Here is a 112,731-nt window from a genome sequence, read left to right on the forward strand (position 1 = left end):
TTCCACTCCTCTTCCAGCCAAGGAAGCGTAGCGGAAAACTCCAGCTTCAAACGGTCCAGTTTCCGGGGATCAGATCAGTGAACATCCCCTATCGCGGCTCCACGGGCCCGCTGCATCTGCTGATCGACAGCACCGGCATCAAGGTCGAGGGTGAAGGCGAGTGGAATGCGCGCAAGCATGGCGGTCCCAAACGGCGCGTCTGGCGCAAAATCCACCTCGGGATCAACGAACAAACGCTGGAGATGCGAACCGTCGAGTTCACCAGCAGTGGTATCGGCGATGCCCCCATGCTGCCGGAATTACTCGATCAGATCTCACCCGAACAGGAGATCGGTAGCGTCACCGCAGACGGGGCCCATGACACGCGCAAGTGCCATGATGCCATTGCGGATCGAGGCGCCGCCTCCGTCATCCCACCCCGCAAGAACGCAAAACCATGGAAACCGAACACTGCCGAAGCGGTCGCTCGAAACGAAGCCTTGCGGGCGTCGAAATATCTCGGTCGGGCGCTCTGGCGAAACTGGAGCGGCTATCACCGCCGAAGCCGCGTCGAAACGAAGATGCACTGTATGAAACTGCTGGGGCAGCGCCTCATGGCGCGGGACTTCGACCGTAAGGTCGCTGAACTCCAAATCCGCATAGCCGTCCTGAATGGCTACACCGCGCTCTGCATACCTGTCACTGAGGTCGTGGGATAAGTCTGCCCGGGGATAGGGGAACCTCGCCTAACAGCCGAATTGCGCAACAGAGTCATTCCTCGAGTGCGAGGTCTAGAGTGTCGACATTTTCGTCAAAGTCTTTTGGCGAGCCTCACCTTCGCGATCCGCTCCGGTCCAGTTGGGGGTTGCAATGCACGCCTGAATTGTGGTGACTTTGTTCATAATTGAACGGATTTCGGTATGGATTTCTTGGACACTGTATCACTTTGGTTTCTGGCTCAGGTAAAGCCCAACAGCGCGGTGATCGCGCAGGCCAATCTCGAACGTCAAGGTTTCGCTATCTTCATGCCCACAGAAATGCGCACGATGCGTAGGGCAGGGCGCTTCGAGACGCGGCGCTGCCCCCTTTTCCCCGGTTACCTTTTTGTCTCTTTCGATCCTGACAAAGGGCTATGGCGCAAGATCAATGCAACCCGCGGTATTATGCGCCTTGTGAGCTTCGGCGGCGTGCCGCGCCCAGTGCCTCCAGAATTGATTGCCCAAATTGCGAAGCGTTGCGATGCTACGCACTGCCTGCGGCTTCAAAGAGAGTTCGCCGAAGGGGAGGAGGTTCGTGTTGCCTCGGGCCCATTCGTCGATTTCGCGGCGACAATCGAACGTATCGAACCAGATCAGCGTGTCTGGTTGCTGATAGAGATGATGGGGGCCGAGACACGCGTCGCTGTATCAGCGGCAGAGCTGCGCGCGAAAGACGGGTAAGGGGCGGAAAACGTTTTGGTAAAGTCCGACGAGGCAAGAGGTCGTGCTGAGAAGATAAAGTGCAAATCTGCTACAGGAAAGGTTTTCCCAAGCTTCTGGGCTACAGGCGTAAACAAGGCTCTGTTAGGACAGAGCAACAGATCATTACCTGAGCGGATTACATTATGTTCCTGCGTCCACTCGGTCACCGCAGATGGCCAATTTTTCTGGCTTTAAGCGCTTTTGGCGCAACGGTTTTCTGCCACCCTTCGCCGTTGCGCGCAGAGGGGGCGGATGTCGCGCTGGGGTATAACAGCTTCGGTGTCCCCGGCTTGATTGACATGCCTTCGGCGGGCAGTCGCGAAGATGCGGAGCTTGGTTTCACCATCTTCTATATGCAAAACCAGACGCGGGTTTCGGCGGCTTTCCAGATCACGCCGCGACTCTCGGCAGGATTCCGCTATTCATCGGTCGGCAATTACAACGGCGGCAGCACGCTCTATGACCGCAGCTTCTCGGTCCAGTATCGTTTCCTCGACGAAGGGCGGTTCCGGCCTGCGATGGCGGTCGGCATTAACGACATGGCTGGCACCGGCGTCTATGCGGGTGAATATGTCGTGGCCTCGAAGGCGCTGACGCAGAAGCTGCGAGCGACGGCGGGCATCGGCTGGGGGCGGCTGGGCTCGTTCGGGAGTTTCGACAACCCTCTGGGTGTGATCTCGGATCGGTTCGACACGCGACCCAAGGCGGATGTCGGTAAGGGCGGCACATTTCAGCCTTCTCAATGGTTTCGCGGCCCGGCGGCGCTTTTCGGTGGTGTCGAATGGCAGGCGAGTGACCGGCTGACCCTGGTCGCGGAATATTCGTCCGATGCCTACACGCGCGAGGACGGGCCGACCTTCGATCGCAGATCGCCCTTCAATTTCGCCGCGCGCTACCAGATCAACCCGAATGCCTCGGTGAGCGCGGGTTACATGTATGGCTCGACGCTGAGCCTCCAGCTCAATTACGCGCTCAACCCCAAGTCTAATCCGCATCCCAGCGGGCTCGAGAGCGCGCCGCCGCCGGTGGTGCCGCGCGGGGGCGCGGATGCGGCGAAGAGTTGGGCGGGCGATCCGGCGCTGCTCGAGGCGTCCTTGCGCCCGGCGCTTGCCGCGCAGGGACTTGCTCTCGAGGGTATCGCGCTAAGCGGTGACCGGCTCGAGATCCAGATCCGCAACGATCGTTACAATGCCGCGCCCGAGGCGATCGGGCGCGCGGCGCGGGTGCTGAGCGCCCAAGCCCCCGCAAGCGTCGATCGCTTCGCCATCACTTTGTCGGAAAACGCGATGCCGGTGAGCACGACCGAGCTCAAGCGCGCCGATCTCGAAGCTTATGAATTCCACCCGATCGGGGGAGAGCTGATCCGCGCGAACGCGCAGATCGGCGACGCAACGGGCCGCCTGCCACCGGCGGACGGTGTTTATCCGCGCTTCTCCTGGCGCATCGGCCCTTATCTCAAGCCTGCACTCTTCGATCCCGACGATCCGCTGCGCGCCGATATCGGCTTCAGTCTCGGGGCCAGGTTCGAGCCGCTGCCGGGACTTTTGCTCTCGGGGCAGGTGAATCAGAAACTGATCGGCAATCTGGATCAGGCCAACCGGCCTTCGGATTCGGTTCTGCCGCATGTGCGTTCGGATGCCTGGCTCTATTACAAGACCTCCGGTCCGCAGATCCCCGAACTGACTGCGGCTTATTTCTTCCGACCCGGTCGCGATCTCTATGGCCGGGTCACGGCTGGCTATCTCGAGGCGATGTTCGCGGGCGTCTCGGCGGAGGTGCTCTGGGCGCCGCAAAACAGCCGCCTTGCGCTCGGGGCCGAGATCAACCGGGTGCGTCAGCGCGGCTATGACCAGCGTTTCGATCTGCGTGACTACGAGGTCACGACCGGGCATCTTTCGGCCTATTACCGTCTGAGCGACGATTTCTACACGCAGCTTGATGTCGGGCGTTATCTCGCGGGCGATACCGGGGCCACGCTGAGCTTCGCGCGCGTCTTCGACAATGGCTGGCGCGTGGGCGTCTACGCCACGAAGACCGACGTCTCCTCGGCTGATTTCGGCGAAGGCTCCTTTGACAAGGGGTTCACGCTGACCATCCCGCTGGGTTGGGTGACGGGGCAGGCGACACGCACGAAGTATTCGACCGTGATCCAGCCGATCCTGCGTGACGGCGGGGCGCGGCTGCATGTCTCGAATCGGCTCTATGGCCTGGTGCGTGACGATCAGGCGGCCACGCTTGATGGCAATTGGGAAAGGTTCTGGCGATGAGGTTGTGGCTCGCGGCGTCCCTTCTGGCGCTTGCCGGTTGCGGCAAGATCCCGATGTCGTTTTCGGCCGGATCGGCCGACGCTCCGCAAGGGAAGGGAGTGCAGGTCGTGATCGCGCAAGGTGGCGACGCCGGCACAGGGCTGGAGGTGGTGATCCCCTCGCGTAACGCGACAGCCGTGTTGCGCCCGATCGGACGAAACGGGACGGTCGGCACCTGGGTATCCGATGACAATATCACCGTGAGCGTCGATCGAGGTGTTGTGGTAGCGACGCGTGGTCTGGGCGATGATCTCATGGGAGCCGATGCCGAGCCGACGCTTGCGGCGCTGCGCGGCGAGACTGCGGGGCCTTATCGGCGGACCTACCGGTTGCTCGATGCCGAGAACCACGCGCGCTACGTGCTGATGGGGTGCGAGATGGACAGCAAGGGGCCCGAGATGCTGGCCGGTCGACGTCTGATCCGCAACGAGGAAAGTTGCGCCACTGCGGGGCTGCGCACGCAGAACCTTTATTGGACCGACGGGGCAGGTCGGATCGAGGCGGCGCGGCAGTGGATTTCGCCCAAGGTCGGGGCAATTGCCACGGAAATCATCACGATCGGCAAAAACTAACCGGAACCGGCAAGATTCTAGTGGGGCGTGCAAACCGAATGTTATATGGTTGGACAATGTTAACTGTTCATCCGATCCCGGAGGCTTTGATGACCAAACTGATTACGGCTTCGCTGGCCATTGCCGCGACCTTTGCCGCCACCCTTCCCGGCCTTGCACAAGGCGTGCAGGCTCCGCCGAACCTGAGCGATGAGGCTCTCATGGCTTGGGCCGAGCAGGCGAATGTCTGCGGCGGCAAGCAAGTGCTTGGAGCCGAGTATACCGCTGGCGGCATGGCTCAGGTGACCTGCGCGAAGGGCATGGGCGGCAATCTCGGCGGCGCGACGCCAGTTGCAATGGTGATGATTGCCGTGGGTGTTGCCGCAGCGGCCATGGGCGGCGGCAGCGGTGGAACGAGTTCCACGAACGGCACGAACTGATCGAGCGCGTAAGCGCCCGCCTTTCGCGAGCGAGATCAAGAAAAGCCCCGTCGGCATGCCGGCGGGGCTTTTTCTTTTATGCCCGATTTTGGCCATTTACCCTATCAAATGGTCAGTAGCGGCGACCGCACTTTTGCCGCATAGTTTTAGCAAAATTGTTACGTTACCCTAGGGAAGAGGCGCGCGATGCTTTCAGCTCTCATCATATTCCCGCTGTCGGCGCTGCTTTGGCTCATACTGAGCGAGCATTTTGCGCCGATGGAAGATCAGCCGCCCCATCGGGAAGGCTGAGCGCATCTCTCAGGCGCGGTGCCGAATCCGTGCGTTGAACGCCCGGCGAATGCGGCTCAGCAGGGCTACGCGTCGATAGATAAGCAGATACAACACGTAAACGACCCCGACACCCGCTCCGAGTATCAACGGCTCGTCCGGCCAGATCACGGTGATCGAGCACGCTACGAGCGTCAGCGACCATAGCAGGACCGAGGTGATCGGATTGCGCATTTTCGGTCGATTGATCGTCTCCGCGATGCGCTTGGCGCGGCTGCGATAGACGAGACTATGTAAATGCAGGCGATCGGCCTCGCCAGGATGGGTGCCCTCGCGCTTCACGCGTCGGCGGATCGAGACCAGCGTCTCGATCCAGGGGTACGCCAAGGCGAGGACCGCGATCAGCGGCGAATATTGAGGATTGCGCGCAGGCAGCACGATTCCGATCACCGCGAGCACGAAGCCCGTCGAATAGGCACCCGCATCTCCGTAAAAGAGCCGCCCCGAGGGGAAATTCAGGACGAAGAAACCCGTAATCGCACCGATCATCAGCAGGCAGATTGCGAGAACCGAGCTGTCGCCCGCTTTCGACGCAAGCACCGCGAAGGCCGAGAAAACGATGATCGCGGTGCCCGAGGCAAGCCCGTTCACCCCGTCGATGATATTGAGCGAATTGGCGATGCCGCCGATGGCAATGGCGCTCAGCGCGACACCGAATACCGGGTATTGCAGCAGGTAGTCGAGACCGGGAATGTCGGCGCGTTCGATGCGATAGCCAGAGACCACGCAGAAGATCAACCCGGCGAAGACCGTCGCTATCAGCCGCCATTTTGCCGAGACCTTCTTGGTTACGTCCTCAAGCGCGCCCGAGCCGAAAGCCGGGATCCCGCAAAGGCAGATTGTCCACCAGAGCGCCTGCGTGGCCGGGTCGAGCGTCCAACCCGCCGCAAACGCCCCCGCGAGAAGCGCAAAGCCGCCGATTCTGGGCACTGGGGCGGCGTGGATCTTCTGCACACCGGTAGCGCCGTCATGGCTCAACCTGCCGTGGAACTTCTGGGTGGTCACGATGAGTACGGCGAAGAGGAAAGAGGCAAGGAAAGCAACGCCAATATACGTAAGCCCAACCATGATACCGCCTTGTGCAGAAGCTACGAGAACCGTTGAAACTGAAGTGTCACTCACGCGGGGAAATAGCTATTCGTGTTCAATAAAAAGGGTGCCCGACGTGACGTCTCTTAACCAGAGATAATGGCCGCAGTAAAGGTATCGTGAGCGGTTCTCCGCCCGAAAGCCCGGCTCGATTTCGCCCGGCGCCTGTAAAATATGCACAACCAGAGGTTGATCGGATTGCCGCCCGGTCGCCAAGTCAATATGCAGCGAGATAGCTGGCGGAATCGATTCGTGAGCTATGTGCGGTTGGCATGGCCTCCGGGCTCGGCTATCCAGTCAGAGACTGGCTCTCGATATTTCCGAGGGCATGACAGGTAAAGATTGCGCCGTTGAGGCGAAAAGCTCAGGAGGGCGTTCATGGGGGCGATGACGAAGGTTCTTGGAGCATGTCTTGCGCTGCTGCTTTTGGCCTCCTGCGATAATTCGACGACGAATTTTCCGCTCTCCTCGCGCCCCGTCACCACGACCGAAGACCCGGTTGCCGGCAATATCGCCGTGGTGCGTCTTAGTGCGGCGAATGTCTCGACCTTTGGCGCTCCGGCGGATCTGAGCGGCGGTCGTACGACCCTTCCCTCCAACGGGTATTGGAATTACCGCGTCGGCACCGGCGACTTGCTCGATATCGTGGTCTGGGATCACCCCGAGCTGACGATGCCGGCTGGCGCAAACCGCACGCCTGCCGATTCGGGGCTGCGCGTGCAATCTGATGGCACCTTCTTCTACCCCTATGTCGGTCAGGTGCGCGCCCGTGGGCGCACGCCCGATGAGATTCGCGCCGATCTGGCCGAGAAGCTCAAGGAATTCATCCCCTCGCCGCAGGTCTCGGTGCGTGTGGTGGGTTACAATTCGCAGACCGTTTCGGTCACTGGCGAAGTCGGTCAGCCTGCCCGGATCCCGCTCACCTCGTCGGCGCTGACGCTGCTTGATGCTGTCAACGAGGCGGGTGGTCTTACCGAAAAAGCCGATGCGCGGCGTGTGATCGTGCGCCGGGGCGGACGCAGCTACAGCGTCGACATGCAGGCCTTCCTCAATCAGGGGATCTCGTCGAACAACCCTGTGCTGCACAATGGCGACGTGATTGCGGTGCCGCGTGCCAAGGCGGCCGAGGCCTATCTGCTTGGCCAACTCGTCAAGCCCGGCCCGATTGACCTGACCAAGGACGATGTGACTCTGACCGAGGCCGTGACTTCGGTGGGCGGGCTCAAGACTGAGGCCGCCGATGCGCGCGGGATCTTCGTCTTCCGCGACACGCCCGCGGGCGTCACCGTCTACCAGCTCGATACGTCGAGCGCGGCCGCCTATGTCGTGGGGACGCGCTTCTATCTGCACCCGCAGGACGTGGTCTATGTGACCACCGCGCCAGTCGCGAAGTGGAACCGTCTCATCTCGAACCTGCTGCCGACGCTGAGCACGGCCCGCGCGGCGGACGCGCTGGCAAACTGATGGCGCAGGTCGGCTCTATTCTGGTCGTCTGTGTCGGCAATATCTGCCGCTCACCGGTGGGGGAGCGCCTCCTTGCGCGTGAGCTTCCCGAGGTCACGGTCAGTTCGGCCGGGATCGGTGCCGTGGTGGGGGCGCCCGCCGACAAGGTGATGCGCGAAGTGGCCGAGGCTGAAGGGGTAAGCCTCGAAGGACACGTCGCGCGCCAGTTTACGGCCGAGATCGGCGCCGCGCATGAGTTGATACTCGTGATGGAAGCGGGACACCGTTCCGAGATCACGCGGATCGCACCGCATCTGTCAGGGCGCACGATGCTCTTCGATCAATGGCTGGGCGGGCAGGGCATTCCCGATCCCTATCGCAAGCCGATCGAGATCCATCGCGCGGCCTTTGCCCAGATCCGGGCCGCCGCCGATGGGTGGGTGACCCGCCTTGGGCGCAAGAGAGGACAGGGATGATGACGGGAGACGCGCGGGGGTGTGGTTCGCGTGTCCGGTCGTTCTATTGTTGGTTTTCGAGATTGAGTTGAGTTGAGATAATGAAGCAGACCCCCGGCATTTCGCAGGCTCCGATGCAGACACAGGAAAACGACGACGACGAGATTGACCTGATGGCCCTCGCCGGTGCGCTGGTCTCGGGATGGAAATGGATACTGGCCGCCTTCGTGGTGGCGGTGTCGATCGGGGGCTTCGCGGCGCTGCGCAGTGCGCCGACCTATCAAGCCATGGGTCTGCTGCAACTCGAGCAGTCTCAGGACGCGCTCGCGCTGCCGGAGGGAATGAAGGATCTTTTCGCCTCGAGCGGCGGGAAATCGGAGGCCGAGACACAGATGGCGATCATGGAGTCGCGTCTCGTTCTGGGCCAGGCGGTAAAAAAGCTCGATCTCGAAACCTTCGCCTATCCCAAGCGCCTGCCGGTGCTTGGCCTTTTCCCGATGCATGTCGGTCTGCCGAGCTTCGGCCTTCTTCCGAGCTACCAATGGGGTCCGGAAAGCATTTCGGTCGGTCGGCTCAAGGTTCCCGATTTCTGGATCGGCGAGCAAATGCCTCTGACCGTCACAGGGCCGTCGAGCTACAGTATCAAGCTGCCCGACGGGACGATGCTGAACGGCGAGGTGGGTAAGGAAGTCACCAATGCTGATCGCAGCTTCGCGATCGCGGTCTCGGAACTCAATGCACCCGAGAAACGCCAGTTCATCGTTGGTCGTCGTTCGCTCGATGCTGCCATCGGGATGGTGTCTTCACGCTTTTCGGTGACCGAGTCCCCGCGGGGCAGCTCGATCCTTCGCACGAGCTATCAGGATACCGAGCGCGCGCGGGCCGCGACCATTCTCGACGCAATCGCCAATGCTTTTCTGGAGCAGAATGTCGAACGCAACGCCGCCTCGGCCGAAAACAGCCTCGACTTCATTCAAGGCCAACTGCCGCAGGCGCGCAATAACGTCGCCGATGCCGAGCAGGCGCTCAACGAATATCGCCAGAAACAGCAATCGGTCGATGTGAATTACGAGACGCAGGCGTTGCTTGAAAGGGTGACGAAGATCGAGGGTGAGCTTTCGGCGCTCGATCTCAAGGAAGCGGAGCTGAAGAACCAATATACCGTCAACCACCCCGCCTATCAGGCGCTATTGCAAAACCGCACGGAATTGCAGGCCCAGCTCGAACAGGCCAAACTGGCTACGCAAAGCCTGCCCGAGACGCAGAAGGACATTTTCAACCTGCAGCGCAATCTCGAGGTGGCCCAGCAGGTCTATACCCAGCTTCTGAATCGCAGCCAGGAATTGCAGGTGGTTCGGGCCTCGACCGTGGGCTCGGTGCGGATCATCGATACCGCCTATACCAACCCGATCCCCGTCGCTCCGCGCAAGGGCAGGATCATCGCGCTTGCGGCCCTTCTGGGTCTGATCGTGGGCGCTGGCATCGTGCTTCTGCGCCGTGCCCTGCGCAAGGGGATCAAGGGGGCCGAGGAAATCGAGGCGCTTGGCCTGCCGGTTTTCGCGACAGTGCCTTTTGCCGCAGAGGCGGCGGATCTGCGCAATCGCAAGGGAGATCTGCCGATCTTCGCGCTCGAACATCCCGACGCGGATGCAACCGAGGCACTGCGCTCGTTGCGCACCTCGCTGCATTTCGGACTGCTCGATGCGAAAACGAATTCGATTCAGCTGACCTCCGCCTCGCCTGGCGTCGGCAAGAGTTTCACCGCGATCAACCTTGCAGTGGTCGCCGCGCAGGCAGGCCAGAAAGTTTGCGTAATCGATGCCGATATGCGGCGGGGCTATCTGCGCCGTTTCCTGCATCTACCGAAGGATGCGCCGGGACTTTCGGATTATCTCGGGCACGAAAAGCCCCTCGACGAGGTGATCGTGCCGGGGCCGGTCGAGGGAATGTCGGTCATCGTCGCGGGGCGCTACCCGCCCAACCCGTCCGAGCTGCTGATGCGCGCGGAATTTGCGAAGATGCTGGCCGAGCTCGACAATCGCTACGACCTGATCATCGTCGATGCCCCGCCCGCACTGGCGGTCACCGACCCGGTGGTGATTGGGCGTTCAGTCGGCGCCACGATCGCCATCACCCGCCATCTTGAGACGATGCAGGGGGCACTGCGGGCCGTGCAGGCGAGCTTCGAGGCGGCGGGCAGTTCCGTCACGGGGGCGGTGCTCAATGGTTTCAAGGCCAGTGAGGCCGAGCGCTACGGCGGTCACTACCAATACCACTACAACTACCGCTACAGCTATAAATCCGACGACTGAGCTGAACCGCCTTGGGCTTTCGCGTCTTCGACAGTCGAGTGGCGCGGGACATCACGAGCCACCGGGTGCACAGCTATTTCGCAAAAGCCCGCGAAACTGCGGATGGAATTGTGCTCGGATGCCTCGTCGAGCAGGCGCGCGCCCGGCACAGAGGGGCGAGTGAGGTTTCCCAGTCCGTCTGAAAATCGGCCATCTGAAACCCGGACCCGGCGAGAGGATCTTTTGAGTGGCAATGTCAGCTGATGAACCTTTTTCGTGACGATTCTTTTCCGGGAGTTCCAAGCGCCCGGATCCCGTAGGGGGTGCTGCACATAGGGATGCGCTAGAAAGCGCTCATTGCAAAAATGAATTCTGGTAAAGTATTGGTTTTTAATGGATTATACGGGTGTGATCGCGGGGAGCTAAGGTTGCCGGTTCCGATCTCCGCCTTGAAAGGGAAACATCTTCGGGTTGCATTCCCTTCGCCAATGAGGATGAATTCGCTCATTATTGAACGAAATAATCGTGGCCCTCATGATCACCGAAACTCCCTGGTTCCTGGCTCAGCTCAAGCCCAACAGCGCGGCGATCGCACAGACACATCTGGAGCGGCAGGGCTTCACTACTTTCTTGCCGCGAGAGGTGCGCACGATTCGTCGCGCCGGTCGTTTTGAAAGAGCGCGTCGCCCGCTCTTTCCCGGATATCTTTTCGTCTCCTTCGACCCCGCACGCGGGCTCTGGCGAAAAATCAACGCGACGCGCGGCGTCAGTCGGCTTGTGAGCTTCGGCGCAGAGCCTCGCCAAGTGCCTTCTGGGCTCATTTCGGAACTAGTGGCGCAGTGCGACACAGAGGCCTGCCTTCAGTCAGAAGCCAGCTTCAGCGCTGGGGACACGGTGCGTGTGGCCAGCGGCCCTTTCACCGATCTGGTGGGGCGGATCGCAGAGATTGATCCCGAAGCCCGGATCTGGGTACTGCTCGATTTCATGGGTGGCGAGAGACGAGTCGCGGTCGATCCCAAGGCGCTGCGTTCGGTCTGAGATCGTTCGACCCAGGCGCGACAAGGGCATGAGCAGGTCTTCGAAGGTTTATCTGGCGAGGGCTTTCGAACGGCTCTGCGAAGCCCGAGATGAGCTGCCTTACGACGGTTCTGTCAGACAAGGAAGTCTCGGTGAAGCCCCGGCTTTTGCGTGTCAGGGTTCCCGGGATCAGGTCAGCTAATCTTGGGGCGCGATCCCGCCGTCAGGATGGGAGAGCGCAGTCGCTCGCAACCAATCGAAACCAAAGACCATTGCGTGGGGAAGCGGTTCGCCTGCATCCGCAGCCGAACCTGCCCGGCGCTCTTCTCAAGGCGTCCGTGGAGCGCTAGTGGGCTTCCTTCGAATGCGTGTCGCTAGGGAGCGGCATCAGCCTGCTCTGGATGATCGCAAGCGCGCTCGAGAGCGAGGCAGCCTCGCGTGAACTCGTCGTTTCCTCGGGGAAGACCCGGTTGCCATTCGCAATGCTCTCGGCCGTCTTTGCGAGTCTTTCGACCGGGCGCAGGAGCAACTTGAGAAACACCAGCGTCACGATGAGCATGCCCAGTGCCGCCACCGCCACCGTCGAGAGCGTGACTTCGGTCAGGACCGGCAGGTCATTCGACATATTGTCCTGCCGCAGCACCGCAAACACGCGCCAGCCGAACGCGGGAAGGCTCTTCCAGACGAAATTGGGTGCGTAGGCATAGGTGTCCCCGTTCGTGTCTCCGACGAGATGGAAGGCGCCAGATGAGTTGCTTCGCAGGCTTGCGCTCGCGGTCAGGTTCTCGGGGATCGGCTTGACCGTGTGGCGCGTGTCGATCACGAAATCGCCGTTTACGTCCTGAATGACCACATCGACACCGAGGTCGCTGCTGGCCTTGAGGAGGAAGCTTCGCACCCACTCGATCCGCAGTCGATAGACGAGCACACCCATCGTCTGCCCGTGGGGGCCGATCACGGGGGTCGACAGGTTCAGATAGCGTTCCAGTTCGCCGGTGCGTTCGTTCTCGACCGTTCCGGCTTCGGTAATGGTTTCGATCGACGGTCTGCGGAGACCATCGCGGAACCACTGCTTTGCGCTGATATTCGTCCCTTCCTGCAGACGGTTCGAGCCGGATTTGATCGTTCCATCCAACGACGCAAACCCTGCCCAAGCCACCTGTCCCCCGGTCTGGGCGACCGCGTCCATGAATTTGTTCATGTCTTCCTGAGAGGCGGAACCGATGCTTTTGGCGACAGCGTGAAGACTGTCCCATTCGCGCGTCAGCGCCGTATTGAAGCTGAGTGCGACCGCATCAGCGCCCCTGAGCACCAGTTTGTGCTCGATCGATTTTTGGAACTCCAGAGCTTGCTTGGAGACAACCTCAGTGACGAATGCGGCCGTCGCCACAACGATAAGAACCATTGCGATCGCGGTGCGCAGAAAGATGCCCGACAGATCCAGATTTCGAGGAGCGCGCATATTCGTTACTATCCTGAGTTGCTCGGAAAAAACAAAAATCGTTTTGAATCGATTATATAGTAAATGTGGCAAAAAGGTGAGGCTCAATTATTTCTTCTTAAGATTGTGCTCTGCGGGTTGCAAAGCGTGGTGCTATGCAAAACACTCCGGCAGAATGAAGCCTCCGGTTCACGGAGCGCGGGTGGCATTCGAGGGATGCGCCCAAAGGGCAGCGGTTTACAGGAAATCAAGCAATGCGCAGAGTTTACGGTTTAGGCATCGCTGTCGCGACGGGTGTCGCACTGTCATTGGGTCATGCCCACGAAGCGCGCGCCGACGGGGTGTTTTTTCAGGTCGATGCCGCGCAGAATACCTCTGACACCGTCTTTTCGATGACCCGAGGCAAGGTGAGCTTCGGAGCGAACTTCTCGGATTACGAGGGCGGCTGGTCGACCGGTGCGTCGCTCTCGCGTGATTTCGTCGTCGACGGAATCGGCACGCTGAAGATCGGACCGAGCGTCGGCAAGACCCTTTCGGAAGGCAATTGGCGATTGGGGGCGAAAGTCGCTGTGGAGCGCTACACGCCGACGGCCTTCGGTCATGTCTTCGTTCTGGCCCAGTACAACACCATCGGCCAGGACTGGTTCGCTCTCTTCCAGGCGGGCAACAAGTCCGGCTTCGGACTCGAGCTTTCGGCAGGCGGAAGCGACACCTATTCCGAGCGCACCGTCGCGTTCTCCAAGAAGATCGGCGATGGGCCGGTTGCGATCCGGGCGGGCTATCACGTCTTCGCTGAAGAGGCCTTCCTGGGCTTCACCATCAATACCTTTTGAGCGGTGCGGCCCGGCTAGTCCTCGGAAGAATATTTCGGAAGGAAGCGGCCGTAGAGGTCACGCAGGAGCGCGCCTGCATGGACATGGCTGACGCCTGGCTCGTCGCCTTCGGCATGGAGGCGCACCAGGAGCTCTTCGCGTTGCGTCTCGTTGGGCAGAAGCTGCAAACGCGCACCGTCGCGGGTCTTTGCGATGACATAGCATGCGATCGGCCCGGAGATCTGGTCGATCGTGAGCATGCCGTAGGTCCGCTCCGGAAAGGTCACGCCGCGCACGCGCACCGTGTCCATCGTCAAGGAGGTGATCCAGAGCCAGTATTCCACGCCGTCGGACTCGAAGGTGGTATGCTCGGGCTCATCGGCCACATGGATCTCGCGCCGCGGCAGCTCGACACAGGCGCGGCAGGTCATGGCGAGCACGAATAGGTTGTAGATCGTCCAGAACAGGATCACCCATTTGCCGTCGCCTGCATCAAAATAGGCAAAACGATCCCAGATAATCCCGATCAGAAGCCCGCCCAGCGTCAGGAAGAACATGACGAGGAAGGGGGCCATGATGCGCCATTGGATGACCACCCGTGAGCGGTCGCCGCCCTTTGCCGTCACCGAAAAAGGATGGCCATAGGGCTGAAGCAACCCGGTAAAGGCCGCGCGCGTGATCGGGATCGCGGCGATGAGCTGACTCACATCGTTGAGCAGCGGGACGACCATGCCGCGACTGAGCATGTTCAGCGCCATCAAGCTCCAGAGATAATAGACCCCGAAGTAGCTCAGAACATCCGACAACCCTGCATTCACGACAGTAATGTTGAAGTACCAATAGAGCAGAGGATAGCAGATCGCAGCGATCCGGAAGGTGAAAGTCGTGGTCCAGTAGAAGATCGAATCGATGACGCTCCAGCGATCGCGCAGGCGCAGGTTGCTCTTGGCAAACGGGCCGAGCGAAGAACGCGCGATCTGCATCAGGCCGAGGCACCAGCGGGCGCGCTGGGTCACGTATTCCTTGAGCCCTTCGGGCGCCAGACCTTCGGTGAGTGGCTCGGTGAGGTAGACGGTTTTCCAGCCCGCGTTCTGCAGTGCCAGCGTCAGCATGAAATCCTCGGTCACGCTTTCGGTGTTGAAGCCGCCGATCTCGCGTAGGGCGCTCCACCGGCAGATCGAGGAAGTGCCGCAGCAAAAGGCGATCCCCCAGCCGTCGCGCGAGGGCTGCATCTGGTCGAAGAAGAAGCGCTGCTCGTCGGGATAGGAGCTTTTGAGGCCGAAGTTCTGCTGGATCGGATCGGGGTTGAAATAGTGCTGGGGCGTCTGCACGAGACCCACTGCCGGGTCGTGAAACAGGGCTAGCGTGCGCGAGATGAAGCCGCGATGGGGCACGAAATCGGCATCAAGGATCGCGACGTATTCGGGTTGTCTTTCCTCTTCGGCCAGACGATCGAGCGCGTGATTGATATTGCCGGCCTTTTGCCCTTCGTTATCGGGTCGGCGCATGTAGCGCACGTCATGCGCTTCGCAAAGATCGCGCAGCCAGTCGCGTCGGTTGTCATCGCAGACGATTACCATCTTGTTGTGATGGCGCAGGAACTTAGCCCCGACGATCGTCCGTTCGAGGATGTCGCGATCCTCGTTGTAGGTCGCGATGAGGATCGCGACGAGCGGCGCTTCTTCGGCCGACAGGTTCGCGTGTTCGTCCGCTTCCTCGCTGCGCGCCTTGGTGCGCGACAGGATCAGGAAAGCGCTCAGAGAGCCGATTATCGTGAGCGCTTCGAGAGCGAAGAGCGACCAGCTTGCAGCAACGTCGAGGGTCAGCCCCGGCGGGGCCAAAGTCTGTGTCGCGCGCCACCAGATATAGCGCAGGGCAAGCAGGGCACTGACCCCGAGCAGCACAGAGCGGTGCAAGTTGCGCTTGGGATCCATGAAACCCCGCGCCACGACCATGAAGCCGACCACAAGTATCAGCTGGACTGCCGCCGAGCCTATCTCTCCGAGTTGGGGATACGAGATCATGCCAAGCCGCCGTCAGCGACTGAAATCGAGCGGGCGCTTTTCGAAAAAGACCCTCCCGGTCCGTCCCACCGCGCAGTCCACCTCGGGGTCGGATTTCAGGCCCGGAACCAGCAAGGTCACATCGTAACGTTCAAGATGTTTCTGGCTCGGAGCGATCGCGAGGTTCTGGTAGATCGAGGCCGCGCCGCTGCCGGCAAGACGGGCGATCGTCGCAGCGTAAGTGCTGCCGTTCGATGCCAGCTTGAAGGTGGCTGCGTCGCCCACATGCAGGCGGTTGTAGATCCCCTCGCTGACCGAGGCGGTCACGATCGAAACGTCGCAGTCCACGAGCTTCAGGATCGAGTCGCCGCGCTGGATTGCCACGCCGTCTGCCTGAAGGTTTTCCCAGTAAAGCCCGTTCACCGGCGACATTATCGAATTGGTCGAAAGCGTATTGACCCGGGTCAGCTCCCGCGCGCTGCGATCGGTGAGGGCCCGGAGACGGCTCTGCGCATGAGCGAGAGCCACCTCAAGGGAGGTGATTTCGCCGTCAAGTTCGAGTCCGCGCTGCTCGGAATTCGGCGCGTCGTTATACCCATCGCCAAGGAAGACCCCCTTCTTGGCGGCTTCGAGAGAGATCTTTAGCAGCGCCACGTCCTCGCGCAGCTGGGCGAGCGGCTCGGTGCTCGCGGCGGAGGCTTTCGTGGCCTTCGAAGTGCCCGCATCGGGTTTCGTGTCCCCTGTTTCCGCGCGATCGAGCCGTGCCTGGGCGAATTCCAGCTTCGTCTCGATCTCGGCAATGCGTTGTTGCCGGAAAATCGCCGTGCGCTCGACATAGGTCTGACGTTGCGCGCGCCTGGCATTCAGATCGCCCCGGATCTGATCGACATTCGCCTGCGCGATCGTCTTCTCCATCTTGAGGTCGTTCAGTCGGGTTGTGTCCGCGAGGGTGTCGTCGACGCTCGCCAGCAGTTCACCCTTATTAACGTGGGCACCCAGCGGGCGTCTCGGGAGCTGGAGGTTTCCGGCGGTGCTGGAGCGCACCGTCACCACGGGCGCATTGACGACGGCATCCGCGCTGACCCCCGACATTTGTTCTCCGATGATCACCCAGAGCGCACCTGCGACCAGAACGACACCGATTACGGGGCGGAAGGTTTTCAATGAGACGCTCCTCGGGATTGTTCGGTTGCTCGCGGTGAGGCGGCAACTCTCAACAATCTATAATCGTGCAAATCTGCCAGCGCGCAACCTCAAGCTGCGGTGAGTGTTGTGGATTTGCAGACAGCCTGGAGATTGCCGTTGATCGCTGCGCACAGGCCGCGCCCGCGCTGTCGCGTCGTCGATGGCCCGCTTTCTGTCGCTCGCCAATTTTGACGCACCAACGACACGCATTGGCGCAGTCCAGGTTCGATCATCTTCAGGCGCACGCTGCTGCGCCCGCGAAGCCCTGGTGAATCTCGATACTTACGATGCGAAATTTTGGCGCGAGATCTGGTTTTGCTGGCGGGACAGGAAAAACGCATTGTTCTGGCGCGCGGCTCTGATCGCGTTCTTGAGCCGAACCTCGGAGATAGGTGATTTCAGCGTGACGTCGCAGGCTTGCATGCGTTCACAGGTGAAGTCATCTGCGCGCATCTCGCTGGAGACCAGGATCACGGGCAAAGCGGGAGATGCGCGCCGTACACGCAAACAGAAGTCGATCGTGTCTTCGATCTCTCCGAGATAGTCGCCGTCAACCATCAAGACGTCGATCTCTTCTGAGTGAAGCGCGAGCCAGCTCGTCGCGAGAAGCCCCTCGGAACAAACAAGAAGCTCTGCATCTTCCCGTTTGCAGATTTGGCCGATCTCACTGCTGAGCATGGGCGAGTCGCCGCAAAAGATGATGCACCGTTTCGGCAGGAGCCCGGATGCCGCGAAGCCAGGACCTCCTCCCGTCGATGTCTTGGATCTTCGATCTTGGGAGGGTTCGTCTGTGGTATTCGCTTTTCCCGCGACGCTTCTGAGGAACACTCGAGTCATCTCAATATCCTTGAAAAATCGGCCCGAAATTGCGGGGTTGGAAAATGTGCTTCAAAACCAGCGTACAAAACAATTTAAGGGAGAGTCTTAGAGAAATCACAACTTTGAGGCGAAATTGTGCCAAGCCTCTTTCGTCATGGATGTCATTCTCGGTTTGATCGGCAGAAAATACTGCGTTCTCTGATGTTTACGTTTTTTGCCCTTCGCGCTCACCGGCGCAATTGCCGCCGATTGCGGGTAGGTCTAAGCGGTAGGGTGGCCCCTCATCAGTCGTTTCTAGCCTTGCAGATCGGTTGAATCAAGAAGTGATTTGCAATCATAGGTTGTATGTTGGATGATCGTGGCTCATGAACCCGAGGGTTAAAAAGAGATGACGCCAAGTACTTTTTTTACGCCTCACGATCGCACCATAAAATGTGTGGAGTGGAAGAACGGGGCGATGTCGATTCACTTTCGTGACGGGGAGACCGTTCTCTATCGAGGTGTCCCCGAGATCGCCTACCGGACCTATGTGTCGGGCTACCTGAAGATATCTTTGGAAGATTGTCGGGAGTTCGAGACGCACTGACGACTCCGCTCGGGGTGCATGCGTGGTTGGAATGAGCAGCGTCACGATATGTGGCCGCTGTATTGGAACTCGCTGCTGCCTTGCTGGATCGCGCGTGTCCCTCACGCCTTCCTCACGCGCGGTATCGCCCCGGCTCGAACCGACTTGCGGGCATGGCACAGGGCGCTGAGGGGAACGCTCTCACGAGAGCGCCACGATGACACAGGCGTTGGTCATCCTCCCGGTGGTCCGGTATTCGAAACGAAAGACCGGTAGCTGGCGACCGGGCAGCGCGACGGGCCGCCCTTGCTCCAATTCGATCCGGTTCAATGCGCGGCGGCCATGGTCCGACGAAACCGCTTGATCGCCACCACGAAGAACGCCGCGCTCAGCACTGACATGATCACCATGTTGGGCCAGACGATCGAAAGCCCTGCGCCGCGATAGAGGATTGCCTGCGAGAACGCGACGAAATGGGTCGAGGGGGATATCTGCATCACGTTCTGCAGCCAGACCGGCATCGATTCCATCGGCGTCGTGCTGCCGGACAGGAGGTTCATGACGACCAGAACGGGCAAGGCCAGAAGTCCGAACTGGGGCATCGACGTGGTAAAGGTCGCCAGCAGGATGCCCAGCCCCGTGACCGACACGAGATAGAGCGCCGCCCCCAGAATGAAGAGCGGGATCGAGCCTGAAACAGGCACGCCCAACAGCAGCTGCACCACCAGAAAGATCGACAGGATCGCCGCGGCAATGATCGCAAGGCCGTTGGCCCAGATCTTGGCGACCATGATCTCTGAGGGCGTGACGGGCATGACCAGAAGATGCTCGATCGTGCCATGCTCGCGCTCGCGGATCAGCGCGGCGCCGGTCAGCAGAACCGATAGGATTGTGATATTGTTGATGACCTGCATCACCGAGGAAAACCAGACCGTGTTGCGGTTGGGATTGAACAAGGTGCGCACCACAAGATTGATGGGAAGCGCGCTGGTGCTGTCATCGCCGGAGACGAATTTCATGACCTCTGCGAGGATGATCTCTTGCAGGAAGACCGAGCCATTGCCCGCCTGCACCATTGCCGTGGCATCGACATCGAGCAGGATTTCCGGCTGGTATCCGGCCAGAACATCGGCTTCGAAATGGGGCGGAATTGTCAGGACGAAGACATATTTTCCGCGATCCATCACCTCTTGGACCTGATTGGCCGATATCTCGTCTGGCGGATTGAATTCCGGGGGAAGGATCGCGCTCAGGATACGTCCGCTAAGGGCGGAGCGGTCCTGATCGACATAGGCGACCGAGGCATTGAGCACTTCGAGTTTGGCGCCCGTCGCCACCGAGTAGACCGCGAAGCTGAAGATATAGACGATCAGCACGATCAGCACGGGGTCAGCGCGCAGGCTGCTGAGCTCTTTCAGACCGAGCCGGAAGACATTGCTGAGCCAAGTTTTCATCTCAGCGCTCCTGCTTTCGAAGGGCCAGGATCGCCACGGCGACGAAGAACAGCGCGAACCCCGCCAGCATGAGGAGGTTCTGCCATAGCTCAGCGAAGCCCAGGGCCTTGGTGAACGTGCCGACGCTGATCTGTTGATACCAAGCAGACGGGAAGGCGAGACCGATGAGTCTCCCGCTGCCCGAAAGCGACGAGACGGGCACCAACAACCCCGAGAAGTTGACCGCAGGAATGATTGAGATCACGGCTGCGGCGAAGGTCGCGGCCACCTGCGTGCGCGTGAAGGCGGAGATCAGCACGCCAAAGCCCGTCGCCGCCATGACGTAGAGCAACGTCCCGAGCAGGAGGGTGCCGACAGAGCCCTTGGGCGTCACGCCGAATACGCCATAAGCCATCATCATCAGCGTGACGAAACTGAGCAGCGCGATCACGACATAGGGGAGTTGCTTGCCCAGAATGAATTCGGTCCGTGTCACCGGGGTGGAGCGGAAATTGGCGATCGAGCCGGTCTCTTTTTCGCGCACCACCCCCATCGCCGACATCATCGAGGGGATCAGGATTAGCATCAGCATGATCACTGAGGGGATCATCGCATAGACGCTTTCGAAGGACTGGTTGTAGCGAAACCGGGTCTCGATGCTGGCGGCCGATGTGTCAATCACGCGTCCATAAGTGCGCTCGATTTGATCTGACATGTAAGAGGCCGCAAGGCCCGAGAGATAGCCGCGCGCGGTTTCGGCACGGAAGGGCATCGCGCCATCGATCAGGACGCGCACCTCGGGATCTTCGCCCTGCAAAAGGTCTTTGCCGAAATCGGGCGGGATCTCGATGCCGATGACGATCTCCGCGTTCTTCAGGCGGGCGTTCAGATTGCTGGCGCTGGTCGCGGGAGGCTGTTCGGAAAACCAGCGCGAGCCGGAGAAACTTTCCATCAGCTCGCGGCTCTCGGCGCTCTGGTCCTGATCGAACACTGCGTAGGGCAGGTCCTGAACATCGAAGGAAATGCCATATCCGAAGGTCAGCATCAGGATAAGCGGGCCGAAAAACGCGAAGCTCAAGCGGATCTTGTCGCGCAGCAGTTCGAGGCTTTCGCGCCGCGTAAAGGCCCATAGCCGGGCAGGGTCGAAGATGCGATTTCGCGGCGCGGCGCTTTGGGTGTCGGCATGGAAGGCGGGGGGCTGGGGCGCGTGATCTGAGCTCGTATCGGCCTCGCGCAGATAGCTGACGAAGGCGTCTTCCAGATTGTCCGTGCCCTTGCTTCGCGCCAGATCCTTCGGGGAGCCCACCGCCAGAACCCGCCCCGCATGCATCAGCGAGATCCGGTCACAGCGTTCCGCCTCATTCATGAAATGCGTCGAGACAAAGATCGTGACGCCGTGATTGCGCGACAGGTCGATCAGGTATTGCCAGAAACTGTCGCGTGCCACCGGATCGACGCCCGATGTCGGCTCGTCGAGGATGAGCACCTCTGGCGAATGGATCAGCGCCACGGCGAGTTGAAGGCGTTGGCGAATGCCCAGCGGCAGACCATCGGGGCTCTTCTCGGCCTCTTCCGAGAGGTCGAAAGTCTCGAGCATGTCGCGAACCCGCTGGGCGCGGGTTTCCACGGGCAGCTGGTAAAGCTCGGCGTGAAGTTCGAGGTTCCTGCGGACACTGAGCTCACTGTAGAGCGAGAAGGATTGCGACATGTAACCAACACGTCGCCGTGTCGCCATGTCGCCAGTATCGAGCTCTTCGCCAAAAAGCAGCGCCTTGCCTTCGCTGCTCGGCTGCAGGCCGGTGAGCATCTTCATGGTCGTGGTCTTGCCGCATCCATTCGAACCAAGGAAGCCGAAGATCTCGCCGCGCTCGATCTTGAAATCCACATGATCGACGGCGGTGAAGTCTCCGAAACGGCATGTGAGGCCCTGCGCCTCGATCGCGGGCGGGCCGTCGGTGAGCGTGCGCGGGGGCACGATCACCTCGTGATGGCCTGCGCGTTCGGCTTCGGGCAGAAGCTTGATGAAAGCGTGCTCCAGCGTAGATTCGCCAGCCTGTGCGCGGATCTCTGCGGGTGCTCCGGTCGCGATAACCTGACCGTTCGACATCGCCGCGAGCCAGTCGAAACGCTCTGCCTCGTCCATGTAGGCTGTGGCGACGATCACGCTCATCGTGGGGCGCACGCTGCGGATGCGTTCGATGAGTTCCCAGAATTGCTGGCGTGAGAGAGGATCGACGCCAGTGGTCGGCTCGTCGAGGATCATCAGGTCGGGATCGTGGATCAGTGCAGAGCAAAGCGAAAGCTTTTGCTTCATCCCGCCCGAGAGCTTACCCGCGGCCCGGTCGGGGAACGGGTCGAGGCCCGTCGACCGCAACAGATCGTCGATGCGTACGCGCCGTTCTTCTTCGGGCTGCCCGAAGAGGCGGCCAAAGAAATCGAGGTTCTCGCGCACGCTCAGCGTCGGGTAGAGATTGCGCCCCAGACCTTGTGGCATGTAGGCGATGCGGTGATTGCAGCTCCGCAAATGGGCGTGGTCGCGAATGTCGCCGCCCAGCACCGTTGCCTCGCCTGTCTGCAGCTTGCGGACCCCGGCGACCAGTGCCAGCAGCGAGGATTTACCCACCCCGTCCGGCCCGATCAGCCCAGCCATGCAACCCGCCGGAATATCAAGGCTTACATTGTCCAGCGCGCAAGTGGTGCCGTAGCGGTGGGTGATGCCCGACAGGCTTGCGACCAGAGCGCGCGTCATTGTGGCAGCTTCACCTGAAGCGTCTCGGGCCACTGCGCGCTGTCATTCACACGCACATAGCCGATCCCGGCCACGCCCGCCTTCGCCTGTTGCTGATATTTTTCCAGCAGCTCGGGGGAGATCGACAGTTTTACGCGGAACATCAGCTGTTCGCGTTCATCCGAAGTCTCGACCGATTTCGGCGTGAATTGCGCTGTGCTGGCGACGAAAGTCACCGTTGCGGGGATGACGTATTCGGGGATCGGATCGAGGATCAGCCGTGCTTGCGCCCCGATCGACAGCCGCCCGGCATCGGCCGCGGGCAGAAAGATCGTCATGTAGATATCGGTCAGATCGGTGAGCGTTACGACAGTGCCACCCGCGGCGACGATCTCGCCGCTCTTGATCAGGATATATTGCACGCGCCCGTCATGGGGTGCCTTGAGCTCCATGTCGGACTGGACGCTCTTGAGTTGTTCGACCGAGGCATTCGCAGCTGCGATCGTTGCGCTGGCGAGATCGATGCCCGCAGCAGCCGAGGCGACCGCGGCCTGCGCGGTGGTCAGGGAGTTGCGCACGGTATCGAGCTGCTCCTGTGTCGCGTGGCCGTTCGCGGCCAGCTTCGCCGTGCGGTCGAATTCGCTCTGGACATACTGCTCCTCGGAGAGGCGCTGCCTCGACAGGGCCTCTGCCTGGATCTTCTGTTGTTGGGCCTGAAGTACGGCGGCTTCGGCGGCGCGGAGCTGGGCATCGATCTCCGCAGAATCCATCCGGGCGACCGTCTCTCCCGCCTTCACCCAATCCCCTTCAGAGACGAGAACTTCGGAAATCCGGCCCGCCATCTTGGCGGAAACATCGATGCGCTCGGCCTCGATGCGCCCGTTGCTCATCGCAAAGCCTGCGGGCAGGGCAGGGGTCTTCGTTTCCAGCCAGTAGTAATATCCGCCCCCTGCGATCACCAGTATGGCCGCGAGGATGAGATATACAGGTTTCCATCGCATGGGGTCTGTCTCCAGTTCTCGCGGGGCGCAACCGGGCGAAGGGTCGCCGGGCGGTCATCCTGCAGGGCAGCGCTTTTCTGCGCTGCGGCGAAGCATATGCCTTTGGCATAGCAGTAGCGAATTATTGAAGTCAACGAGAGCGAGACGGCATAACGGCCATGCGCAGGCGTCACGATCGTCCAAGCTTGCCGGAGCGTTTCTGATACGCCGCTAAATCTTTGCAGTGCAAAGCGGGTGAATGCGGATTTTCGCCTTTGCGGTTCCCGGTTTTCGACCTTTTGCCTATAGTCGGCACTTCGCAAAAAAATACGATAAATCCCTCACACATCACAAAAACCTGTTGATCGAAGTCAAAGTGCGAAGCAAGCTTGTGAACGATATGGTTCACTTTGGGGCGCGGAAGAGATTGCCCCCGCATAAGGAGATGACACATGAAAAAAACGATCACGAACAAGGCAATGCTGGCGCTGTTCGTATCCTTCGCGCTGGGCGCGCTGGCGGCATGCGACCAGACGCAAGAAGCTGCGGCGGTTGCTGGTGCGGACAACGTGCCCAACATGACTGCCCATATCGAAAACCCGATGTAAGGGCCTCCGCGTCCCGAAATCAGAATTTGGCCTCGTACTCTTGCGCCCGATGGTAAGTCAGGGTGCAAGGGCGGGGCAGGCGCTCCCGTCAACTCGGCGGGAGCTTCGCCTTTCGCGCATGGTGAGGCAGTCCCTCTTTCACTGCGGGGGCGTCCTCCCGGGGTATTCGTAAGCGACCCCCCTGAATGCGGTAAAGCGGGTCACGATTGCTCTGCAATCTCGGGTTTCGCCAAGGTCGCTGTCGAAGCGGCCTGCCAGCGGCCATTAGCCTTGCGGCGTCACGCGATGAGGTTTGATCCCGACGCAGCGCTAGCGCTGGTGTCCACCCGGTCCCCGTCATTGGACACGTTCTGGATATTTCAACGCACGAATGGCTTCGTTTCGTGTACTATCCGGAAACTGCGGCTCGGTTGCTGGCGGGCCGCAGTCAAGATTGTCAATTGTGCAAGAGTGGAGTTAGGCCCGATTGAGTTGGATGGAAAAGTCGTGCCGGATGTCTCGCTGCGGAAGCGTGCTCACGATCTATCCAACAGCGGTGCTATTCTTGTCCAAAAGAAGACACAACATTGCCATCAGCCCGTGTGATCCACCCTATTCCACGAGCGATCACGCCCGGATGCCGGGCGGCGCGAACTTGAAGGAGCTCTCGATCATGAATGTTTGCCGCGTTAACCTTGATTTGTTTGTCGTGATTGATGATTTCCGAACCGCGGTGAAAACCAAATACAAGCTTTGCTTTTCCGACGGCCTTCCGGCGCAGGCGAAACTGGCGCCGATGGTCCTGAGCGGCTCCACAGATCCGAGCCAGCCGGAAAATGTTTTCACCTCTGCCCTGCGTCAGGAATTGTTCGGCCAGCGTGCCGTCTTCGACGCCTCGAACTTCTCGGTCGACGTCAAGGTTCGTTCCGGCGCTTCAAGGGATTTGGAGGTCGAGGTCGAAAGACGCTGGCGCAGAGCCCTCGTCTCGTTTCTCGAAAGCTACATCACCAAGACGCAGCCGAAGCTCTCGTCGGAGCGCGCGCAGGGCTGGTTCACGGAGCCGATGCTCGTACCCGAGGCGCCCCGTCACTGACAGCCCCGCCCGCGGCCCGTTTCAGAGCGCAGATCGCTCTTGAGGCGTTGCGTTCTGAGCAGACAGTCGCGGAATGTGCGCAGGTTTCGATGCAACCTGGATCATTCGCCGAGCTGGCCGATGATCCGAGCCTGTTTCATCTGGCGGCGAATTTGCGATCGTAGAACCCGCGCACGAGGAGCGCCATCGCGCCTTCAAGCGGAAGCCACGCAAGGCAATAGAGCCAGACCAGCAAGGCGACGCTCCAGCCGATCGGGGTCACGAACAGCCCGTAGACCGCGATCAGCGTGCCCAGAAGTTGCGTTGCCTCGGTCGTCGCAAAAAGCCGCAGCGCCGGGAAGGGCCTGCGCCAGAACCAGCTTTGGTGGCGCGTGACGAACAGCGTCATGTGCCCCGAGACGAGAAGCTTCAGGAAGATGATCGTCTGGATCTGGTCGCGGGGCAGGCCGAGATGCGCATCGACGAACCAGAACAGCAAGAAGGTCTCGATCACCCCTGTCACGCCGAGGGTGGCCGCGACGGTCAGCACGCGCCGCATGTCCCATCGCACCGGGCGCGGCGAGACCGAGACATTATCATAGGCGATCATCATGATCGGGAAGTCGTTGAGCACCGCCAGAAGGACGATCATGATCGCGGTGACCGGGTAGAAATCGAAGACGAGAATGGTGAGCGTCATGAACAGCAGGACCCGGATCGTCTCGGCCACGCGGAAGGTGGCGTAGCTTGTCATCCGGGCGAAGATCCTGCGCGATTCCTCGATCGCGGTGGTGATGATCGACAGGCCCTTGTCGGTCAGCACGAGATCGGCGGCAGCGCGGGCGGCATCGGTCGCCCCGCTCACGGCGATGCCTGCATCTGCCTTGCGCAGGGCAGGGGCGTCATTCACCCCGTCCCCCGTCATCGCGACAATCGAGTGTCCGGCCTGTAGCGCTTCGACGATGCGGAATTTGTGCTCGGGCAGAACGCGGGCGAACCCGTCCGCGGCGCGGACATTGGCCTCGACCGTCGCGGGGTCTCCGTCAAGCAACTCGCCGGCGGGATAGATCTTTTGCCCGAGGTCGAGCTTGCCCGCGATCTGGCGCGCGATCGCCTCGTGATCGCCGGTGATGATCTTGACGTCGATCCCCATCTCGCGCGCCTCTGCGATGGTGCTTGCCGCATCTGGGCGCGGCGGGTCGATGATCGGCAGCAGGCCAAGAAACTCCCAGTCCGCGTCCGCAAGCTTTCTTGCGGCCCCGAGCGCTCGGTAACCCTGCTGTGCCAGCGCCTCGACGTCGCCTTCCACCGCTTCGCGCAAGTGGGCGTCCATCGCGGCGAGCTCGACGATGACCTGAGGCGCCCCTTTGGCGACCCGCCAGCGCTTTCCATCGAGTGCCACCTCGGCCTCGCTGCGCTTGCTGACGGGATCGAAGGGCGTGAAATCGAGGGTTTCGATCGCCGTCAGGGCAATCTTGTCGGCCGCGGCAAGCACCGCCGTGTCGATCGCATCGGGGGCATCGCGGTCACAGGCGAGCGCGGCAGCACTCAGCAAATCCTCGACCGCGACACCCTCTGCCGGGCGCGGGTTCTCGACGGTCAATTCATTGAGCGTCAGCGTGCCTGTCTTGTCCGAACACAGCACATCCACCCCGGCCAGTTCTTCGATCGACACGAGCCGCGAAACGATTGCCTTCATCCGCGCCAGACGTTCCGCGCCCACCGCCATCGTCACCGACAAGACGGTCGGCAAGGCCACAGGGATTGCAGCGACCGTCAGGATCAGGGCGAACTGGATCACCTCGAGCGGCGGATTGTGCCGCTGGAAGGAGACGATGACGATCATCGCCACAAGAACCAGCGCAGCCGCGATCAGGAAATTGCCGATCTGCATCACGGCCTTCTGGAAATGCGACTTGCCGGTCGTGGTCTGCACAAGCGACGCGGTATGCCCGAAATAGGTCTCCATTCCGGTCGCGGTCACTTCGCCCGTCATCTCGCCCAGCTTAATCACCGAACCCGAGAAGGCTTTGTCGCCGACCGACTTGTCGACGGGCAGGGACTCGCCGGTCAGCGCCGCTTCGTCGACCGAGAGATACTGGCCCTCGAAAAGGTCCAGGTCCGCCGGAACGATCTGGCCGATCGACAGGCGCACGATATCGCCGGGCACGAGTTCGCGCGCGGCGATTTCCTGCCATTGCCCGTCCCGTTTCACGCGGGCATTCGGCGCGAGCTGCGCCTTGAGCGCCGCGATGGCCGAACTTGCCTTGCTCTCTTCCTTGAACCCCACGGCGGCGTTGATCAGCAGCATCACGAAGATCACGCCGAAATCGGACCAGTCGCGCAGCACGAGCGACAGGCCTGCGGCAAGCTCGATCAACCAGGGGATGGGGCCCCAGAAATACCCCGCGATGCGTTGTAGCAGGGTCTTTTCTTCACTCTTGAGCGCATTGGGGCCGTATCGCTCGAACCGCTTCGTTGCCTCCGCCGTGCTCAGACCGGTCTTGCGGTCCGTTTTCGGCAGGTCGTTCCGGGTCTGCGGCTCAGTGACGGTCTGGTCCATTTTGCGTGTCTCCAGCTTTGGCCCCGAGAGATCCGAGCCACTGGCCGATTTCCGGCCAGACATTCGCAAGGGTATGGCTGCCCATGAAAAGTCCGATATGCCCGCCCTCGACCAGCCGGGAGACGATCTCGTCGCGCTTGGTGCCGAGAAGCGTCTCGGCTGCGAAAACCTGCTCGCGCGTGGTGATGTCGTCGCTCTTTCCCGCGAGCAGGAAGGTTGGGCAGGTGATCACGCCGAGATCGAGCTTTTGCCCCAGGCCGACGAACTTGCCCTTGGCGAAGAGGTTCTGTTTGAACAAGAGGTCGATGGCTTGCAGGTAATAGCGCCCGGGCAGATCGATCGGGTTCTCGTACCAACTCTCGAAGTGCTCGGTGCGCTTCATGAAATTCCGATCGTCGATATGCTGATAAAGGTCAACGAACTTGCCGAAATATTGCTGATCGGCATGCATGTTCTTCCAACCCGTGAGCATGAAGCGCCCCGGCATCCGGCCCTCTCCCGCCTCGACCATCTCCTGATAGGCCGAAAGCGGCATCTGATGGGCGAGCTTGCGGATCGGCCCGTGCCCGGCATCGGTGTCGATGGGCGCGCCGGCCAGAACGAGGCCTGCGACCTTTTCGGGGAAACGCGCGGCATACATCGCCGACATCCACCCCCCCTGACATAGGCCCACCAACATCACGCGCCCTCCGAGATCGTCGACCGCGACATTGATCTCGGCGAGATACTTGTCGATGTCGAAATCACGCATCTCAGGCGTCGCGCTTTTCCAGTCGGTGCAGAGCACGTGCCCCAGCCCGGCGGCCAGCAGCGTCTCGATCAGGCTTTGGCCTTTCGCATAATCCGCGATGGTCGAGGAGTGACCGGCATAAGGCGCATCGACCAGCACCGGGATGCCGCCGCCGGTGCCGCCGAAATCGCGCAGCCGCATCGTGTCGAGGTCGAGGAGCACGTGGTTCTTCGTGGCCCATTGCGGCTCGGGCGGGGTCGTGATCTTCGCGGCCTCGTCGAGATAGGTCAGCCCTTTCTCGACCGCATCGAGCCCGATCTTCTGCCACTCCATCGCGGCGGCCATCGGCCAGAAGAAGGGAACGCTATGCTCATACGTCTTTTCTGCATCACTCATGATCGACACTCGCAAGAAGTTTCTGCACTGCAGTATCTTCTTGAAACGCCACCGAGGCTGAAATTGCAAGCAAAGCCGAAGGTGCGCGCGGCAACGTGAAGGTTTCGTGCGAAGGGGTGAGAGGATTGCGACGAGAGCAAACTAGGGGTTTCTCGCGTGTGCTCAATCCCTTCGGTGCAATGTGACGGGAGCTCGCGCCAAGGGGGCTCACCCTTCGATGGCGACAAGGTCGGCGGAGCGGGCGATGGGGCGCATCTGCCCCATTGCCCTCAATCTGCGCTCAGAAGATCTCGAACAGCCCCGCCGCGCCCTGACCGCCGCCGATGCACATCGACACCACGCCGTAGCGCGCGCAGCGCCGTTTGCCTTCCAGCAGGATATGCCCCGCCATCCGCGCGCCCGACATGCCATAGGGATGCCCGATAGAGATCGCGCCACCATTGACGTTGAGCTTCTCATCGGGAATGCCGAGCTTGTCGCGGCAATAGAGAAGCTGCGCCGCAAAGGCCTCGTTGATCTCCCACAGGTCGATGTCTTCGATGGTCAGTCCTGTGCGCTCCAGCAGGCGCGGGATCGCGAAGACCGGGCCGATCCCCATCTCGTCCGGCGCACAACCCGCCACCGCGAAACCCCGGAAGGCGCCCAGCGGCGAGAGCCCGCGCCTTGTCGCTTCCTCACCCGACATCACCACGCAGGCCGAAGCGCCATCGGAGAGCTGCGAGGCATTCCCGGCGGTCACGCATTTCTCGGGGCCCAGAACGGGTTTGAGGCTCTCCAACCCGTCCAGTGTCGTGCCGGGGCGATTGCACTCGTCGAGCTCCAGCCGCACCACCTCTTCATGCGTCTCGCCCGTGGTCTTGTCTTTCACGAGCTTCACCGCCTCGACCGGCACAATTTCCGCATCGAACCTCCCCGCCTCCTGTGCCGCAGCCGTGCGGTTCTGGCTTTGCAGCGCATAGGCATCCTGCATCGCGCGCGTGACGCCGTAACGTTCGGCCACGACCTCGGCCGTCTCGATCATCGACATGTAATAGGCGTCCGGCACGCCGGGACTGCGGTAGCGATAGCCGTTCCAATGGCTGTTCTGTACCAGCGAGATCGAGTCGAGCCCGCCCGCCAGTGCCACCTCGACACCCTCGGCCATCACCATATGCGCGGCCGAGGCGATCGCGTTGAGCCCCGAGGCGCATTGCCGGTCCACGGTCACACCCGCAACCGTATCCGGCAGGCCCGCGGCCAGAGCGATATGGCGCGCAACGTTGACGCCCGTGGAGCCCTGGGTGAGCGCCGAACCGAAGATCGCCTCTTCGATCTCGCCGCCCTCAAGCCCTGCTCGCGCCACGGCGGCCTTCACCGCATGGGCGGCCAGCGCCGGACCTTCGAGATTGTTGAACGCGCCGCGATAGGCTTTGCCGATCGGTGTGCGGGCGGTGGAGACGATGACGGCGTCGCGCATGGGGAACCTCAGATGGTTTCGAGACCGCACCAGTCCGCGATGAACAGGGCGGTGGATTGGGTGATGCGCCGGATGCTTTCCAGCTCGACGCGCTCGTTGAAGCCGTGGATCGCCTCGGCGCGCGGCCCGTAGACCATAGCGGGAGTGTCGGCATAAAGCCCGAAGAACCGGGCATCAGTGGTCGCGGTGATCGCCATGCGGTCGAGCGCCGAGCCGTTGACCGCCACGTGCGCCGCGTCCAACGAGCCGATGGCGGCCGTGGCAGTTTCCGAACGGTCGTCCGCCAGCGCATACCCCTCGGCCATGAAACCGTGCCAGACGATCTCGGGCAGCGAGTTCTTGAGGAAGGCGTTGGAGCGCGCGGCCTCCATGATCGTGTCCACGATCTCGGTTTTCGCGGCTTCGATATCCTGACCGGGATAGATCGCGATCCGCATGTCGAACACGCACCAGGCGGGCACGGAACTCGCCCAGTCGCCGCCCTTGATCTTGCCGATGTTGAGATTGATCGGGTGATGGGTGTGACCGTATTCGGAATGCCGACAGCCGGGCGCGTTCCAACGCTCTTCCAGCCCGTGCAGCGCGGAAATCAGCGGGATCGCCGCCTCGATCGCATTCGCGCCGGAGCCCGCATAGGCAACGTGCGTCGGCAGCCCCTTGAGATGCACCTGTGCCCAGATCACGCCAAGCTGCGCGCTGACCAGCTTTTCCTCGAACGGCTCGGGGATCAGCGCGGCGTCGGCCTTGTAGCCGCGTTCAAGACAGGCCAGCGCGCCGTTGCCGGTGCATTCCTCCTCGACGACCGATTGGAAGAACACATCCGCTGCTGGCGCCAAGCCAAGCGACCGCAGTGCATCAAGCGCGAACAGGTTTGACACCAGCCCGGCCTTCATGTCACCCGCGCCACGACCGTAAAGCCAGCCGTCATCGACATGCGGCTGGAACGGCGGACGGTCCCACATGTCCAAGGGCCCCGCAGGCACCACGTCGATATGACCGTTGAGGATCAGCGAGCGGCCTTTCCGGGTCGTGCTGCGATGGCTGCCCACCACGTTCACCGCGTCCTCGTAATCGCCGATCACCGGCGAGAAGCCCGGCAGGTTCCGGATCTTGTCCACCTCGATCTGCCAGCGGTCGACCTCGTAACCGCGCTCATTGAGCGCCCCGGCCATGCAATCCTGTGCGCCTTGCTCCTGCCCACGGGTGGACGGGTACGCGGTCAGTTCGGACAGAAAGGCGATCTCGTCGTCGAACGCGTCATCGACCGCCGAGAGGATGCGGGTTTGCAGCTCTTGATCCATGTCTCACCTCAGAATGTCGGAATATCGCCAGCGGGGATCGCGATCGGCGCGCCGGTGGCCTCGCGCAGCTCGGGCAGCGAGACACCTTCGGCCAGCTCAACCAGCGCGAAGCCCTCGGGCGTCACATCGACCACCGCCATGTCGGAATAGATCCGCGCGACGCGGCCCTTGGCGGTCAGCGGCAGGGTGCAGGCCTCCAGCAGTTTCGGATTGCCCTTGCGGTCGCAATGGGTGGTCATCACGACGACGCGCCGCGCCTTTTGCGCCAATTCGATCGCGCCGCCCGCGCCCGGAGAAAACTTGCCTGGGATCTTCCAGTTCGCCAGATCGCCGTTCTGCGCAATCTCGAAGGCGCCGAGCAGGGTCAGGTCGAGCCGCCCCGAACGTACCAACGCGAAGCTCACCGCGCTGTCGAAAAAGGCCGAGCCGGGGATCGTCGAGACATAGGCCCCGCCCGCATCGATCAGGTTCCGGTCCGCCTTGTCGTAAGGCAGGGTCGGCCCGATCCCGGTCAACCCGTTTTCCGAATGGAGGCAGACGGGAAAATCGGCGGGCAGGTAGTTCACCACCTTGGTCGGCAGGCCGATACCAAGGTTCACGACCATACCGGGCGCGATCTCGCGCGCGGCACGGGCCACCATGCGGGATCTAGCGTCGGACAATGCCATACTCCTGAGAAAGTTCGGACAGCTCCACGACCTGATCGACGAAAGCGCCGGGGGTCTCGACCGCGTCGGCGCCGAGGCCTCCAAGCGGAACAAGGGTCTCGGTCTCGGCGATCACCTGTTTCGCGGCCATCGCCATGAGCGGGTTGAAATTGCGCGCGGTGGCGGCATAGGCGAGGTTGCCGAACGGATCGGCGGTGGTTGCGTGGACCAGTGCCACATCGGCCCGCAAGGCGGGCTCGACCAGCATCGGGCGGCCCTCCATCTCGACGACCTGCTTGCCCTTGGCCAGTTCGGTGTCGATGCCGATATCGGTGAGGATCGCGCCCAGCCCCGCGCCGCCTGCACGGATGCGCTCGGCGAGGATGCCCTGGGCGCAAAACTCGACCTCGATCCGACCCTCGTTCATCGCGGCGATGGCGTTGGCGTTGAGACCCAGATGGGTGACGATCAGCTTGCGCACCTGACCTCTTGCGATCAGGTGGTCGATCCCCATGCCTGCCTCGTTCGCGTCGTTCTTCACCAGCACCAGATCGCGCTGGCCCTGACGGGCGAGTTCGCGCAGCAGCGTGAAGGGTGTACCGGGCACACCGAAGCCGCCGACGAGCACCGTCGCCCCTTGCGGGATCGCGACCACGGCCTCTTCGAGCGTGGTGGATTTGTTGGGCAACTTCATGCGCTCACCTCCTCGATCACCGGCAGGTCGTGCTTGGCGGCGAAGGCATCGAGCGCGTCGGTCAGGATCTCCATGATCTCACCGATCTGCGGCTCGGTGATGATCAGCGGCGGACAGACGAGGAAGTGATCGCCCTCGTAACCGCCACGCGTGCGGCGCGCATAGATGATCAGCCCGCGCTCGTAAGCCAGTTCGACCAGCTCAGAATGGGCGTTCCACTCCTTGGGCAGGACCTTCATCATATCGCGATCCGAGACCAGCTCGAACGCCAGCAAAAGCCCCTTGCCGCGCACATCGCCGATGAAGGGATAGCGATCCATCAGCCCGGTCAGGCGGGTCTTCAGAACTTCGCCCATTCGCGCGGCATTGCCGACGATGTCGTGCTCTTCCATCTCCTCGAGTACGGCCAGCCCTGCCGCGCAGGCCAGCGGATTTCCGGCATAGGTAAAGCCATGAAGGAAGCCGCCCGCATTCAGGAGCGCCTCGACCATATCGCCCCGCGCAACCACCGCGCCCAGTGGCGCATAGCCCGCGCCGAACCCCTTGGACATGGCGATGATGTCCGGCGTGATCCCCCAATGCTCGGCTGCGAGGAACTTGCCGGTGCGGCCCGCCCCGGTCATCACCTCGTCGAAGATCAGCAGGATGCCGTATTCGCGGCAGATCTCGGCGATGCGGGTGTAATAGCTGTCGGGCGCGACCAGCGCCCCGGTCGAGGCGCCGCCCACCGGCTCCATGAGGAAGGCGAGGACGGTGTCGGGGCCTTCCGCCTCGATCTGCTCGCGCAGTTTCTCGGCATATTTGAGGCCGCGCTCTTCTTCGGTGAGGTTGTCGCGGTCGAGATAGCAGGTCGGCGCCGCGATCTTCGGCATCTCTTCGAACATCGGCGCGAATGGGCCGGTGAACAGCGGGCTTCCGGTCACGCCGAGTGAGCCCATCGTCGCCCCGTGATAGGAGGGCAGGCGCGAGATCACCTTCCAGCGGCTGCCCTGCCCTTGCGTCACCGCATATTGCCGCGCGAGCTTCATCGCCGTTTCGACCGCCTCGGAGCCGCCCGAGACGAAGAACACCCGATCGAGCCCTTCGGGCATCAGCGAGGCCACCTTGGCGGCCAGATCCTCGGAGGGACGCGTGCGGAAATGCAGGCGGTAGCCGAAGGTCGCCTTGTCCATCTGCGCCTTCATCTTGGCGAGCACGCGCGGATTGGAATGGCCGATATTGGACACCATCGCGCCCGACGATCCGTCGATATAGCGCTTGCCGGATTCATCGTAGAGATAGATCCCCTCGCCATGGTCCAGGAACGGACGGGGCTGACGGGACTGATAGAACAGGTGGGACTGTTCGTCGCTCATTTCGCACCTTCGAGATGTTTGCGCAGGAAATTCCGAGTTCGCTCTTGCGTCGGGTTGCGGAAGACTTGCTCGGGCGGGCCTTCCTCGACCACGACGCCCTGATCCATGAACAGCACGCGGTCGCAGACCGAGGCCGCGAAATCCATCTCGTGGGTCACGATGATCATGGTCATGTGCTCTTGTGCGAGCTTCTTCATCACGAGGTTCACCTCCTCGACCAGCTCGGGATCGAGCGCCGAGGTCGCCTCGTCGAAGAGCATCAGCTTGGGTTTCATCGCGAGCGCACGCGCAATCGCCACGCGTTGCTTCTGACCGCCCGAAAGCTGCGCGGGGTAATAGTCGATCCGCTCGAGCATCCCGACGTGATCGAGCTGTTCCTCGGCGAGCTTGTCGGCCTCCTTGTCCGAGATCTTCTTGAGAAGCTTCGGCGCCATGGTGACGTTTTCGCGTACGGTGAGATGCGGGAAGAGGTTGAAGTGCTGGAACACCATCCCGATTTCCTGGCGCATCTGGTTGATGTGCTTTTCATACTGGCGATGCGGCAGGGCCTTGTTCACCTGAACACCGTCGAGCCAGATTTCACCACCCGTGAGCGGATCGAGATCGTTGATCGCGCGCAGCAGCGTGGATTTGCCCGAGCCCGAGGGGCCGATGATCGCGACGATCTGGCCGCGCTCGACATTGAGCGAGATATCCTTGAGCACTTCGAGCGTGCCATAGGATTTCTGCGCGTGACGGATCTCGACGAAGGAATGGGGCGCGGTCATGTCGATATCTCCCGGTTCAGCGATAGAGGCGGTTGCGGTTCTCGAACCAGCGAAGCACCGCTTCCATGCCGAGATTGATGATGTAGTAAAGGACGGCGGCGGCCGCATAGAATTCGAAGGCGCGGTAGGTCTGGCCGATGGCACGCTGCGCCGAGAGGGTCAGTTCCGACACCCCGATCACCGAGACGAGCGCGGAGTCTTTCAGCAGCGCGATCATGTTGTTCCCGATCGGCGGGATCACGTCGCGCACCGCTTGCGGTACCACCACCTTGATCAGCGCCTGGCGACGCGACAGGCCAAGCGTGCGCGCGGCCTCCATCTGGCCCTTGTCCACCGCGATCATCGCGGTCTGGATCAGCTCGGAGTTATAGACCGCGAAGTGAAAGCCCAGACCGATCACGCCCGCCACGAAGGCCGGAAGGTCGATCCCGATCTGCACGAGCCCGAAATAGATCAGGAAGAGTTGCAGCAGCAACGGCGTGCCCATGAAGAGCCACGCGAGGAAGCGGAACGGCAACCGGATCGCCATCGGCGCATAGAGCGCGATCACCGCCAGAAGGATGCCGCCGAAGAAGCTCAGAACAGCCGAGGCCGCGGTGATCGCAACGGTCCAGAGTACGCCGAGAGCAAGCGTGCCGTAGAAAGGCGGGAGGACGGAGAAGTCGAGTCCCATGTCTTACTCCTGTGCCGCTTGGGGGTGGGGGAAGGTCAGGCTCATGCGGGCAGCCTCACCTTGCGGTCGAGATAGGCCACGCCCTTGCCCGTGATCGTGATGATCACGAGGTAGAGGACACCGGCAAGGAAGAACATCTCGAAGGGTTTGTAGGTCGAGCCGATATAGCGCTGCGCGGTATAGGTCAGTTCGACCACCGAGATCGCAGAGACCAGCGCCGTGCCCTTGATCTGCGCGTTGATATTGACGCCCAGCGGACGGATCATCAGGCGCAGCGCCTGCGGGAGCACCACCTTGCGGAAGGCCTGCGAGCGCGACAGGCCCAGGGTGCGGGCGGCTTCGCCCTGTCCCTTGTCGATCGCGATGATCGCTCCGCGCATCGTCTCGGTCATGTAGGCGCCGATATTGACGCCCAAGCCGATCACGCCGGCCTCGAACGCATCAAGTTGGATGCCGATCTGCGGGCCGCCGAAATAGAGCAGGAACAGCTGGATCAGCGCGGGCGTGCCGCGAAAGAAGCTGACATAGGCCGCACCCAAGAAGCGCAATGACTTGAAGCGCGAGAGCCGGGCGGTCGCGCCGAGCGCGCCGCAGATCAGCCCGAGCGCGATGGTCAGGACCGACAGCTCGATCGTGATCAGGGCGGCTTCGAGGAAATAGGGATAGACCTTGAGGATCAGTTCCGTATCCATGCGTTCGCGGGTCCCGGCGTCTTGAGAAAAGTTTTCCGCGCCCGCCGCCGCAATCAGCGGCGGGCGCGGTTCGTATCAGCCATAAGCCGAGCGTCAGCGAATGTCGCCGCCGACCCACTTGTTGGCGATCTCGAGATAGGTGCCGTCTTCCTGCATCGCGTCGAGCGCGTCCTGCATGGCTTTCTTGAGTTCGGGATTGTCCTTGCGGATCGCGATGCCCGCCTGATCGGCCACGCCGCCCAGATCGACATCAAGCTCCTTGATCGGCGCGTCGTTCTTCGAAATCGCGAGCAGGACCGGGATATCGTCGTTCACGATCGCATCGACGCGGCCGTTCTCGAGTTCCAGCATCAGCTCGGGGAGGCCCTTGTAGGTGCGCACGTTGTAGCCCTGATCGCGGGCCCATTGCTCGTGCGTCTCGCCCAGCGTCACGCCCAGCGTCGCGGATTTCAGGTCGTCGAGGGTCTGGATCTTGCTGTCCTTGGTGACGAAGATCCCGCGGCTCATGCGATAGTAGGGGCCGACGAAATCGACGACCTTCTCGCGCTCGGGCGTGATCGACATCGAGCCGACGATGGCGTCATACTTGTTGGCCAGAAGACCGCCGATGATGCCGTCCCAGGCTGTCGTGATGATCTCGACCTTGAGGCCCATGCGCTTGGCGATTTCCTCACCGATGGCCGGGTCGAAGCCGACGACTTCGTTCTGTTCGTTGATGAAGTTGAAGGGCGGGTAGGCGCCCGACATGGCGATGCGGATCACGCCCTTTTCCTTGAGGCTCTCCAGCTCGTCCGCCATCGCGAGCGAGGGCAGCGAAATCCCGGTCGCGGCGAGCGCGCCAGCGCCGAGCAGGGTTTTGAGAAGCGTTCTGCGGTTAGTCATGTGTCTCTCCTGATGGATTGCATAACGGGCGCCCTGTTCCCGGTGCGTCCCGCTCTGGAAAGGCCTGCTGGCCCCCTCGAAGGAAACGCTTGCATGCGGCAAGATATCGCGCAAATAAATAATCAAAATCTTCAATATAGATAAGATTGATGGTCAAGCCCTACGAACAGCGCTTCCCCTGGCACCTCGACTGGAACCTTCTGCGCACTTTCATGGTGGTGGTGGAGCAGCAGGGCATCTCGCGGGCAGCCTATTTCCTCGGGCTCAAGCAACCGACGATCTCCGCTGCGCTCAAGCGCCTTGAGGACACCGCCGGGCATGAGCTTATCATCAGAAAACCAAATGAATTCAAGGTGACGCGCGCTGGAAGCCTGCTTTATCAGGAATGCGCGCAGATCTTCGGATCGGTGTCTCAGCTTCCCTCGTTGCTGCAAAGCGGGGCCGAGGAATTGCGCGGTCACATCTCGATCGCCACGACCTCTCACGTGATCTCGGACCATTACGACGCGGTGCTGCACGACTTCGCGGTCGCCCATCCCAAGGTGACTTTCTCGATCGCGGTGGCCGAAAGCGAAGAGGTCGTCAGCCGCGTGCAGCAGAACCGCGCGAGCCTCGGAATATGTCTGCTGCACAAAATTCCCGCAAACTTGAAGGCGTCGATCCTCTATCGCGAATATTTCGGCTTGTTCTGCGGCGCGCGCCATCCGCTGTTCGGACAGGAGCGAATCGAGCTTTCCGAGATCGAGGGGGAAACCTCGGTCTCCTTCCAGACCGAAACCGAGGAGGGGCCGCTCTTTCCGGTGGCGCAACTGCGCGCACGGGCGAAGCTTGCCCCGGGCTGGAGGGGCGTATCGTCGAACCTGCACGAACTGCGCCGGATGATCGTGGCCGGGGTCGGGATCGGCGCGCTGCCGCTGCATGTCGCCAAGCGCGACGTGGAAAGCGGGCGGTTGCGTCAGCTCCCGCCCTACACGGAACTGCCGATGGTCAATATCTACCTGCTGACCAATCCGCTGCGAAAGCAATCGGATGCCGAGATCGCCTTCCTTGCTCTTTGTCAGGCGGCGATCACCGGGACCGATCTTGCGGAGCGAACTTACGAATAATGCGGGGTCGGTGTCGGAACCCGGGCCGGGGGCTGATCTGCCCCGGCCCGGGTTTTGGGCAAATGCGCTCCCGTCTCAGCGCGCGCGGTAGCTGCCTTGACGCTCCAGCATCCAGCCGGGATATTCGGCGGGCAGCGCGCTGACCTTGTCGAGGGTCGCCAGCTCTTCGGGATCGAGCGTGATCTGCGTCGCGCCGATATTGTCGCTCAGCTGATCGATCCGTTTCGCGCCGACGATCACGCTGGTGACGACGTCTTGATGCAGCAGCCAGGCAAGCGCCACCTGTGCCACGCTCACCCCCTTCGCCTCGGCGATCGGGCGCATCGCGTCGATCACGTCGAAGGCGCGATCCTTCTCGACCGGCGGGAAATCGAAGGTTGCGCGGCGACCGTCCGCCCCCTTGCCGTCGCGATCATATTTGCCCGAGAGCAATCCGCCCGCGAGGGGGCTCCAGACCATCAGGCCGATCCCGGTGTCGCGCAGCATCGGCACGATGTCGCGCTCCAGATCGCGTCCGGCAATGGTGTAATAGGATTGTAGCGAGAGGATCGGGGCGAGCTTGCGCGCCTCGGTGATGCCTACCGCCTTCATTACCTGCCAGGCCGCCCAGTTCGACAGCCCGACATATCGGATGTGGCCGTGCCGTACGAGCGTATCGAGCGCCTCGAGCGTCTCGGTGATCGGCGTCATCGGGTCGAAGCCGTGAATCTGGTAAAGGTCGACGTGGTCGAGTTGCAGCCGCGAGAGGCTCGCCTTGCATTGCTCCATGATGTGATAGCGCGAAGCGCCGCGTTGGTTGATGCCTTCGCCCATGGGGCCGAGTACCTTGGTCGCGATCACTACCTCGTCGCGTGCCACGCCGAGATTGCGCAGACTTTGCCCGAGGATCCGCTCGCTCTCGCCCCCGGCATAGATGTTGGCGGTGTCGATGAAGTTGATGCCGGCGTCGAGCGCGGTGCGTACCAGCGCGTCGGCCTCGTCCTGGCGCAGCTGGCCGATCTGGCGCCACATGCCCTCGGAGCCGCCGAAAGTCATCGTGCCAAGGCAAAGTTCAGAGACCAGAAGGCCGCTCGGGCCGAGAGGTTTGTAACGCATGGGTCTGTCCTTTCCGGTTGGAAGGGCGCGGCATGGCCGGGCCCGATGCATCCCAAGATGGGGCAGGGGTGCGGAGCGGGCGAGGGCGATCCTCTCGAATGATTGCACGATCCTGTCATCTGGCGCTCTTGGCGCTTTGTATTGCCGGGGCAGGGGTCTAGTGTGGAAGCCATGGACAATGCAGGTTTGGACAGGCTTACGGATTGCGCGGAACGGCTGTGGCGCGTTCACGGCGCGCAATTGCCGATCGAAGGTTTGACGCTGGCGCGGCGAACGACACCGAGCGGGCCCTTTCACGGTGTCTACAAACCCTCGCTTTGCGTCGTGCTGCGGGGGGCGAAGATCAGCAGGCTGGGCTCCCAGGCTTTTCGCTACGATGCCGGGAAATGCCTGATCGCCTCACTCGATGTCCCGATCCGCGCCGAGGTGGTCGAGGCCAGCCCCACCGCCCCCTATCTTGCTTTCGCGCTCAATCTCGACACGACGCTCGTGGCCGAGATGCTGATCGGTGCGCGCGGCGGCGATGCGGGAGAGGGGCCGACGCTACCCGCGCTTGCGGTGCATGAGATGGACGAGGCGCTGATCGACCCGCTCGCGCGTCTGCTGGCGCTGGCCGAGACGCCGGGCGACATCCCCGTTCTTGCGCCGATGCTGCATCGCGAGATCGTCTGGCGTCTGCTCAACGGGCCGCAAGGTGCGGCGCTGCGTCAGGTGGGGCTTGCCGGAAATCGCCTCTCGCAGATCGGTCAGGCGATCGGCTGGATCCGTCAGAACTTCACGCAAACGCTCAGCGTGGCGCATCTGGCCGCTCTCGCGGGAATGAGCGCCGCGACCTTCCATCGCCATTTCAAGGCGGCCACGGGGATGACCCCGGTGCAGTACCAAAAGAGCCTGCGCTTGCAGGAGGCGCGACGGCTTCTGCTGTCGGAAGGGCGCGACGTGGCCCGGATCGGCTTTGCGATCGGCTATGACAGCCCCTCGCAATTCAGCCGCGAATACCGCCGGATGTTCGGCGCGCCTCCCGGGCGTGACCTCGCCCAGATGCGCCGCGAGGTGGCGATGGTCCCCAGCCGCTGAAGCCTCAGCCCGCCAAGGCCCGGAGATGCGCCTCGACGCCTTCGGCGAGCGCGGGCAGGTGATAACCGCCCTCGAGACAGGAAACGATGCGCCCGTTGCAATGCTGGGCGGCCACGGCGCAGATCGCCTCGGTCAACCAGGTGTAATCCGCGCCGGTCCAGAGCAGGCCCGAGATATCGTCCTCGCGATGCGCATCGAAACCGGCCGAGAGGATGATCAGATCGGGCGCGAATGCGTCCAGACGCGCAAGCGCGATCTCCCAGGCCGCACGCATTTCCTGCGTCCCCGTTCCGCTCGCAAGCGGCAGGTTCAGCATATTGTCATGCGCGCCGGTCTCCGAGGTCTCGCCCGTCCCCGGCCAGAGGGTCTCGGGCTCCTGATGGGACGAGACGAAGAAGCTGCGCGCCTCATGCCACAAGATGTCCTGCGTGCCATTGCCGTGATGAACGTCGAAATCGAGCACCCCGACGCGCGACAATCCGTGACGCTCAAGCGCATGGAGCGCGGCGAGGGCCGCGTTGCCATAGATGCAAAAACCCATTGCGCGTGTGCGCGTCGCGTGATGCCCGGGCGGGCGGGTCGCGACAAAGGCGTGACGGCTCTCGCCCGAGAGCACCAGATCGACACCCTGCAACGCTCCCCCGGCACCGAGCAGACTTGCGCGGCGCGAGCCGGGCGAAACATGGGTGTCCTCGTCAAGATCGACATGCGCCTCGCGCGCGAAGACCTCATCGAGGGCCGCGAGATAGCGCGGATCGTGGCCCAGAAGCAGATCCGCCTCGTCGGCTTCGCGCGCCTCGACGATCGGCAGGCCCATCCGGTCGATCACCGCTCGGACGGTTTCGAGACGCGCGGGACGCTCGCGGTGACAGGGCCCGGTGTCATGGCCAAGGCAATCCTCATGGGTGATCGTGATCAGCTCGCGCATACCGCTCTCCAGCAACCGGTGGGGTGTCCATCTTTCATGTTTCGCGGCGACGCTGCGCCATGCCCGGCCAAATGACAAGCGCGACGCGGGGAACCGGCGCCATATCCGCGCCGGTGGCGACTGTCTTCGTCCTCGGCGCGAAGCGGACCCGCAACCGGTCGCTCGCCACACAACAAGATTGACCTGCTCCCAATTGGCAATATCCTTTTGGCCCGGATGAGCTGCGGTTCATCCGGGCAATCGGATCTAAGGGAGGAGATACGATATGTGCCATGTTTTCGCCGGTCAGGACCCGGAGCGCTATTCCAGCGAAACGCGCCGGCTGCGGCTCAATGGCCAGAGCACGAGCATCAGGCTCGAGAATGCGTTCTGGGATATTCTCGATGAAATCGCCGCCCGCGACGGGGTGTCCACGCCGACCTTCATCTCGACATTGCATGCCGAGGTGCTGGAGCTGCGCGGCGAGCCGTCGAACTTCACGTCTCTGCTGCGCTGCGCCTGTCTGAAATTCATGGAAATCTCGACCGATCGTGCGCCGCTCGCCGTCGCCGCCGAGTGATCGAAAGCCTGACGCCAAAGTTTCTTCAAGGGTAGTATAGACCTACTACCCGGACCGCATCGGTCCGCTGCTACGCTCTCAGAACCAATGACAGCAAAGCAGCGGGAGCAACCGGTGGCAAAATCCATTCATTCCATGATCCGGGTCCTCGACGAGGATCGTTCGGTGGCGTTCTACGACAAGGCCTTCGGGCTGAAGGTCGCGGACCGTCTCGACTTTCCGGATTTCACGCTTGTCTATCTGAGCAATCCCGAGACCGAGTTCGAGCTGGAACTCACCATCAACAAGGGCCGCAGCGAGCCCTACGACCTTGGCGATGGCTACGGCCATTTCGCGGTTTCGGTCGATGATCTCGACGCTGAACACAAACGCTTTGAGGCGGAGGGGCTCGCGCCCCGCAAACTCGTGGAATTCGCGCCGGCAGGGGAGGTCGTCGCGAAGTTCTTTTTCGTGGCCGATCCGGATGGATACCAGATCGAGGTGATCCAGCGAGGCGGCCGCTTCAAGTGAGATTTTCCTAAGGGAGACATCAGGGAGGAGACGACAATGGCAACCAAGGTAGGCTCGAAAGGGCTCACCCGACGGCAGCTTTTGGCGCGGGCGACCGCGGCGGGGGCGAGTTTCGTCGTGGGCTCGGGGTTCATGGCGGCGCGCAACGCGGCCTGGGCGACCGAGCTCTCGGCGCTCCAGCCGACGACATTCGCGACGCTGGTGCAGATGGCGCGCGACATCTATCCGCACGACAGGATCGACGACCAGTATTACGTGCTCGCGGTCAAGGGCTACGACACCGCAGACGCGGCGCCCGAGATCGAGGCGGGGATCGCGGCTCTCGATGCGGCGGCGCGCGGCAAGGGGTTCGCGAATTACCTCGAAACGGGCTGGGAAAAGGATCGCGTCGCGATCTTGCGGGGCATGGAGGAGAGCCCCTTCTTCCAGAAGATCCGGGGCGGTCTCGTGACCGGTCTCTACAACCAGAAAGCGGTCTGGCCGATCTTCGGCTACGAGGGCGAGTCCTATTCCAAGGGCGGCTACATCAACCGCGGTTTTGATGACATCGACTGGCTGTAAGGGAGGCGGACATGGTTGCTAAATTTGATCTGAGCGACGACAGCGTCGTCGTCATCATCGGTACCGGCGCCGGCGGCGGGGTGCTTGCGAACGAACTGGCGCAAAAGGGCGTCAAGGTGGTCGCGCTCGAGGCAGGCGGTCGCTATCTGCCCGACGATTACATCAACGACGAGTGGGAAAGCTTCGGCCAGCTCGCCTGGACCGAGCCGCGCACCACGAGCGGCGACTGGCGCGTGGCCAAGGATTTCTCGGGGCTGCCCGCATGGATCGTGAAAGCGGTCGGCGGCACCTCGATCCACTGGGCCGGCGCGAGCCTTCGCTTTCAGGACCACGAGTTCAAGACGAAGACCCATTACGGTAATGTCGACGGGGCGAACCTGCTCGACTGGCCGATCGATCCGGCCGAGCTGGCACCCTATTACGACAAGGCCGAGGCCAAGCTGGGTGTCACGCGCACCGGCGACCGCCCGGGCCTGCCGGGCAACAACAACTTCAAGGTGCTGGAGAAAGGCGCGAAGGCGCTAGGCTATCAGGAAGTGAATACCGGCCATATGGCGATCAACTCGATCGAATATGACGACCGGATGTCGTGCCAGCAGACGGGCTTCTGTTTCCAGGGCTGCAAATGGGGAGCGAAATGGTCTTCGGCCTATACCGACATCCCGCGCGGCGAGGCGACCGGCAATCTCGAGGTGCGCGATCACTGCCACGTCGCGCGCATCCTGCATGACGACAAGGGCAAGGCCTCGGGGGTCGAGTATTTCGACAAGGACGGCAATCTGCAGATGCAGAAGGCGAAGATCGTCTGCCTTGCGGGCAACTCGATCGAGAGCCCGCGCGTGCTGCTGAACTCGCATTCAGCGATGTTCCCGGACGGGCTTGCGAACTCCTCGGGTCAGGTCGGGCGCAACTACATGCGTCACACCACGGGCTCGGTCTATGGCGTGTTCGACAAGCCGGTGAAGATGTGGCGCGGCACGACGATGGCGGGCATCGTCCGCGACGAGGCGCGTCACGATCCCTCGCGCGGATTCGTCGGTGGCTATGAGCTGGAAACGCTCAGCCTCGGCCTGCCGTTCATGGCGGCCTTTCTCGATCCGGGCGGCTGGGGGCGCGAGTTCACCTCGGCGCTCGACAGCTACGAGAACATGGCCGGAATGTGGATCGTCGGCGAGGACATGCCGCAGGAGACCAACCGCATCACCCTCAATCACGGGGTCACCGATGCCTATGGGCTGCCGGTCGCGAATGTGAACTACACCGATCACCCCAATGACCGGGCGATGCGCGATCATGCCTATGCCCGAGGCGCCGCGATCTATGATGCGGTGGGTGCGACCCGGACCTTCCCGACGCCGCCTTATCCGTCGACGCATAATCTCGGCACCAACCGGATGTCGGAGAAGCCGCGCGACGGGGTGGTGAACAAGCACGGGCAGGCGCATGACGTGCCCAACCTGTTCATCTCGGATGGCTCGCAGTTCACCACCGGTGCGGCAGAAAACCCGACGCTGACCATTGTGGCGCTCGCGATCCGTCAGGCGGATTTCATCGCTGCGGAAATGTCCAAGGGCAATATCTGAAACCCGTTGCGGTGATCAGTGACAAAGGGACCGGGCCGCCTGCGGGTGGCCCGGTTCGTTTTGGATGGGGCGAGGCACGCCCGCCGAACGTAGCTGATACGCTTTGCGGGCAATTTCGCGGCGTTCCCGAAGCTGCCCGCCTCAGGGCCTGACACGCGGACAGGCATCGGCGGGGCTCAGAGGCCGAAGGGAAAGGTCTCGCCCTCACCTTTGCCGAAGGCGGCTGGAGCGGCCGTTACCGCTTTCGTCTCGTCGAACCAGACGAAACCGTCATACTGATCGGGCAGCGTGGCGTGCGAATAGTGGCTCCAGCGCTCGGTTTCGGGGCGGTAGATCACGCCGATGTAACGCTCCAGACGCGGCTCGGAGAGCGCATGACGCAGGCCCGGGGGCAACCTCTCCCCGAGATCGAGCAGGAAACGGGGCTCGCCCGTCGCATGGCACAAGGCCTCGTAGCTGTCGGGCCGCGAGGGGCGGACCTCTTTCACTTCCATCGGCGCGCCCCATTCTGAGGCTGCAGCGACCGTGCCGCCATGCGTGCCGAACCCGATCAGCGCGGCCTTTGCGCCATAGGCCTCGCGGCAGAGCTGGCCGATATTCCACTCGTTGCGCGTGCGGCCCATATCGGTGAAGCGTGCGTCTCCGATGTGAGAGTTATGGGCCCAGACGACCGCCTTGGCCTCGGGACCGCCACGCTCGAGGATGCGTTCGAGCGTTTCGAACATGTGCCGGTCGCGCAGATTCCATGTCTCGTTCGAGGCGTAATACATCACGCGGTAATAGCGTTCTGCATTCGCGACGAGCCGGGCGTTCTGCACCGCGTCGAAGAAGTCGTCACCGTCGCGTGCGGAATAGTCGAGTTCGCCTTCGAGAAGGTCGAGCAAGGTGCGCGTCACCGGGTCTTCGCAGAGCGCATAGCCGTGGCTGAGCGAGGCGCGTCCGTAGGCGGCAAGCTGATGCGACCAGGGATCGAAACAGGCATAGCGTTGCCGCGCTTCTTTGGCGGCCACGGGATCCACGTTGTCGAGATAATCAAGCACCGCCGAGATCGAGGCGGACAAGCTGTAGAGATCGAGCCCCGAGAAACGCACCTGCTGATCCGGCGCGCGCTGCGCATTGAGTGCCTGCAGCGCTTTGACGAATTCATCGACTTCGCGGTTGCGCCACATCCAGGTCGGAAAGCGCGTGAAGGGTCGTTCGCGATCCTTATGCGCAGGCAAGTTTCGGATGTGTCGGTCGATCGCGCTGGCATCGGGCCAGTCGGCTTCGACGCAGATATGGGTGAAGCCGTGTTTCTCGATCAGCCGTTGCGTGATCGCAGCGCGGGCACGGTAGAATTCCGAGCTGCCATGCGAGGCCTCGCCCAGCAGCACGATGCGTGCATCCGCATAGCGGTCGAAGGCCTCGGCGAAGGTCGGGTCGTCGATCTCGGGCAAGGGCTGGATGGCCTTGCGCAGCGCGGTCGCGATCTCCTCGGGTGTTTTGGGGTGCGTCTCGAGCTGTGGGTGAACCGCCGAGGCGGGCAGGCGGAGATTGTTTTCGAACCACTCGCCCGCCATTGCGCATACCATCTCGAGAGTGCCGGGCTCTTCGAAGAGATGCGTCGCTCCCGGTACGATCCTGAGCGCCTTTTGGCAGCTCAATTCCGCCAGAGCGGCACGGTTAAGCGCTATCACCTGATCGTCATCGCCGCCCACAATCAGAAGGCTGGGCGCGGTGACCGACCCGAGATGCGACCCGGCGAGATCGGGGCGACCGCCCCGTGAAACCACCGCCGCGACCCGGTCCCCCAGTTCGGCCGCTGCGACGAGGGCGGCCCCGGCCCCCGTGCTCGCGCCGAAAAGTCCCACGGGAAGATCTGCAATGTCGGGCTCGCCACTGACATAGAGCACGGTTTCGACGATCCGCGCGGCGAGAAGCGGGATATCGAAGACATTGTGCCTGTCCTCCGCTTCTTCCGGGGTGAGCAGATCGAAGAGCAGCGTGGCGAAACCGCGCGCGTTGAGCGTGTCGGCTACCGCCTTGTTGCGGGGGCTGAGCCGGCTCGACCCGCTCCCGTGAGCGAAGATCACGAGCCCTTTGGGATCGGCGGGCACCGTCAGATCGCCGTCCAGATGGTGCGGAGAAATCTTCACGACGCGGCGCATCGTGCTGGCCGTCTCGGTCGCGGCCGGATCCTCATCCGCCGCCCAGCCTTGCTGCAAAAGCCCGACCGTCTCTTCATCCGTGAGCTGGTGGAAATCGTCATAAAAGGCACCGACGCCATAAAACCGCTCCGTCGGATTCAGGCAGACAACGAGATCGGCAAGTTCTTCGAATTCGGGTATGGCGGAGGCAGGTGCGACGGGAACGGCTATCCAGATCTGCGCTGCCCCTTGCTGACGCAAGCCCAGAAGGGCCGCTTTCATCGTGGCGCCCGTTGCCAGCCCGTCATCGACGAGGATCGCGGTACGGCCCTCGGGCGAGATTTGCTTGTGGTCGCCCAGATAGCGCTTCCGGCGCCGTTCGAGTTCCACCAGCTCGCGGGCGCGCTCGCCTTCGAGATAGTCCGCATCGGCGTGAGAATGGCGTCGTACCGCCTCGTTGATCACCATTTGCGGATTGGCGCCGTCCACGATGGCCCCGAGTGCAACCTCGGGCGAGCCCGGCGCGCTGATCTTGCGCACGAACACCAGATCGAGCGGCGCTTTGAGAGCGCGTGCCACTTCCAGCGCGACCGGAACACCACCGCGCGGTAATCCGAAAACGACGGGCCGATCCGGTTTCAGATCCGTCAAGCGGCCGCCGAGCATCCGGCCGGCCTCTGCGCGATCTGCAAAACGCAATTCCCTGTCAGCCATCACGACGCCTCCCCTCCGGGCCCGACACGACCGGGATACGCTGCGGTCGAAGTCAGCCTGTTCTGGTGATCCGAGATTTAGTCTAACACCAAACAGAGCGCTCGAAATTGATCTTGCGCATCACAGCGCGGGGGGCTTTCTCTTCGCTCATCGGGATCGCGGTCAGAAGGAACCGGGGAGGGCTGTCTGGACGCGATCCGGGCCTTCGCAGCAGGCGCTCAGTCGAAGCTTGCCCTGAATGAGGTCGCCGTCAGCGACACATGCGCGTCGAGCGGCGGACGGAGTTCGAAGGCGCGGGGGCCGCGCGAGAACTGATATAGGCGAAACAACACCCAGTCCTCGCGGCGATCATCCGCCACGGCCAGTTCGTTGCGCGAGATATGGAAGGGCGTGCGCTCCCAGCCGTTGGTGGTCTTCACCTCGATCAGACGAGGCCGACCTTCCGGCGTGAAGCTTCGGATGTCGTAACCTGCCCCGTCGCCCTCTTGCTGGCTCACCCATACAATCTCGCGGGCGAGGTCGTCGCGGCCGGCGGCGCGGAGCACGCTTTTCTCATGATGGAGCACACGTTCTTCGCCCATCTTGCCGAGCGCGCGGTTGCGTTCGTCCCGGCCCGCCACGTCGAACTTTCTCGCCACCGAAAGCATCTGTTCAAGTTCGCCTGGAGGCGGCGTGTTTCGCTGCGTCGGCGGCGGCTCGGGCCAAAGCGGTGTGGCATCCTGGAAGTCGCGTGACCCCGGATGAGTTGGCGGCACGATCCAACCACCTTGCTTCTGAAGCTGGCGGCTCACGACGTCTTCGAGCGACGCCTGGAAGTTGAACGCGGGTTTGTAGCCGGAAATCCAGGTCTCCCCCAAGCTCTTCAGAACTGCCGAGATGTTCTGGTGCTTGAACTCGATCGACCCGCGCGATCTATCGATCTGTGACTGGAGGTCGCGATTGTGTGCTGCCTTGTTGTAGCGCTTTCCCGAGAGATCGTCTGCGAGCATGGCGAAGTATTCCGCTACGATCGCGGCGTTTTCCGCCTCACTCCAATCCTCGCCTGCCATGGCGCCAGGCTACGATTGGGTATCTGATATGTCAGTAGAAAAGCAGACTGTCGGGTCGGTTCCGTAAAGCGACCGGTCACCCGGAGTCCCGATTTTCGGCTAAGTAGGTGGAGGCGAGTACCGGAATCGAACCGGTGTACACGGATTTGCAATCCGCTGCGTCACCACTCCGCCAACTCGCCATCCGTGGTGTTGGCGTCAGATACGGTATCGGGGGCGGGCGCGCAAGAGGGGAGTTGTGCGCCGATCGGCATGAGATTTCCGTCTGTGCGTTCGCGAAGAGGGGGCTGAGCGGGGTGTGAAGCCGGGAAGTTGCAGGGTGTTCTTGCCCCCTAGGGGCAGTTGTGGCAAAACCTCGCGCAAGGGTTTCACACCGAAGAGTTCACGACATGCAAGATTTCGCCACGCGCCGCACCATGATGGTCGACACGCAGGTCCGCCCCAACGACGTGACCAAATTCCCCATCATTGCCGCGATGCTGCATGTACCGCGCGAGGAGTTCGTGCCGGCCACGAAGCGCGAAGCTGCCTATATCGGGGAGAATGTCGAACTGGCCCCGGGCCGTGTCGTGCTCGAGCCGCGCGACTTCGCGAAGATGCTCGACGGGCTCGACATCCAGCCCCATGACCTCGTGCTTGATATCGGCGCGGGGCTCGGCTACTCGGCCGCGGTGATCGCGCAGATGGCCGAGGCGGTCGTGGCGCTCGAGGAGGAAGATCTCGCCGCGCAGGCAGAGGCCGCGCTGGCACAGGCCGGCGCCGACAATGTCGCCGTCGTCGCGGGTAAGCTCGCCGAGGGATCTGCCAAGCACGGACCTTACGACGCGATCATCCTCGAGGGCGGGGTCGAGACCGTGCCGCAGGCGATCGCCGATCAGCTCAAGGAAGGTGGCCGGATCGCGGCGATCTTCATGGAGGGCGTGCTGGGCACCGCGCGGATCGGCTACAAGATAGATGGCGTGATCAACTGGCGCGACATGTTCAATGGCGCTGCGCCGCTTCTGCCGGGCTTTGCCTTGCAGCGCGAATTCGTGCTCTGAAGGGCACATCCAAACGGCTACACATAATGCCGCAATTGAAACTGCAGGCATTGACTGTAACAATCGAAAAATCCCGGGCCCGGCGCCGGTCTGCTTTGGCGTGCGTGGCGATAAAGGAATGAGGGCAGAGGCATGTTGCGCAAGACTTTGAGACTGACCGTTCTGGCTGCGGTGACGGCGATGGCGCCCTATGCGGTGAGTGCCGAGACGCTGGCCGATGCACTGGTTTCGGCCTACAAGAACTCGAACCTTCTCGAACAGAACCGCGCCACGCTGCGGGCCGCCGATGAAGATGTCGCCCAGGCGGTCGCCAAGCTGCGCCCCGTCCTGCAATGGACCACCGATTACACCGTCCAGCACACCAACAAGTCGAGCGTCACCGGTAACCCGGTGACGACCCGCGCCGCCACCGCGACGCTGGGCGCCTCGATGACGCTGTTCGATTTCGGCCGCACCAAGCTCAATGTCGAGATGAAGAAAGAGACCGTTCTGGCCACCCGAGAGGCGCTGCGCTCGGTCGAACAAAGCGTGCTGCTTTCCGCGATCCAGGCATATTCGGACGTGAAGTCGGCCTCCGAGCAGGTCGCGATCAACCAGAACTCGGTGCGCGTTCTGGGCGAGGAACTCAAAGCCTCGAACGACCGCTTCGAGGTGGGTGAAGTGACCAAGACCGACGTGTCGCTTGCGCAGGCGCAACTTGCCTCGGCCCGGGCTTCGCTCGCGGCAGCCCAAGGCAGCCTGCGTACCGCGCGCGAGGCTTACAAGGCGGCGACGGGTCATTACCCGGGAGCGCTCGCAGCCTTCCCGAAAACTCCGGCCCTTCCGAAATCGCTCGATGCGGCGCGCGACATCGCGCTGCGCAACCATCCGAGCGTGAAGCAGCTTCAGCACACGGTTGCTGTTTATGATATCGCGGTGTCCTACGCCAAAGCGAATCGTTTGCCGACGATTTCGGGCTCGGTCGGGCTCGTCCAGGGCGAGATGGGGACCACCTCGCGCTCGGCCTCGATCGAAATGAACCAGACCCTCTACTCGGGTGGCGCATTGCTTTCCGCACAACGTCAGGCGATCGCGAATGATCAGTCGGCGCGTGCCCAGCTCAGCCAGGCAGGGGTGACGATCTCGCAAGGCGTCGCGAACGCCTGGGCCGCGATCGATATCGCGAAGGCGCAGATTTCGGCTTATGACCAGCAGATCCAGGCCGCGCGCACCGCCTATCAGGGTGTGAAGGAAGAGGCGCTTCTGGGGGCCCGCACCACGCTTGACGTGCTCTCGGCCGAGCAGGATCTGCTCGACGCGCAGGCGGGGCGGATCGATGCTGCGGCCACGCTTCAGGTAGCATATTATCAACTTCTCTCCGCTATGGGTCTTCTGACGGTGGACAACCTGAAGCTCGGGATCCCGACCTATGATCCGGCTGCCTATTACAATTCGGTGCGGAACGCGCCCCTTACGCTCAGCCCGCAGGGCAAGCGGCTTGACCGCGTGCTCAAGGCGATGGGTGAGAACTGATCGCATCGCGCGATCGGGGCGGGCGTTCGAGCCTGCCCCGGCGCCGTTCATGTTCGGCGCGCAAGTTACCTCTCAAATCAACGCGATCCCGAGGGATCAGATGACTGGACAGGCGGGCGAGCTCGCATCAGGATGGGGGCACCATGGCTGAAACCGGAACCCGACCTGAGATAGAGGATGTGCTGGCATCGATCCGGCGACTTGTGTCGCAGGACAGCCCGCGTCAGGCGGAGAACTATCCCGCCCCGCGCCGTCCCGCGCCGCCCGAACCGCTGGTGCTGACCCCTGCGCAGCTCGTCTCTGAAGATACCGAGGTAGAAGAGGTCGAGATTGCCCCCGACCTCCCCGAGCCCGCGGAGATTTCGGCAGCCCGGCGCGCACCTCAGAATTTCGAACCTGATTTCGATGACAGCGCGGTCGAAGCCTGGCCCGCCGAAGAAGATTTGCCGCATCAGTCACTCGGGGAGGAGCTGGCGCGTCTGGAGGATACGCTGGCCCACCTCGAGGCAGAGGTCGCGCGCGACGGTATCGACTATGAGCCCGAGCAGGGCGACCGTTTCGAGCTGGTGGGCATGCCGCCGTTGACCGATCTGCCCGAGGAGTTCGATGTCGAGGCGCTTGGCGGGCTGGAGGATGCCCTGATCGAAGGCGCCGTTTCGGCCACGTTGGTCGGAGGGGCTTCCAACCCCGATGTTGGGGGAGAGGAGTTCCCCAACTTGGTGGCGGAGGACCTGCCGCCGCTCATTCTGGCCTCGGAGGACGCGCAAAGCGCGAGCATGCGTGACGTGGAAGAGGTTGTCCCGATCGATCTTGGGACTGAGATCGACCCGGACCTGATGGATGCCGACTGGGCGCGGATGCCCGAGGAGATGGAGGACGAGGCGCAGTCCGAACCCGTCCCCGAAGAGGAAAGCGCCCCGGGCCCGGAGTGGGAGGGGCACTGGCCGGTCGAGCCTGCGCAGCCGCGTCGCCTGCATCTGAGCGATGCCGAGGCGCGCGCGCCTGAGCCGGAGCCGCGTGCTTCGAGCTACGAGGATCTGCGCGACGCGCTGGCGAAGGAAGAGGTCGGGCCCGATCTCGAAGCGCTCGAGGCCGAACTGGCGGGGATCGCGGATGAGCCTCAGGCACCGCTGCATCCCGCGGCGCTGTCGCTTGATGAAGGTCAGTTGCGCCAGATCGTTTCGGCGATGCTGCGCGAGGAATTGCAGGGCGCACTCGGCACCCGGATCACACGCAACCTGCGCAAGCTCATCCGACGCGAGGTGCAGCGTGCCCTCATGAGCCGCGATCTCGACTGATCGTCACAACGGGAGCGCACGTTGCACGCCCGCGCAGCGTCTGCCAGACATTGAAAACGGCGCGGCCCTTTCGGGACGCGCCGTTTTTCATACCGGGCTCCGGAGTGATCCGGAGCCACCGGCTCAGGCTGCTTCGGCCTCGTGTTCGTCCGCCGCAGCCAGACGACGTTCGCTCTCTTCGCGCGACAGCGCGACAGAGGTCCGCACGCCCTTGGCGACGAATTCCATCAGGCCTTTCACCACGCGCTCGTTCGGGTCAATCCCGGCGCAGGACAGCACTTCGCGTCCGTCACGCGACCGCGCCCAACGCGCGATCTGTTCGGGGCCGTTGCCGTATTTCTTGTCGTCGGCAATGGCGTCGTCCAGCGCAGCGAGCACCACCGCGGCGAAGAGTTTGCGGGCGCGTTGACCCTGTTCGTAATTGAAGGCCGAGCCGTCAACGAAATCGCGCATTCTTCCGTCCTTTTTATTGCTCTTGCGTTTCCTGGCGTGGGGGCCATCTAGAGCGGATAAGCTCCGATTCGATATGGCTCTCAGCACATGGCAGGCATGCGCATGACGCATATCACCCCTGCGATTAACTGCATATCTCTGAGCAGCCCCCGATGAAGTCTTGGGCAGATAGGCAGGATATGCTGGTTTTCAAGGGGCCGAGATCGCCCTTCCATCAGGGCGTGGCGTGGTGGTTGGTTAACAAGTATTTGAAAATTATAGATAGTTTCTCAATTCAGCGCGTGGGGCGAATTTTTCGTCATGAGGCGCCGCGAGAGCGCGGCAAAACCGTTTCCCCGCAAACACGCTTCGAAAACATCCGTTTTCCCGCCACTTGAACTTTCTGAAATTCTTTTTCGGACCTTCGCGGGCGGGGTCATAAATAAGTGATCTCGGCCTCGTCCGCCCGTAGCGTTCCCTCGGCCCGGTCGAGGCGCAGATAGGCGATCGCGCGGTTGCCCGCCCGGGTAAAGAGCTGGCCAACGCGACGCCCCTCCGCGGTGATCTCCGCACCAGGCTCCGCAGAGCCCGAAATGCCCACGCTGACGAAGCCCTTGCGCAGCTCGGTCTTGTGTTTCATCCGCGCGGTGACCTCCTGTCCGACATAGCAGCCCTTACGGAAATCGACCCCGTTCAGCCGCTCAAACCCGGCTTCGAGGATATAGGTGTCCGGGGTCAACTCGATCCCGGTCTCTGGGATGCAGTGGGCGACGCGGATGGCATCCCAGTCGCTCCCATCATCCCCCGAGCGCTCGCCGTAAAGCCGCCAGCCCAGATCGGGATGACGCGGATCGGGCAGGGCGCCTTCGGGCGCGGGGCCAGTGCCGCGATACACCTTGAGGGCCGAGGGCGCGATCTGCACATCGGCGCGCAGCTTATACATCGACAGGCGTTTGATCGTCGGCTCGGCGATGCTCTCGTCGAGGTCGATCACGATCGCCTCGCCCCGGTCCAGCAGGAAGAAATCGGCCAGATACTTGCCCTGCGGCGTCAGCAGCGCGGCATAGACGAGACCGTCTTTCAGCTTGCGGACATCATTGCTGATCAGCCCTTGCAGGAAATGCTCCCGGTCGCTGCCGGTGATCTCGTAGAGGATGCGCTCGCTCATGAGTAACTCCTTTCAACGGGCATGTAGGGCGCGCGGGCGCCGATGTCAGCCTCAGTCGAGGAGCTGCATCCGGCAGAGCCCCGCATAGACGCCGCCCTTGGCGACCAGATTGTCATGCGTGCCTTGCTCGACGACCTGACCTTCCACCACGACGACGATCTTGTCCGCATTGCGTACGGTCGAGAGGCGATGTGCGATCACCAGCGTCGTGCGGCCCTGGCTGAGTTCGGCCAGGGCCTCGGCCACCTTCGCCTCGGAGACGGTGTCGAGGGCGGAGGTGGCTTCGTCGAGCAGCAGGATCGGCGCGTTGCGCAGCACCGCACGGGCGATGGCGACGCGCTGGCGCTGGCCGCCAGAGAGGGCCGAGCCGCGCGGTCCCGAGGCGGTTTCGATCCCGTCGCTCATCAGATCGGTGAATTCGGTCACATGTGCCGCTTCGAGCGCTTCGCGCAATGTCTCGGCGGCGACATCCGCCCGCCCGAGCAGGACGTTTTCGCGGATCGTCTCGTCGAAAAGGGCGGCATCTTGCGAAACGGTCGAGAATTGGCGGCGCAGTTGCGTCAGGTCGAGATCGGCGAGCGATGTGCCCCCCAGCGTCACACGCCCGCTATCGGGATCGACCATCCGGGTCAGCAGGTTGAAAACGGTGGTCTTGCCCGCGCCTGAAGGCCCAACGAGTGCGGTCGTTTGGCCCGGCTCGGCAGTGAAGCTGAGCCCGCGCAGAACCTCCTTGTCGCCATAGCGCAGATGCACGTCCTCAAGTGCGATCCGGGTCGAGGCGGGCAGGAGCGCGGGCTGTGCGGGCGAGGCGATCGTGGGCTGCGTGTCGAAGAGCCGATAAAGCCGCTCGAGGCTTGCCGCGGCCGTCTGCCATGAACCTGCCGTGTTGGCGAGGCGGCGCACCGGCTGGAAGGTCAGCGCCATCGCGGTGAAGAAGGACATGAAATCGCCCACCGAGCGTTCGCCCGCCATGATCTGCTGTCCGCCCAGCACCAGCACGACGAAGAAGCCCAGACCGGTGATGATGTCGATCATCGCGGGCACGAGACCCGAGATCACCGTGGTCTTGATCTGCGCGTTGCGGACTTCGTCCACGAGGCGCTCGAACCGGCCAGCCTGATAATCTTCGATCCCGTTGAGTTTGACCGCCGCGATCCCGTGGAAAACCTCGTCAAGCCGGGTCGCGCGGTCGGAGGAATGCTCACGCATCTTCCGGGTCTTACGCCGGATGTAGCGCTGCGCCATCCCGACGGGCAGGATCAGCAGCGGTGCACCGATCAGCGCACCAAGCGTCCAGACCGGGTCGATCGAAACCGCCACGGCAAAAAGCGAAACGAGCGCCATCAGGTCGCGGCCGGTCCCGGTGATGAAGATCTTCCAGACATTCTGCACGGCTGCGGTGTCGCCCTGGACCCGTTCTATCAGCGCGCCGGGCGGGTTGTTCTGGTAGAAATGCTGGTCGAGCCGCAGCATGTGCCGGAAAAGGTCCACCTGCATGTCGCTCGAGGTGCGCAGCGCGACATTGGTCATCACCGCGCGCGAGCCGACCGAGGTCACCGCGCGGATCACGAAGAGCAGGAAGATCCCGAGCCCGACCCACCAGATCAGATCGCTCTCGCCCTGCACGAAGACCTTGTCGAAGAGCGGCTTGAGCATCCAACTCAGCGCGCCCAGCGTCGAGCCCTCGATGAGCAGCAGCACCGCTGCCACGATGACCCAGACCCAGTGCTTGCGCAGGTAGTCGCGCCACATCCGGCCGAAAAGGCGCTTCGAGCTGTAGGGATCGGAGGTTTTGGCCACTTGGAACCGTCACATTGAGCGCATTTCGCGCGGATTGTCCCGTGGATTACCGCGAGAGGGGGGCGGCGCGCAAGCTCGGGCGCGATTGACGCCGCGCCGCAGCGGCATTACCGATGGTCCGTTCTGCGTGATGGAGAAGACAGATGAGCCTCGCCCAGGGTCGCCCCTACCTCGCCATTCCCGGCCCCTCGACCATGCCCGACCGCGTTCTTGCGGCGATGCACAAGCCTGCGCCGAACATCTATGAGGGTGAAATCGAGGAAATCGCCGCGCGCGTGGCCGCGAACCTGCGCCGGGTGGCGATGTCGTCGTCGCATGTCGCGATCTACATCGCCAACGGGCATGGCGCCTGGGAGGCTTCGATCGCCAATGTCTTCTCGAGGGGCGACAAGGCGCTGAGCCTCGTGACGGGGCGCTTCGGCGATATCTGGGCAAAGAGCGCGACCACAATGGGCGTCGAGGTCGAACGGCTGGAATTCGGTCTGAAATCCCCCGCCGATCCCGCCCGCGTCGAAGAGGCGCTGCGCGCCGATACCGGCCACGAGCTCAAGGCCGTGCTGATGACCCATGTCGATACCGCGACCTCGGTGCGCAACGACGTGGCTGCGATCCGCGCCGCGATCGACGCGGCGAACCATCCCGCACTTTTGATGGTGGATTGCATCGCCTCGCTCGGCTGCGACGAATTCCGCATGGATGACTGGGGTGTCGACGTGATGGTCGCAGCCAGCCAGAAGGGGCTGATGGTGCCGCCGGGGCTGGGCTTCGTTTGGTTCTCCGACAAGGCGCTCGAGGCCAGCCGCAGCTCGAACATGGTCACGCCCTATTGGAACTGGCACCCTCGGGCCTTCCCCGAGATGGTCTATCAGTATTTCGGGGGCACCTCGCCGACCCATCACCTCTTCGGGCTCGATGAATCGCTCAAGATGATCCTCGATGAGGAAGGACTGCCGCATATCTGGAAACGTCATGCGGCGCTGGCCCGCGCGGTCTGGGCGGCTTTCGAGACCTGGGGGCAGGGCGGTGACCTGGCGCTCAATATCGCCGAGCCCGCCAACCGCGCCCATTCGGTGACCGCGGCGCGGATCGGAAATGGAGGCGCGGAGCGGTTGCGCAAATGGCTCGAGGCCGAGGCGGGCGTGACGCTCGGGATCGGTCTTGGCATGGCCGAGCCGGGCACGCCCGAGGCCGACGACTTCCTGCGCGTCGCGCATATGGGCCATGTGAACGCCCATATGACGCTCGGCGCGCTCGCCACGATGGAGGCGGGGATGCAGGCGCTCGATATCCCGCACGGGCGCGGTGGGATTGCCGCGGCGGCGGGCGAGATCGCGAAAGGCGTGGCTCAGGCCTGACCGTGGCGCTCCAGCCAGTCGGTCAGCCAGCCCAACTCCTCGGCCTCGTCGGTTCCGACCTGCGCGATCTCCTCGTCGGGGATCGAAAGGCGTGTCTCGCGTCCGATCTGGGTGCTGCCGGCATAGGCACCGAAGGCCAGAGCAAAGGCCAGCGGGCTCAGCATCGCGATATGGCGGTTACGGGTCTTGCGGCTCATGTTTTCTGCTCCTGTTGGCTGGGCAGAAGATGGGCGCGCGAGTGAGTCGGGGCAACTCACCTTGAAGCGAGAAAGGACCGCACCGGCCCTTTCCCGCTGATCTCATGGGCGGATTTGTGCGCTCGTCGTATGGGGGCGGGTTGGGCCGGTCTTGAAATCGGCCCATCCGAAACCCAATGGCAGGAGCCTCAGGCCTTGTCGGCCAGCGCCTTGCACCAGGCTTCCATTTCCTTCGTGGCCACTTCCATCGGCGGTTCGAGGAAGGTCAGGTGGAAGCTGTCGCCCATGTCCGCCACGCCGATCGCGCGCGGACGCACGGCCAGCACATGCGGGTTGGGGAGGGCCACGCCGAAACAGAACACGATGTTCTTCGCGTCCGAGATGTTCTCGGCCACGGTGCCGTCGATCGACTTGGTGTGGGTGTAGTGATCGAAGGTGGCGATATAGGCGACCTTCGGATGGGCGTCGATCTTCTCGCGCAGCTTGGCGATGATCTCGTCCACGCTCGCGCAGGAGGTTTCGGCCTTCGGCAGGGTCATGTCGAAAACCGGGTATTTTTCCATCAGCAGCGACTGTCTCATCTCGCAATCCTTCATCTGGGAGGCATGTTTCGCCTTCCCGGATGCCCGCAAACTGCGCGTGGATCAACGCGACAGCTTGGCGCGGGCGGCTGCGAGGGCGTCGGGGAGTGCCGCGGCGAAAGCGTCAAGCTCGGCATCGGGGCCGACCGAAACACGGATGCAGCGATCCTGTGGCGCGACGAAGGGCATGCGCACGAAGATGCCCCGCGCGCCCAGTTCCGCCAGCACCGCACGGGCAAAATCGCCATCCTGCCCGCAGTCGATCGCGACGAAATTCGTAGCCGAGGGTAGGGCGCTAAGCCCGTTCTCTTCCGCAATCGCCGTGATCCGGTCGCGCGCGCCCGCGACGAGCAGTCGCATGTAGGCCTGCCACGTCTTGTCCTGAAGCGCGGCCAGTGCGCCCTCCTGCGAGATCCGACACATGCCGAAATGATTGCGGATCTTGTCGAAGGCCGCGATCAGCCCTGGCGCCGCCAAGGCATAGCCCACCCGCGCACCCGCCATCCCATGCGCCTTTGAGAAAGTGCGCATCCGGATCACGCGCGGATCAGCGGCGGCGATGCGCGCTTCGGTGCCTTCCGGGGCGAACTCCACATAGGCTTCGTCGAGCACCATCAGTGTCCCTTCGGGCACCGCTTCGATCATCTCCTCGATCGTCTCGCGCGCGTGCCAGGTACCCATCGGATTGTCGGGGTTCGCGATATAGACGAGTTTCGCCTGCGTCTCGGCGGCTTTGGCGATCAGCGCTTGCGGGTCTTCGCGATCCGTTGCGTAAGGTACCTTGTGCAGCACGCCGCCAAAACCCGCGACATGGTAATTGAAGGTCGGATAGGCACCATCGGACGTCACCACCGCATCGCCCGGCTCGATCACCAGACGGCACAGATAGCCCAGAAGCCCGTCGATCCCTTCGCCCACCAGAACGTTCTCGACCGCGACGCCGTGATGGGCGGCGATCTCGGCGCGCAGCTCGAAACTCGTCGAGTCGCCGTATTTCCACACATCTCCTGCCGCAGCTGCCATTGCGGCAATCGCGCGCGGCGAGGGGCCGAAGCCGTTTTCATTCGCACCGAGCCGCGCCGCGAAGGGGCGGCCAGCGCGGCGCTCCTGTTCCTCGGGCCCGACGAAAGGCACGGTGGCGGGAAGGCTCTCGATCAGTTTGGTGTAACGCGGTCCGGTCATGGCAATAGGCGTAAGCGCAAAGCCGAGATGCGGCAAGGGGCCGCGTGGAACCCCGGGCTGGGCGAGACACTTAATTTTGCGTAACCTGCGATCGAGCACCGACCCGGAGAGCCAGCCGATGAGCGCCAGCGACACCTCCCTTGCGACCACCCTCTTCCAGACCCTGACCGGGGCGGACGGGGGCAAGCCGAGGGAACTGAGTGCGGATGCGGCGAGCCACGAACCCGCCAATTTCCTGCGCCATGTCGCGTCGCTATCTATGACCAAGCTCGCCGATGGGCTGATCGACCCGAAGCTGGTGTTGAGCTGGTTGATGCAGGCAGTGGGCGCGCCGGCGGCGCTGGTCAGCTGGCTGGTGCCGGTACGTGAGGCGGGTTCGCTCCTACCGCAGTTGTTCACCGCGCCCCATATCCGCAAGATGCCCGAGCGCAAATGGGCCTGGGCGGCGGGCAGCCTGTTTCAGGGGGTCGCAGCGGCCATGATCGTCTTCGTCGCCCTGACCATGCATGGGGTAATGGCGGGGCTTGCGATCCTCGGCGCGCTCGCGGTGTTGGCGGTGGCGCGCTCGATCTCTTCGGTGAGCTACAAGGATGTGCTGGGCAAGACGGTGGACCGCACCCGGCGCGGAACCTCCACGGGAATCGCGACGACCGTGTCGGCGGCGGGAGTGATCCTGTTCGCGCTTGTCATGATGAGCGGAACGATCGAGCGGATGGCGCTCGTGATCGGGGCGATCTCGCTCGCGGCGGTGCTCTGGATCGCGTCGGCTGTGACCTTCTCGACCCTGCGTGAGGAAGACCAGCCCGGGGAGGCGGAGGACAAGGTCGGCCTGCGTGAACTGCGCCTTCTTTGGGAAGATCGCGATCTCGGCAAGTTCGTGATCGCGCGCACCTTGCTGCTGCCGACAGCACTTGCCCCGCCCTATATCGTGCTGCTCGCGGCGCAAGCGGGAGATAACCGGTTCGGGGCGCTGGGTGCGATGGTGCTGGCCTCGGCGCTCGCCTCGCTGGTGAGCTCCTATATCTGGGGGCGGCTGGCGGATCGTTCCTCGCGCAAGGTGCTGATTTTCACCGGACTCGTCGCGGCGGTGTTTCTGGTGTTGGCGGTGATCCTGGGCTGGTCGGGGTTGATGGGCACGATCTGGGCCTCGCCACTGGCGCTGTTCGGGCTGATGATCGGCTATCAGGGCGTGCGGCTGGGGCGCTCGACCTATCTTGTGGACATGGCGCCCGCGGACAATCGTGCAGCCTATACGGCGGTGTCGAACACGACGGTCGGGGTGATGTTGCTCGCCTTCGGTGCGACCAGTTCGGCGCTTGCGCTGGCGGGACCCGCAACCGTGCTCGCCATCTATGCCGCAATCTGCGTCGCGGCGTCCGGTGTCGCTTTCACGATGAAGGAAGCCGACGACTAACCTTTGAGGAATTTGCGCCGGGCCTCTTCCGCGATCGACTGCTTCATCATCAGTTCAGAGAGCGCGGCCATCGCGGATTTGCGCTCCGCCTCGGTGGTGGCCGCGGCGAGGATTTCCTTCGCCGCCGCGACTTTCTTCTTCAACTCGATCTCTTCGGGCAGGACACCGGCGGCGGCCATCATGCGGAAGGCGACCTGCTCTCCCGCATCGAGATGCGCTTCACCCGAGCGGTCGGGCAGGGGTTTGCCCTCGCCCTCAAGCCCGGCCATCTTCCCTTCGGCGCGTGCCTTGAGCATTCGACGTTCCGCGATCCGCTCAAGCCAGCTTGCCATTGGAACCTCCGTTATCCCAGCTCTGCCAGACGCGCGACGGCCTGACGGACTTTCTCGGCCTCTTCCACGGCGCGGGCGAGGTTGTCGCGGGTTTCCTCGACCACCTCGGGATCGGCATTGGCGATGAATTTGGGGTTGTTCAGACGGCCCTTCATGCCGCTGATATCCTTCTCCATCTTGCCCAGAGCCTTCTCCAGACGCGCTTTTTCCTTGCCGATGTCGATCACCCCTTCGAGCGGCAGCCCGAAGAGCGCGCCCTGTGCCGGGATCGAGATCGCCCCTTTCGGGATCGGCGCTTCGGTGATGCTGTCGACACGGGCGAGACGGAAGATCAGCGCTTCGTTATTGGTGAGCGCTGCGCGGGCTGCGTCATCCGCCTCGGCCAGAACCATCGGCAGTTTCAGACCCACCGGCACGCCCATCTGGGTGCGCGACGAGCGGATCGCCTCGATCAGCTCGATCACCCAGTTCATCTCGCGATCGGCCGCCTCGTCGACCAGATCGGCGGCCTTGTAGCTCGGCCAGTCGGCATGGACGAGCATCTTGGCGCGGTCGCCCTGCGGCGCGGTCAGCTCCCACAGCTCCTCGGTGATGAAGGGCATGATCGGGTGCAACAGGATGTAGCACTGATCAAGCACCCACCGCATCGTGGCGCGGGTTTCCTCCGCGTGTTCGCCATCGAACAGGGGTTTCGCGAATTCGACATACCAGTCGCAGACCTTGCCCCAGACGAAGCCGTAAAGGCCAAGGGCCGCGTCATTGAAGCGGTAGGCGGCGAAGGCCTCGTCAACCAGTTCGCGCACTTTCGCGGTCTCGCCGATGATCCAGCGGTTCACAGTGTGAGTGGGCTGCGGGATCTCGGTCACCACCGGGCCTTCGAAGACGCCGTTCATCTCGGCGAAACGCGTGGCGTTCCAGATCTTCGTGCCGAAGTTGCGGTAGCCCTTGATGCGCTCTTCGCTCAGTTTCAGCACGCCGCCAAGCGCCGCCATCGCCGCATTGGTGAAGCGCAGCGCATCCGCGCCGTATTCGTCGATGATCGTCAGCGGGTCGATCACGTTGCCCGCGGTCTTGGACATCTTCTTGCCCTTCTCGTCGCGCACGAGCTGGTGCAGGTAGACGGTGTGGAAGGGCACCTGATCCATCACGGCCAGCTGCATCATCATCATCCGCGCCACCCAGAAGAACAGGATGTCGAAGCCGGTCACGAGCACATCGGTCGGGAAATACTTTCGCATCTCCTGGGTATCTTCGGGCCAGCCGAGCGTGCCGATCGGCCAGAGGCCGGAGGAGAACCAAGTGTCGAGCACATCGGCGTCGCGCCAGACCGGGTAGATCAGCTGCGTCGGGTCTTCGGTCATCTCGTATTGCGCGAGGCTTGCGGCCAGCGCCTCGATGGCGGCATGGCGGTCTTCCACCTCGACGATCCGCGCCGCGTTGAGCGGGGTCGGCAGATCGGCATTCGCCGCCTTGAAATAGCCGGTCACGCCTTCGAAATCGGGCGCGCAGTGATAGCGGTCGTCAAGGTGCACCATCTTCGTCTCGACGAGCAGACGGCCCATCTCGACAAGGTCGATCGCGCCATCGTTCTCGTCGTCGCGGTAATCCGAGGCCTCGAGGTCCAGACCATACCAGACCGGAATCTGGTGGCCCCACCAGAGCTGGCGCGAGATGCACCAGGGCTCGATATTTTCGAGCCAGTGGTAATAGGTCTTCTCGCCCGCCTCGGGCAGGATCACCGTGTCGCCATTGCGCACCGCGTCGAGCGCCTTGCCCACGATCTTCTCGGCATCGACGAACCACTGATCGGTCAGCATCGGCTCGATCACCACTTTCGAGCGGTCGCCGAAGGGCTGCATGATCGGCTTGGCCTCGACGTAGGGCACCAACGTTTCGGTCTCGTTGCCGTCTTCGTCGGTGACCGTTTGGGTGGTCATCACCGCCAGACCTTCCTCGGTGATCTGGTCGATGACAGCTTTGCGCGCCTCGAACCGGTCGAGCCCGCGCAGTTCTTCCGGCACGAGGTTCAGCGCGTCGATCTCGGCCTCGGTGAACTCGGCGCCGCGCGAGATTTCCATCGCACGGGTCGCGCACTCCTCATAGGACAGCCCGTCGGCGCGCATCGCGCCCTTGGTGTCCATCAGGCGATACATCGGGATGCCGTTCCGCTTCGCGACCATGTAGTCGTTGAAGTCATGCGCGCCGGTGATCTTCACCGCGCCCGAGCCGAAGGTCGGATCAGGATACATGTCGGTGATGATCGGGATCAGGCGGCGATGCTCTTTCGGGCCCACCGGGATTTCGCAGAGCTTGCCGACGATCGGCGCGTAACGCGCGTCGGAGGGATGCACCGCCACCGCACCATCGCCGAGCATCGTCTCGGGGCGGGTGGTGGCGATCGAGATGTAGTCGCGCTCCTCCTCGAGGATCACGTTCCCGTCCTCGTCCTTCTCGACGTAGGTGTAGGTCTCGCCGCCCGCCAGCGGGTATTTGAAGTGCCACATATGGCCGGCGACCTCGATATTCTCCACCTCGAGGTCCGAGATCGCGGTCTCAAAATGGGGATCCCAGTTCACCAGACGCTTGCCGCGATAGATCAGGCCCTTTTCGTACATGTCGACGAAGACCTTGATCACCGCGTCATGGAAATTGCCCTCGTTACCCTCAGGCGCACCGGGTGCGCCCGACATGGTGAAGGCGTTGCGCGACCAGTCGCAGGACGACCCCAGACGCTTGAGCTGGTTGATGATGGTCGAGCCATACTGACCCTTCCACTCCCAGACCTTCTCGAGGAATTTCTCGCGGCCCAGCTCGGTGCGCTTGGGCTGCTGGGTCTTGGCCAGTTCCTTTTCCACCATCAACTGGGTCGCGATGCCCGCATGGTCCTGACCTGGCTGCCAGAGCGTGTCGAACCCGCGCATCCGGTGCCAGCGCACGAGGATATCCTGCACCGTGTTGTTGAAGGCGTGGCCGACATGCAGCGCGCCCGTGACGTTGGGCGGCGGGATCATCACGCAGAAGGTCTCATCGCGCGAGGCGTTGGCCCCGGCTTTGAAGGCCCCGGCTTCTTCCCATTTCGCGTAGATCCGCGGCTCGGCGCTCGCGGCATCGAAAGTCTTGTCCATCGTCATGTCAGGCATCCTTGGCTCGGCTTGAGCGCTGTTTAGCCCGGAGCGTGCGCGAGGAAAACCCTTCGCGAAAGAGAGTGGCGGGTCGGAAGGGCCGGTTCGAGCGGCCGGTCCGGCTGGATGGACGTTCAGGCGCCTTTGCTCGGGATATGGGGGCGTTCCATCTTGGGGCGGCGATTGTGACAGCGCATCCCCCCTACACGTCGTCAAAAAGAGGCGCGTACGAAGAAGTTTGCCCTATTCCCGTCTGGTCGGATCTGCCGACCCGCTTTCGCAGCGGATGGGTCGAAAGGCCGTCATGGGCGAACGACCGGGGGCACCCGATCGCGGCAGAGGTCTTTCGGTGTATCGATATCAAGGGCTTCTTCGGCCATCAGCGGCACAAGCGAGTTGCGGGGCAGGGAGCGCAGCAGCGCGCGCGCGCCTTGGTCTCCTTCCTCTGCGCGTAATCCCCGCATGTCGTCTGCCGTCAAGAGTGCCGGTGGCATCGGGATCCCATCGAAGACGCAGGCGCGGCTGCCGCCGTCGTCAGCCATCAGCGTTCGGATTGTTCCGGCGGAAACCGAGGGCATGTCGCCCAGCATGAACAGGGCGCGTTCCGCTTGCAGCTGTTGCGCGTGGTCACGCGCCGCTCGCCAAGTATGAGAAAGCGGCAGGCCTGGCGCCACCCGGATTGCCCGGAACGGTGCGGGGAGTACGGCTTCGACCGCATCGGAAGAGACGAGCGCAAGGAGCGCGTCACAGCCCGCCGCTTCAAGCGCACGCGCCGCCGCCACAACCAGAGGCGCGCCCTCCCAGTCGGCGAGGAGCTTGTCTTGAGCCCCGAACCGACGGGAGGCGCCAGCGGCGAGCAGAATGCCGAGCGTGCGCATGGAACGCGCCCGGCTCAGTCCAGCGGAGAGAATGCGGCGGGTTGCAGGAAGATGCTTTCCTGATGGACGAGATAGGGAAGGATCTTGGGAACGAACTCCTGCCACTGCGGGTCTGCGCCGAGTTTGGCTCTTTGTGCGCTGCGGTGGGCGTAATCCTGATAGGCCCAAAGAAACGTGACGGCGTTCAACACGCCACTGTCACTGACCCAGCATCCGGCGAGCTTCGCGTACTGGCTGATGATATGGAGCCCCTCGGCTTCATAGAGCTTGAGGAACTCGGGCGCTTTCCCGGGCGCGATGCGATAGGTTCTTTGTTCGTAGATCATGATGCGCTCCGGCATGATTGGTGTCGACTCTCGGACGCTGGCGCGCCGTTTCGATCCGAGGCTAAGGCAAGAGTTCAGGTTTTCGCAACATTTAAGTCGTCAATTGACGAAAAGATGCTTTGCCGATGCGCACAATGGGCTAATGTGTAATCCTGATGGCGTGGCGTCCGGCGTCAGTGTTGAGAGAATGAGTGCGAAGGAGGTAACGTGCAGGCCAGATCGATGACGAAAGAGGGCTCATCCAAGGTGGGGGGGGCGGGAAGCAAGCCGGGCTCGCCGCAGGGGGCGGTCCGCATGCCGTTCAATGAGCGTCGCGCGCAGATCCTGGATGTCGCTTCCGACTTCTTTGCCGAGAACGGTCTTGCGGGGCAGACGCGTCAACTGGCAGAGAAATGCGGCATTTCTCAGCGTCTCCTCTATCGCTTCTTTCCGACCAAGGAAGACCTTCTCCGGGAGGTCTATAACCAGGAGATCCTCGGGGCATTCAAGGCGGTTTGGTTCGTGGAGCTCCAGGATCGCTCGCAGCCGGTTTCGGTGCGGCTCGAGGCCTTTTATCGCGACTATCTCCAGTCCACCCTGACCCGCAAATGGCTGCGTTTGTTCCTTTATGCCTCCTTGGCCGAGGCGAATATGGCGCCCGATTACATCGCTGCGATCATCACCCAGCTGCTGGAAGTTGTGATGCGCGAGGTGGCGCATGAGAAAGGGGTCGTCCTGCCGGCTGATCCGGCATTGCTCCGTGAAATGGCATGGACGCTGCATGGCGCGATCTCTCACTACGCAATTCGGCGCCATATCTATCAAAGCAGCCTGTCCCTGTCCGAGGATCAGGTGGTTTCGATGCATGTTCGCCTGTTCGTCGCGGGATTTGCCGACATGATCGACGCGTGTCGCGGCGACTGACCGCAACAATCGGTTCTCTTTTCTTGGATTTCCCCCTGCGGTGACGGCTGTGGGTGGTGAAAATTTGTGCAATTTCCTTAGGGGAAGTTGAATCATCACTTTTCGTTTTGTCGTCAGTTGACGAATTAATAAATCGCCAATAGCGTCGATTCTTATAAGAAAGTTCAACAGGGACGGTTTGCTGCGGCGGGGCTCGGATGGGGCCCGCGGCGGGCGGCCACGCAAAAGGAATCGAATAATGCTAAAGGACAAGACGCGCCACCTCGGGCGCCGGGATTTCCTCCGCTATTCGGCGGCGGGCGCAGGGGCGCTGATGGCGCCGGGTCTGGTTCGTCAGGCACGTGCTGAAACGGCCGCGCTGACGATGCATACCTGGTCGGCCGCAGTCGACACCGTGCAGAGCCACCTCAGTGCGTTTACGAAGGAAACCGGGATCCCCGTGAATTACGGAAACTCTCCTTGGGCGCAGTACCGCGAGGGGATGGTCGCGAAATTCGTCGGGGGCGCGCCGCTTGATGCGATGTGGGTATCAGACGCCTGGCTGCCTGAATGGGCCGAGGCCGGCTGGATCGCACCGGTCGACGAATTCGACAGCCTGATGAAATACAACGCCGAAGCCGAGGATTTCTGCACCCAGTCGATGACCTATGACGGTCGGCAATACGGCCTGACCTATTACACAGATTACATGGCCTTCCTCTATGACGAGGCGAAGCTCAAGGAAGCCGGCTTCGATGCGCCGCCGACGAGCTGGGACGAGCTGGTGGAGCAGTCTCTGGTCATGAAGGAAAAGGGCATTTCCGACTATCCGATGATGCTCGCGATGGCGCAGGAAAGCTGGCTGATCGAGTTCATCTCGACGCTCGTCTATTCGCATGGCGGACGGTTGGTCGACGACAGCGGCTCGGCCGTGATGCAAGACGAGAAGGAAGGGGCCGTCGAGGCGCTGCAATGGGTCGTCGATGCGGTCAACAAGCACAAGATCGTCTCGCCCGCCTGTGTCGAGACCGGTGAGTTGGCGGGGTTGAAGTCCTTCGCTGCGGGCAACCATGCCTTCGCGATGGTCGCGAAATATCGTCTGCGGATGCTGAACGATCCCGCACAATCGCAGATCGCGGGCAACGTGAAGCAGGCGATGATGCCGCAAGGGCCCAACGGATCTCATGCGACGGTGGGGTGGATGCGCTTCCATGGCATGTCGGCACAAGCGGCGCAGGACAAGGCGCGCGCCGAAAGCACCGCAAAGCTGATTGAATGGTTCGGCGGTAAGTCCGATGGGGCCTACACGTTCCAGAAGCTCCTGTTCCTCGATATCGGCGCCGGGTTCGGCGTAAAGCCGCTATTCGAGGATCAGGAGGTCCGCGCCGCCTACGACTCCTACGGCGATGTCGACATGATCCAGGCCCAGCAGGCGCTTGCCCTCAAGAAGGACACGGTCACGCCGTGGTTCGGGGAGTGGAACGACACCAATGGCTCGGCCTGGCAATCGGCGATCTTGGGTAATGTCGATGCCGCAGGGGCGGTCAAGAAATCCGCAGATCTGTGGAATGAGCTGAAGGACAGCTACTGATCCCGGTGCGGCGGGCCTTTGCGAAGGCCCGCCGACTGACGGGCTGGGCAACGGGAGAGCATGACGTGGCGGATGCAATGATTGGGGCGACGCGCCCGAGATGGCGGCTGGGATACGAAGAGCGCAGCGCCATGCTGTTCCTTGCTCCGGTGATGGTTGTGCTGGGTGCGGTTGCCGTCTTCCCGATCCTTTATTCGCTCTACATCAGCTTTTTCAGCGTCAAGCTCACGCGGCCGAACCGGACGCCCTTCGTCGGCCTCAAGAACTATACCGATCTGCTGGGGGACGCGGCTTTCTGGAGCGCGGTCTGGCGCACGGTGAGTTTCTCGCTCGTCTCTGTCAGTGCGATCGCGGTGATCGCATTGCTTGTTTCGCTGCTGCTGAACCAGGAGTTCCGCGGTCGCCGCATCCTCTCCACGATCCTGCTGGTGCCTTGGGCAATCCCCTATGTGGCGAATGCGCTGATGTGGAAATGGATCTACGATTCCAGTTATGGCGCCCTGAACGGTCTGCTCTACCAGCTTGACTTCATTGACAAATACATGGTCTGGCTCGGTGATCAGGACAAGACGCTGTTCCTGATCGCGAACGCTTTCGTGTGGAAGGAAGTCCCGCTCGCGACGATCCTTCTTCTGGTCTCGCTCAAGTCGATCCCTGCAGATCTGTATTCGGCCGCCCGCGTCGATGGAGCGACGGTCTGGCAGCGCTTCGTCCATGTCACCCTGCCTGCGATGAAGCCCGGTTTCATGCTGGTGATGATCTACGAGACGATGATGGCAATCCGCCATTTCGATCTGTTCTTCGTGCTGACCGAGGGCGGTCCCGGCAGCGCCTCGCATGTCTTGTCCTGGCACATCTATGTCGAGACCTTCCGCAACCTCTCCTTCGGGAGTGGGGCCGCGATGTCCTACCTGCTCGCGATCGCGACTTTCGCGCTTTCCTATCTCTTCATCCGAACGCTGGGGCGCAAACTCTGATATGACCGATATGCCCAACACCCCTCCCGCCGACGCGATCGACTACCGCCGCCGCCAGAAAATTGCGCGCATCGTGCAGCGGCTCGTGATCGTCGTCTCCGCGATCGTCCTGGCGATCTATGTGCTCGCCCCGGTTTCCTGGCTTGTCTCGTCGGCCTTCCAGACTGAGGCCGAGATCGTCTCGATCCCGCCGCACTGGATCCCCGACGAGCCGACATTGCGCAATTTCGAGGCGATCTTCACCGCCGGAGACAGCGAGCCGGTCACCTACGAGACGCGCTCGGGCACTGATCCGGCCGCAGGTGATTTCATCCCCTCGACCGCGAAGAACCTTCTGCCTTCGATGCTCAACAGCCTCATCGTTGCGACGCTTGTTGTGATCCTCAATCTTCTCGTCGGGGTGCCCGCCGCCTATGCGATCGCGAAGATCCGGTTTTGGGGGCGTAATGCTTCCATCTATTTCATCCTGATCACGCGGGTGATCCCCGATATTGCGTTGGTCGTGCCGTTCTTCCTCGTGATCCGCAAACTCGGGATGCTCGATACGCTGGGCTCGCTCGTGATCACTTACCTTGCGATCACGGTTCCGTTCACGGTCTTCATCATGATCCAGTACTTCGAGGGACTTCCCGACGAACTGGACAAGGCCGCACGAGTTGATGGCTGTTCCCGATTGCAGGCGCTGATCAAGGTGTTCCTGCCGCTCTCGCTGCCCTCCCTCGTCGCCGTGGTGCTGTTCACCTTCCTCGCCAGCTGGAACGAGTTCCTGCTCGCCCTGATGTTCACTCAGACCTCGGCGTCGCAGACCCTCCCCATCCTACTGGCCTCGTTCACCTCCGATTTCACGGTGAGCTTCTCCTTCCTCAACGCCGCGGGCGTTCTGGCAGTCGTGCCGCCTGTCATCGTCGCAATCGTCTTCGAACGCTACATCGTTTCCGGTCTGACCGCCGGGGCTGTCAAAGGTTAGAAAGGACAAAGTCTTGGCCCGGATCCGCTTCACCAACGTCAACAAGAAATACGCCAACGGCTTCCACGCCGTTCGCGATCTCAACCTCGATATCGAGGATCGCGAGTTCATCGTCCTGCTTGGCCCGTCGGGCTGCGGCAAATCCACGACCCTCAACATGATCGCGGGGCTCGAGGAGGTCTCGGACGGCAATCTGATTTTCGACGAGCAGGTTGTGAATTACGTCCCCCCGCACAAGCGCGACGTCGCGATGGTCTTCCAGAGCTACGCGCTCTATCCGCACAAGACGGTCTACGACAATATCGGCTTCGGTTTACGGATGCGGAACGTGTCGAAGGAAGAGATCGACAGGCGCGTGCGCGACGCGGCGCAAAAACTCGAGATTTCCCATTTGCTCGACCGACGCCCGTCGCAGCTCTCGGGCGGCCAGCGTCAGCGTGTGGCGCTGGGGCGCGCGATGGTTCGCGAGCCTGCGGTATTCCTGATGGACGAACCTCTCTCGAACCTCGATGCGGCGTTGCGGATTTCGATGCGTGCGGAGATCAAGGAACTCCATCGCGCGATGCAGACGACTTTCGTCTATGTGACCCACGATCAGGCCGAGGCGCTTACCCTCGCGGATCGTATCGTGGTGATGAATGACGGTGTTGTGCAGCAGATCGGCACGCCGGATGATATCTACGAGCGTCCGGCGAACACCTTCGTCGCTTCCTTCCTCGGGAGCCCGCCGATCAACTATTTCGACGGGGTGCTCGAAGTCGGGCCGGATGACCGGATGAGCTTCATCCGTGACGGGTTGCGTCTCGCTTTGCCGGCGGCTCATGCGGCGCGACTCAAAGGGCAGGACGGCCGCGCGGTGCGGCTAGGTATCCGGGCCGAGGATGTCGCCGAAGGCCCTGCGGAGCTTGAGGTCAACGCGCTGAGCGGCACCGTGAATTCGGTGCTTCCGGTCGGCTCGGACCAGTACCTGGGAATGGATTTCGGCGGCGAAGAGCTGTTCTTCCGCGTCGGCAAGGATCTACGCCACGCCTTCGGTGAGAAGATCACCCTCGCCGTTGACCTCAACCGCCTGCACATCTTCGATCGTGAAACCGGTCAGTCGCTGATCTGGAACGCAGTCTGAAGCGATGAAACCGGCCCAATTCACCTACCACCGGCCCGCGAGTCTTGCAGAGGCTTTGGCACTTTTGCGCACGCACGGGTCTTCCGCGAAGTCGCTCGCCGGGGGGCAAAGCCTCGGTCCGATGCTGAACATGCGGCTGGCGCGGCCGGACCATCTCGTCGATCTCAACGACTTGATCGAGCTCGACAGCGTCCGGGTGAGCGATGACGTGGTCGAGATCGGCGCACTGACGCGCCATCACCGCGTGGCGAATGCGCCGGAATTGCGCCGCAGCCTTCCTCTTCTAAGTGCCGCCGCCGCATCCATCGGGCACTACGCCATCCGGCAGCGCGGAACGATTGGCGGCAGTCTCGCCCATGCGGACCCGGCGGCCCAATTGCCGCTGATTGCGGTGACCCTCGGCGCGTCGCTGGTGATCGCGGGTCTGCAGGGCACTCGAAACGTCGCTGCGGCCGATTTCCTGCAATCGATCATGACAGTCGATCTGCGCGAGGGCGAACTCATCACCGCCCTTCGCTTTCCGCTGCCTGTTGGCGGTTTTTGGGCCTTCGAACATTTCTCGCGCCGCCATGGGGATTTCGCGATCGTGAGCGTTGCGTTGAACTTCGCGCAGGATGCGGACGGCAAGATCGATGCGCTGAGGCTCGGTCTCGGTGGCGTCGATACCGTCCCGCTGCGCTTGCCCGAGATCGAGGCGCGCGCGCAGGGCAGGCCGGCAGATGAAGACACCATTCGCGAGCTCGCTGCGGCAACTGCCTCGGCGATTGCGCCAGAGGACAGCGCGCAGGTGCCCGCTAGCTATCGCCGGAGGCTGGCCGAAACGCTTGTCATTCGGGCGTTCCAGTCCGCTCTGAACCGGGAGGAGGGCGCATGAACGCTCACAAACCTGAGCCCCTGACCCTGTCGCTGAGCGTGAATGGCCAGACCTATGATTTGCAGGTGCCCGCGCGCAAGCTGCTGTCGGATGTCCTGCGCGAGGATCTCGGCCTGACGGGCACCCATGTTGGTTGCGAGCACGGCGTCTGCGGTGCGTGTACCGTGCTGATCGACGGGCGTCCGGCACGCGCCTGCCTGACCTTCGCAGCCCAGATGGAAGGTCACGATATTACCACGATCGAGGCTGTAGGGCGGCCCGATGCTCTCTCGGTCCTGCAGCAGGCTCTGCATGAGGAACACGGGCTGCAATGCGGTTTTTGCACACCCGGCATCGTGATGACCTTCGAACACTACCTGCGCGAGAACCCGGCCCCGACCGCAGATGAAGTGCGTGACGTATTGTCGGGGAATCTGTGCCGCTGCACGGGCTATCAGAATATCGTGGCTGCAGTGCTGAAGGCTGCCGCGCGGATGCGGGGAGAGGCGGCATGAGCGACGCCTTCACCGAGATCGGCCGCGCCCTGCCGCGCAAGGAAGACCGCCGTCTCGTCACTGGCCGCGGCCGCTATCTCGACGACCTCGCCTTTCCTGGCGCGCTGCATGTGAGCTTTGTGCGTTCGCCGCATGCCCATGCACGCATCCTCGGGATCGACAGCGTTGAAGCCGCTGCAATGCCGGGCGTCATGGGTGTATTCACCGGACGCGATCTCGATCAGTGGACGACGCGGCTGCGCCTCGCTCCGCCGATCGAGGGGTTGCAGCCGACCGAGCTCACGACGCTGCCGATCGACAAGGTGCGGTTTCATGGCGATCCCGTGGCCTGTGTGGTCGCGACAGATCGCTACCTCGCCGAGGATGCGGCCGAATGTGTCGTTGTCGACTATGAACAAATCCCGGCCGTGACCTCGATCGAAGAGGCCTTTGCGCCCGATGCCGTGCTGGTCGATGAAACCTTGTCCAGCAACATGGTCTCGCACCAAAGTCTGTGTGTCGGCGATCCCGCAGCACGGCGGGCAGAGGCCCATCGCGTGGTCTCGGCGCGTTTCGCCCTCCACCGCCACACGCATGTCCCCCTCGAGACGCGCGGCTGCGTTGCCGATTGGGACGACGGTCGAGCGCATCTGAATATGCATATCGGCAATCAGGTTCCGCACCCGCTGCGCAGCCAGCTCGCCGCGCGGCTGGGCCTCTCCGAAAGCCAGGTCACGGTGATGAGCCCCGATGTCGGCGGCGCTTTCGGTCAGAAGATCGCGCTTTACCGCGAGGAACTCGCTGTGGCGGCTCTCTCGCGTCATCTCCGCCACCCGCTGCGTTGGCGCGAGGATCGGATGGAAAACCTGATGGCCGCCGCCCATGCGCGCGAATACGAGTGTCGCACACGCGCCGCGGTCAGCGAAACGGGTAAGATCCTCGGGCTGGAACTCGAGATCGACGAGGATTTCGGAGGCTATTGCTTCTACCCGGCCAATTACATGGCGCGGGTCATCGCGCTCATCATGACCGGCCCGTACCGCATCCAGGATTATGCCTATGAGGTTCGCGTCGCCCTGACGAACAAATGCGGCGCCGGTCCTATGCGTGCGCCGATGGCGGTCACGAGCTGGGTGATGGAAGGCACGATCGACGCGATTGCCCGCGAGCTTGGCCTCGACCCGGTTGAAGTGCGCCGTATCAACGCGCTTGGCCCGGGGGACCTGCCCTACACGATGCCGACGGGCGAAGTCCTTGAAGATGTCACCCCGAAGGAAACGCTTGAAACCGCCGTTGCCGCAATCGATGTCGCGGCGTTCCGTGAGCGGCAAGCGCGGGCGCGGTCCGAGGGGAGGTATCTGGGGCTCGGGCTGTGCACCGTGATCGAAAGCACGACCTATGGATCGGAATTCTACAAATCCGCCGGCATCCCGGGATCGGGGCACGAGGCTGCGTGGGTGCGGATCGAACCCAGCGGGGCGGTCAATGCCTCCGTCGGGCTGATGGGCACGGGGCAGGGCTACGAGAGTCCGCTTGCGCAGGCCGTGGCCGAAGGACTCGGAGTGCGCTCGGAAGACGTCACGGTCCACATGGGCAACACGGACATCGCGCCCTACGGCATGGGCAGCCGCGGCGGTCGCGGCGCCACTGCCGGGGGCGGGACGCTCTATCTGTGCGCGCTCAAGGCGCGCGAGCGGGTGCTCGCGATCGCGGCTTCGATGCTTGATCTCAACGATGCTGGCGGGCTGCGGATGCGCGCGGGGCACATCGAGCGAATGATCGGTGAGGATTGGCAGAAAACCGGGCTTGCTCTGACGGATATCGCGCGGCGTGCCTATCTCGACCCGCTGGCGCTGCCAGAGGGTGTCGCGCCGGGGCTCGATTTCTCGCATAGCTATGACCCACCCGCGATGACCTATTCGAATTCGACCCATGCCTGCGAAGTGGAGGTCGATCCGCAAACGGGTGCGATCTCGATCGACCGCTATATCGTGGCCGAGGATTGCGGCACCGTTCTCAATCCGATCGTCGTGCGCGGCCAACAGCAGGGCGCGATCGCGATGGGGCTGAGCGGCGCGCTGCTCGAACAGGTGATCTATGACGGCACCGGGCAGAACCTTTCGGCGACGCTCGCCGATTATCTCGTGGCCTCCCCGAATGAATTGCCCGAATTCGAGATCCTGCATCACCACACTCCGAACCAACGCACGCCTGCCGGGATCAAGGGCATGGCCGAAGGCGGAGTGATGGGCGCGATCGGTGTGATCGCCAATGCGGTGAGCGATGCGCTCGCCCCCCACGGAGTGACGATCGAGCGTCTTCCGCTGACCCCTCAATCCATTTGTGCGCTCCTGCAAGAGGCAGCGACCAGCCCAGCGAAAAGGACCCAGCTGTGATGGAACAGAAACCCACTGTCGGCTTCATTGGCCTCGGAATCATGGGGCACCACATGGCGGGGCACATCCTCGCTGCGGGCTACCCGCTCAATATCTACAATCGCACCCGCGCCAAGGGCGACGATCTGGTGGCACGGGGCGCTCAGTGGTGTGACAGCCCCGGTGCGGTTGCCGCGCCCAGCGACATCACGATCACGATCGTGGGTTACCCTGCCGATGTCGAACAGGTCTATCTCGCAGATGGCGGGATCCTCGCCAGCGCGCGGCCGGGATCCGTGCTGATCGACATGACCACCTCGAGTCCGGCCCTCGCCGCGCGGATCGCGCAATCGGGTCTCTTGAGCGGTGTTGCGGCCCTAGATGCCCCGGTTTCGGGTGGCGATGTCGGCGCGAAAGCGGGAAAGCTCGCGATCATGGTGGGGGGCGACAAACGCACCTTCGATCGTGTGTTGCCGGTGCTGGAAGTGATGGGGGCGAATATCGCGCTGATGGGCAAGGCAGGTGCAGGCCAGCACACCAAGATGGCGAACCAGATCGCGATCGCCTCGACCATGCTCGCGGTGGCCGAAAGCGTCAGCTACGCCCGTGCCGCCGGTTTGGATCCTGCGCAGGTTCTGAAGGTTATCGGAACCGGGGCGGCATCGAGCTTTCTGCTCAACGGGCTCGGGCCGAAAATGGTAGAAGAGGATTTCGCTCCCGGTTTCTTCATTCACCACTTCGTCAAGGACATGACCATCGCGCTGGATGAGACCGAAAGACTTGGTCTCGATCTGCCGGGCCTCGCTCTCGCGCGGAGCCTGTATCTCAAGCTCAAGGACGATGGGTTCGGTGAAGAGGGCACGCAAGCGCTCTACCGTGCATATAACGCGATCCACTCGGAGGCGGGTTGATGCAGTTCGAGGGCGATCACCTGATCCCGGCGGATCCTGAAACGGTATGGCGCGGGCTCAACGATCCGGAGGTCTTGCGCCGCGCGATACCGGGCTGCGAGGCGATGGAGCAGACAGGTGAGGCCGAATATACCGCGACAGTCGTCGCACGGGTTGGGCCGGTTGCGGCAAGCTTTCGCGGCAAGGTCGAGCTGTCCGATCTGGTCCCGCCCGTGTCCTACCGGATCACCGGACGCGGGCAGGGCGGGCCTGCGGGCTTTGCCAAAGGGGGCGCGGAAATCAGGCTCTCTCCCGAGGGCGACGGCACGCGGTTGTCCTACATCGCCGATGTCGAGGTGGGCGGTAAGCTCGCGGCGGTTGGCGGACGGTTGATACAGGGCGTCGCACGCAAGAATGCCGAGGATTTCTTCAATGCCTTCTCGCGGGTCGTGACCGGAGATGCCGAGTCAGAGACTCCTGCCCGTGAGGGCTCTGCTCGGCCGGGCGCGATGGCCGCTGCCGCAGCGGGGCATATCCCGCTGATCGACCGTGTCGCATGGCTTCTGGTCGGTCTCGGTCTTGGTCTCGGGATCTGCTGGCTCTTCGGTTGAAAGGACGCGCGATGAATATCTCCCCGGCGATCAAGGCGATGGAAAACCAGCTTGTCGAGTGGCGGCGCGCGCTGCATCGCCGTCCCGAGCTGGCGTTCGAGGAGCATGAGACCGCCGCCTTCATCGCCACCCAGTTGCGGGCTTTCGGACTTGAGGTGCATGAGGGGTTGGCCGGCACCGGGGTAATAGGCATTCTGCGCAATGGCGAGGGGCCAAGTGTCGGTCTGCGCGCTGATATCGATGCGCTGCCGATAGCGGAATTGACCGGGGCCGACTATGCCTCGGAAACTCCCGGCAAAATGCATGCCTGTGGCCATGACGGGCATACAACGATGCTGCTCGGGGCCGCGCAGGTGATGGCGGCCGATCCGCCCGGGCCGGGGACAGTCGTATTCATCTTCCAGCCCGCCGAGGAAAACGAAGGCGGAGCGCGGGTGATGATCGAGGATGGCCTGCTCGAACAATTCCCTCTCGACAGCACGTATGCGCTGCATAACTGGCCGGGGCTGGAGGCGGGCAGGATCGCAATGCGTGCAGGCCCCGTCATGGCCGCTTTCGATACGTTCGAACTGAAGGTGATGGGCAGGGGATCGCATGGTGCGATGCCGCATGAGGGGATCGACCCGATCACGCTCGCGGCGCAATTGCAGATGGCCTGGCAGACCATCGTCAGCCGCGCCGTGGATCCGACCGACGCGGCGGTGATTTCGGTGACGCAAATCCATGCGGGCCACACGCTCAATGTCATCCCCGATGAGGTGATCCTGCGCGGCACCGTGCGCACGTTGCGGCCCGCGACGCGCGATTTCGTTCAGGCCGAGATGACGCGCCGTGCCGAAATGATCGCTGAGGCATTCCACGCCTCGGCCGAGCTAACCTATCAGCGGCGCTACCCGGCAACGATCAACTCCCCCGAGGCGGCCGAGACTGCGCGCCGCGCGGCGGAGGCGATTGTGGGGCGCGATGCGGTGCAAACCGATTACGCGCCGAGCATGGCGAGCGAGGATTTCGCTTTCCTTTTGGAAAAGGTTCCCGGTGCTTACGGCTGGATCGGGAATGGATCGGCCGAGGGCGGGCGCAACCTCCACAGCCCGCACTATGATTTCAACGACGAGATCCTTCCGCTTGGTGTGCAATTCTTCGTCGAGGTCGCGCGGCGTGCCCTGATCGGAGCGAACGAATGACGGGGCGTCCATGACCCATCCCGCCGCGCAAGATCCCTGGCAGGAGCTTTCACAGACGGAAGCGCCCGGCGCGATTGCGGTGATTTCGGGGATCGAAGGTCCGGCCTATCGAAATGCCGGAACTGCGATGGCGATCTTGCATGACGGTCGGCGCATCGGCGCGCTCAGTGCTGGCTGTATCGAGGAAGATGTGGCCGAACATGCGCGAGCGGCGCTCCTCGACGGGAAGGTTCGCAAGCTGCGCTACGGCGTGGGCTCGCCCTTTTTCGATCTGAAGCTGCCCTGCGGCGGAGCACTCGAGGTGACCGTGATCCCGGCACCTGACCGGGAGTTGCTGGGTGAACTCGCGGCACGTCGCGCCCGCCGCGAAGAGACAGCGCTATGGCTGAGCGCTTCCGGCGATCTGCGTTTTACGGAGGAGGGCGCGGCGTCCGGGAAACCCGACGGGTTTCGCATCGCGTTTCGCCCCGAGCCACGCTTCGTGATCTTCGGCGCAGGGGCCGAAGCGGTGTTTTTCGCGGATCTCGTGCGCGCCACCGGTGCGCCGCATCTTCTTTTCACGCCGGAAGACGCCACCTTCGTCAATGCCAAGGCTGCCGGCTGCACTGTGCGTCAACTGACCCGTACAGGAGTTCCGCCAGAGGCTGCTATCGACGCGCGCACCGCCGTGATCTTGCTATTCCACGATCACGATTGGGAGCTGGGTATCCTCGAGGGGGTGCTCGCGACCCAGGCTTTCTACATCGGGGCGCAGGGGAGTGTGCGCACCCAGACCCGACGGCAGGAAGGCTTGCAGGCCCGTGGTCTCGCTGCCGCGACGCGCGCGCGGGTTCACGGACCGATCGGGTTGATCCGGTCTGCGCGAGAGCCGCGACTGCTGGCTGTATCGGTGCTTGCCGAGGTCTTGGCTCAGGCGGAGAGCCATCCCTGAATTTTACCTGAACAGAGCAAGCGGGCTTGAGGGGCGGTGCCCCTTATCCACGCGATGCTTTCTCGGCGATGCCCGACGTGCCTTCGCGGCGCTCCAGTTCGGCGAGAACCTCGGCAAGGGGAATGTCGCGCGCAGCCAGCATCACCAGCAGGTGATAGAGCACATCCGCCGCCTCGTAAGTCAGGTTCTCCCTGTCGTTCTTCGCGGCCGCGATGATCGCTTCCACCGCTTCCTCACCGAATTTCTCGGCGCATTTCTCCGGCCCCTTGGCAAGAAGCTTGGCCGTCCAGGAGGTTTCCGGGTCGGCACCCTTACGGGCTTCGATGGTCGCCGCGAGTTGCTCCAGAATGCTCATTGCAGCCTCATCGGGATGCCCGCGGCGGCCATGTATTCCTTGGCTTCGCGGATCGTGAATTCGCCGAAATGGAAGATCGAGGCCGCGAGCACGGCTGAGGCCCCGCCCTTGGTCACGCCTTCCACCAGATGTTCGAGATTGCCAACGCCCCCGCTCGCGATCACGGGCACGTCTACCGCGTCCGAAATCGCTTTCGTCAGTTCGAGGTTGAAACCTGCCCGCGTGCCGTCGCGATCCATCGAGGTCAGAAGGATCTCGCCCGCGCCTTTCGCGGTCACCGTGCGGGCGAATTCGACCGCGTCGATGCCGGTGGATTTGCGCCCGCCATGGGTGAAGATCTCCCAGCGGCCCGGCTCCACGGTCTTGGCGTCGATCGCGCAGACGATGCATTGCGACCCGAAACGATCTGCGGCCTCGGCGATCACGTTGGGATCCGCCACGGCGGCCGAGTTGAACGACACCTTGTCGGCCCCGGCCAGCAGCAGCGCGCGCACATCCTCGTGGCTGCGAACCCCGCCGCCCACGGTGAGCGGCATGAAGCATTGCTCGGCGGTGCGGGTCACCAGATCGAACATCGTGCCGCGGTTTTCATGGGTCGCGTGGATGTCGAGGAAGCACAACTCGTCGGCGCCCGCTGCGTCATAGGCTTTCGCGGCCTCGACCGGGTCGCCCGCGTCGATCAGGTTGACGAAGTTCACGCCCTTGACCACGCGGCCATCGGCCACGTCAAGGCAGGGGATGATGCGGGTCTTCAGCATGGGCGGGCTCCTTTGGCGCCTTCATAGCGCGCAGCCCGCCGAAGGCAAAGAGGGAACGCACAGCACTCAGAGTGCCTCGACAGGGCATTGGGGCAGCAGTTTGCGCACCATCGCCGAAGAGCAGAGATCCGTCGCGGGCGTGGTGACTGCAGCCGACGCGCCAGCGGCTCCATGACGCAGCGCCTCGGGGAGCGATTTGCCGCGTGCGAGCGCGAGCGTGAACGCGGCCACGAAACTGTCCCCCGCACCAACTTTCGAGACGACCTTGACCGGGGCGGCCTTGGCAAACCAGCGCCCCTCGCGGGTGGCCAGCACGTTACCATCCGCGCCGCGCGCCAGGATCACTGCATGGGCGAGGCCGCGCGTCACCAGTTCCTGCGCGAAATCCGCGCTGTCGGTGCGCTCGGGCAAGGTGCGCCCGGCCAGTTCCTCGGCCTCCAGTTCGTCCATGCGCAGCACGTCGGCGGGCTTGGCCTCGGCGCTCAACAGGTTGTGCAGCGCCTTGCCGGAGGTATCGAGAAAGAGCTGTGCGCGGGTGCGCGAGATCCGCGTCGCAAGTCTTGCGGGGAAGTCGTCGGGCACGCCGGGTGGCTGGCTGCCCGAGAGAACCACGATCCCGCCTTCGGGCGCGGCCCTTGCGATGCGGCTGAGGGCTTTGTTGACGTCAGCCGGGCCCCAGTCCGGCCCCGGCATCACGAACCGGTATTGCTCGCCCGTGGTTTGATCGGTTGCGGTGAGGCTCATCCGGGTCTCGCCCGGTGCGGGGAAGGGAAAGAGACCGATCCCAGCTTCGGCCAGTAGCCGCATCACCTTGTCACCGGTCGTTCCGCCGAGCGCGACGAAGGCGGTGGAGTTGCCCCCGAGCGAAGAGATCGCTCGGCTGACATTGAGGCCACCACCTCCCGGATCCGTCAGCGGCCGGGTGCAGCGCAGCTTGCGCTCGGGCGTCACCGTGTCGGCCTCGATCGAGAGATCGACGGTCGGGTTCAGCGTGATCGTCAGGATCGAGGTCATCGCGCGCTCCGCAGCTTTGTTGCACCCGGATCATCGCAGCTGTGCGCCTGCGATCAAGGGTACAGATGCGGTTGCAAATGGAGAGGCGCGCCGCGCGAATGCCGCACGGCGCGCCTGCCCGGGGCGTATGCGCCCCGCTCAGAGATTGAGCTGATAGGTCATCGGGTGGAAATGGAACCCGTCGCCCGTGGCCTCGAGATGGCCGACGCCGGGGAAGGGCATGTGGTAGCCGATGAAGGCCAGCCGATCCGCCGCCACCATGCCCAGAAGCGATTTGCGGGTGGCGGCCGCCGCTTCCTTGTCCATGTCGTATTTCACTTCCCAATCGGGTTTCTGGAGCGACCAGACATAGTGGTTGGTGGTGTCGGCAGCGAGCATCAGACCCTTGCCGCCAGACTCGAGCCGGAACGCCATATGACCCGGCGTATGACCGAAGGCGTCGACAGCGGAAATGCCCGACACGACCGAATCGCCGCCCTTGAGGAAGGTGATCTTCTCGGCCAGCGGGCGCACCTTGGCCTCGAAAGTCTCGTTGCCCGCGTTCGACCAGTGATCGAATTCGACCTGGCCGGTCACATATTTGGCATTGGCGAAGGTCTCGCCACCGTCGCCCATCAGCCCGCCGATATGGTCACCATGCATGTGGGTGATGACGACGGTCGTGATCTCGTCGGGCGAATGGCCCGCAGCGGCGAGCGCGGCGGTGATACCGGCGGGCATGAGGCCGGTGTCGAAGAGGATCTTTTCCGAGCCGGTCTCGACCAGCGTGGGGGTGAAGAAATTCAGCGATTTGTCATGCGGGATGAAGGCATTCTGCGAGACTTCCGCAAAATCTTCGGGGCTTGCGTTCATGCCGAAGATGGTCTGCGGGTTCTCGAGTTCGCGGGTGCCGGCAAGCAGGGTCGTGACGGTCATGTCGCCAAGCTGCATCCGACGATAAAGCGGGATCGCGGGCGGGGCCTCGGTGCTCTGGGCGGCAGCGCGCGTGCCGGTCAGGATCGCGGGGGCTGCGGGCAGGATCGCTGCGGTCTTGAGCGCGGCACGGCGGGTCATCAAACTCCTCGTCATCTCAATTCTCCCTGTCATGGTGGATGAACTCCCAGTTCCGAAGTCTAGCGCAAAGCGCTGCTTCTACCGATATGTGAACGTGCGTGAGCGTGAGATGGTTCACTCCCACCAGCGGTCGATCGAAGAAATGTCGTCATCCGACCACCCGAGGTGATGGGCGAGTTCGTGCACGAAGATGTGGGTGACCAACGTGCCGAGGCTCTCATTGCCCCGCGAAACCCATTCGTCGAGGATCGGGCGGCGGAAGAGCCAGATCACATCCGCATGTCCGCCCGGGTCCATCACGGATTTCTCGGTCAGGGGCACGCCGTCATAAAGACCGGTCAACTCGAAAGGATCTTCGATCCCGAGTTCGGCGAGCATCTCTTCAGAGGCGAAATCCTCCACACGGATCGCGACGCCCTCGGCGGCCTTCGCAAACGCTTCGGGAAGGGCGGCGCGCGCAGCCTCGGCCAGAGCCTCGATTTCCTCGATGCCCGGGGCCATCACATCACGCCAGTCGTCGGTCTCGCTCATCGCTTTCTCCAAGCCGTCCTGCACCTCTCGCATAGCCCCTCATATGGACAAACGGGCCGCTGTGTGAAAGAGCAGGCCCCAACAGGAGTTTGCCCAGATGACCACCGTTACCCGTTTCGCCCCGTCGCCCACCGGCTATATCCATGTCGGCAACCTGCGCACCGCGCTGATGAACTACCTGATCGCCCGCAAGACCGGCGGCACATTCATCCTGCGCCTCGACGATACCGACCAGGAACGCTCGAAGCAGGAATATATCGACGCGCTGAAGCAGGATCTCGAATGGCTCGGCATCGAGTGGGATCGCGAGGAACGCCAGTCGTTGCGTCTCGAGCGTTACGCCGAGGTGGCCGAGCAGTTGAAAGCGGACGGCAAGCTCTACGAATGCTTCGAGAGCCCGACCGAATTGGACCTCAAGCGCAAGAAGCAGCTCAACATGGGCAAACCGCCGGTCTATGACCGCGCGTCGATGCATCTGAGCGAGGCCGAGAAAGAGGCGCTGCGCGCCGAGGGCAAGGAAGGCTACTGGCGCTTCAAGCTCGAACTCGAGCGGATCGAGTGGACCGACGGCATCCTCGGCGATCTGTCGATCGACGCGGCCTCGGTGTCCGACCCGGTGCTGATCAAGGCCTCTGGGCAGGTGCTCTACACTTTCGCCTCTCCGGTGGACGATGCGGATATGGGCATCACCCATATCGTGCGCGGCGGCGATCACGTCACCAACACCGCAACCCAGATCCAGATCATCGAGGCGATCGGCGGTAAGGTCCCGGCCTTCGCGCACCATTCGCTGTTGACCGGCCCGCATGGCGAGGAGCTGTCGAAGCGCCTTGGCGCGCTCTCGATCCGCGATCTGCGCGCCGAAGGGATCGCGCCCGAGGCACTTTTGTCGATGATGGCGCGTCTGGGTTCGAGCCAGCCGATCGAGCTGAAGATGTCGATCGACGAGCTGGCCGGCGGGTTCGAGTTGAGCCAGTTCGGCTCTGCGCCGACCAAGTTCGATCGCAACGACCTGATCCCGCTGACCCGCGCGCGCAACCAGCACCTGCCGTTCTCGGCAGTGGCCGACCGGATTGCGGCGCTGGGCATCCCCGAGGATCAGCGCGAACGCTTCTGGGCCGTAGCCTCGCAGAATATCGACACGCTCGACGATCTGGCTGGCTGGGCTGATCTGTGCCTGAACGGCGCCGAGCCCGCGATTGCCGAGGAGGATCGTGACTTCATCGCGCAGGCCATGACGATGCTGCCCGACGCGCCTTATACCGAGACCACCTGGAAGGATTGGACCTCGGCGGTGAAGGAGGCGACGGGGCGCAAGGGCAAGGGGCTTTTCATGCCGCTGCGCAAGGCCGTGACGGGCATGGATCACGGCCCTGACATGGGCGAGCTGATGCCGCTTTTGCACAAGGTGCGCGCGAAGGGCTGAGGCGGGCGCAGATGGCCTGCACCCCTCGGGGTGGGCGGCGCGATCCGATCAGGATTGAAAAAAGGGCGGTCTCCCAGCGGAGCCGCCCTTTTCAATTCATCCCGCGCTTCAGCCCTGATGGATCAGCGTCGCGAACAGCTTCGGATCGAGGCTGGCGCTTGCGAAGGTCGGGCCTTCGGTCAGCACCGCCACTGCGTCATGGCTATGCAGGCTCTCCTGATGGCTGGCGACGATGCGGAAGTCACCGATACGCGGTTCGGCCAGAAGGCGCTCGGCGAAGGCGCGTACGGCATCCTCGACGAAAATCGGGTTCGCGGCGTTGAGCTCGGCAAAGGCCTGCTCGTCCTCGCGCTTCACCATCACTTGCGTTTCAGTGGGCACGGCGGCGCGGGCGAGGTCGATGAGATCCTCGAACCAGAGACATTTGCCCGGCTCCACCACCGCCGAGATCCGCGCGACGGAACGCTGCGAATGCGGTGTCGCAAGTTGGCCGCGCATGGAACGCGCATGTTCGGACAGCTCAAGCGAACACGGGCAGGTCGAGGAATAGACGTAATCGAGATGGATCACCTTGCAGCGCTCTCCCTCGACCTCGATCAGTTCCAGCGCGATGTCGTAATATTGCCAACCCTCAAGCCCGGAGCGCAGCGAAGGCCGCTTCACCGGGAAGGAGACGCGCATCATCAGTCGCGCATCGAAGCTGTCAAGATCGTCCTTGTAGTCGTCGAGGGCGGCTTCCATCACCTCGAAGGAAAAGCTCTTTTCGGCATGGGCATAGAAGCTGCGCATCACGCGGCTCATGTTGATGCCCTTCTTGTCTGCCTCGAGGCTGACCGTGCCGGTGACCGAGGTTTCCAGCGTCAGATCGCCATTGTCGCGGGTCTTGAACCGCACCGGAAGACGGAAATTCGAGATCCCGACATGCTCGATCCGGGTGTTCGCGCCCACGATCAGCGAGGCGGGGCCGTTTTGCAGATCGGGCAGCGAAGCCTTGTAGCTGTCGTCGACGGAGAATTGCGCGTCATAGTCGCGGCTCAGATCGGGATAGTTCGACAATGCGTGCCCCGGCAGCAACCGCGCGATCGCCGGATCGAGCTGCGCCACCTCGACCGGATCGGCCTTGGCGGCCCATGCGCGCAAGGTTTCGAGCGCCGCGCGGGCCTCGTCATTATCCGGGGTCTCGATCCTGCCTTGCACGTTCATATCCTGTCCTCCGGTCTGCCCGGTCCCGCCAGATATGGGCGTTATAGGGGCGTTGTCCAAGGAAATACGTGCAAATGCGGCAATCGGTTCACCGGATCAGACCGCCTCGAGCGCCTGTTTGATATCTGCGACGAGGTCCGAACCGTCCTCGATTCCCATCGAGATCCGCACCAGACCGGGCGTGATCTTGATCGCGGCGCGCTCCTCGTCCGAGAGGTTCTTGTGCGTCGTCGTCGCCGGATGGGTGGCGATGGATTTCGCGTCGCCGAGGTTGTTCGAGATCGACACGATCTGTAGCGCGTTGAGGAACCGGAACGCCGCCTCCTTGCCGTCCGCCAGATCCAGCGCGATCATCGTGCCGCCCGAGCCCATCTGATCCATGGCGAGCCCGTGCTGCGGGTGATCCATCAGTCCCGGATAGACGGTGCGCGCGAGTTTCTCATGGCCCGCGACCGCCGCCGCGACCGCCGCCGCGTTGCCTGCCTGCGCGCGCACGCGCAGGTCGAGCGTCTGCAAGCCGTTCAGCAGCACCCAGGCGTGAAACGGGCTCATCGCGCCGCCGGTGTGTTTCACATACATTTCCAGCGGTCCGCGGATGAACTCCTTGGTGCCGCAGACCACGCCGCCCAGCACACGCCCGCCGCCGTCGATATGCTTGGTCGCGGAATAGACAATGACATCGGCGCCGAGTTCGACCGCGCGCGAGAAGATCGGCGAGGCGAAGGCGTTGTCCACCACGACGCTGGCGCCGCCCTCATGGGCGATCTTGGCCACGCCCGCGATGTCGATCACTTCCAGCCCGGGGTTAGAGACGCTCTCGAAGAAGCAGATCTTCGTCTCGGGGCGCATGGCGGCGCGCCATTCGTCGAGCTGGGTGCCGTCGACCAGCGTGACATCCACGCCGAATCCTTCCAGAACCTTGAGCACATGCAGGCACGAGCCGAACATCTGCCGCGCGGCCACGATGTGATCGCCGGCTTTCACCAGACAGGTCAGTGCGCCGTTGATCGCGGCCATGCCGGAGGCGCAGGCAAACGCGTCCTCGGTGCCTTCGATGGCGGCCATGCGGTCTTCGAACATCCGGGTCGTGGGGTTGCCGTAGCGCGCATAGATGAATTCGTCATCGCCCGACGAGAGGAAACGCGCCTCGGCGGCCTCTGCCGAAGGGTAGACGAACCCCTGCGTCAGAAACAGCGCCTCGGCCATCTCGCCATACTGGCTGCGGCGAATGCCGTCATGGACAAGTTTCGTGCGGATCTTGCGCTCGGTCATGGATGCCTCCTGCGGCTCTCTGTCGCGGCTTGCCGTTGCGATAACGCGGGTGCGAGACAGGGTCAACGCATAGCGGATCCGTTTATCGCGCAGGGTGGTCGCTTCGATGCCCGTTCGCACAGATCCCTGTGCGTTCGGGGGGTTAAGGCCGTGGGAACCCGGAGAAAGAAAACTGCGTTGGCTATTCAGTTCTCCCAAGCGCATCCGCGCAAACCCGAAATCCGAGTTCTGTCATGCCGCTCATCGAGGTCCAAGCCAGCACCGAACTCCCCGCCGAGGTGATCGCGCGGGCCGCGGCCCTGCCCGAAGACGCGCCGATCGTGATCATGATCCACGGCTACGGCTATGCGGCCGGGGTCGAGGGGCGCGATCCGCATGACCATATCCTCTCGCTCGATCCCAACTATCACCTGCACACCGCGGTCAGCTGGCCGCGCGCGCTCGGCTTTGCGGGTTCCAACCCCGGCGAGGGGCTGGGTGTCGCATTTTCGTGGCAGTCGACCGGCCGGCTGACTCGGATCTACGACATGGCCGAGATCGCCGCACAGCGTCTGGCCCGGCTGATCGGAGCACTTCATGCGGCGTCCGGGCGACCCGTCGGGATCATCGCCCACTCCATGGGCTGCCGGGTGGCTCTGCGGGCCTTGCGTCATGCCCATGCCGGGCAGGTCGCGCGAATGGTGCTGCTCGCCGCAGCCGAGTTCCAGCGCCGCGCCGAGGAGGCTATGGACAGTCCCGCCGGGCGCAGTTGCGAGGTGCTCAACGTCACCAGCCGCGAGAACGACCTGTTCGATTTTCTTTTCGAACTGGGGGTGGCGCGCGGGCGCGAGAAAAGCCTTGGCAATGGTCTGTCCTCACCGCGCCGCAACTGGCTCGATCTCCAGATCGACGCACCCGAAGTGATGGCGGTGCTGGAGGATCTGGGCTACCCCGTCGCGGCGCCGGAGAAACGCATCTGCCATTTCTCCTGCTACATGCGTGCGGGGCTGTTCGACCTCTATCGGCAGGTGCTGCGCCAGCCAGAGCGGCTACCGCTGCCTTTCCTCGCCGAGGCGCTGCCCAAGGCTCAGACCCCGCGCTGGTCACGGCTTTTCGCGCGCAGACGCACAGCGCGCTTCGCCTTGCCTTCGCTCCAGCGCGGTGCAGATTGATCCCCGACACGCAACTGCGGAGGGACCATGATCGATCTTTACTATTGGCCGACGCCGAATGGCTGGAAAATCTCGATCGCGCTGGAAGAGATGGGGCTGGCTTATCAGACCCATCTGATCGACATCGGCGCGGGCGACCAGTTCAAACCCGAGTTTCTCAAGATCTCGCCCAATAACCGAATGCCCGCGATCGTGGACCCGGAGGGGCCAGACGGCGCGCCGATCTCGATCTTCGAGAGCGGCGCGATCCTGCAATATCTCGCCCGCAAGACGGGCCAGTTCTACGGCGAGACCGAACGCGAACGGATCGCGGTCGAGGAATGGCTGTTCTGGCAGGTGGGCGGGCTTGGTCCGATGGCGGGGCAGGCGCATCACTTCCTGAAATACGCTCCCAATCTCGATCCGCCGCAGGATCTGCCTTACGCCAAGGATCGCTACCGCACCGAGACCGGCCGCCTCTACGGTGTGATGGACCGGAAGCTGGCCGAGACCCGTTACCTGGCCGGTGATTTCTATTCGATCGCGGACATGGCGGCCTGGGGCTGGGCCTCGCTCTGGGAAGGTCAGGAGCAGACGCTGGAGGACAAACCGAACCTGAAGCGCTGGCTCGATGAATTGTCCGCGCGTCCCGCGGTGCAGAAGGGCCGGGCGCTGGCCGCGGATCGTCGTGGCGGGACGCAATCGAAAGAGGCGCAGAAGGTGCTCTTCAAGCGCTGAGCGACGAGCCCTTTCAGGGGCGGTCAGGAGAGGGTGGGGCGGGTGGTTACTCCACCCCGTCCTCTTCGGCCTTGTCGATCCCGTATTTCTCGAAGAGCTTCGCCTGCGCCATGATGAAGCCGATCAGGATGATCGGCAGGCCGAAGGTCTTGAAATCGACCCAGATCTCGTCCGACATCGTGCGCCAGACGATCTCGTTGGCCACCGCGAGCGCGAGGAACAGCCCGACGAAGCGCTTGGTCAGGATCATCCAGCCCTCATGCTCCATCGGGAGCGCCTGTTCCATTACCAGCTGCAACCAGGCCTTGCCTCGCAATAGCCCGGCCCCGAGGATGCCGGCAAAAAGCAGGTAGATGATCGTGGGCTTCATCTTGAAGAAGGTCGGATCGTTGAGCCAGACCGAGAGCCCGCCGAAGACCAGAACGAGCACCAGCGTCGCGATCTGCATCGCCGAGAGCTTGCCCGTCAGTCGCCACAGCACCAGCGTGGAAAACGCGATGAGCGGGATGAACAAGGCGGTCGCAACGACGAAGCCGGAATAATCCCGCCCGAGGATCTCGTAGCTGCCATCCTTGAGCCGGTTGAAGGCGATGAAAAACACGATCAGCGGCCCCCAGTCGAGGCCTGCCTTCACCCAGGGGGAAATCTTCTTCTCTGCCATCTGCCCTATTGTCCTGCCATTTCCACGATCACCGCGCCCACGGCGATCAATCCCATCAACGCGGTGCGCCGCGGCCCTACCTTCTCGCCCAGAACGAGCCAGGCGATGAGGGCGGCGAAGACCGTCGAGGTCTCGCGCAGCACCGCGGCTTCGCCCACCTTGTCGAGCCGCGTCGCCAGCATGATCGCACCGAAGGAGAAATAGGCGACGATTGCGCCAATAACACCCCTTTTCATCAAGGGCACGATCTCCGAACTGGGCAATTTCGTCCAGCGCCGGGCGGTTAGGATCGGCATGAACCAGCCATCAATGAAGAAGAACCACGCAAGGAAGGTGAACGGATCGGCGGTCGCGCGGATCCCGTAGGCGTCATAGGTGGTATAGAGCGCCACGAAAGCCCCGGTCGCCACAGCCAGCATCAAGGCGGGCACCATCGTCTCGCGATCGACGGTGATGGTGCGCAGGTTGTAAAGTGCCAGCCCGTAGATCCCCGCGAGCAACACCGCAACGCCCGCCCATTGCCCCAGCGTGAAATGCTCGCCGAAAATGATCCCGGCGCCGATCACCGCAAAGAGCGGCCCCGTGCCGCGCACCACCGGATAGACGACGGTGTAGGCTCCACGCGAATAGCTCATCGCCTGCAACAGCTTGTAGCCGACATGGATGAAGAACACGCCCACGAAGATCGGCCACATGAAAGGCTCGGGCCATGGCACGACGAAGAGCGCAAAGGGTGCCGCGATGATGCCGTAACTCGCGTCGATCGCAGCCCGGCTGAGCCAGGGATCGTGCCGACCCTTCTGCAAGGCGCCAAAGAGCGCGTGCAGGAAGGCCGCGAGAAGCGCGAGGCCGAGCGCGAGATTTTTGCCGGTCTCGGTCCCGGCAACGGAAATGATCCAGTCGCTCAAAGTGCAATCCTTCTGGTGGCGGGGCAGGGGGTACTGCCTCCGCCGTCGCCGGCTGGCGACAATCATTGCGCGAAGAGAGGGCGTCGCCCCCCTCTGGCCTCACGGCCATTCACCCCCGGGATATTTGGGGCGGTTGGAAGGTGAGACCACGTATTTTTTTCCAACTGCCCGAAATATCCCGGGGGAGCCGCGCTTGCGCGGCGGGGGCGGCGCCCCCTTACTGATCGAGGAGTTTCGCCACGGCACGCAGCTCGAATTTCTGGATCTTGCCGGTCGAGGTCTTGGGCAGATCCGAGAAGATCACGCGCTTGGGCGTCTTGAAGCCCGCGAGCCGCTCGCGGCAGAACTTGATGATCTCGTCTTCGGTCGCCTCCGCGCCTTCTTTCAGCTCGACGAAGGCGCAGGGCACTTCGCCCCATTTCTCGTCGGGTTTCGCGACCACCGAGGCCAGCGAGACGCTGGGATGCGCCGCGATCACGCCCTCGACCTCGACCGAGGAGACGTTCTCGCCGCCCGAGATGATGATGTCCTTCGCGCGGTCGGTGATCTTGATGTAGCCGTCGGGATGCATGAAGGCGATGTCGCCGGAGTGGAACACGCCGCCCTCGAAGGCCTCGCGGGTCGCCTGCGGGTTCTTGTAATAGCCTTTCATCACCATGTTGCCGCGGAAGACGATCTCGCCGAGATGCTGGGCGTCGCGGGCGACCTCCTTGCCGTGGTCATGCACGGTGACCTTCTCGAGCATCGGCATCGACACCCCGGTGCGGGCCTTGAGATCGGCACGTTCCTCGCCCTTGCTGTCCTGCCAGGACGGTTTCCAGGTGCATTCGACCGCGGGCCCGTAGGTCTCGGTCAGGCCGTAGACCTGCGTCACGTTGAAGCCCAGCGGTTCGATCGCGGCGAGCGTCGAGGCGGGAGGGGGCGCGCCAGCGGTGAAGACCTCGACGATATGGTTAAAGGGCCGGCGGTGTTCTTCCTTGGCGTTGATGATCGTGTTGAGCACGATCGGAGCGCCGCCGAAATGGGTGACGCCATGATCGGCGATGCCGTCATAGATCGCCTTCGCCGTCACATCGCGGCAGCAAACGACCGTGCCGCCCATCATCGGGATCATCCAGCCATGGGTCCAGCTGTTGCAATGGAAGAGCGGCACGATGGTCAGCAGCACCGGATAGAGCTGCATCCGCCACGAGATCGCATTCGCCTGCGTCGACAGATAGGCCCCGCGATGGTGATAGACGACGCCCTTGGGCCGCCCTGTGGTCCCGGAGGTGTAGTTGAGCGCGATGCTCTCCCATTCGTCCTCGGGCATGATCCAGGAAAACATCGGATCGCCTTCGGCCACGAGCTCTTCATATTCGAGATAATGCCCGGTCGGGTCGAACCCGTGCTGCGGATCGGCCACTTCGACAATCTGCGGGGCCGCGCCCTTCATCTTCTTCACCGCCTCCTCGGCGAGCGGCAGGAAAGCGGTGTCGCACAGCACGATCTTCGCGCCGCCATGCTCGAAGATATAGGCGATGGTGTCGACATCGAGGCGGGTGTTGATCGCGTTCAGGATCGCGCCGCAGGCGGGCACGCCGAAATGCGCCTCCACCTGGGGCTGGGTGTTGGGCAGGATGGTGGCGACCACGTCACCGGGATTGACGCCGCGTGCCTTGAGGGCAGAGGCGAGCTGGCTCACGCGGGCGTGGTAGTCGACATAGCTCAGCTGGGTCTTGCCGTAGACGAGCGCGGTGCGCTCGGGGAAGACTTCCAGCGCGCGGTTGAGATGCGACAGTGGCGTGAGCGGCACGAAATTCGCCGCGCATTTTTCCAGACCCGTTTCGTCGGCCAGCCAACCCATGAAAACCTCCTCCGTCTCAATTCGAGGCGCATATTCGTGGGATGCGTGGGGAAAGGGAAGAGGGATTGCGCAAACTTTCGCGGGCGCTAGTCTCCCGCGCATGATCCTTTCGCGCGGCCGTCGCTTCATCTTCGTCCATATCCCGAAAACCGGTGGCACGGCGCTGGCGCTGGCGCTCGAAAAGCGGGCGATGGCAGAGGATATGCTCGTGGGCGATACCCCCAAGGCGCGCCGACGCAAGCGGCGGCTTGAAGGGGTCGAGACGGCGGGACGGCTGTGGAAGCATTCGACACTGGCCGACGGGCTGGGGCTCTATTCCGAGCAGGAGGCGCGGGCGTTCTTTACCTTCACGCTTGTGCGCAACCCCTGGGACCGGGTGGTGAGTTATTACCACTGGCTGCGCGAGCAGAGGTTCGATCACCCTGCGGTCGGGATGGCGAAGGCGCATGACTTCTCGGGTTTTCTGGGGCAGCCGCTGACGCAGGCTTCGCTCGCGAACTCGCCTTATGCGGGTTACGTGACTCTCCCTGGGGGCGAGGAGTGCTGTGACCTGTTCATCCGCGTCGAGAATCAGGTCGAAGACGCCGCCCTTTTGGAGACACATTTGGGATTTGCGGCGACTCCCTTCGCGCGCTGCAACGTCTCCCGGCGTGATCGCGACTGGCGAATTTACTACTCTGATTCTGATGCAGAGCTGATTTTTCGTCTGTGCAAAGGCGATATCGCCCGATTTGGCTATACTTTCTCACTTTCGTAATCGCGTTTTGCGAATTGCGATGGCCTCACGTTCCGATCACGGGCTCGTGAGGTCGAATACTGTCTAAAAGTTAGGTTTGCCACTTTTGCGCCACTTTTTGGCCCCCGAAATTGCGCGAGAATCATTTCGAGTAGTGATTACGGAGAAACGTGGCCCCGCAGGCCTTTCAGAAGGAAGACGCACATGTTTCGCAAAACCGCCAAGGCTTGGGAGGAGAAAATCGCCCATGGGTTGCGCATGGCGGAGATTCTCGATGCTGAGCTTTCCGAGTTCGGACCGGCGGAAGGGATCGTGGCGGGAACGCAGATCGCGACCCAGATGGGATGGCGTCCGGTCGAGGCGATCGCAGCTGGCGACATGGTGATGACCTTCGATCACGGTCTGCTCCCGGTCGCAGCGGTGAAGCGCTCGCAGCTCTGGATCAGCGGCCGCGCCTGCCCGTCGCAGCTCAAGCCGCTCGCGGTGCCGGTCGGTGCTCTGGGAAACAAGACGCCGATGCTGCTGCTGCCCGAACAGCCCGTGCTGGTCGAAAGCGACATGGCCGAGGCGCTCTTTGGCGACCCCTTCGCGCTGATCCCGGCAGCCGCGCTTGAGGGCTATCGTGGCATCGACCGCATCACGCCGCATCAGCGCGTCGAAGTGGTCGTGCTGGAGTTCGAGCACGATCAGGTGATCTACGCCAACGGCGCGGGCATGGTCCATTGCGCCTCCGTCCATACGGGCGGGATTGCCACTCTCTTCGACGAGGAAATGCCGAGCTACGAGACGCTGCCGCTCGAGATGGCGCGTTCGATCGTGGCGGGACTCATCGACGAAGATCAAACCGCCCACGCCTACGCCTGCGCGGCCGAGTGAGCGCGCGAGGCGTCTGAAGTCCCAGGACAGTCAGAGATACAGCGCGCCGTGACCTTCTGGTCGCGGTGTTTCTCTTTGACGCGGCGGGCCAGCCATTTCACCGATGTCCGAAAACGAGAACGCCGGGGTCTTGCGACCCCGGCGCCTCGATTAGACCCGCACGGCGGTAGGGAACCGTCTCCCCGCGCGGACCATCATGTATTGGGCTCAGGCGGCTTGCGCGGCCTGACCCTCGCCGAAGCGTGCGTAGAAGCTGTCGCCCTTGGCCGCGATGTCGCGCAGCAGCGCCGGGGTCTCGAAGCGCGCGCCATATTGGGCGGTGAGAGCTTCGCAGATCTCGACGGCCTTGCCCGCGCCGATGATGTCGAGCCAGGCGAACGGGCCGCCGGACCAGGGCGCAAAGCCCCAGCCGAGGATCGCCCCCACGTCACCCTCGCGAATGTCTTCCAACACGCCTTGCTCGAAGGCGCGCACGGCTTCCAGCACCTGCGCCATCAGCAAACGATGCTGGACGTGATGCACGTCCGGCTGCTCGTCGGCGCGCGGGTATTGCGCGTTGAGACCTTCCCAGAGGCCCTGACGCTTGCCCTTGTCATCATAGTCGTAGAAGCCCGCGTTCGACTTGCGGCCCATCCGGCCCTTGTCGGCCATCCAGAACAGCACGTCATCGACCGCGCCATCGGGATAGGCATCGCCCATCGCCGCCTTCGTGGCCTTGGCGATCTTCACGCCCAGATCGATCGAGGTCTCGTCGACCAGTTGCAGGGGACCCAGCGGCATGCCGACCATCGTCGCGGCATGCTCGACCAGCGTCGGGTTCACCCCTTCGGCGACCATGCGGATGCCTTCGTTGATATAGGGGATGATGCAGCGGTTGGCGTAGAAGAAGCGCGCGTCGTTCACCACGATCGGCGTCTTGCGAATCTGGCGCACGAAATCGAGCGCTTTCGCCACGGCGACCGGACCGGTCTGCGCGCCCTTGATGATCTCGACCAGCATCATCTTGTCGACGGGCGAGAAGAAGTGGATGCCGATGAACTGCTCGGGGCGCGCGCTGGCCTTGGCCAGTTCGGTGATCGGCAGGGTCGAGGTGTTGGTGGCGAAGATCGCCGTATCGGGAATGATCGCCTCGGCCTTCTTGGTGACCTCGGCCTTCACACCCGGATCTTCGAACACCGCTTCCACGATCAGGTCGCAGCCCTCAAGGGCGGCGTAATCGGTGGTCGCGTTGATCAGGCCCAGCACCTTCGCCTTGCCTTCCTCGGTGACCTTCTTGCGCGAGATGCCCTTGTCGAGGATGCCCTCGGAATAGGACTTCCCGCGATCGGCCGCCTCTTGCGTGTTGTCGATCAGGACGACCTCGATGCCAGCCTTGGCCGAGACATAGGCAATGCCCGCGCCCATCATGCCCGCGCCGAGGATGCCGACCTTCTTAACCCGCTGATCGGGCACCTCGGGGCGGTTCGCGCCTTTCTCCAGCGCGCCCTTGTTGATGAAGAGCGAACGGATCATCGCGGTCGAGGAGGGGTTCATCAGAACGTTGGTGAACCAGCGCGCCTCGATCTTGATCGCCTGATCGAAGGATACGAGCGCGCCTTCATAGACCGCCGACAGCAGCGCCTTGGCCGCCGGATAGACGCCATTGGTCTTGCCATGCACCATCGCGGAAGCGCCCACGAAGGTCATGAAGCCTGCCGGGTGATAGGGCGCGCCGCCGGGCATCTTGTAGCCTTTGGCATCCCACGGTTTCACCAGATCGGTACCTTTCGCGTTCAGCACCCACTCTTTCGCGGCCGCGAGCGGGTCTTCGACGACCTCGTCGATCAGGCCCGCGGCTTTCGCCTTCTTCGGATCCGAGAGCTTGCCTTCGAGCAGGAAGGGCGCCGCGACCATCGCGCCGAGCTTGCGCGCAAGGCGCGTCGTGCCACCGCCGCCGGGGAAGATGCCGACCATGATCTCGGGGAGGCCGATCTTCGCCTTGGGGTTGTCCGCGGCAAAGATGCGGTGCGTGGACAGCGGCAGTTCCAGACCGATGCCAAGCGCGGTGCCGGGGATCGCCGTCGCGATCGGCTTGCCACCCTTGTTGGTCTTGGGGTCCATGCCGGCGCGTTCGATCTTGCGCAGGACATGGTGCATCTGCATCACGCCGTCGAAGATCGCCTGCGCGCCGCCTTTGCGCATCTCGGCAATGACGTTGAGGTCCATGCCGCCCGCGAAATCGGGCTTTCCGCTGGTGATGACCACGCCCTTGACGGCGTCATCTGCCAGTGCCTTGTCGATGAAGCTATCGAGGAGCGCGAAGCCCTCCATGCTCATCACGTTCATCGACTTTTCGGGAACGTCCCAAGTGATGACGGCGACGCCATCGGCGCCAAGTTCATAAGTGAAATCAGCCATTTTCTCTCCTCCGCGTGCCTGCCGCGGAGGCGAGGCACATCAGGCTATTGCGTAAGCAGATTCGGTTTCCGACGGTCGCGGGACCATGATCGGCCAGCGTCTGTTGTCGATTTGCAGGTCGATGCTGGAGGTCTTCCAGCTCAGATCCTCTTGCAGTTCGAGCGTGATATCGGCCGTGTAGAGCGGAACGATTTCGTCGCGATCCTTCATGCAGCTCGAAGCGTAGCGACCGAAGATCCGACGGTTCGTGATCCCCGTGACGGTAATCGCACGTCGCGCGATGCAATTCACATTGAGCGAAAGCATCATGTCGGAGAAGGCGTCGAAACCCTCTTCGAGCATCTCTTCGGTTTCGATCCAGAAGGTCGAACTGTTGGTTGTCACTTTGAGCGGAAGCGCGACGCAGGAGAGGTATCTCTCGAAATCCCCGTCCAGAATCGCGTCCGACATCGTCGTCAGGTGATTTTTCAGGATGCCGATTGCCACAACCTATACTCCGTTTCGCGCCGCGCGGACTGCTGTCAGAGCAGGATCCCGCCACGATGAGACTATGGTTGTTAAGATTGCAGTAATCTTTTTCTGAGTCAACCAGAGGTTGCATGCCCTTTCCCGGCGTTCGAGCAGGGGAGCCGGAGGCCCCCGCTGCTCGGGAAAAGAGTATGCACAGGTCGAACATCACACGCGCTCGATGATCGTTGCGGCACCCATGCCGGATGCGACGCAGAGCGTCGCGAGGCCGGTCGACAGGTCGCGCCGTTCCAATTCATCGAGCAGCGTCCCGATGATGATCGCGCCGGTCGCGCCGAGCGGGTGGCCAAGTGCGATCGCGCCGCCATTGACGTTGACCTTGTCGGCATCGACCTGGAAGGCCTGCATGAAGCGCAGCACCACGGCGGCGAAAGCCTCGTTCACCTCGAAGAGGTCGATGTCCGAGATCGACATGCCCGAGTCGGCGAGGATCTTCTCGGTCACCGGAACCGGGCCGGTCAGCATGATCGTCGGATCGGTGCCGATCTTCGCGGTGGCGCGGATGCGCGCGCGCGGCTTGAGGCCATGCGCTTCACCGAATTCCTTGTTGCCGATCAGGATCGCCGCCGCACCATCCACGATGCCGGATGAGTTGCCCGCGTGGTGGACGTGGTTGATGTGGTCGAGATGCGGGTATTTCAGCATCGCGACCTTGTCGAAGCCCGGCATCACCTCGCCCATCTCCTTGAACGAGGGCTTGAGCGCGGCGAGGTTCTCCATCGTGGTGCCCGGACGCACGAATTCGTCATGGTCGAGGATCACGAGCCCGTTCTGGTCCTTCACCGGCACGATGGATTTCGCAAAGCGGTTGTCCTTGATCGCTTCCACCGCACGGCGCTGCGATTCCACGCCAAGCGCGTCCACGTCTTCGCGGCTGAACCCGTATTCGGTGGCGATGATATCGGCCGAGATCCCCTGCGGGACGAAATAGGTCTTCATCGCCAGTGTCGGGTCGACGGCGATCGCCGCCCCGTCCGAGCCCATCGCGACACGACCCATCATCTCGACGCCGCCCGCGATATAGGCCTGACCTGCGCCACCCTTCACCTGGTTGGCGGCGAGGTTCACCGCTTCCATGCCCGAAGCACAAAAGCGGTTGATCGACAGGCCCGGGATCCGCTCGTCGAGATCCGAAAGCAGCACCGCCGAGCGCGCCAGACAGCCGCCCTGTTCCATCACCTGGGTCGCGTTGCCCCAGATCACGTCCTCGACGGCGTGACCCTCGAGGCCGTTGCGCTCCTTGACCGCGCTCAAGAGCCGTGCCGACAGCGCGACCGAGCTGACTTCGTGCAGCGAGCCGTCCTTGCGGCCCTTGCCCCGCGGGGTGCGGGCTGCATCATAGATATAGGCTTCCGTCATGGTTCCTCCTCACGCCCGGTCGGAAGGGTTGCCGGGCATCAAATCATAGGGGTGTTTCCAACCGGGCAGGGCGGCAATGCCATCCAGCCAACGGTCGAGATTGGGAAATTCGGTGCGGTCGAACCCGAAGGGCTCGGGGTAGTAGAGGTAGCCGCAGCAAGCGAAGTCGGCCAAGCTGGGCCGATAGCCCACGATCCACTCGCGGCCTTCCATGTGACGCTCCAGCGTCTTCAACGCTGTCAGGACGCGGCCCTTGAGCCAGGCGATCGCTTCTTGCGGGCGCTTCGCCTCGGGCAGGAAATTCATCAAGAAGCGCAAGGAACCTTGCTGGCCCGAGCCCTTCTGCGCATCCCAGAACAGCCAGCGCATCATTTCCTGCCGGTCATCGGCCAGAAACTTGTCCGTCTTTTCCGCGATATGAAGCTGGATCACGCAGCTTTGCGAGAGCGTCAGATCGCCTTCGACGAAAACCGGCGCCTCGGCCATCTCGTTGAGCGCCTGATATTCGGCGCTGCGCGCCTCGCCATTGAAGAAATCGACGTAAACGGGCTCCCAGTCGTAGCCCGCAAGCTCCATCGTGAGCGCTGCCTTGTAGGCATTGCCGGACTCGCCGAAGCAATAAAGCTTTGCCGTCATGGTCTCAGACCTCCCTGATCCTGGGCCCAATCTGGCCCCTAAGTGACGCGAACGTAAGCCCCTTGCGGGTGTTTCGCCGCAACGTCATTCGATCACGACGTTGCGTCCGAAGCGAGGGCCGATCCGGCGTTTCGTCGCGGGAGGTGACGGGAGAGTGAACGGCGCGCGGGCCAGGGCAGGGCGGCTTACTTCACCGCTTCCATCGTGCCCGAGGGGAAGGTGATGCCTTCGAAATCAGGATAGACCTTGCGCAGAATGGCGAGCTGCGCGGGGCTGTCGATACGCACAAGATACCATTCCTCGCCATCCTTCAGCGCCAGCGTGGTGTTCGTCGCGCGGATCTTCCCGAGATTGGGCGCTTCCATGACCGACTCGGTCGGGATCTTGGCATAGGCGCGCCCCGAGGCGGTCTCGCCCGTCTCCATCGCGGCGGTATCCATCTTGAAGCTGTCCATCTTCACCGATGCCATGGCTTGCGTGATCTGCTTGGCCATCGCCGCTTCGAGCGCCTCGACCGGCATCCCGGCCTGATCTGCGATGGTCTGCATCATTTTCGGCGGCACGGTGTCGAAGAAAACGGCGTATTCCTTCTCCTCGACCGCCTTTTCAAACCCCGCTACCTCCTGCGTGACTGCATTGCGATCCGCGGCATCAAAGGCTGCGGCGGGAAAGGCAGAGGCGAGGATCAGGGCGAGGGAGAGCGACAAGCGGGGCATGGTCAAGCCTCTCATCAGGATTTGCGCGCGTCGAGCTCGGCCTTGAAGAGGCGCAGCCGGTGATTGAGGTTGTCGTGATCGGTGACCGAGTTGAAATGCTCGAAAAGGAAAGTCAGCGCCTCGTCGGACGTGATCCCGGCGTCCTGCGCGAAGCGGTTGAGCTGGCGGTAAGCGTCATTCGTCATCGCGACCGGAAAGCGTCGCGTCAGGCGCAGGCGTTTGGGCATCAGTCTTCCTTGGATTGGTGCGAGACCACGACGGCGAGCAATTCGGGCCGGGTGGTATGGGCGGGCAGGGAGGGCAGGGCGTCCAGCCAGCTCTTTCGGGCCTCCATCCCACCCTGATCTTGCGGGAGGAACGGGACGTCGGGGCTGAGGCAGCCAGCCATGAATTCGAACGTGTCGTCGGTGCGCAGATAGAGCGGCGTGCCGCAAGTGGGGCAGAAGCCGCGCTGCGATATGTTCGAGCTGGCCCATTCGCTCGGGGCTACACCTGCCCAAGACACGCGGGCTGCCGGAACCTCGAGGAGAGGTGCGAAGGCGTTGCCGGTTGCGCGTTGGCACATCCGGCAATGACAGAGCCCGGCCTTGGCGGGGCCGGCCGCGATGAAAAACCGGATCGCGCCGCATTGGCAACCGCCGCGGGCGTCGGGATAATCTTGCGGGGCGTTGGTCAAGGCGGGCTCCTAGGTACGATTTGGTGCAGGGTATCGGGAGGCGATGGGGCTGACCAGTGTGAAGAATTCACAATCTCTCCCCCTTGAATCCCACGGTCCCGAAGTTCTATTTCGAATGAAGCAAATGCAACGGACGGCCCGTCCGGGGAGGCAGCGATATGCGCAACGCGGCACTGATGCTCGGGATCATCGGCGGGATCATCGCCATGCTCGTGGGGTTTTTCGGCTACGGCTATACCGAGGTGGTGCATCGTCATTCCGAGGTGGGCGAGATGTTCGGCAACTTCGACAAGCCCGAGCTGATCCGCTTCGCGAGCTTCTTCGCGCCACTTCTGGCAATTGCCGGGGGGGCGATGGCGAAGATCCGGGCGCTTTGGGGCGGGGTCTTGATGCTGATCGCGGGCGGTCTTGTCTATTACGCCTTCGGCTTTGGTGTCTTCACCATGTTCCCGATCGGCTTCCTGCTGCTGGGCGGCGTTCTGGCACTGGCCGCGGGCAAGCCGGACGAGCCGAAAGCGCATTTCTGAGCAACGATTGAGTTTGGCTCGGGCGACCAGCCGCCGCGCCCGTCCGGCCTTCGCGAAGCTCAGGCGTTCGCCGGGGCGTCCTTCCACTGGAAGGCCGCTTCGTCCCGGCTCACCCCTCCCCCCGGGAGGGCGCATTGGAGATGGCTCGTGGGTTCACGCGACCTGCGGGCTTTTGAGATAAAGCGCCAAGCCACGGGCGGCACAAAGCGCCCACCCAAGGGTCGGGCGAGGCCCTTAGTGACGACCTCTCCCCAAACCAAAAGGGCGCGGAAAACCGCGCCCTTTCTCGTCTCTTGCCAGTTTTATCAGAACTGATCGTCGGCCAGCGCCATGACCGGATCGGCGCCGGTCTCGATCCGCGCGAGGTGCATCGCGCAGGCCGGAAGCTGGCGGGCCATGTAGTAGCGGCCCGTGGCGATCTTGCCCTCGTAGAACGCGGTGTCCGACGCCCCGTTGTCGAGCGCGGCAAAGGCGGCTTTCGCCATCCGCGTCCACATCAGACCGAGGCAGACATGGCCCATCAGGTGCATGAAGTCATACGAGCCCGAAAGCGCCGCATTGGGGTTCTTCATGCCGTTTTGCATGAAAAACATGCCCGCCGCCTGAAGCTGCTTCGAGGCGTTCTTCAGCGCATCGGTGAAGGGCTTCATGCGCTCGTCATCGTCATGCGCCTTGCACTCGGCCTTGACCATCTCGAAGAAGGCCATGACATGCTTGCCGCCATCCTGCGCGAGCTTGCGGCCCACCAGATCGAGCGCCTGAATGCCGTTCGCACCCTCATAGATCATCGCGATACGTGCGTCGCGCACATGCTGCGACATCGGCCAGTCTTCGGTATAGCCGTGGCCACCGAAGACCTGCTGCGCCGAAACGGCGGTCTCGAAGCCCTTGTCGGTCAGGAAACCCTTGATGACCGGGGTCATCAGCGAGATCAGCCCGTCGGCCGCCTTGTCGTCGAGCTTGTGCGCCCGGTCGATCAGATGCGCCCCCCAGAAGGTGAAGGCACGCGCGCCCTCGACGAAGCTCTTCTGGTCCATGAGCATCCGGCGCACGTCGGGGTGCACGATGATCGGGTCGGCGGCCTTCTCGGGCGCTTTCGCGCCGGTCACATCGCGGCCCTGGATACGGTCCTTCGCGTAGGCGACGGCTTCCTGATAGGCGGCCTCGGCCACGGCATAGCCCTGCAGGCCCACGCCCAGACGCGCCTCGTTCATCATCGTGAACATCGCGCGCATGCCCTTGTGCAGGTCGCCCAGCAGCCAGCCTTTCGCGCTGTCATAGTTCATGACGCAGGTCGCGTTGCCGTGGATGCCCATCTTCTCTTCGAGCTTGCCCACCGAGACGCTGTTGCGCTCACCGAGCGAGCCATCCTCGTTCACCAGGAACTTCGGCACGATGAAGAGCGAGATGCCCTTGGTGCCTTCACCGCCGCCCGGCGCCTTGGCCAGAACGAGGTGGATCACGTTCTCCGAAAGGTCATGGTCGCCCGCCGAGATGAAGATCTTGGTGCCGGTGATCAGGTAGGAGCCATCGTCCTGCGGATCGGCCTTGGTGCGCATCATCCCCAGATCGGTGCCGCAATGCGGCTCGGTCAGGTTCATCGTGCCGGTCCACTCGCAGGTGACCATCTTCGGCAGATAGGTCGCTTTCTGCTCATCCGTGCCATGGGCGTGGATTGCGGAATAGGCGCCGTGGGTCAGGCCCTGATACATGTTAAAGGCCATGTTGGCCGAGACGAACATCTCGCCCACGGCGCAGTTCAACAGGTAGGGCATGCCCTGGCCGCCGAAGTCCGGGTCGCAATCGAGCGCGGTCCAGCCACCCTCTTTCATTGCCTCGAACGCCGCATCGAAGCCCTTGGGCGTGCGCACCACGCCGTTCTCGAGCACGCAGCCTTCCTTGTCGCCCACTTCATTGAGCGGAGCCAGCACCTCGGAGGAGACCTTTCCTGCGGCATCCAGCACGGCCTCGGTGAAGTCGCGGTCCAGCTCTTCGTAGCCCGGCACGCCGGCCTCCGAGATCTTCAGGACCTCATGCAGCACGAACTGCATATCCTTGGTGTTGGCGGTGTAGCTCGACATGGTTCGCTCCCTTTAGTCGTCGTCGCGGATCAGGCCGCGTCGTCGTGGCGAGCCTTATCCAGTTCCTGTTCCGCCCAGTCGATTTGCCCGGCCAGTTCCTCGATCGCCTGACCCAGCTCGTCGCGCTGGCGTTTCATTTCCTCCAGACGTTGCTGCGCGAGCTTGATCGTCTCGCTCAGCTGCGTCTTCTGCTTGTCGCCCATCTCGTAAAGGTCCAGCAGCTGGCGGATGTCCTCCAGGCTGAAGCCAAAACGCTTGCCGCGCAGGATCAGTTTCAGCCGGGCGCGATCACGTCGCGTGAACAGCCGCTTCTGCCCCTCGCGGATGGGAAACAGCAACTCCTTGCTCTCGTAGAACCGCAGGGTGCGCGGGGTCACGTCAAACGCGTCGCACATCTCACGGATCGTCATAACAGTTTCGGTCATACTCTCGGCCTCGTCGCTTCCTTTAGGTAATGCGAAGGGGCAGATCGTTTGATCGCCTCCACATTACAAGAGATCTTTACGTGCACGTCACCGTAACGTGGCGTCACGAATTCAGTGACGTAATGTCAGGGATTTTTTACCACTCGGTAAAGCAAGTTTCTTTCGTTGAAACCGGCAATAATCGTCAAGCCCGCCTACCCTTATGAGGGTTACGTTGACGTTAAGGAATGCATTTTGCAATCAGGAATCAAGTGTCTCCTGCACCTGATCACGCAATTGTCGGAGATCTTCGATCGCGGCTTCGAGCTCTTCGCGCTGCTGGGCAAGGACGCCCAGCTGGCGATCGGCCATCTCGATCCAGACCCTGTTTTGCTCTTCGGTGCCCTTCTGGTCGTAGATGAGAAGCCACTGGCGCACCTCCTCGAGCGAGAAGCCAAAGCGGCGGCCGCGCAGGATCAGCGTCATCCGGGCCACCTCGCGCGGACCATAGAAGCGCGAGCGGCCTTCCTTCTGGGGATTCAGGAGCTCGATATATTCGTAATAGCGCAGCGTGCGCGCGGTCACGTCGAACCGCTCGCACATTTCCTTGAATGACAGCAACTCTGACATGATCGGCCTCCCGTTGGGGCGTGAAGCTAGCGTGCCGGACGGGAAGCTGCAAGCGATGCAACGCGCCGCCCGGCAGGCCGTGCTCAGATCTCGATCGCCTTGAGGATCTCGGGCTCGATCACGTCGACGCCCGGCAGCGCGTCGGCCAGCGGCTGGGCCGACTGTTCGAGCAGCGGGAAGGTCTTGTAGTGGCAGGGGATGATGGTCTTGAAGTTGAAATACTTCTTCGCCGCCCATGCCGCGCGCTTCATGTCCATCGTGTAATGGCCTCCCGCGGCGATGATCCCGATATCGGGATTGTGAAGCTCACCCATCCATTCCATGTCCGCCATGACGTCGGTGTCGCCGGTGACATAGATGGTGTGACCCTCGGCCTCGATCATGAAGCCCGCAGGCTGGCCCGCATAGATCGGATCACCGCCCTTGTAGTCGATCGAGGCGGAGTGGGTCGCGTTCACCATCGTCACCTTGACCCCGTTCAGATCGACCGTGCCGCCCTTGCCGAAGCCCACGGTTTCGGCGCCGTCCTTGCCAAGGATGATCGACATCTCGTGGATGCAGTAGACGGGAATGCCGAGTTCCCTGGAGATGGGGGCGGCGTCGCTGGCGTGATCGCCATGGCCGTGGGTCAGCAGCACATGGGTCGCCCCCTTGATCGCCTCGTCGCGCTTGGCGTGGGGAAAGACCGGCGAGCCGGTGAGGAACGGGTCGAGCAGGATCACCGCGTCGCCGGATTCGATGCGAAAGCCGGAATGGCCGAGCCAGATCAGTTTCATGTGTCAGTCCTCCTTTGCTGGCCCACAGTGTAGGGCGCAAATCCGCGCGCGAAAGGGGAGGGGAGGCTCACGAATGGGCGGGGCGCTTGAAAGCCCCACTGGGTCGGGCTAAACCGCCTCCCAAGACAAGCGGAGAAGCATATGTCCATTGATATCGACACCGCCCGCAAGGTGGCGCATCTGGCCCGGATCCGGGTGCCCGAAGAGCACCTGCCGGAACTCGCGCAGGAACTGTCCAACATCCTGACCTTCATGGAGCAGCTCAACGAGGTTGATGTGGAGGGCGTCGAGCCGATGACCTCGGTCACGCCGATGCGCCTCAAGCGCCGCGTCGACGAGGTGACCGATGGCGGTTACCAGGACAAGATCCTCAAGAACGCTCCCGATGCCCGCGAGGGCTTCTTTGCCGTGCCGAAGGTGGTCGAATGAGCCTGAACAAACTGACGATTGCCGAAGCGCGCGACGCGCTGAAGAAGGGCGATGTGACCTCGGTCGAGCTGACCGAAGCCTGCCTGTCCGAGATCGAGGGCGCGGGGGCGCTGAACGCTTTCGTGCACAAGACCCCCGAGATCGCTCTGGAACAGGCGAAGGCCGCTGATACGCGCATCAAGTCGGGCGACGCGCCCGCAATGTGCGGCATCCCGCTGGGGATCAAGGATCTCTTCGCGACGAAGGGCGTGGCCACGCAGGCGGCGTCGAACATCCTCGAAGGGTTCAAGCCGGAATACGAATCCACCGTCACGCAGAACCTGTGGGACGCGGGTGCGGTGATGCTCGGCAAGCTCTCTATGGACGAGTTCGCGATGGGTTCGTCGAACGAGACGGCGTGCTACGGCCCCGTGGTGAACCCGTGGAAAGTTGACGCGCGTCAGCTGACCCCGGGCGGCTCCTCGGGTGGCTCGGCTGCCGCCGTGGCCGCGGATCTGTGCCTTGCCGCGACCGGCACCGATACGGGCGGCTCGATCCGCCAGCCCGCCGCCTTCACCGGCATCGTGGGCATCAAGCCGACCTATGGCCGTGTCTCGCGCTGGGGCGTGGTGGCCTTTGCGTCGTCTCTCGATCAGGCGGGACCGATGACCAAATCGGTGCGCGATGCGGCGATCATGCTTGGCACGATGTGCTCGCATGACCCGAAGGATTCGACCTCGGCCGATATCCCGGTGCCGGATTTCGAAGCGGCTCTGACCGGCGACATTCGCGGCAAGAAGATCGGCATCCCGAAGGAATACCGTCTCGAGGGCATGCCCGCCGAGATCGGCAAGCTCTGGGATGACGGCATCGCGATGCTGAAGGATGCGGGCGCCGAGATCGTCGAAATTTCGCTGCCGCATACGAAATACGCGCTGCCCGCCTATTACGTCGTGGCGCCTGCGGAAGCCTCCTCGAACCTCGCGCGCTATGACGGCGTGCGCTATGGCCACCGTGCCAAGCTCGCCGCGGGCGAGGGTATCGTGGACATGTATGAAAAGACCCGCGCCGAGGGCTTCGGCCCCGAGGTGCAGCGCCGCGTGATGATCGGCACCTATGTGCTGTCGGCGGGTTTCTACGACGCTTATTACAATCGCGCCCGCAAGGTCCGCGCGCTGATCAAGCGCGACTTCGAGCAGGTCTTCGCGCAAGGCATCGACGCGATCCTGACGCCCGCCACGCCCTCGTCGGCGTTCGGGCTGGGCGAGATGGCCGATGCCGATCCGGTCGCGATGTATCTCAATGATGTGTTCACCGTGACGGTGAACCTCGCGGGCCTGCCGGGCATTTCCGTGCCGTGCGGTCTCGACTCGAAAGGTCTGCCGCTCGGGTTGCAACTGATCGGGCGTCCCTGGGAAGAGGGCGATCTGCTCAACCATGCCCATGTGCTCGAACAGGCTGCGGGCTTCGCGGCCAAGCCGGAGAAATGGTGGTAAGATGAAACAGGCGCTCGCGATCCTCGGTGGTGTTCTCGCCCTGTCGGGCTGTATCTCCACGGTCCCCGACAGCGGTCCTGCTGCCCGTCGCGAGGCCGAATTGCGCGGCCAGCCCATTTTGCCGCCCGCGGCGCAAAACGTGATGCCCGCAGCGCCGGGCGCACTGCCCGATCCCTCGCCGCCCGGCGCACCGCTCAATGCGACCGGCACGGCACTGCCCGGCACGACCGATGCGCTCTCGGCGCCCACGATCAATGCCGATGGCACGGTGGGTTCGAACCCTGCGGTTGCCGCCCCGCCGATGCCGGGCGACACGAATTCCGGCGCGACGATCGGCGCCGAAGCGATGCAGGCGCTGCAACAGACCGCGCCTGCGGGCACGCAGCCCGCACCCGTCGCACCCGCGCCCGTCGTCCAGCAACCGATCGCGACGCAGGACAGCTCCGGGCCGAACCTCGCGGCCTATGCGCTGTCGGTGAATAACCGTCCCGGCCAGTCCGTCTACAAGCGCGGCGGAATGCATCTGACCTCGACCGAGAAGGCTTGCGCCAAATATGTCTCGGCCGATCAGGCGCAGCTTGCCTTCCTCGCGGCAGGCGGTCCCGAGCGCGACAAGCTCAATCTCGATCCCGATGGAGACGGATTCGCCTGCGACTGGGATCCGACGCCCTTCCAAGCCGCGCGTCAGTGAGCGCTGGCTGGCCCTCGCCCAATTTCGGCCCGCGCCGTGATGGCGCGGTCCCCGAACTGATCGTGATCCATTACACCGCGATGTCGAGCTGCGCCGCCGCCCGCACGCGCCTCTGCCTGCCCGAGGCCGAGGTCTCTGCTCATTGGCTGATCGGAGAGGACGGCCAGACCGAGCAGCTCGTCCCCGAAGAGATGCGCGCCTGGCATGCGGGCCTGGGTAGCTGGCGGGGGCAGGATGACGTGAATTCGCGGTCGATCGGGATCGAGCTCGACAATATGGGCGACCGGCCGTTCACCGAGCCGCAGATGGCCGCGCTGGAGCGCCTCTTGCCGCAGATCATGGCACGCTGGGCGATCCCGCCGGAAAACGTGCTGGGACATTCCGATTTCGCCCCGGGCCGCAAGATCGACCCGGGCCCGCGCTTCGACTGGCTGCGACTGGCGCGCCAGGGGTTTGCAATCTGGCCCGAGCCCCGCAACGCCCCGGCACCCGACACCGAGACTTTCTGCGCCCTCGCCCAGAGCTTCGGCTATCCCGAGGCCCCGATCTCGGTGCTCCTGCCCGCTTTCCGCCTGCGGTTCCGCCCCTCTTATGACGGCCCGCTCGACGCACGCGACATGGCACTCGTGGCCGATCTCGCGCTGCGTTTCGGCGATGACGGAGGGGTGTGGCGCGCGAGCTAGGGGGCGCTGCCCCCTCTTTGCTGCGCAAATTCACCCCCGAGATATTTTCGTCAAGAAGAAGGGCCGATCCTGTTCGCTCTTCGAATTGGTTCAAATATCCCGGGGGTGAGCGCGTAAGCGCGAGGGGGCGGCGCCCCCTGCCTGCCTCAGGGTTTGATGTAGCTGTAGCCCTGTTTTTGCAGCTCGACGAGATAGGCCGCGCCCGAGGGGACCACCTCGGCCTCTTCGAGCATGGGCGGGGCGACCCCCTGTTTCTTGGTCATTCCCGCGATCGTGTTGGCGCAGGCACGGAAATGAATCGGCTGTTCGGTCATCGCGATGTCCTCGATCCGGGCTTTCACCGGCGAGGTGTCCGAGCGTAGCATGTTGAGGCCGGGCCCGTAGGTCACGAGCTCGATATTCACCTCCTCGCCCTGTTCCTTGTAGTACTCGATGAGGTTCAGCGCGTTGTTGAGCGCCATGTTCATCACCTGCGGATCGCTGCTGTTGACCTGGATCGCGATATTCTCGGTCGCGAGGGCCGGCATCGCCCAAACGGCCGCCGCGAGCGCCAGCCCGAGGCGGGTTCCTCCCTTGTGCATGTGATCTCCCTTTCACATTATGGATTTCCAGCCTCGGCCCGACTCGGGCGAAAATCAAGAAAAAGCGCGCTCTCACCCATTGGTCCTTCACGCAGTCGTGAATTGGCGGTCCGCATCTGCGCGGCAATTGATCATGGCCGGGTCGGGCCGCGTCGAGCCGGGTCGCGTATCGATGCAACGACGACAGGAGAGAGATGATGGCCGAGATGACGTCCCCCCGCCGCCTGCTGGGGCTTGCCGGGGCGGTCTTCGCCTTTCTGACGGTGATGCTGGGCACGACGATGCCCACGGTGCTCTATCCGCTCTACCGGCAGGAATTCGGCTTCTCCGAGGTGATCATCACGGTGATCTTCGCGGTTTATGCGGGCGGCGTGATCACCGCGCTTCTGGCGATGGGGCGATGGTCGGACCAGATCGGGCGGCGACCGATGCTGCTCCTGGGGCTGATCTGCGCGGGCGCGAGCGATCTGATCTTCTGGCAGGCGCAGGGATTGGGATGGCTACTGGCGGGGCGGTTCGTGTCGGGGCTCTCGGCCGGGATCTATACCGGGGCGGCAACGGTCGCGGTGATCGAGCTGGCCGGGCCACGGCTGCGCGAGGCGGGCACGTTTGCGGCCATTGCCGCCAATCTGGGCGGGCTGGGGGTCGGGCCGCTTTTCGCCGCCTCGATGGTGGCTCTCCTGTCCGGGCCGCTTGCTGCGCCCTATCTTTCCCATCTCGCGCTGGCGGGAATCGCGGTGCTGCTGATCCTCGCGGCCCCCGAAACCGTGCACATTCCTTCGCGCCCGCGCCTGCAATTCCAGCGCCTGAGCCTGCCGCGCGAGGTCGTGCCGGTCTTCGTTCCCGCCGCGATCGCCGCCTTCGCGGGCTTCATGGTGGCGGGGTTCTTCACCGCCGTCTCGCCCGCTTATCTGGGGGAGGTTCTGGGCCGACACAGCCCCTTTCTGATCGGGCTCGACGTGGCCTCCTTGCTGATCTCCTCGGTCGTGGGGCAGCTGGCGCTGGGGCTTTTGCCCTCGGGACGCCGGTTGCCGATCGGAGTTTCGATCCTGTTTTGCGGGGTCGTGATCCTTGCTGCGGGGCTTGGGCTGGCGCTTTTGTGGCTGATCTTTCTGGGTGCCATGGTGGCGGGCTTCGGTCATGGGATCGGGCTGCGCGCGGGGCTGGGAAATGTCGCGCAGGCGGCCCCGGAGACCGAGCGCGCGGGCGTCACCTCGACCTTCTTCACCGTGGCCTATGTCGCGATCTCGCTGCCGGTGGTGGGGGTGGGGCTGGCGAGCGCCGAGTTCGGGCTGCGCGCGACCAGTCTCGGCTTTGCGGGGATCGTGGCGACGCTTTGCCTGATCGCGATCGCGCTTCTCCTGCGCGGCACCGGACGGGGAACGGCGCAGGCGGCCGAATAAGAGCGCGATTGACGCCTCGCGCGCGATTGCCTATCTGCTGACCCGCGCGGATGGCCGGATGACCGCGAGCGCCCGTAACCCCGCGTCCAGCGGGTAGTCGGGGGCCCGAGGAAAGTCCGGACTCCATGAAGCGACGGTGCCGGGTAACGCCCGGGCGGGGGAACCCGACGGAAAGCGCCACAGAAATGAAACCGCCCTGCTCCGGCAGGGTAAGGGTGAAACGGTGGGGTAAGAGCCCACCGCGGGACTGGCAACAGGACCGGCACGGCAAGCCCCACCGGGAGCAACGCCGAATAGGGATCGCGCGCCGCGCCCGGCAACGGGGGACGGCAGGGGAGCTTCGCCCCGAGCGGTCCGGGTTGGCGGCTGGACCCTGTGAGCAATCGCAGGGCGAGAGGAATGGTCATCCATGGGGCGCAAGCCCCGGGACAGAATCCGGCTTACAGGCCATCCGCGCAAATTTCGCTTGGTGACATGAACCCGGCTTAGCCGGGCGCGCGCCGCGACGGCAGGAACCTCGGCTGGGCCATAGCTTCGACGCGCCGCGCACAATCCGCCTGCGTCATCGTGACTTGCCTTTTGCGATGGCGCACCCACTCTTCGGTGCACGAGGTGTGAAGACAGGAGAGGAGTTTTGGCTATGGGCTACACGATCGACAAAACGATGAACGGCGATTTCGACGCGGTGGAGGCGAAGGTTCGCGAAGCGCTGGCCGCCAAGGGCTTCGGCGTGCTCACCGAGGTCAATGTCTCGGCGACGATGAAGGCCAAGCTCGACAAGGATATGCCGCGCTACAAGATTCTCGGGGCCTGCAATCCCAAGCTCGCATTCGAGGCGATCAGCCATGTGCCGAAGATCGGCGTGATGCTGCCGTGCAACGTGATCTTGCGCGAGACCGATGCGGGCGTCGAGGTTTCGGCGGTCGATCCGGTCGCCTCGATGCTGGCGATCGAGAACGAAGATCTCACCGACGTTGCGAGCCATGTGCGCCAGATGCTTGCCGAGGTGATCGAGGGGCTTTGATATTCCCCCCAAATTTCTCTGGTCAAAGCGGACGAGTCGCGCAAAGCTGACCCGGACGTAACTTAACACGGGGGAATGCAATGAGCTTCGTGAAGACCTTGGCCACTCTTGCGGTCGGCTTTGCCGCCGCGAAGGGCGTGGAGAAATTCAACAAGATGGGCGGCCTCGACGGGATGAAGGACGCGCTCGGTAAGGCGGGCGAACCCGGCGGCGTGGCCGACCAGATGGGCGATTGGGCCGAGAAGATGGGCATGCCCGGCGGCAAGGAGACCGTCCGCGGCATGTTCACCCAGTTCGGCAACCAGGCGGCTTCGGCGACCGACGCGACCCAGGCGGGCCTCGGCGCCCTGATCGGGGCGATGACGGGGGCTGCAAAGACCGGTGCGAGCGGGATCTCGGACATGCTGAGCGCGGTGACCGCGGGTACTCCGGTCAACACGATGATGGAGGATCAGGCCAAGCTGATGATCCGCGCGATGATCCAGGCGGCCAAGGCCGATGGCGAAATCGACGAAAGTGAGCGCCAGACCATTCTCGATCATCTCAACGATGCCTCCGACGAGGAGATCGCCTTCGTCAAATCCGAGCTTGAGGCCGATGTCGATGTTACCGCGCTGGCCGCCGCCACCGCCGATCACATGAAGGCGCAGGTCTATTCGGCGGCGCTCATGCCGATCACCGTCGATACCGAGGCCGAGAAGCAATATCTCGCGAACCTCGCCGCCGCGCTGGGGCTCGAGACCGCCAAGGTCGCGCAAATCCACGAGGCGATGGGCAAGCCGCTCGTCTGAGCGCGGCGGTTCGGGCCATTCCGGCAGGGCGGGAAATAAATTTCAACGCCCTGTCCGGTTTCGCGGTTGACTCCGCATGGCGCATCGCTAAAAGGCGGGCTTCAAGGATTCCGCGGGTGCGCGCAACGGTGCCCGGAGCTAGGAGATAGACAATGGCGAAGCCGACGACGATCAAGATCCGTCTGAACTCGACGGCGGGCACCGGGCACTTCTACGTGACCAAGAAGAATGCCCGCACCATGACCGAAAAAATGACCGTGAACAAATACGATCCGGTCGTTCGCAAGCACGTCGAATACAAGGAAGGCAAGATCAAGTAAGATCGCCTGACTTTACGGGATAAGGGCCGTGCCTTCGGGCGCGGCCTTTTCTTTTGTGTTGCTGGGATCCGCCTCCTTGGCATGGGAGGCATGCCGGGAACAGCCGTGAAGCGGCCCGGGTGGCGCCCGACCGCCCCCTCGGTCTGGCGCTGCGGCTACGCCAGCGCGTGGGTCGAGGCTGTGCGGATGTGGCTGGAGCAACTGGACGCCCCAGAATGCGATGCGCCCACTCGGCGATCGGGCGCTGCCCCCGGTGGACGCCAAGTCTCTAAGGTTTTCTTTCAGTTGAACCGCGCGGCGAGATGCTTGCGCAATCCGCGTTCGCCGTTTCGGTGGCGCCACAGGAATCGCCGCTCCACGCTTTCAGCGCAGAGCGCGGCTTACCCCACCAGCCAGAGCGACAGGTAGAGCGCGCCGAGCCCGCCCAGGATCGCCCAGAGCGTGTTGCGCGTCATGATGCCCACGCCGAGGGCCGCGAAGGCCGCGATCAGGCGTGCCGGGTCAGGCTCGCCGCCGGTGCCCGACGGCCAGAGCACGAGCGGGGCCACCAGCCCCGGCAGCACGGCTACGGGCGTGTAGCGCAGGTAGCGCAGCGCCCATTCGGGCAGTTGGCGGTCGCCCAGGAACCCGAGGAACGAGAATCGCAGGTAGAAGGTGCCCACGCCAAGCGCTGCGATGATCCCCCAGACGAGCGCGTCCGAATAACCGTTCATCCTTGCACCGCCTTTCTTCGCGCCACCCAAAGCTCCACTTGTGCGCCCGTCACCATCGCCGCAAGCGCCGCGATCATGAGGCCCACGCCCGAGGGGAGGAAGCTCAGTGCGAGTGCCCCCACCACCGAGACCAGCGCCGCCGCGACATGGGCCAGCGTGCGCAGCGCGGGGCCGATCATCGCGAGGAAGGTGATCGGCACGGCGAAATCGAGCGCGAATTCCGGCGGGATCTGTGCGCCTACCAGCGCGCCGACAAGCGTTGCGACATACCAGTTCGGACAGACCGGGGTGCACACGCCCGCGTAATAGGCCAGCTTCTCGGCGCGGCTCATCTCGCGATGGCTCTCGTATTCATTGGCCGCCAGCGCATAGGCCTGATCGACCATGAAATAGGCCACCAGTGCCTTCTGCCAGGTCTTCGCCTTGCCCAGATGCGGGGTCAGCGCCGCCGAATACATCGCCATGCGCAGGTTGACCGCGAGAGAGGCCGCCAGCACCAGCACCACCGGGGCATGATCGCCCATCAGCTGAAGCGCGGTGAATTGCGCGGCCCCCGCGATCACCATGATCGAAAAGCCCATCACCTGCGCAAGATCGAGCCCCGCATTGGTCGCGGCCACGCCGAACAACAGCCCGAATGGCACGATCACGAGCAGGAAGGGCAGCCCGTGGCGAACTCCGCGCCAATAAGCGTCCCTGATTGCGGTGCTGTCGGACATGATACTTGTCTCCCGATCCCAGTTGCGGGACAGATAGGCGGGGCGGCGCGGAAAGGCAAAGCGCGAGATTGTAACGGAGGCAATCGCAAGGGTGGATCGTCAGGTGGTCGCAGTGATCCTCGCCGGAGGGCAGGGGCGCCGGATGGGCGGGGTCGACAAAGCGATGGTGTCGCTTGCCGGTCGGCCGCTCTTCGCCCATGTCGCGGCGCGGATCCGGCCGCAGGTGGCTCAACTCGCGATCTCCGCCAATGGAGACCCGCTGCGCTTTGCTCCGTTCCCCGTCCTGCCCGACGCGCCCGCACGGCGCGGCGAGGGGCCGCTCGCAGGTGTCCTGAGCGCACTCTACTGGGCCGAGGCGCAGGGCGCGAGGGCCGTGCTGAGCGTGCCGGTCGATACGCCCTTCCTGCCGGGCGATCTGGTGTCACGGCTTTCGGGCGCGGGCCATGCCATTGCCTGCTCTCAAGGCCGTGCCCATCCCAGCGTGGCGCTCTGGCCGGTGCGCCTGCGTCCCCGGATCGAGAGCCTCTTCGCCCAGGGCGAACGCCGCCTGCGCATGGCCTGCGAGGGCGCGCGCGAGATCGACTTCGATGCCACCCCCGATCCCTTCACAAACCTCAATACCCCCGAGGATCTGAGCGCGGCCGAGCTCATCCTCGCAAGAGGCATGCCGTGAGCATCGCCCTGCGCCACGGCCTTGCCG

General features: G+C 63.1%; 108 protein-coding genes, 1 tRNA gene and 1 other RNA gene (1 of these 110 only partly in view). 52 read left to right on the plus strand and 58 right to left on the minus strand.

What is annotated here, in order from left to right:
* The 5 genes from BMI90_RS15225 to BMI90_RS15245 all read left to right on the plus strand — a co-directional run.
* A partial coding sequence (locus BMI90_RS15225) for an IS5 family transposase (protein WP_246831563.1) occupies nt 1–698 on the plus strand: 698 nt, incomplete at its 5' end.
* A 201-nt stretch (nt 699–899) separates the two neighbouring features.
* The gene (locus BMI90_RS15230; protein ID WP_078530362.1) at nt 900–1,418 is read left to right on the plus strand and encodes a transcription termination/antitermination NusG family protein; all 519 of its coding nucleotides are present in this window, start codon (nt 900–902) and stop codon (nt 1,416–1,418) included.
* A gap of 164 nt (nt 1,419–1,582) precedes the next feature.
* A complete protein-coding gene (locus BMI90_RS15235) occupies nt 1,583–3,706 on the plus strand; it encodes a YjbH domain-containing protein (RefSeq protein ID WP_078530363.1) in 2,124 nt (707 codons plus the stop codon).
* Nucleotides 3,703–4,317 (plus strand): YjbF family lipoprotein, encoded by a 615-nt coding sequence (locus tag BMI90_RS15240; protein WP_078530364.1) that lies wholly within the window; start codon nt 3,703–3,705, stop codon nt 4,315–4,317. The genes BMI90_RS15235 and BMI90_RS15240 overlap by 4 nt, the downstream gene beginning before the upstream one ends.
* Nucleotides 4,318–4,406: 89 nt before the next feature.
* The gene (locus BMI90_RS15245) at nt 4,407–4,736 is read left to right on the plus strand and encodes a hypothetical protein (protein ID WP_078530365.1); all 330 of its coding nucleotides are present in this window, start codon (nt 4,407–4,409) and stop codon (nt 4,734–4,736) included.
* A 300-nt stretch (nt 4,737–5,036) separates the two neighbouring features.
* Here BMI90_RS15245 and BMI90_RS15250 read toward each other — a convergent pair whose 3' ends face one another.
* Nucleotides 5,037–6,134, minus strand: coding sequence for a glycosyltransferase (locus BMI90_RS15250; protein ID WP_078530366.1), 1,098 nt, complete (start codon nt 6,132–6,134; stop codon nt 5,037–5,039).
* 399 nt (nt 6,135–6,533) lie between these two features.
* Between BMI90_RS15250 and BMI90_RS15255 the strand changes: the two genes are divergently transcribed.
* The 4 genes from BMI90_RS15255 to BMI90_RS19145 all read left to right on the plus strand — a co-directional run bounded on the left by BMI90_RS15255 (nt 6,534) and on the right by BMI90_RS19145 (nt 11,382).
* On the plus strand, nt 6,534–7,619 hold the full coding sequence (locus BMI90_RS15255; RefSeq protein WP_246831564.1) for a polysaccharide biosynthesis/export family protein: 1,086 nt from the start codon (nt 6,534–6,536) through the stop codon (nt 7,617–7,619).
* Nucleotides 7,619–8,074, plus strand: coding sequence for a phosphotyrosine protein phosphatase (locus BMI90_RS15260; protein WP_078530367.1), 456 nt, complete (start codon nt 7,619–7,621; stop codon nt 8,072–8,074). Before BMI90_RS15255 ends, BMI90_RS15260 begins: the two co-directional genes overlap by 1 nt.
* 80 nt (nt 8,075–8,154) lie before the next feature.
* Complete coding sequence (locus BMI90_RS15265) at nt 8,155–10,365, plus strand: polysaccharide biosynthesis tyrosine autokinase (protein ID WP_078530368.1); 2,211 nt, start codon at nt 8,155–8,157, stop codon at nt 10,363–10,365.
* A 513-nt stretch (nt 10,366–10,878) separates the two neighbouring features.
* On the plus strand, nt 10,879–11,382 hold the full coding sequence (locus BMI90_RS19145; protein WP_078530369.1) for a transcriptional activator RfaH: 504 nt from the start codon (nt 10,879–10,881) through the stop codon (nt 11,380–11,382).
* Nucleotides 11,383–11,707: 325 nt separating this feature from the next.
* On the opposite strand, the gene BMI90_RS15275 is transcribed toward BMI90_RS19145, so the two are convergent.
* A complete protein-coding gene (locus tag BMI90_RS15275) occupies nt 11,708–12,910 on the minus strand; it encodes a cache domain-containing protein (RefSeq protein WP_146642635.1) in 1,203 nt (400 codons plus the stop codon).
* 146 nt (nt 12,911–13,056) lie between these two features.
* On the opposite strand from BMI90_RS15275, the gene BMI90_RS15280 reads away from it, so the two are divergent.
* Nucleotides 13,057–13,635 carry a hypothetical protein gene (locus BMI90_RS15280; protein ID WP_078530371.1) on the plus strand — a complete coding sequence of 193 codons (579 nt, stop codon included), beginning with the start codon at nt 13,057–13,059 and terminating at the stop codon, nt 13,633–13,635.
* A 14-nt stretch (nt 13,636–13,649) separates the two neighbouring features.
* On the opposite strand, the gene BMI90_RS15285 is transcribed toward BMI90_RS15280, so the two are convergent.
* From BMI90_RS15285 to BMI90_RS15310, 6 genes are all read right to left on the minus strand, one after another.
* On the minus strand, nt 13,650–15,638 hold the full coding sequence (locus BMI90_RS15285) for a cellulose synthase catalytic subunit (RefSeq protein WP_078530372.1): 1,989 nt from the start codon (nt 15,636–15,638) through the stop codon (nt 13,650–13,652).
* Between the two features lie 12 nt (nt 15,639–15,650).
* The gene (locus tag BMI90_RS15290; protein ID WP_078530373.1) at nt 15,651–16,781 is read right to left on the minus strand and encodes an HlyD family efflux transporter periplasmic adaptor subunit; all 1,131 of its coding nucleotides are present in this window, start codon (nt 16,779–16,781) and stop codon (nt 15,651–15,653) included.
* A 303-nt stretch (nt 16,782–17,084) separates the two neighbouring features.
* Nucleotides 17,085–17,639 carry a response regulator gene (locus tag BMI90_RS15295; RefSeq protein WP_146671312.1) on the minus strand — a complete coding sequence of 185 codons (555 nt, stop codon included), beginning with the start codon at nt 17,637–17,639 and terminating at the stop codon, nt 17,085–17,087.
* A gap of 873 nt (nt 17,640–18,512) precedes the next feature.
* Complete coding sequence (locus tag BMI90_RS15300) at nt 18,513–19,640, minus strand: ABC transporter permease (RefSeq protein ID WP_078530375.1); 1,128 nt, start codon at nt 19,638–19,640, stop codon at nt 18,513–18,515.
* A 1-nt stretch (nt 19,641) separates the two neighbouring features.
* On the minus strand, nt 19,642–22,368 hold the full coding sequence (gene rbbA, locus BMI90_RS15305; RefSeq protein ID WP_078530376.1) for a ribosome-associated ATPase/putative transporter RbbA: 2,727 nt from the start codon (nt 22,366–22,368) through the stop codon (nt 19,642–19,644).
* Nucleotides 22,365–23,348 (minus strand): HlyD family efflux transporter periplasmic adaptor subunit, encoded by a 984-nt coding sequence (locus BMI90_RS15310; RefSeq protein WP_078530377.1) that lies wholly within the window; start codon nt 23,346–23,348, stop codon nt 22,365–22,367. Before BMI90_RS15310 ends, rbbA begins: the two co-directional genes overlap by 4 nt.
* A gap of 431 nt (nt 23,349–23,779) precedes the next feature.
* Between BMI90_RS15310 and BMI90_RS18815 the strand changes: the two genes are divergently transcribed.
* Both BMI90_RS18815 and BMI90_RS15315 read left to right on the plus strand, forming a co-directional pair.
* Nucleotides 23,780–23,935 (plus strand): hypothetical protein, encoded by a 156-nt coding sequence (locus BMI90_RS18815; protein WP_158521720.1) that lies wholly within the window; start codon nt 23,780–23,782, stop codon nt 23,933–23,935.
* 466 nt (nt 23,936–24,401) lie between these two features.
* Nucleotides 24,402–25,007: a hypothetical protein gene (locus tag BMI90_RS15315; protein ID WP_168172806.1), complete on the plus strand. Its 606-nt coding sequence runs from the start codon at nt 24,402–24,404 to the stop codon at nt 25,005–25,007.
* A 136-nt stretch (nt 25,008–25,143) separates the two neighbouring features.
* Here the strand turns inward: BMI90_RS15315 and BMI90_RS15320 are convergent, their stop codons facing one another.
* The 11 genes from BMI90_RS15320 to BMI90_RS15370 form a co-directional block, all read right to left on the minus strand.
* Complete coding sequence (locus BMI90_RS15320; protein ID WP_078530379.1) at nt 25,144–27,549, minus strand: plasma-membrane proton-efflux P-type ATPase; 2,406 nt, start codon at nt 27,547–27,549, stop codon at nt 25,144–25,146.
* The gene (locus BMI90_RS15325; RefSeq protein ID WP_078530488.1) at nt 27,530–28,675 is read right to left on the minus strand and encodes an alpha/beta fold hydrolase; all 1,146 of its coding nucleotides are present in this window, start codon (nt 28,673–28,675) and stop codon (nt 27,530–27,532) included. The genes BMI90_RS15320 and BMI90_RS15325 overlap by 20 nt, the downstream gene beginning before the upstream one ends.
* A 280-nt stretch (nt 28,676–28,955) precedes the next feature.
* Nucleotides 28,956–30,131 carry an acetyl-CoA C-acyltransferase gene (locus BMI90_RS15330; protein WP_078530380.1) on the minus strand — a complete coding sequence of 392 codons (1,176 nt, stop codon included), beginning with the start codon at nt 30,129–30,131 and terminating at the stop codon, nt 28,956–28,958.
* A gap of 8 nt (nt 30,132–30,139) precedes the next feature.
* Nucleotides 30,140–31,432, minus strand: a complete 1,293-nt coding sequence (locus BMI90_RS15335) for an ArgE/DapE family deacylase (protein ID WP_078530381.1) — start codon at nt 31,430–31,432, stop codon at nt 30,140–30,142.
* Between the two features lie 8 nt (nt 31,433–31,440).
* Nucleotides 31,441–32,094, minus strand: a complete 654-nt coding sequence (locus BMI90_RS15340) for a 3-oxoacid CoA-transferase subunit B (RefSeq protein ID WP_246831565.1) — start codon at nt 32,092–32,094, stop codon at nt 31,441–31,443.
* Nucleotides 32,081–32,773 carry a CoA transferase subunit A gene (locus BMI90_RS15345; protein ID WP_078530383.1) on the minus strand — a complete coding sequence of 231 codons (693 nt, stop codon included), beginning with the start codon at nt 32,771–32,773 and terminating at the stop codon, nt 32,081–32,083. Before BMI90_RS15345 ends, BMI90_RS15340 begins: the two co-directional genes overlap by 14 nt.
* Entirely contained in the window at nt 32,770–34,128 is a 1,359-nt protein-coding gene (locus BMI90_RS15350; RefSeq protein WP_078530384.1) for an aspartate aminotransferase family protein, read from the minus strand. The genes BMI90_RS15345 and BMI90_RS15350 overlap by 4 nt, the downstream gene beginning before the upstream one ends.
* Nucleotides 34,125–34,895 (minus strand): amino acid ABC transporter ATP-binding protein, encoded by a 771-nt coding sequence (locus BMI90_RS15355; protein ID WP_078530385.1) that lies wholly within the window; start codon nt 34,893–34,895, stop codon nt 34,125–34,127. The genes BMI90_RS15350 and BMI90_RS15355 overlap by 4 nt, the downstream gene beginning before the upstream one ends.
* A 16-nt stretch (nt 34,896–34,911) precedes the next feature.
* The gene (locus tag BMI90_RS15360) at nt 34,912–35,568 is read right to left on the minus strand and encodes an amino acid ABC transporter permease (protein WP_078530386.1); all 657 of its coding nucleotides are present in this window, start codon (nt 35,566–35,568) and stop codon (nt 34,912–34,914) included.
* Between the two features lie 41 nt (nt 35,569–35,609).
* Entirely contained in the window at nt 35,610–36,260 is a 651-nt protein-coding gene (locus BMI90_RS15365; RefSeq protein ID WP_078530387.1) for an amino acid ABC transporter permease, read from the minus strand.
* A 93-nt stretch (nt 36,261–36,353) separates the two neighbouring features.
* Entirely contained in the window at nt 36,354–37,142 is a 789-nt protein-coding gene (locus BMI90_RS15370) for a transporter substrate-binding domain-containing protein (RefSeq protein ID WP_078530388.1), read from the minus strand.
* A gap of 149 nt (nt 37,143–37,291) precedes the next feature.
* Between BMI90_RS15370 and BMI90_RS15375 the strand changes: the two genes are divergently transcribed.
* A complete protein-coding gene (locus BMI90_RS15375; RefSeq protein WP_078530389.1) occupies nt 37,292–38,248 on the plus strand; it encodes a LysR family transcriptional regulator in 957 nt (318 codons plus the stop codon).
* 75 nt (nt 38,249–38,323) lie between these two features.
* Here the strand turns inward: BMI90_RS15375 and BMI90_RS15380 are convergent, their stop codons facing one another.
* Nucleotides 38,324–39,343: an aldo/keto reductase gene (locus BMI90_RS15380; protein WP_078530390.1), complete on the minus strand. Its 1,020-nt coding sequence runs from the start codon at nt 39,341–39,343 to the stop codon at nt 38,324–38,326.
* Nucleotides 39,344–39,514: 171 nt separating this feature from the next.
* On the opposite strand from BMI90_RS15380, the gene BMI90_RS15385 reads away from it, so the two are divergent.
* Complete coding sequence (locus BMI90_RS15385; protein WP_078530391.1) at nt 39,515–40,420, plus strand: AraC family transcriptional regulator; 906 nt, start codon at nt 39,515–39,517, stop codon at nt 40,418–40,420.
* Nucleotides 40,421–40,424: 4 nt separating this feature from the next.
* On the opposite strand, the gene BMI90_RS15390 is transcribed toward BMI90_RS15385, so the two are convergent.
* The gene (locus BMI90_RS15390; RefSeq protein ID WP_078530392.1) at nt 40,425–41,348 is read right to left on the minus strand and encodes a histone deacetylase family protein; all 924 of its coding nucleotides are present in this window, start codon (nt 41,346–41,348) and stop codon (nt 40,425–40,427) included.
* A gap of 265 nt (nt 41,349–41,613) precedes the next feature.
* On the opposite strand from BMI90_RS15390, the gene BMI90_RS15395 reads away from it, so the two are divergent.
* The 4 genes from BMI90_RS15395 to BMI90_RS15410 all read left to right on the plus strand — a co-directional run bounded on the left by BMI90_RS15395 (nt 41,614) and on the right by BMI90_RS15410 (nt 44,561).
* The gene (locus tag BMI90_RS15395; protein WP_078530393.1) at nt 41,614–41,907 is read left to right on the plus strand and encodes a ribbon-helix-helix domain-containing protein; all 294 of its coding nucleotides are present in this window, start codon (nt 41,614–41,616) and stop codon (nt 41,905–41,907) included.
* Between the two features lie 114 nt (nt 41,908–42,021).
* Nucleotides 42,022–42,417 (plus strand): VOC family protein, encoded by a 396-nt coding sequence (locus tag BMI90_RS15400; protein WP_078530394.1) that lies wholly within the window; start codon nt 42,022–42,024, stop codon nt 42,415–42,417.
* Between the two features lie 36 nt (nt 42,418–42,453).
* Nucleotides 42,454–42,978 carry a Twin-arginine translocation pathway signal gene (locus BMI90_RS15405; protein WP_078530395.1) on the plus strand — a complete coding sequence of 175 codons (525 nt, stop codon included), beginning with the start codon at nt 42,454–42,456 and terminating at the stop codon, nt 42,976–42,978.
* An 11-nt stretch (nt 42,979–42,989) separates the two neighbouring features.
* A complete protein-coding gene (locus BMI90_RS15410) occupies nt 42,990–44,561 on the plus strand; it encodes a GMC family oxidoreductase (RefSeq protein WP_078530396.1) in 1,572 nt (523 codons plus the stop codon).
* A gap of 176 nt (nt 44,562–44,737) precedes the next feature.
* Here the strand turns inward: BMI90_RS15410 and BMI90_RS15415 are convergent, their stop codons facing one another.
* The 3 genes from BMI90_RS15415 to BMI90_RS15425 all read right to left on the minus strand — a co-directional run bounded on the left by BMI90_RS15415 (nt 44,738) and on the right by BMI90_RS15425 (nt 48,632).
* On the minus strand, nt 44,738–47,401 hold the full coding sequence (locus BMI90_RS15415) for an erythromycin esterase family protein (protein ID WP_078530397.1): 2,664 nt from the start codon (nt 47,399–47,401) through the stop codon (nt 44,738–44,740).
* Between the two features lie 218 nt (nt 47,402–47,619).
* Entirely contained in the window at nt 47,620–48,450 is an 831-nt protein-coding gene (locus BMI90_RS15420) for a DUF3883 domain-containing protein (protein ID WP_078530398.1), read from the minus strand.
* 108 nt (nt 48,451–48,558) lie between these two features.
* A tRNA-Cys gene (locus BMI90_RS15425) sits at nt 48,559–48,632 on the minus strand.
* Nucleotides 48,633–48,839: 207 nt separating this feature from the next.
* Between BMI90_RS15425 and BMI90_RS15430 the strand changes: the two genes are divergently transcribed.
* The 3 genes from BMI90_RS15430 (at nt 48,840) to BMI90_RS15440 (ending at nt 52,300) form a co-directional block, all read left to right on the plus strand.
* Nucleotides 48,840–49,490: a protein-L-isoaspartate O-methyltransferase gene (locus tag BMI90_RS15430; RefSeq protein ID WP_078530399.1), complete on the plus strand. Its 651-nt coding sequence runs from the start codon at nt 48,840–48,842 to the stop codon at nt 49,488–49,490.
* 132 nt (nt 49,491–49,622) lie between these two features.
* Nucleotides 49,623–51,002: a TolC family outer membrane protein gene (locus BMI90_RS15435; RefSeq protein ID WP_078530400.1), complete on the plus strand. Its 1,380-nt coding sequence runs from the start codon at nt 49,623–49,625 to the stop codon at nt 51,000–51,002.
* A gap of 143 nt (nt 51,003–51,145) precedes the next feature.
* A complete protein-coding gene (locus BMI90_RS15440; protein ID WP_078530401.1) occupies nt 51,146–52,300 on the plus strand; it encodes a hypothetical protein in 1,155 nt (384 codons plus the stop codon).
* A 123-nt stretch (nt 52,301–52,423) separates the two neighbouring features.
* On the opposite strand, the gene BMI90_RS15445 is transcribed toward BMI90_RS15440, so the two are convergent.
* The 3 genes from BMI90_RS15445 to BMI90_RS15455 all read right to left on the minus strand — a co-directional run bounded on the left by BMI90_RS15445 (nt 52,424) and on the right by BMI90_RS15455 (nt 55,700).
* Nucleotides 52,424–52,753 carry a DUF6280 family protein gene (locus BMI90_RS15445; protein WP_038079895.1) on the minus strand — a complete coding sequence of 110 codons (330 nt, stop codon included), beginning with the start codon at nt 52,751–52,753 and terminating at the stop codon, nt 52,424–52,426.
* A gap of 415 nt (nt 52,754–53,168) precedes the next feature.
* Nucleotides 53,169–53,900: a folate-binding protein YgfZ gene (locus BMI90_RS15450; protein WP_078530402.1), complete on the minus strand. Its 732-nt coding sequence runs from the start codon at nt 53,898–53,900 to the stop codon at nt 53,169–53,171.
* Nucleotides 53,901–53,951: 51 nt separating this feature from the next.
* Nucleotides 53,952–55,700 carry an ABC transporter ATP-binding protein gene (locus BMI90_RS15455; RefSeq protein ID WP_078530403.1) on the minus strand — a complete coding sequence of 583 codons (1,749 nt, stop codon included), beginning with the start codon at nt 55,698–55,700 and terminating at the stop codon, nt 53,952–53,954.
* Nucleotides 55,701–55,843: 143 nt separating this feature from the next.
* On the opposite strand from BMI90_RS15455, the gene BMI90_RS15460 reads away from it, so the two are divergent.
* A complete protein-coding gene (locus BMI90_RS15460; RefSeq protein WP_078530404.1) occupies nt 55,844–57,055 on the plus strand; it encodes an aminotransferase class V-fold PLP-dependent enzyme in 1,212 nt (403 codons plus the stop codon).
* On the opposite strand, the gene BMI90_RS15465 is transcribed toward BMI90_RS15460, so the two are convergent.
* The 3 genes from BMI90_RS15465 to BMI90_RS15475 all read right to left on the minus strand — a co-directional run bounded on the left by BMI90_RS15465 (nt 57,046) and on the right by BMI90_RS15475 (nt 59,015).
* Nucleotides 57,046–57,252: a hypothetical protein gene (locus BMI90_RS15465; protein WP_078530405.1), complete on the minus strand. Its 207-nt coding sequence runs from the start codon at nt 57,250–57,252 to the stop codon at nt 57,046–57,048. The two genes, BMI90_RS15460 and BMI90_RS15465, sit on opposite strands and share 10 nt — an antisense overlap.
* Before the next feature lie 188 nt (nt 57,253–57,440).
* The gene (locus BMI90_RS15470; RefSeq protein WP_078530406.1) at nt 57,441–57,833 is read right to left on the minus strand and encodes a DUF6858 family protein; all 393 of its coding nucleotides are present in this window, start codon (nt 57,831–57,833) and stop codon (nt 57,441–57,443) included.
* 63 nt (nt 57,834–57,896) lie between these two features.
* Entirely contained in the window at nt 57,897–59,015 is a 1,119-nt protein-coding gene (locus BMI90_RS15475) for a pyridoxal phosphate-dependent aminotransferase (RefSeq protein WP_078530489.1), read from the minus strand.
* Nucleotides 59,016–59,133: 118 nt separating this feature from the next.
* On the opposite strand from BMI90_RS15475, the gene BMI90_RS15480 reads away from it, so the two are divergent.
* Nucleotides 59,134–60,429: an MFS transporter gene (locus tag BMI90_RS15480; protein ID WP_078530407.1), complete on the plus strand. Its 1,296-nt coding sequence runs from the start codon at nt 59,134–59,136 to the stop codon at nt 60,427–60,429.
* Here the strand turns inward: BMI90_RS15480 and BMI90_RS15485 are convergent.
* The 4 genes from BMI90_RS15485 to BMI90_RS15500 form a co-directional block, all read right to left on the minus strand.
* The gene (locus BMI90_RS15485; protein WP_078530408.1) at nt 60,426–60,761 is read right to left on the minus strand and encodes a DUF1992 domain-containing protein; all 336 of its coding nucleotides are present in this window, start codon (nt 60,759–60,761) and stop codon (nt 60,426–60,428) included. The genes BMI90_RS15480 and BMI90_RS15485 overlap by 4 nt on opposite strands.
* An 11-nt stretch (nt 60,762–60,772) precedes the next feature.
* Complete coding sequence (locus BMI90_RS15490; RefSeq protein WP_078530409.1) at nt 60,773–63,892, minus strand: valine--tRNA ligase; 3,120 nt, start codon at nt 63,890–63,892, stop codon at nt 60,773–60,775.
* Nucleotides 63,893–64,185: 293 nt separating this feature from the next.
* On the minus strand, nt 64,186–64,761 hold the full coding sequence (locus BMI90_RS15495; protein ID WP_078530410.1) for an NTP transferase domain-containing protein: 576 nt from the start codon (nt 64,759–64,761) through the stop codon (nt 64,186–64,188).
* A 14-nt stretch (nt 64,762–64,775) separates the two neighbouring features.
* Complete coding sequence (locus tag BMI90_RS15500) at nt 64,776–65,087, minus strand: NIPSNAP family protein (protein WP_078530490.1); 312 nt, start codon at nt 65,085–65,087, stop codon at nt 64,776–64,778.
* 222 nt (nt 65,088–65,309) lie between these two features.
* On the opposite strand from BMI90_RS15500, the gene BMI90_RS15505 reads away from it, so the two are divergent.
* From BMI90_RS15505 to BMI90_RS15560, 12 genes are all read left to right on the plus strand, one after another.
* Entirely contained in the window at nt 65,310–65,990 is a 681-nt protein-coding gene (locus BMI90_RS15505) for a TetR/AcrR family transcriptional regulator (protein ID WP_078530411.1), read from the plus strand.
* Nucleotides 65,991–66,228: 238 nt separating this feature from the next.
* Nucleotides 66,229–67,560 carry an extracellular solute-binding protein gene (locus BMI90_RS15510; protein ID WP_078530412.1) on the plus strand — a complete coding sequence of 444 codons (1,332 nt, stop codon included), beginning with the start codon at nt 66,229–66,231 and terminating at the stop codon, nt 67,558–67,560.
* A gap of 131 nt (nt 67,561–67,691) precedes the next feature.
* Nucleotides 67,692–68,537: a sugar ABC transporter permease gene (locus BMI90_RS15515; RefSeq protein ID WP_210401969.1), complete on the plus strand. Its 846-nt coding sequence runs from the start codon at nt 67,692–67,694 to the stop codon at nt 68,535–68,537.
* Between the two features lies 1 nt (nt 68,538).
* A complete protein-coding gene (locus BMI90_RS15520) occupies nt 68,539–69,504 on the plus strand; it encodes a carbohydrate ABC transporter permease (RefSeq protein ID WP_210401970.1) in 966 nt (321 codons plus the stop codon).
* A 13-nt stretch (nt 69,505–69,517) separates the two neighbouring features.
* On the plus strand, nt 69,518–70,627 hold the full coding sequence (ugpC, locus tag BMI90_RS15525; protein WP_078530414.1) for a sn-glycerol-3-phosphate ABC transporter ATP-binding protein UgpC: 1,110 nt from the start codon (nt 69,518–69,520) through the stop codon (nt 70,625–70,627).
* 4 nt (nt 70,628–70,631) lie between these two features.
* Nucleotides 70,632–71,501, plus strand: a complete 870-nt coding sequence (locus BMI90_RS15530) for an FAD binding domain-containing protein (RefSeq protein WP_078530415.1) — start codon at nt 70,632–70,634, stop codon at nt 71,499–71,501.
* Entirely contained in the window at nt 71,498–71,995 is a 498-nt protein-coding gene (locus BMI90_RS15535; RefSeq protein WP_078530416.1) for a (2Fe-2S)-binding protein, read from the plus strand. Before BMI90_RS15530 ends, BMI90_RS15535 begins: the two co-directional genes overlap by 4 nt.
* Complete coding sequence (locus BMI90_RS15540) at nt 71,992–74,370, plus strand: xanthine dehydrogenase family protein molybdopterin-binding subunit (protein ID WP_078530417.1); 2,379 nt, start codon at nt 71,992–71,994, stop codon at nt 74,368–74,370. Before BMI90_RS15535 ends, BMI90_RS15540 begins: the two co-directional genes overlap by 4 nt.
* Entirely contained in the window at nt 74,370–75,260 is an 891-nt protein-coding gene (locus BMI90_RS15545) for an NAD(P)-dependent oxidoreductase (RefSeq protein WP_078530418.1), read from the plus strand. Before BMI90_RS15540 ends, BMI90_RS15545 begins: the two co-directional genes overlap by 1 nt.
* Complete coding sequence (locus tag BMI90_RS15550; protein ID WP_078530419.1) at nt 75,260–75,850, plus strand: carbon monoxide dehydrogenase subunit G; 591 nt, start codon at nt 75,260–75,262, stop codon at nt 75,848–75,850. Before BMI90_RS15545 ends, BMI90_RS15550 begins: the two co-directional genes overlap by 1 nt.
* Nucleotides 75,851–75,861: 11 nt before the next feature.
* Nucleotides 75,862–77,034 (plus strand): M20 aminoacylase family protein, encoded by a 1,173-nt coding sequence (locus tag BMI90_RS15555; protein WP_078530420.1) that lies wholly within the window; start codon nt 75,862–75,864, stop codon nt 77,032–77,034.
* A 10-nt stretch (nt 77,035–77,044) separates the two neighbouring features.
* Nucleotides 77,045–77,965: an XdhC family protein gene (locus tag BMI90_RS15560; RefSeq protein WP_078530421.1), complete on the plus strand. Its 921-nt coding sequence runs from the start codon at nt 77,045–77,047 to the stop codon at nt 77,963–77,965.
* Between the two features lie 43 nt (nt 77,966–78,008).
* Here BMI90_RS15560 and BMI90_RS15565 read toward each other — a convergent pair whose 3' ends face one another.
* The 5 genes from BMI90_RS15565 to BMI90_RS15585 all read right to left on the minus strand — a co-directional run bounded on the left by BMI90_RS15565 (nt 78,009) and on the right by BMI90_RS15585 (nt 81,676).
* Complete coding sequence (locus tag BMI90_RS15565; RefSeq protein WP_078530422.1) at nt 78,009–78,320, minus strand: phosphoribosyl-ATP diphosphatase; 312 nt, start codon at nt 78,318–78,320, stop codon at nt 78,009–78,011.
* Nucleotides 78,317–79,078, minus strand: coding sequence for an imidazole glycerol phosphate synthase subunit HisF (gene hisF, locus BMI90_RS15570; protein WP_078530423.1), 762 nt, complete (start codon nt 79,076–79,078; stop codon nt 78,317–78,319). Before hisF ends, BMI90_RS15565 begins: the two co-directional genes overlap by 4 nt.
* Before the next feature lie 66 nt (nt 79,079–79,144).
* Nucleotides 79,145–80,092 (minus strand): 1-phosphofructokinase family hexose kinase, encoded by a 948-nt coding sequence (locus BMI90_RS15575; protein ID WP_078530424.1) that lies wholly within the window; start codon nt 80,090–80,092, stop codon nt 79,145–79,147.
* A 138-nt stretch (nt 80,093–80,230) separates the two neighbouring features.
* Nucleotides 80,231–81,160 (minus strand): MBL fold metallo-hydrolase, encoded by a 930-nt coding sequence (locus tag BMI90_RS15580; protein WP_078530425.1) that lies wholly within the window; start codon nt 81,158–81,160, stop codon nt 80,231–80,233.
* 99 nt (nt 81,161–81,259) lie between these two features.
* Nucleotides 81,260–81,676 carry a metallopeptidase family protein gene (locus BMI90_RS15585; protein ID WP_078530492.1) on the minus strand — a complete coding sequence of 139 codons (417 nt, stop codon included), beginning with the start codon at nt 81,674–81,676 and terminating at the stop codon, nt 81,260–81,262.
* 97 nt (nt 81,677–81,773) lie between these two features.
* Here BMI90_RS15585 and gltX point away from each other — a divergent pair, with 97 nt between their 5' ends.
* Entirely contained in the window at nt 81,774–83,102 is a 1,329-nt protein-coding gene (gene gltX, locus BMI90_RS15590) for a glutamate--tRNA ligase (RefSeq protein ID WP_078530426.1), read from the plus strand.
* A 108-nt stretch (nt 83,103–83,210) separates the two neighbouring features.
* On the opposite strand, the gene folE2 is transcribed toward gltX, so the two are convergent.
* Together folE2 and BMI90_RS15600 are read right to left on the minus strand one after the other, a co-directional pair.
* Nucleotides 83,211–84,305, minus strand: a complete 1,095-nt coding sequence (gene folE2 / locus BMI90_RS15595; RefSeq protein ID WP_078530427.1) for a GTP cyclohydrolase FolE2 — start codon at nt 84,303–84,305, stop codon at nt 83,211–83,213.
* A gap of 96 nt (nt 84,306–84,401) precedes the next feature.
* Nucleotides 84,402–85,577, minus strand: a complete 1,176-nt coding sequence (locus BMI90_RS15600) for an aminotransferase class V-fold PLP-dependent enzyme (RefSeq protein ID WP_078530428.1) — start codon at nt 85,575–85,577, stop codon at nt 84,402–84,404.
* Nucleotides 85,578–85,810: 233 nt separating this feature from the next.
* Between BMI90_RS15600 and BMI90_RS15605 the strand changes: the two genes are divergently transcribed.
* On the plus strand, nt 85,811–86,728 hold the full coding sequence (locus tag BMI90_RS15605) for an alpha/beta fold hydrolase (RefSeq protein WP_078530429.1): 918 nt from the start codon (nt 85,811–85,813) through the stop codon (nt 86,726–86,728).
* Between the two features lie 27 nt (nt 86,729–86,755).
* Nucleotides 86,756–87,445, plus strand: coding sequence for a glutathione S-transferase N-terminal domain-containing protein (locus tag BMI90_RS15610; protein WP_078530430.1), 690 nt, complete (start codon nt 86,756–86,758; stop codon nt 87,443–87,445).
* 46 nt (nt 87,446–87,491) lie between these two features.
* On the opposite strand, the gene BMI90_RS15615 is transcribed toward BMI90_RS15610, so the two are convergent.
* From BMI90_RS15615 to BMI90_RS15625, 3 genes are all read right to left on the minus strand, one after another.
* Nucleotides 87,492–88,106, minus strand: coding sequence for an inner membrane-spanning protein YciB (locus BMI90_RS15615; RefSeq protein ID WP_078530431.1), 615 nt, complete (start codon nt 88,104–88,106; stop codon nt 87,492–87,494).
* 5 nt (nt 88,107–88,111) lie between these two features.
* On the minus strand, nt 88,112–89,014 hold the full coding sequence (locus tag BMI90_RS15620) for an EamA family transporter (protein WP_078530432.1): 903 nt from the start codon (nt 89,012–89,014) through the stop codon (nt 88,112–88,114).
* A 217-nt stretch (nt 89,015–89,231) separates the two neighbouring features.
* Complete coding sequence (locus BMI90_RS15625) at nt 89,232–90,860, minus strand: AMP-binding protein (RefSeq protein WP_078530433.1); 1,629 nt, start codon at nt 90,858–90,860, stop codon at nt 89,232–89,234.
* A gap of 100 nt (nt 90,861–90,960) precedes the next feature.
* Between BMI90_RS15625 and BMI90_RS15630 the strand changes: the two genes are divergently transcribed.
* Nucleotides 90,961–91,617, plus strand: a complete 657-nt coding sequence (locus tag BMI90_RS15630) for a sulfotransferase family 2 domain-containing protein (RefSeq protein WP_078530434.1) — start codon at nt 90,961–90,963, stop codon at nt 91,615–91,617.
* A gap of 183 nt (nt 91,618–91,800) precedes the next feature.
* The gene (locus tag BMI90_RS15635) at nt 91,801–92,472 is read left to right on the plus strand and encodes a Hint domain-containing protein (RefSeq protein WP_078530435.1); all 672 of its coding nucleotides are present in this window, start codon (nt 91,801–91,803) and stop codon (nt 92,470–92,472) included.
* A 207-nt stretch (nt 92,473–92,679) separates the two neighbouring features.
* On the opposite strand, the gene BMI90_RS15640 is transcribed toward BMI90_RS15635, so the two are convergent.
* The 7 genes from BMI90_RS15640 to BMI90_RS15670 form a co-directional block, all read right to left on the minus strand.
* On the minus strand, nt 92,680–94,869 hold the full coding sequence (locus BMI90_RS15640; protein WP_078530436.1) for a 3-hydroxyacyl-CoA dehydrogenase NAD-binding domain-containing protein: 2,190 nt from the start codon (nt 94,867–94,869) through the stop codon (nt 92,680–92,682).
* Between the two features lie 39 nt (nt 94,870–94,908).
* Entirely contained in the window at nt 94,909–95,355 is a 447-nt protein-coding gene (locus BMI90_RS15645) for a hypothetical protein (protein ID WP_078530437.1), read from the minus strand.
* A gap of 189 nt (nt 95,356–95,544) precedes the next feature.
* Nucleotides 95,545–96,756 carry an acetyl-CoA C-acetyltransferase gene (locus tag BMI90_RS15650; RefSeq protein WP_078530438.1) on the minus strand — a complete coding sequence of 404 codons (1,212 nt, stop codon included), beginning with the start codon at nt 96,754–96,756 and terminating at the stop codon, nt 95,545–95,547.
* Nucleotides 96,757–96,765: 9 nt separating this feature from the next.
* Complete coding sequence (locus BMI90_RS15655; RefSeq protein ID WP_078530439.1) at nt 96,766–97,392, minus strand: glutathione S-transferase family protein; 627 nt, start codon at nt 97,390–97,392, stop codon at nt 96,766–96,768.
* Between the two features lie 185 nt (nt 97,393–97,577).
* A complete protein-coding gene (locus BMI90_RS15660; protein WP_078530440.1) occupies nt 97,578–98,108 on the minus strand; it encodes a hypothetical protein in 531 nt (176 codons plus the stop codon).
* 14 nt (nt 98,109–98,122) lie between these two features.
* A complete protein-coding gene (locus BMI90_RS15665) occupies nt 98,123–98,335 on the minus strand; it encodes a hypothetical protein (RefSeq protein ID WP_078530441.1) in 213 nt (70 codons plus the stop codon).
* Nucleotides 98,335–98,784 carry a GFA family protein gene (locus BMI90_RS15670; protein WP_146671314.1) on the minus strand — a complete coding sequence of 150 codons (450 nt, stop codon included), beginning with the start codon at nt 98,782–98,784 and terminating at the stop codon, nt 98,335–98,337. The genes BMI90_RS15665 and BMI90_RS15670 overlap by 1 nt, the downstream gene beginning before the upstream one ends.
* Nucleotides 98,785–98,942: 158 nt before the next feature.
* On the opposite strand from BMI90_RS15670, the gene BMI90_RS15675 reads away from it, so the two are divergent.
* The gene (locus BMI90_RS15675) at nt 98,943–99,311 is read left to right on the plus strand and encodes a hypothetical protein (protein ID WP_078530442.1); all 369 of its coding nucleotides are present in this window, start codon (nt 98,943–98,945) and stop codon (nt 99,309–99,311) included.
* 305 nt (nt 99,312–99,616) lie between these two features.
* Here the strand turns inward: BMI90_RS15675 and BMI90_RS15680 are convergent, their stop codons facing one another.
* From BMI90_RS15680 to BMI90_RS15695, 4 genes are all read right to left on the minus strand, one after another.
* Nucleotides 99,617–101,392, minus strand: coding sequence for an acyl-CoA dehydrogenase C-terminal domain-containing protein (locus BMI90_RS15680; RefSeq protein ID WP_078530443.1), 1,776 nt, complete (start codon nt 101,390–101,392; stop codon nt 99,617–99,619).
* A gap of 29 nt (nt 101,393–101,421) precedes the next feature.
* The gene (locus BMI90_RS15685; protein ID WP_078530444.1) at nt 101,422–101,817 is read right to left on the minus strand and encodes a MerR family DNA-binding transcriptional regulator; all 396 of its coding nucleotides are present in this window, start codon (nt 101,815–101,817) and stop codon (nt 101,422–101,424) included.
* Nucleotides 101,818–102,057: 240 nt separating this feature from the next.
* The gene (locus tag BMI90_RS15690; RefSeq protein WP_078530445.1) at nt 102,058–102,426 is read right to left on the minus strand and encodes a MerR family DNA-binding transcriptional regulator; all 369 of its coding nucleotides are present in this window, start codon (nt 102,424–102,426) and stop codon (nt 102,058–102,060) included.
* A gap of 83 nt (nt 102,427–102,509) precedes the next feature.
* Nucleotides 102,510–103,202, minus strand: a complete 693-nt coding sequence (locus tag BMI90_RS15695; RefSeq protein ID WP_078530446.1) for a metal-dependent hydrolase — start codon at nt 103,200–103,202, stop codon at nt 102,510–102,512.
* A 141-nt stretch (nt 103,203–103,343) separates the two neighbouring features.
* Between BMI90_RS15695 and gatC the strand changes: the two genes are divergently transcribed.
* Genes gatC through BMI90_RS15715 form a run of 4 tightly spaced genes read left to right on the plus strand, consistent with a single transcriptional unit; the run spans nt 103,344 to nt 106,480 of the window.
* Entirely contained in the window at nt 103,344–103,631 is a 288-nt protein-coding gene (gene gatC / locus BMI90_RS15700) for an Asp-tRNA(Asn)/Glu-tRNA(Gln) amidotransferase subunit GatC (protein ID WP_038077367.1), read from the plus strand.
* Complete coding sequence (gene gatA, locus BMI90_RS15705) at nt 103,628–105,106, plus strand: Asp-tRNA(Asn)/Glu-tRNA(Gln) amidotransferase subunit GatA (RefSeq protein ID WP_078530447.1); 1,479 nt, start codon at nt 103,628–103,630, stop codon at nt 105,104–105,106. The genes gatC and gatA overlap by 4 nt, the downstream gene beginning before the upstream one ends.
* A gap of 1 nt (nt 105,107) precedes the next feature.
* Complete coding sequence (locus BMI90_RS15710; protein WP_078530448.1) at nt 105,108–105,797, plus strand: hypothetical protein; 690 nt, start codon at nt 105,108–105,110, stop codon at nt 105,795–105,797.
* Nucleotides 105,794–106,480 (plus strand): N-acetylmuramoyl-L-alanine amidase, encoded by a 687-nt coding sequence (locus BMI90_RS15715; protein ID WP_246831566.1) that lies wholly within the window; start codon nt 105,794–105,796, stop codon nt 106,478–106,480. The genes BMI90_RS15710 and BMI90_RS15715 overlap by 4 nt, the downstream gene beginning before the upstream one ends.
* A 146-nt stretch (nt 106,481–106,626) precedes the next feature.
* Here the strand turns inward: BMI90_RS15715 and BMI90_RS15720 are convergent, their stop codons facing one another.
* The gene (locus tag BMI90_RS15720; protein ID WP_078530449.1) at nt 106,627–107,061 is read right to left on the minus strand and encodes a DsrE family protein; all 435 of its coding nucleotides are present in this window, start codon (nt 107,059–107,061) and stop codon (nt 106,627–106,629) included.
* Nucleotides 107,062–107,258: 197 nt separating this feature from the next.
* Between BMI90_RS15720 and BMI90_RS15725 the strand changes: the two genes are divergently transcribed.
* From BMI90_RS15725 to rpmG, 5 genes are all read left to right on the plus strand, one after another.
* On the plus strand, nt 107,259–108,464 hold the full coding sequence (locus BMI90_RS15725) for an MFS transporter (RefSeq protein WP_210401971.1): 1,206 nt from the start codon (nt 107,259–107,261) through the stop codon (nt 108,462–108,464).
* Between the two features lie 46 nt (nt 108,465–108,510).
* An RNA gene (gene rnpB, locus BMI90_RS15730) (RNase P RNA component class A) lies at nt 108,511–108,923 on the plus strand.
* A gap of 181 nt (nt 108,924–109,104) precedes the next feature.
* Nucleotides 109,105–109,488 (plus strand): DUF302 domain-containing protein, encoded by a 384-nt coding sequence (locus tag BMI90_RS15735; RefSeq protein ID WP_078530451.1) that lies wholly within the window; start codon nt 109,105–109,107, stop codon nt 109,486–109,488.
* An 80-nt stretch (nt 109,489–109,568) separates the two neighbouring features.
* Nucleotides 109,569–110,279: a tellurite resistance TerB family protein gene (locus BMI90_RS15740; RefSeq protein WP_078530452.1), complete on the plus strand. Its 711-nt coding sequence runs from the start codon at nt 109,569–109,571 to the stop codon at nt 110,277–110,279.
* Between the two features lie 152 nt (nt 110,280–110,431).
* The gene (rpmG, locus tag BMI90_RS15745) at nt 110,432–110,599 is read left to right on the plus strand and encodes a 50S ribosomal protein L33 (RefSeq protein ID WP_011750518.1); all 168 of its coding nucleotides are present in this window, start codon (nt 110,432–110,434) and stop codon (nt 110,597–110,599) included.
* A gap of 380 nt (nt 110,600–110,979) precedes the next feature.
* On the opposite strand, the gene BMI90_RS15750 is transcribed toward rpmG, so the two are convergent.
* Nucleotides 110,980–111,312: an AzlD domain-containing protein gene (locus tag BMI90_RS15750; RefSeq protein ID WP_078530453.1), complete on the minus strand. Its 333-nt coding sequence runs from the start codon at nt 111,310–111,312 to the stop codon at nt 110,980–110,982.
* Nucleotides 111,309–112,031: an AzlC family ABC transporter permease gene (locus BMI90_RS15755; RefSeq protein WP_078530454.1), complete on the minus strand. Its 723-nt coding sequence runs from the start codon at nt 112,029–112,031 to the stop codon at nt 111,309–111,311. Before BMI90_RS15755 ends, BMI90_RS15750 begins: the two co-directional genes overlap by 4 nt.
* 91 nt (nt 112,032–112,122) lie before the next feature.
* Here BMI90_RS15755 and mobA point away from each other — a divergent pair, with 91 nt between their 5' ends.
* Together mobA and BMI90_RS15765 are read left to right on the plus strand one after the other, a co-directional pair.
* Complete coding sequence (gene mobA / locus BMI90_RS15760; protein ID WP_281491819.1) at nt 112,123–112,704, plus strand: molybdenum cofactor guanylyltransferase MobA; 582 nt, start codon at nt 112,123–112,125, stop codon at nt 112,702–112,704.
* Nucleotides 112,701–112,731, plus strand: partial view of a GNAT family N-acetyltransferase gene (locus BMI90_RS15765; RefSeq protein WP_246831567.1) — the beginning only. The gene runs 554 nt beyond the window's last position; the window shows 31 of its 585 coding nt (coding positions 1–31); the start codon lies at nt 112,701–112,703; its stop codon lies off the right edge, out of view. The genes mobA and BMI90_RS15765 overlap by 4 nt, the downstream gene beginning before the upstream one ends.

The organism is Thioclava sp. L04-15 (assembly GCF_002020275.1).
Taxonomy (GTDB): domain Bacteria; phylum Pseudomonadota; class Alphaproteobacteria; order Rhodobacterales; family Rhodobacteraceae; genus Thioclava; species Thioclava marina.

Coding starts and splice junctions, on each gene's coding strand:
- BMI90_RS15465 (WP_078530405.1), bottom strand. CDS start 57,252: ATGAGCCGCAAGACCCGTAACCGCCATATCGCGATGCTGAGCCCGCTG.
- BMI90_RS15375 (WP_078530389.1), top strand. CDS start 37,292: ATGGTCAAGCCCTACGAACAGCGCTTCCCCTGGCACCTCGACTGGAAC.
- BMI90_RS15480 (WP_078530407.1), top strand. CDS start 59,134: ATGAGCGCCAGCGACACCTCCCTTGCGACCACCCTCTTCCAGACCCTG.
- BMI90_RS15385 (WP_078530391.1), top strand. CDS start 39,515: ATGGACAATGCAGGTTTGGACAGGCTTACGGATTGCGCGGAACGGCTG.
- BMI90_RS15500 (WP_078530490.1), bottom strand. CDS start 65,087: ATGATCTACGAACAAAGAACCTATCGCATCGCGCCCGGGAAAGCGCCC.
- BMI90_RS15490 (WP_078530409.1), bottom strand. CDS start 63,892: ATGACGATGGACAAGACTTTCGATGCCGCGAGCGCCGAGCCGCGGATC.
- BMI90_RS15690 (WP_078530445.1), bottom strand. CDS start 102,426: ATGTCAGAGTTGCTGTCATTCAAGGAAATGTGCGAGCGGTTCGACGTG.
- BMI90_RS15610 (WP_078530430.1), top strand. CDS start 86,756: ATGATCGATCTTTACTATTGGCCGACGCCGAATGGCTGGAAAATCTCG.
- BMI90_RS18815 (WP_158521720.1), top strand. CDS start 23,780: ATGAAAAAAACGATCACGAACAAGGCAATGCTGGCGCTGTTCGTATCC.
- BMI90_RS15415 (WP_078530397.1), bottom strand. CDS start 47,401: ATGGCTGACAGGGAATTGCGTTTTGCAGATCGCGCAGAGGCCGGCCGG.
- BMI90_RS15640 (WP_078530436.1), bottom strand. CDS start 94,869: ATGGCTGATTTCACTTATGAACTTGGCGCCGATGGCGTCGCCGTCATC.
- BMI90_RS15440 (WP_078530401.1), top strand. CDS start 51,146: ATGGCTGAAACCGGAACCCGACCTGAGATAGAGGATGTGCTGGCATCG.
- BMI90_RS15410 (WP_078530396.1), top strand. CDS start 42,990: ATGGTTGCTAAATTTGATCTGAGCGACGACAGCGTCGTCGTCATCATC.
- BMI90_RS15740 (WP_078530452.1), top strand. CDS start 109,569: ATGAGCTTCGTGAAGACCTTGGCCACTCTTGCGGTCGGCTTTGCCGCC.
- gatC (WP_038077367.1), top strand. CDS start 103,344: ATGTCCATTGATATCGACACCGCCCGCAAGGTGGCGCATCTGGCCCGG.
- BMI90_RS15565 (WP_078530422.1), bottom strand. CDS start 78,320: ATGAGCATTCTGGAGCAACTCGCGGCGACCATCGAAGCCCGTAAGGGT.
- BMI90_RS15380 (WP_078530390.1), bottom strand. CDS start 39,343: ATGCGTTACAAACCTCTCGGCCCGAGCGGCCTTCTGGTCTCTGAACTT.
- rbbA (WP_078530376.1), bottom strand. CDS start 22,368: ATGACGCGCGCTCTGGTCGCAAGCCTGTCGGGCATCACCCACCGCTAC.
- BMI90_RS15695 (WP_078530446.1), bottom strand. CDS start 103,202: ATGAAACTGATCTGGCTCGGCCATTCCGGCTTTCGCATCGAATCCGGC.
- BMI90_RS15265 (WP_078530368.1), top strand. CDS start 8,155: ATGAAGCAGACCCCCGGCATTTCGCAGGCTCCGATGCAGACACAGGAA.
- BMI90_RS15575 (WP_078530424.1), bottom strand. CDS start 80,092: ATGACCTCGATCCTGACGATCACGCTGAACCCGACCGTCGATCTCTCG.
- BMI90_RS15505 (WP_078530411.1), top strand. CDS start 65,310: ATGACGAAAGAGGGCTCATCCAAGGTGGGGGGGGCGGGAAGCAAGCCG.
- BMI90_RS15300 (WP_078530375.1), bottom strand. CDS start 19,640: ATGAAAACTTGGCTCAGCAATGTCTTCCGGCTCGGTCTGAAAGAGCTC.
- BMI90_RS15405 (WP_078530395.1), top strand. CDS start 42,454: ATGGCAACCAAGGTAGGCTCGAAAGGGCTCACCCGACGGCAGCTTTTG.
- BMI90_RS15485 (WP_078530408.1), bottom strand. CDS start 60,761: ATGGCAAGCTGGCTTGAGCGGATCGCGGAACGTCGAATGCTCAAGGCA.
- BMI90_RS15635 (WP_078530435.1), top strand. CDS start 91,801: ATGTTTCGCAAAACCGCCAAGGCTTGGGAGGAGAAAATCGCCCATGGG.
- BMI90_RS15445 (WP_038079895.1), bottom strand. CDS start 52,753: ATGCGCGATTTCGTTGACGGCTCGGCCTTCAATTACGAACAGGGTCAA.
- BMI90_RS15460 (WP_078530404.1), top strand. CDS start 55,844: ATGAGCCTCGCCCAGGGTCGCCCCTACCTCGCCATTCCCGGCCCCTCG.
- BMI90_RS15685 (WP_078530444.1), bottom strand. CDS start 101,817: ATGACCGAAACTGTTATGACGATCCGTGAGATGTGCGACGCGTTTGAC.
- gatA (WP_078530447.1), top strand. CDS start 103,628: ATGAGCCTGAACAAACTGACGATTGCCGAAGCGCGCGACGCGCTGAAG.
- gltX (WP_078530426.1), top strand. CDS start 81,774: ATGACCACCGTTACCCGTTTCGCCCCGTCGCCCACCGGCTATATCCAT.
- BMI90_RS15310 (WP_078530377.1), bottom strand. CDS start 23,348: ATGCGATGGAAACCTGTATATCTCATCCTCGCGGCCATACTGGTGATC.
- hisF (WP_078530423.1), bottom strand. CDS start 79,078: ATGCTGAAGACCCGCATCATCCCCTGCCTTGACGTGGCCGATGGCCGC.
- BMI90_RS15515 (WP_210401969.1), top strand. CDS start 67,692: ATGCTGTTCCTTGCTCCGGTGATGGTTGTGCTGGGTGCGGTTGCCGTC.
- BMI90_RS15560 (WP_078530421.1), top strand. CDS start 77,045: ATGACCCATCCCGCCGCGCAAGATCCCTGGCAGGAGCTTTCACAGACG.
- BMI90_RS15660 (WP_078530440.1), bottom strand. CDS start 98,108: ATGCCCCGCTTGTCGCTCTCCCTCGCCCTGATCCTCGCCTCTGCCTTT.
- BMI90_RS15665 (WP_078530441.1), bottom strand. CDS start 98,335: ATGCCCAAACGCCTGCGCCTGACGCGACGCTTTCCGGTCGCGATGACG.
- BMI90_RS15600 (WP_078530428.1), bottom strand. CDS start 85,577: ATGACCGAGCGCAAGATCCGCACGAAACTTGTCCATGACGGCATTCGC.
- BMI90_RS15580 (WP_078530425.1), bottom strand. CDS start 81,160: ATGACGAGGAGTTTGATGACCCGCCGTGCCGCGCTCAAGACCGCAGCG.
- BMI90_RS15430 (WP_078530399.1), top strand. CDS start 48,840: ATGCAAGATTTCGCCACGCGCCGCACCATGATGGTCGACACGCAGGTC.
- BMI90_RS15585 (WP_078530492.1), bottom strand. CDS start 81,676: ATGAGCGAGACCGACGACTGGCGTGATGTGATGGCCCCGGGCATCGAG.
- BMI90_RS15545 (WP_078530418.1), top strand. CDS start 74,370: ATGGAACAGAAACCCACTGTCGGCTTCATTGGCCTCGGAATCATGGGG.
- BMI90_RS15550 (WP_078530419.1), top strand. CDS start 75,260: ATGCAGTTCGAGGGCGATCACCTGATCCCGGCGGATCCTGAAACGGTA.
- BMI90_RS15390 (WP_078530392.1), bottom strand. CDS start 41,348: ATGCGCGAGCTGATCACGATCACCCATGAGGATTGCCTTGGCCATGAC.
- folE2 (WP_078530427.1), bottom strand. CDS start 84,305: ATGAACGTGCAAGGCAGGATCGAGACCCCGGATAATGACGAGGCCCGC.
- BMI90_RS15535 (WP_078530416.1), top strand. CDS start 71,498: ATGAACGCTCACAAACCTGAGCCCCTGACCCTGTCGCTGAGCGTGAAT.
- BMI90_RS15735 (WP_078530451.1), top strand. CDS start 109,105: ATGGGCTACACGATCGACAAAACGATGAACGGCGATTTCGACGCGGTG.
- BMI90_RS15280 (WP_078530371.1), top strand. CDS start 13,057: ATGCGCAGAGTTTACGGTTTAGGCATCGCTGTCGCGACGGGTGTCGCA.
- BMI90_RS15420 (WP_078530398.1), bottom strand. CDS start 48,450: ATGGCAGGCGAGGATTGGAGTGAGGCGGAAAACGCCGCGATCGTAGCG.
- BMI90_RS15755 (WP_078530454.1), bottom strand. CDS start 112,031: ATGTCCGACAGCACCGCAATCAGGGACGCTTATTGGCGCGGAGTTCGC.
- BMI90_RS15350 (WP_078530384.1), bottom strand. CDS start 34,128: ATGAGCGACGAACAGTCCCACCTGTTCTATCAGTCCCGTCAGCCCCGT.
- BMI90_RS15540 (WP_078530417.1), top strand. CDS start 71,992: ATGAGCGACGCCTTCACCGAGATCGGCCGCGCCCTGCCGCGCAAGGAA.
- BMI90_RS15450 (WP_078530402.1), bottom strand. CDS start 53,900: ATGAGCGAGCGCATCCTCTACGAGATCACCGGCAGCGACCGGGAGCAT.
- BMI90_RS15495 (WP_078530410.1), bottom strand. CDS start 64,761: ATGCGCACGCTCGGCATTCTGCTCGCCGCTGGCGCCTCCCGTCGGTTC.
- BMI90_RS15255 (WP_246831564.1), top strand. CDS start 6,534: ATGGGGGCGATGACGAAGGTTCTTGGAGCATGTCTTGCGCTGCTGCTT.
- BMI90_RS15615 (WP_078530431.1), bottom strand. CDS start 88,106: ATGGCAGAGAAGAAGATTTCCCCCTGGGTGAAGGCAGGCCTCGACTGG.
- BMI90_RS15335 (WP_078530381.1), bottom strand. CDS start 31,432: ATGGATCAAGAGCTGCAAACCCGCATCCTCTCGGCGGTCGATGACGCG.
- BMI90_RS15720 (WP_078530449.1), bottom strand. CDS start 107,061: ATGCACAAGGGAGGAACCCGCCTCGGGCTGGCGCTCGCGGCGGCCGTT.
- BMI90_RS15245 (WP_078530365.1), top strand. CDS start 4,407: ATGACCAAACTGATTACGGCTTCGCTGGCCATTGCCGCGACCTTTGCC.
- BMI90_RS15370 (WP_078530388.1), bottom strand. CDS start 37,142: ATGACTAACCGCAGAACGCTTCTCAAAACCCTGCTCGGCGCTGGCGCG.
- BMI90_RS15725 (WP_210401971.1), top strand. CDS start 107,259: ATGGCCGAGATGACGTCCCCCCGCCGCCTGCTGGGGCTTGCCGGGGCG.
- BMI90_RS19145 (WP_078530369.1), top strand. CDS start 10,879: ATGATCACCGAAACTCCCTGGTTCCTGGCTCAGCTCAAGCCCAACAGC.
- BMI90_RS15365 (WP_078530387.1), bottom strand. CDS start 36,260: ATGGATACGGAACTGATCCTCAAGGTCTATCCCTATTTCCTCGAAGCC.
- BMI90_RS15470 (WP_078530406.1), bottom strand. CDS start 57,833: ATGAGACAGTCGCTGCTGATGGAAAAATACCCGGTTTTCGACATGACC.
- BMI90_RS15675 (WP_078530442.1), top strand. CDS start 98,943: ATGCGCAACGCGGCACTGATGCTCGGGATCATCGGCGGGATCATCGCC.
- BMI90_RS15750 (WP_078530453.1), bottom strand. CDS start 111,312: ATGAACGGTTATTCGGACGCGCTCGTCTGGGGGATCATCGCAGCGCTT.
- BMI90_RS15250 (WP_078530366.1), bottom strand. CDS start 6,134: ATGGTTGGGCTTACGTATATTGGCGTTGCTTTCCTTGCCTCTTTCCTC.
- BMI90_RS15355 (WP_078530385.1), bottom strand. CDS start 34,895: ATGACCGCGCCCCATTCCTTCGTCGAGATCCGTCACGCGCAGAAATCC.
- BMI90_RS15260 (WP_078530367.1), top strand. CDS start 7,619: ATGGCGCAGGTCGGCTCTATTCTGGTCGTCTGTGTCGGCAATATCTGC.
- BMI90_RS15630 (WP_078530434.1), top strand. CDS start 90,961: ATGATCCTTTCGCGCGGCCGTCGCTTCATCTTCGTCCATATCCCGAAA.
- BMI90_RS15710 (WP_078530448.1), top strand. CDS start 105,108: ATGAAACAGGCGCTCGCGATCCTCGGTGGTGTTCTCGCCCTGTCGGGC.
- BMI90_RS15530 (WP_078530415.1), top strand. CDS start 70,632: ATGAAACCGGCCCAATTCACCTACCACCGGCCCGCGAGTCTTGCAGAG.
- BMI90_RS15240 (WP_078530364.1), top strand. CDS start 3,703: ATGAGGTTGTGGCTCGCGGCGTCCCTTCTGGCGCTTGCCGGTTGCGGC.
- rpmG (WP_011750518.1), top strand. CDS start 110,432: ATGGCGAAGCCGACGACGATCAAGATCCGTCTGAACTCGACGGCGGGC.
- BMI90_RS15235 (WP_078530363.1), top strand. CDS start 1,583: ATGTTCCTGCGTCCACTCGGTCACCGCAGATGGCCAATTTTTCTGGCT.
- BMI90_RS15395 (WP_078530393.1), top strand. CDS start 41,614: ATGTGCCATGTTTTCGCCGGTCAGGACCCGGAGCGCTATTCCAGCGAA.
- BMI90_RS15230 (WP_078530362.1), top strand. CDS start 900: ATGGATTTCTTGGACACTGTATCACTTTGGTTTCTGGCTCAGGTAAAG.
- BMI90_RS15680 (WP_078530443.1), bottom strand. CDS start 101,392: ATGTCGAGCTACACCGCCAACACCAAGGATATGCAGTTCGTGCTGCAT.
- BMI90_RS15325 (WP_078530488.1), bottom strand. CDS start 28,675: ATGAGTGATGCAGAAAAGACGTATGAGCATAGCGTTCCCTTCTTCTGG.
- BMI90_RS15475 (WP_078530489.1), bottom strand. CDS start 59,015: ATGACCGGACCGCGTTACACCAAACTGATCGAGAGCCTTCCCGCCACC.
- BMI90_RS15605 (WP_078530429.1), top strand. CDS start 85,811: ATGCCGCTCATCGAGGTCCAAGCCAGCACCGAACTCCCCGCCGAGGTG.
- BMI90_RS15625 (WP_078530433.1), bottom strand. CDS start 90,860: ATGGGTTGGCTGGCCGACGAAACGGGTCTGGAAAAATGCGCGGCGAAT.
- BMI90_RS15555 (WP_078530420.1), top strand. CDS start 75,862: ATGAATATCTCCCCGGCGATCAAGGCGATGGAAAACCAGCTTGTCGAG.
- BMI90_RS15285 (WP_078530372.1), bottom strand. CDS start 15,638: ATGATCTCGTATCCCCAACTCGGAGAGATAGGCTCGGCGGCAGTCCAG.
- BMI90_RS15320 (WP_078530379.1), bottom strand. CDS start 27,549: ATGGACCAGACCGTCACTGAGCCGCAGACCCGGAACGACCTGCCGAAA.
- BMI90_RS15330 (WP_078530380.1), bottom strand. CDS start 30,131: ATGCGCGACGCCGTCATCGTCTCCACCGCCCGCACACCGATCGGCAAA.
- BMI90_RS15510 (WP_078530412.1), top strand. CDS start 66,229: ATGCTAAAGGACAAGACGCGCCACCTCGGGCGCCGGGATTTCCTCCGC.
- BMI90_RS15360 (WP_078530386.1), bottom strand. CDS start 35,568: ATGGGACTCGACTTCTCCGTCCTCCCGCCTTTCTACGGCACGCTTGCT.
- BMI90_RS15655 (WP_078530439.1), bottom strand. CDS start 97,392: ATGACGGCAAAGCTTTATTGCTTCGGCGAGTCCGGCAATGCCTACAAG.
- BMI90_RS15650 (WP_078530438.1), bottom strand. CDS start 96,756: ATGACGGAAGCCTATATCTATGATGCAGCCCGCACCCCGCGGGGCAAG.
- BMI90_RS15345 (WP_078530383.1), bottom strand. CDS start 32,773: ATGAAGTTGCCCAACAAATCCACCACGCTCGAAGAGGCCGTGGTCGCG.
- BMI90_RS15435 (WP_078530400.1), top strand. CDS start 49,623: ATGTTGCGCAAGACTTTGAGACTGACCGTTCTGGCTGCGGTGACGGCG.
- BMI90_RS15295 (WP_146671312.1), bottom strand. CDS start 17,639: ATGACTCGAGTGTTCCTCAGAAGCGTCGCGGGAAAAGCGAATACCACA.
- BMI90_RS15520 (WP_210401970.1), top strand. CDS start 68,539: ATGACCGATATGCCCAACACCCCTCCCGCCGACGCGATCGACTACCGC.